The 115,343-nt window shown below is 61.8% G+C and carries 97 protein-coding genes, 4 tRNA genes and 6 rRNA genes (2 of these 107 running past the window's edge); 75 read left to right on the top strand and 32 right to left on the bottom strand.

Translation table 11 applies throughout. The features are described from left to right. On the top strand, positions 1-737 hold the 3' portion of the coding sequence (locus tag H2O77_RS17275; protein WP_043335753.1) for a deoxyguanosinetriphosphate triphosphohydrolase. 601 nt of this gene lie to the left of the window's left edge; the window shows 737 of its 1,338 coding nt (coding positions 602-1,338); its start codon lies off the left edge, out of view; its stop codon occupies positions 735-737. A 415-nt stretch (positions 738-1,152) separates the two neighbouring features. Continuing rightward, positions 1,153-2,904, top strand: coding sequence for a BCCT family transporter (locus tag H2O77_RS17270; protein WP_215823615.1), 1,752 nt, complete (start codon positions 1,153-1,155; stop codon positions 2,902-2,904). 119 nt (positions 2,905-3,023) lie between these two features. Here the strand turns inward: H2O77_RS17270 and H2O77_RS17265 are convergent, their stop codons facing one another. From H2O77_RS17265 to tkt, 8 genes are all read right to left on the bottom strand, one after another. After that, a complete protein-coding gene (locus H2O77_RS17265) occupies positions 3,024-3,860 on the bottom strand; it encodes a hypothetical protein (RefSeq protein WP_215823614.1) in 837 nt (278 codons plus the stop codon). A 149-nt stretch (positions 3,861-4,009) separates the two neighbouring features. Next, entirely contained in the window at positions 4,010-4,930 is a 921-nt protein-coding gene (locus H2O77_RS17260; RefSeq protein ID WP_043335750.1) for a nuclease-related domain-containing protein, read from the bottom strand. A gap of 92 nt (positions 4,931-5,022) precedes the next feature. Then, positions 5,023-5,475 (bottom strand): YbaY family lipoprotein, encoded by a 453-nt coding sequence (locus H2O77_RS17255; protein ID WP_215823613.1) that lies wholly within the window; start codon positions 5,473-5,475, stop codon positions 5,023-5,025. Between the two features lie 51 nt (positions 5,476-5,526). Next, positions 5,527-5,901 carry a translation initiation factor Sui1 gene (locus tag H2O77_RS17250; protein WP_043335744.1) on the bottom strand — a complete coding sequence of 125 codons (375 nt, stop codon included), beginning with the start codon at positions 5,899-5,901 and terminating at the stop codon, positions 5,527-5,529. A 185-nt stretch (positions 5,902-6,086) separates the two neighbouring features. Then, positions 6,087-7,151 carry a class II fructose-bisphosphate aldolase gene (fba, locus tag H2O77_RS17245; RefSeq protein ID WP_215823612.1) on the bottom strand — a complete coding sequence of 355 codons (1,065 nt, stop codon included), beginning with the start codon at positions 7,149-7,151 and terminating at the stop codon, positions 6,087-6,089. A 119-nt stretch (positions 7,152-7,270) separates the two neighbouring features. Next, positions 7,271-8,434, bottom strand: a complete 1,164-nt coding sequence (locus H2O77_RS17240) for a phosphoglycerate kinase (RefSeq protein ID WP_043335739.1) — start codon at positions 8,432-8,434, stop codon at positions 7,271-7,273. Then, positions 8,431-9,540 carry a glyceraldehyde 3-phosphate dehydrogenase NAD-binding domain-containing protein gene (locus H2O77_RS17235; RefSeq protein ID WP_240548652.1) on the bottom strand — a complete coding sequence of 370 codons (1,110 nt, stop codon included), beginning with the start codon at positions 9,538-9,540 and terminating at the stop codon, positions 8,431-8,433. Before H2O77_RS17235 ends, H2O77_RS17240 begins: the two co-directional genes overlap by 4 nt. 462 nt (positions 9,541-10,002) lie before the next feature. After that, positions 10,003-11,997 (bottom strand): transketolase, encoded by a 1,995-nt coding sequence (tkt, locus tag H2O77_RS17230; protein WP_043335737.1) that lies wholly within the window; start codon positions 11,995-11,997, stop codon positions 10,003-10,005. Between the two features lie 508 nt (positions 11,998-12,505). On the opposite strand from tkt, the gene metK reads away from it, so the two are divergent. The 5 genes from metK to H2O77_RS17205 all read left to right on the top strand — a co-directional run bounded on the left by metK (position 12,506) and on the right by H2O77_RS17205 (position 18,360). Further along, a complete protein-coding gene (metK, locus tag H2O77_RS17225) occupies positions 12,506-13,726 on the top strand; it encodes a methionine adenosyltransferase (RefSeq protein ID WP_043335733.1) in 1,221 nt (406 codons plus the stop codon). 133 nt (positions 13,727-13,859) lie between these two features. Continuing rightward, the gene (locus H2O77_RS17220) at positions 13,860-14,363 is read left to right on the top strand and encodes a M48 family metallopeptidase (RefSeq protein ID WP_043335730.1); all 504 of its coding nucleotides are present in this window, start codon (positions 13,860-13,862) and stop codon (positions 14,361-14,363) included. Between the two features lie 153 nt (positions 14,364-14,516). Further along, positions 14,517-15,788 carry a sodium:proton antiporter gene (locus H2O77_RS17215; RefSeq protein WP_215823610.1) on the top strand — a complete coding sequence of 424 codons (1,272 nt, stop codon included), beginning with the start codon at positions 14,517-14,519 and terminating at the stop codon, positions 15,786-15,788. 345 nt (positions 15,789-16,133) lie between these two features. Beyond that, entirely contained in the window at positions 16,134-17,306 is a 1,173-nt protein-coding gene (locus tag H2O77_RS17210) for a GGDEF domain-containing protein (protein ID WP_215823609.1), read from the top strand. A 178-nt stretch (positions 17,307-17,484) separates the two neighbouring features. Beyond that, complete coding sequence (locus H2O77_RS17205) at positions 17,485-18,360, top strand: UDP-2,3-diacylglucosamine diphosphatase (protein ID WP_234368078.1); 876 nt, start codon at positions 17,485-17,487, stop codon at positions 18,358-18,360. A 3-nt stretch (positions 18,361-18,363) separates the two neighbouring features. On the opposite strand, the gene H2O77_RS17200 is transcribed toward H2O77_RS17205, so the two are convergent. Then, the gene (locus H2O77_RS17200) at positions 18,364-19,293 is read right to left on the bottom strand and encodes an AEC family transporter (protein WP_215823608.1); all 930 of its coding nucleotides are present in this window, start codon (positions 19,291-19,293) and stop codon (positions 18,364-18,366) included. Positions 19,294-19,677: 384 nt separating this feature from the next. Here H2O77_RS17200 and metF point away from each other — a divergent pair, with 384 nt between their 5' ends. Both metF and sodC read left to right on the top strand, forming a co-directional pair. After that, positions 19,678-20,529 carry a methylenetetrahydrofolate reductase [NAD(P)H] gene (gene metF, locus H2O77_RS17195; RefSeq protein ID WP_215823607.1) on the top strand — a complete coding sequence of 284 codons (852 nt, stop codon included), beginning with the start codon at positions 19,678-19,680 and terminating at the stop codon, positions 20,527-20,529. A gap of 159 nt (positions 20,530-20,688) precedes the next feature. Next, complete coding sequence (sodC, locus tag H2O77_RS17190) at positions 20,689-21,258, top strand: superoxide dismutase family protein (RefSeq protein WP_107335816.1); 570 nt, start codon at positions 20,689-20,691, stop codon at positions 21,256-21,258. 104 nt (positions 21,259-21,362) lie between these two features. On the opposite strand, the gene H2O77_RS17185 is transcribed toward sodC, so the two are convergent. Both H2O77_RS17185 and prlC read right to left on the bottom strand, forming a co-directional pair. Further along, positions 21,363-21,614 carry a YheV family putative zinc ribbon protein gene (locus H2O77_RS17185; RefSeq protein ID WP_043335719.1) on the bottom strand — a complete coding sequence of 84 codons (252 nt, stop codon included), beginning with the start codon at positions 21,612-21,614 and terminating at the stop codon, positions 21,363-21,365. Positions 21,615-21,761: 147 nt separating this feature from the next. Next, positions 21,762-23,810, bottom strand: coding sequence for an oligopeptidase A (prlC, locus tag H2O77_RS17180; RefSeq protein WP_215823606.1), 2,049 nt, complete (start codon positions 23,808-23,810; stop codon positions 21,762-21,764). A 269-nt stretch (positions 23,811-24,079) separates the two neighbouring features. On the opposite strand from prlC, the gene H2O77_RS17175 reads away from it, so the two are divergent. The 3 genes from H2O77_RS17175 (at position 24,080) to H2O77_RS17165 (ending at position 27,164) form a co-directional block, all read left to right on the top strand. After that, positions 24,080-25,423, top strand: a complete 1,344-nt coding sequence (locus H2O77_RS17175; RefSeq protein ID WP_054556322.1) for a sodium-dependent transporter — start codon at positions 24,080-24,082, stop codon at positions 25,421-25,423. 197 nt (positions 25,424-25,620) lie between these two features. Next, positions 25,621-26,163, top strand: coding sequence for a gamma carbonic anhydrase family protein (locus tag H2O77_RS17170; RefSeq protein WP_043335714.1), 543 nt, complete (start codon positions 25,621-25,623; stop codon positions 26,161-26,163). A 293-nt stretch (positions 26,164-26,456) separates the two neighbouring features. After that, positions 26,457-27,164: a metal-dependent hydrolase gene (locus tag H2O77_RS17165; protein WP_052384803.1), complete on the top strand. Its 708-nt coding sequence runs from the start codon at positions 26,457-26,459 to the stop codon at positions 27,162-27,164. 63 nt (positions 27,165-27,227) lie between these two features. On the opposite strand, the gene H2O77_RS17155 is transcribed toward H2O77_RS17165, so the two are convergent. From H2O77_RS17155 to H2O77_RS17145, 3 genes are all read right to left on the bottom strand, one after another. Continuing rightward, positions 27,228-28,763 carry a sigma-54 dependent transcriptional regulator gene (locus H2O77_RS17155; RefSeq protein WP_240548651.1) on the bottom strand — a complete coding sequence of 512 codons (1,536 nt, stop codon included), beginning with the start codon at positions 28,761-28,763 and terminating at the stop codon, positions 27,228-27,230. Continuing rightward, complete coding sequence (locus H2O77_RS17150) at positions 28,760-31,159, bottom strand: ATP-binding protein (protein ID WP_215823605.1); 2,400 nt, start codon at positions 31,157-31,159, stop codon at positions 28,760-28,762. The genes H2O77_RS17155 and H2O77_RS17150 overlap by 4 nt, the downstream gene beginning before the upstream one ends. Positions 31,160-31,242: 83 nt before the next feature. Then, positions 31,243-32,013, bottom strand: a complete 771-nt coding sequence (locus H2O77_RS17145; RefSeq protein WP_054556318.1) for an FCD domain-containing protein — start codon at positions 32,011-32,013, stop codon at positions 31,243-31,245. Positions 32,014-32,438: 425 nt separating this feature from the next. Here H2O77_RS17145 and H2O77_RS17140 point away from each other — a divergent pair, with 425 nt between their 5' ends. From H2O77_RS17140 to rrf (H2O77_RS17120), 5 genes are all read left to right on the top strand, one after another. Then, on the top strand, positions 32,439-34,145 hold the full coding sequence (locus H2O77_RS17140) for an L-lactate permease (RefSeq protein WP_215823604.1): 1,707 nt from the start codon (positions 32,439-32,441) through the stop codon (positions 34,143-34,145). 62 nt (positions 34,146-34,207) lie between these two features. After that, complete coding sequence (locus H2O77_RS17135) at positions 34,208-37,150, top strand: FAD-binding and (Fe-S)-binding domain-containing protein (protein ID WP_240548650.1); 2,943 nt, start codon at positions 34,208-34,210, stop codon at positions 37,148-37,150. A 494-nt stretch (positions 37,151-37,644) separates the two neighbouring features. Then, positions 37,645-39,185: ribosomal RNA gene (locus H2O77_RS17130) — 16S ribosomal RNA — on the top strand. A gap of 243 nt (positions 39,186-39,428) precedes the next feature. Next, positions 39,429-42,315 (top strand): 23S ribosomal RNA (locus H2O77_RS17125). Between the two features lie 136 nt (positions 42,316-42,451). Beyond that, positions 42,452-42,567 (top strand): 5S ribosomal RNA (gene rrf / locus H2O77_RS17120). A gap of 186 nt (positions 42,568-42,753) precedes the next feature. Here rrf (H2O77_RS17120) and H2O77_RS17115 read toward each other — a convergent pair. Beyond that, positions 42,754-43,236 (bottom strand): hypothetical protein, encoded by a 483-nt coding sequence (locus H2O77_RS17115; RefSeq protein ID WP_215823603.1) that lies wholly within the window; start codon positions 43,234-43,236, stop codon positions 42,754-42,756. Between the two features lie 304 nt (positions 43,237-43,540). Here H2O77_RS17115 and H2O77_RS17110 point away from each other — a divergent pair. The 50 genes from H2O77_RS17110 to rplQ all read left to right on the top strand — a co-directional run bounded on the left by H2O77_RS17110 (position 43,541) and on the right by rplQ (position 84,529). Beyond that, a 16S ribosomal RNA gene (locus H2O77_RS17110) occupies positions 43,541-45,081 on the top strand. A gap of 243 nt (positions 45,082-45,324) precedes the next feature. Next, positions 45,325-48,211 (top strand): 23S ribosomal RNA (locus tag H2O77_RS17105). 136 nt (positions 48,212-48,347) lie between these two features. Then, positions 48,348-48,463, top strand: a 5S ribosomal RNA gene (rrf, locus tag H2O77_RS17100). The 16S, 23S and 5S rRNA genes sit together here, the layout of an rRNA operon. Positions 48,464-48,642: 179 nt before the next feature. After that, a complete protein-coding gene (locus H2O77_RS17095) occupies positions 48,643-51,591 on the top strand; it encodes a DUF2339 domain-containing protein (protein ID WP_215823602.1) in 2,949 nt (982 codons plus the stop codon). Between the two features lie 91 nt (positions 51,592-51,682). Beyond that, positions 51,683-52,663, top strand: a complete 981-nt coding sequence (locus tag H2O77_RS17090) for a biotin--[acetyl-CoA-carboxylase] ligase (protein ID WP_215823601.1) — start codon at positions 51,683-51,685, stop codon at positions 52,661-52,663. Then, a complete protein-coding gene (locus H2O77_RS17085) occupies positions 52,660-53,499 on the top strand; it encodes a type III pantothenate kinase (protein WP_043334902.1) in 840 nt (279 codons plus the stop codon). Before H2O77_RS17090 ends, H2O77_RS17085 begins: the two co-directional genes overlap by 4 nt. A 109-nt stretch (positions 53,500-53,608) precedes the next feature. Continuing rightward, a tRNA-Tyr gene (locus H2O77_RS17080) sits at positions 53,609-53,692 on the top strand. 46 nt (positions 53,693-53,738) lie between these two features. Next, positions 53,739-53,812, top strand: a tRNA-Gly gene (locus H2O77_RS17075). Positions 53,813-53,847: 35 nt separating this feature from the next. Beyond that, positions 53,848-53,922 (top strand) — tRNA-Thr (locus tag H2O77_RS17070). Positions 53,923-54,085: 163 nt separating this feature from the next. Then, a tRNA-Trp gene (locus H2O77_RS17065) sits at positions 54,086-54,161 on the top strand. Between the two features lie 77 nt (positions 54,162-54,238). Next, on the top strand, positions 54,239-54,607 hold the full coding sequence (secE, locus tag H2O77_RS17060) for a preprotein translocase subunit SecE (RefSeq protein WP_043334897.1): 369 nt from the start codon (positions 54,239-54,241) through the stop codon (positions 54,605-54,607). A gap of 10 nt (positions 54,608-54,617) precedes the next feature. Further along, positions 54,618-55,151 (top strand): transcription termination/antitermination protein NusG, encoded by a 534-nt coding sequence (gene nusG, locus H2O77_RS17055; protein WP_043334895.1) that lies wholly within the window; start codon positions 54,618-54,620, stop codon positions 55,149-55,151. A 120-nt stretch (positions 55,152-55,271) separates the two neighbouring features. After that, complete coding sequence (gene rplK / locus H2O77_RS17050) at positions 55,272-55,703, top strand: 50S ribosomal protein L11 (RefSeq protein ID WP_043334893.1); 432 nt, start codon at positions 55,272-55,274, stop codon at positions 55,701-55,703. 2 nt (positions 55,704-55,705) lie between these two features. After that, positions 55,706-56,398: a 50S ribosomal protein L1 gene (rplA, locus tag H2O77_RS17045; protein ID WP_215823600.1), complete on the top strand. Its 693-nt coding sequence runs from the start codon at positions 55,706-55,708 to the stop codon at positions 56,396-56,398. Between the two features lie 261 nt (positions 56,399-56,659). Further along, positions 56,660-57,166, top strand: coding sequence for a 50S ribosomal protein L10 (rplJ, locus tag H2O77_RS17040; RefSeq protein ID WP_043334888.1), 507 nt, complete (start codon positions 56,660-56,662; stop codon positions 57,164-57,166). A gap of 92 nt (positions 57,167-57,258) precedes the next feature. After that, complete coding sequence (gene rplL / locus H2O77_RS17035; RefSeq protein WP_043334886.1) at positions 57,259-57,627, top strand: 50S ribosomal protein L7/L12; 369 nt, start codon at positions 57,259-57,261, stop codon at positions 57,625-57,627. A gap of 206 nt (positions 57,628-57,833) precedes the next feature. Next, on the top strand, positions 57,834-61,910 hold the full coding sequence (gene rpoB / locus H2O77_RS17030; RefSeq protein ID WP_043334884.1) for a DNA-directed RNA polymerase subunit beta: 4,077 nt from the start codon (positions 57,834-57,836) through the stop codon (positions 61,908-61,910). A gap of 88 nt (positions 61,911-61,998) precedes the next feature. Beyond that, complete coding sequence (rpoC, locus tag H2O77_RS17025) at positions 61,999-66,240, top strand: DNA-directed RNA polymerase subunit beta' (RefSeq protein ID WP_043334882.1); 4,242 nt, start codon at positions 61,999-62,001, stop codon at positions 66,238-66,240. A 137-nt stretch (positions 66,241-66,377) separates the two neighbouring features. Beyond that, a complete protein-coding gene (rpsL, locus tag H2O77_RS17020) occupies positions 66,378-66,752 on the top strand; it encodes a 30S ribosomal protein S12 (protein WP_043334880.1) in 375 nt (124 codons plus the stop codon). Between the two features lie 101 nt (positions 66,753-66,853). Beyond that, positions 66,854-67,324 carry a 30S ribosomal protein S7 gene (gene rpsG, locus H2O77_RS17015; RefSeq protein WP_043334878.1) on the top strand — a complete coding sequence of 157 codons (471 nt, stop codon included), beginning with the start codon at positions 66,854-66,856 and terminating at the stop codon, positions 67,322-67,324. 18 nt (positions 67,325-67,342) lie between these two features. Continuing rightward, complete coding sequence (gene fusA, locus H2O77_RS17010) at positions 67,343-69,460, top strand: elongation factor G (RefSeq protein ID WP_043334876.1); 2,118 nt, start codon at positions 67,343-67,345, stop codon at positions 69,458-69,460. 29 nt (positions 69,461-69,489) lie between these two features. Then, on the top strand, positions 69,490-70,683 hold the full coding sequence (gene tuf, locus H2O77_RS17005) for an elongation factor Tu (protein WP_043334873.1): 1,194 nt from the start codon (positions 69,490-69,492) through the stop codon (positions 70,681-70,683). 147 nt (positions 70,684-70,830) lie between these two features. After that, positions 70,831-71,142 carry a 30S ribosomal protein S10 gene (gene rpsJ, locus H2O77_RS17000; RefSeq protein WP_024950650.1) on the top strand — a complete coding sequence of 104 codons (312 nt, stop codon included), beginning with the start codon at positions 70,831-70,833 and terminating at the stop codon, positions 71,140-71,142. Positions 71,143-71,288: 146 nt separating this feature from the next. Next, positions 71,289-71,927 carry a 50S ribosomal protein L3 gene (gene rplC, locus H2O77_RS16995; protein ID WP_024950651.1) on the top strand — a complete coding sequence of 213 codons (639 nt, stop codon included), beginning with the start codon at positions 71,289-71,291 and terminating at the stop codon, positions 71,925-71,927. Positions 71,928-71,940: 13 nt separating this feature from the next. Then, positions 71,941-72,546, top strand: a complete 606-nt coding sequence (gene rplD, locus H2O77_RS16990) for a 50S ribosomal protein L4 (RefSeq protein ID WP_054556901.1) — start codon at positions 71,941-71,943, stop codon at positions 72,544-72,546. Next, a complete protein-coding gene (gene rplW / locus H2O77_RS16985; RefSeq protein ID WP_043334865.1) occupies positions 72,543-72,839 on the top strand; it encodes a 50S ribosomal protein L23 in 297 nt (98 codons plus the stop codon). Before rplD ends, rplW begins: the two co-directional genes overlap by 4 nt. Before the next feature lie 16 nt (positions 72,840-72,855). Next, a complete protein-coding gene (gene rplB / locus H2O77_RS16980) occupies positions 72,856-73,683 on the top strand; it encodes a 50S ribosomal protein L2 (RefSeq protein ID WP_215823599.1) in 828 nt (275 codons plus the stop codon). Positions 73,684-73,705: 22 nt separating this feature from the next. Continuing rightward, complete coding sequence (rpsS, locus tag H2O77_RS16975) at positions 73,706-73,981, top strand: 30S ribosomal protein S19 (RefSeq protein ID WP_024950655.1); 276 nt, start codon at positions 73,706-73,708, stop codon at positions 73,979-73,981. A 19-nt stretch (positions 73,982-74,000) separates the two neighbouring features. Further along, positions 74,001-74,333 carry a 50S ribosomal protein L22 gene (rplV, locus tag H2O77_RS16970; protein WP_043334859.1) on the top strand — a complete coding sequence of 111 codons (333 nt, stop codon included), beginning with the start codon at positions 74,001-74,003 and terminating at the stop codon, positions 74,331-74,333. 10 nt (positions 74,334-74,343) lie between these two features. Next, positions 74,344-75,036 carry a 30S ribosomal protein S3 gene (gene rpsC, locus H2O77_RS16965; RefSeq protein ID WP_043334856.1) on the top strand — a complete coding sequence of 231 codons (693 nt, stop codon included), beginning with the start codon at positions 74,344-74,346 and terminating at the stop codon, positions 75,034-75,036. 11 nt (positions 75,037-75,047) lie between these two features. After that, complete coding sequence (gene rplP / locus H2O77_RS16960; protein ID WP_043334854.1) at positions 75,048-75,461, top strand: 50S ribosomal protein L16; 414 nt, start codon at positions 75,048-75,050, stop codon at positions 75,459-75,461. Beyond that, positions 75,461-75,652, top strand: a complete 192-nt coding sequence (gene rpmC / locus H2O77_RS16955) for a 50S ribosomal protein L29 (RefSeq protein WP_024950659.1) — start codon at positions 75,461-75,463, stop codon at positions 75,650-75,652. Before rplP ends, rpmC begins: the two co-directional genes overlap by 1 nt. Before the next feature lies 1 nt (position 75,653). Beyond that, positions 75,654-75,914, top strand: a complete 261-nt coding sequence (gene rpsQ, locus H2O77_RS16950; protein WP_043334852.1) for a 30S ribosomal protein S17 — start codon at positions 75,654-75,656, stop codon at positions 75,912-75,914. A gap of 50 nt (positions 75,915-75,964) precedes the next feature. After that, a complete protein-coding gene (rplN, locus tag H2O77_RS16945; protein ID WP_043334850.1) occupies positions 75,965-76,336 on the top strand; it encodes a 50S ribosomal protein L14 in 372 nt (123 codons plus the stop codon). Between the two features lie 15 nt (positions 76,337-76,351). Then, positions 76,352-76,669: a 50S ribosomal protein L24 gene (rplX, locus tag H2O77_RS16940; protein WP_043334846.1), complete on the top strand. Its 318-nt coding sequence runs from the start codon at positions 76,352-76,354 to the stop codon at positions 76,667-76,669. A gap of 17 nt (positions 76,670-76,686) precedes the next feature. Continuing rightward, on the top strand, positions 76,687-77,226 hold the full coding sequence (gene rplE / locus H2O77_RS16935; protein WP_043334844.1) for a 50S ribosomal protein L5: 540 nt from the start codon (positions 76,687-76,689) through the stop codon (positions 77,224-77,226). Positions 77,227-77,235: 9 nt separating this feature from the next. Then, complete coding sequence (gene rpsN / locus H2O77_RS16930) at positions 77,236-77,541, top strand: 30S ribosomal protein S14 (RefSeq protein ID WP_043334842.1); 306 nt, start codon at positions 77,236-77,238, stop codon at positions 77,539-77,541. A gap of 32 nt (positions 77,542-77,573) precedes the next feature. Then, on the top strand, positions 77,574-77,966 hold the full coding sequence (gene rpsH, locus H2O77_RS16925) for a 30S ribosomal protein S8 (protein ID WP_043334840.1): 393 nt from the start codon (positions 77,574-77,576) through the stop codon (positions 77,964-77,966). Positions 77,967-77,975: 9 nt separating this feature from the next. Further along, positions 77,976-78,506: a 50S ribosomal protein L6 gene (gene rplF / locus H2O77_RS16920; protein ID WP_166020051.1), complete on the top strand. Its 531-nt coding sequence runs from the start codon at positions 77,976-77,978 to the stop codon at positions 78,504-78,506. A gap of 9 nt (positions 78,507-78,515) precedes the next feature. Beyond that, positions 78,516-78,866, top strand: coding sequence for a 50S ribosomal protein L18 (rplR, locus tag H2O77_RS16915; protein WP_024950667.1), 351 nt, complete (start codon positions 78,516-78,518; stop codon positions 78,864-78,866). 11 nt (positions 78,867-78,877) lie between these two features. Next, positions 78,878-79,378 carry a 30S ribosomal protein S5 gene (rpsE, locus tag H2O77_RS16910; RefSeq protein WP_054556902.1) on the top strand — a complete coding sequence of 167 codons (501 nt, stop codon included), beginning with the start codon at positions 78,878-78,880 and terminating at the stop codon, positions 79,376-79,378. A gap of 6 nt (positions 79,379-79,384) precedes the next feature. After that, entirely contained in the window at positions 79,385-79,567 is a 183-nt protein-coding gene (gene rpmD / locus H2O77_RS16905) for a 50S ribosomal protein L30 (protein WP_024950669.1), read from the top strand. Between the two features lie 3 nt (positions 79,568-79,570). After that, positions 79,571-80,005 (top strand): 50S ribosomal protein L15, encoded by a 435-nt coding sequence (rplO, locus tag H2O77_RS16900; protein ID WP_043334834.1) that lies wholly within the window; start codon positions 79,571-79,573, stop codon positions 80,003-80,005. Continuing rightward, the gene (secY, locus tag H2O77_RS16895) at positions 80,006-81,340 is read left to right on the top strand and encodes a preprotein translocase subunit SecY (protein ID WP_043334831.1); all 1,335 of its coding nucleotides are present in this window, start codon (positions 80,006-80,008) and stop codon (positions 81,338-81,340) included. A gap of 34 nt (positions 81,341-81,374) precedes the next feature. Beyond that, a complete protein-coding gene (gene rpmJ, locus H2O77_RS16890) occupies positions 81,375-81,488 on the top strand; it encodes a 50S ribosomal protein L36 (RefSeq protein ID WP_077373351.1) in 114 nt (37 codons plus the stop codon). Positions 81,489-81,619: 131 nt separating this feature from the next. Next, entirely contained in the window at positions 81,620-81,976 is a 357-nt protein-coding gene (gene rpsM / locus H2O77_RS16885; protein WP_024950672.1) for a 30S ribosomal protein S13, read from the top strand. A gap of 30 nt (positions 81,977-82,006) precedes the next feature. Beyond that, positions 82,007-82,390, top strand: a complete 384-nt coding sequence (gene rpsK, locus H2O77_RS16880) for a 30S ribosomal protein S11 (RefSeq protein WP_043334827.1) — start codon at positions 82,007-82,009, stop codon at positions 82,388-82,390. 12 nt (positions 82,391-82,402) lie between these two features. Next, entirely contained in the window at positions 82,403-83,023 is a 621-nt protein-coding gene (gene rpsD, locus H2O77_RS16875) for a 30S ribosomal protein S4 (protein ID WP_043334824.1), read from the top strand. 74 nt (positions 83,024-83,097) lie between these two features. After that, positions 83,098-84,096 (top strand): DNA-directed RNA polymerase subunit alpha, encoded by a 999-nt coding sequence (gene rpoA / locus H2O77_RS16870; RefSeq protein ID WP_043334822.1) that lies wholly within the window; start codon positions 83,098-83,100, stop codon positions 84,094-84,096. Between the two features lie 46 nt (positions 84,097-84,142). After that, a complete protein-coding gene (gene rplQ, locus H2O77_RS16865) occupies positions 84,143-84,529 on the top strand; it encodes a 50S ribosomal protein L17 (RefSeq protein WP_043334820.1) in 387 nt (128 codons plus the stop codon). 182 nt (positions 84,530-84,711) lie between these two features. Here rplQ and uvrA read toward each other — a convergent pair whose 3' ends face one another. Continuing rightward, complete coding sequence (gene uvrA / locus H2O77_RS16860; RefSeq protein ID WP_215823598.1) at positions 84,712-87,591, bottom strand: excinuclease ABC subunit UvrA; 2,880 nt, start codon at positions 87,589-87,591, stop codon at positions 84,712-84,714. A 207-nt stretch (positions 87,592-87,798) separates the two neighbouring features. Here uvrA and H2O77_RS16855 point away from each other — a divergent pair, with 207 nt between their 5' ends. The 5 genes from H2O77_RS16855 (at position 87,799) to H2O77_RS16835 (ending at position 94,638) form a co-directional block, all read left to right on the top strand. Then, positions 87,799-89,214: an MFS transporter gene (locus H2O77_RS16855; RefSeq protein ID WP_215823597.1), complete on the top strand. Its 1,416-nt coding sequence runs from the start codon at positions 87,799-87,801 to the stop codon at positions 89,212-89,214. Between the two features lie 87 nt (positions 89,215-89,301). Continuing rightward, positions 89,302-89,958, top strand: a complete 657-nt coding sequence (gene ssb, locus H2O77_RS16850; RefSeq protein WP_131432841.1) for a single-stranded DNA-binding protein — start codon at positions 89,302-89,304, stop codon at positions 89,956-89,958. A gap of 445 nt (positions 89,959-90,403) precedes the next feature. Next, positions 90,404-92,911: an EAL domain-containing protein gene (locus H2O77_RS16845; RefSeq protein ID WP_215823596.1), complete on the top strand. Its 2,508-nt coding sequence runs from the start codon at positions 90,404-90,406 to the stop codon at positions 92,909-92,911. Between the two features lie 62 nt (positions 92,912-92,973). Continuing rightward, positions 92,974-93,858 carry a sugar nucleotide-binding protein gene (locus H2O77_RS16840; RefSeq protein WP_043334814.1) on the top strand — a complete coding sequence of 295 codons (885 nt, stop codon included), beginning with the start codon at positions 92,974-92,976 and terminating at the stop codon, positions 93,856-93,858. A gap of 60 nt (positions 93,859-93,918) precedes the next feature. Next, on the top strand, positions 93,919-94,638 hold the full coding sequence (locus tag H2O77_RS16835) for a lysophospholipid acyltransferase family protein (RefSeq protein ID WP_215823595.1): 720 nt from the start codon (positions 93,919-93,921) through the stop codon (positions 94,636-94,638). A gap of 184 nt (positions 94,639-94,822) precedes the next feature. Here the strand turns inward: H2O77_RS16835 and fabB are convergent, their stop codons facing one another. Further along, positions 94,823-96,040 carry a beta-ketoacyl-ACP synthase I gene (fabB, locus tag H2O77_RS16830; RefSeq protein ID WP_043334810.1) on the bottom strand — a complete coding sequence of 406 codons (1,218 nt, stop codon included), beginning with the start codon at positions 96,038-96,040 and terminating at the stop codon, positions 94,823-94,825. 13 nt (positions 96,041-96,053) lie between these two features. Next, positions 96,054-96,569, bottom strand: coding sequence for a 3-hydroxyacyl-[acyl-carrier-protein] dehydratase FabA (fabA, locus tag H2O77_RS16825; protein ID WP_043334808.1), 516 nt, complete (start codon positions 96,567-96,569; stop codon positions 96,054-96,056). A gap of 297 nt (positions 96,570-96,866) precedes the next feature. On the opposite strand from fabA, the gene H2O77_RS16820 reads away from it, so the two are divergent. Further along, positions 96,867-98,705 (top strand): GGDEF domain-containing phosphodiesterase, encoded by a 1,839-nt coding sequence (locus tag H2O77_RS16820; RefSeq protein WP_215823594.1) that lies wholly within the window; start codon positions 96,867-96,869, stop codon positions 98,703-98,705. 5 nt (positions 98,706-98,710) lie between these two features. Here the strand turns inward: H2O77_RS16820 and H2O77_RS16815 are convergent, their stop codons facing one another. The 10 genes from H2O77_RS16815 to H2O77_RS16770 all read right to left on the bottom strand — a co-directional run bounded on the left by H2O77_RS16815 (position 98,711) and on the right by H2O77_RS16770 (position 108,689). Continuing rightward, the gene (locus H2O77_RS16815) at positions 98,711-99,250 is read right to left on the bottom strand and encodes a DUF2878 domain-containing protein (protein WP_240548649.1); all 540 of its coding nucleotides are present in this window, start codon (positions 99,248-99,250) and stop codon (positions 98,711-98,713) included. Beyond that, positions 99,238-100,521 (bottom strand): cyclopropane-fatty-acyl-phospholipid synthase family protein, encoded by a 1,284-nt coding sequence (locus H2O77_RS16810; RefSeq protein WP_215823593.1) that lies wholly within the window; start codon positions 100,519-100,521, stop codon positions 99,238-99,240. The genes H2O77_RS16815 and H2O77_RS16810 overlap by 13 nt, the downstream gene beginning before the upstream one ends. Before the next feature lie 10 nt (positions 100,522-100,531). Beyond that, positions 100,532-101,344, bottom strand: a complete 813-nt coding sequence (locus H2O77_RS16805) for a DUF1365 domain-containing protein (RefSeq protein ID WP_240548648.1) — start codon at positions 101,342-101,344, stop codon at positions 100,532-100,534. Between the two features lie 2 nt (positions 101,345-101,346). Continuing rightward, positions 101,347-102,693 (bottom strand): FAD-dependent oxidoreductase, encoded by a 1,347-nt coding sequence (locus tag H2O77_RS16800; RefSeq protein ID WP_215823591.1) that lies wholly within the window; start codon positions 102,691-102,693, stop codon positions 101,347-101,349. 97 nt (positions 102,694-102,790) lie between these two features. Continuing rightward, positions 102,791-103,603, bottom strand: a complete 813-nt coding sequence (locus tag H2O77_RS16795; RefSeq protein ID WP_215823590.1) for an SDR family NAD(P)-dependent oxidoreductase — start codon at positions 103,601-103,603, stop codon at positions 102,791-102,793. 171 nt (positions 103,604-103,774) lie between these two features. After that, positions 103,775-104,260 (bottom strand): nuclear transport factor 2 family protein, encoded by a 486-nt coding sequence (locus H2O77_RS16790; protein ID WP_215823589.1) that lies wholly within the window; start codon positions 104,258-104,260, stop codon positions 103,775-103,777. A gap of 64 nt (positions 104,261-104,324) precedes the next feature. Next, positions 104,325-105,821 carry a deoxyribodipyrimidine photo-lyase gene (gene phrB / locus H2O77_RS16785; protein WP_215823588.1) on the bottom strand — a complete coding sequence of 499 codons (1,497 nt, stop codon included), beginning with the start codon at positions 105,819-105,821 and terminating at the stop codon, positions 104,325-104,327. A gap of 49 nt (positions 105,822-105,870) precedes the next feature. Then, complete coding sequence (locus H2O77_RS16780) at positions 105,871-106,782, bottom strand: MerR family transcriptional regulator (RefSeq protein ID WP_043335996.1); 912 nt, start codon at positions 106,780-106,782, stop codon at positions 105,871-105,873. Positions 106,783-107,048: 266 nt separating this feature from the next. After that, entirely contained in the window at positions 107,049-107,435 is a 387-nt protein-coding gene (locus H2O77_RS16775) for a CbiX/SirB N-terminal domain-containing protein (protein WP_043335994.1), read from the bottom strand. Positions 107,436-107,474: 39 nt separating this feature from the next. Then, the gene (locus tag H2O77_RS16770) at positions 107,475-108,689 is read right to left on the bottom strand and encodes an FAD-dependent oxidoreductase (RefSeq protein WP_215823587.1); all 1,215 of its coding nucleotides are present in this window, start codon (positions 108,687-108,689) and stop codon (positions 107,475-107,477) included. 164 nt (positions 108,690-108,853) lie between these two features. Here H2O77_RS16770 and H2O77_RS16765 point away from each other — a divergent pair, with 164 nt between their 5' ends. Beyond that, the gene (locus H2O77_RS16765) at positions 108,854-109,789 is read left to right on the top strand and encodes a TIGR01777 family oxidoreductase (protein ID WP_054556918.1); all 936 of its coding nucleotides are present in this window, start codon (positions 108,854-108,856) and stop codon (positions 109,787-109,789) included. 20 nt (positions 109,790-109,809) lie between these two features. Here H2O77_RS16765 and H2O77_RS16760 read toward each other — a convergent pair whose 3' ends face one another. The 3 genes from H2O77_RS16760 to H2O77_RS16750 form a co-directional block, all read right to left on the bottom strand. Then, positions 109,810-110,571 (bottom strand): RluA family pseudouridine synthase, encoded by a 762-nt coding sequence (locus H2O77_RS16760; RefSeq protein WP_215823586.1) that lies wholly within the window; start codon positions 110,569-110,571, stop codon positions 109,810-109,812. Between the two features lie 232 nt (positions 110,572-110,803). Continuing rightward, positions 110,804-113,746, bottom strand: a complete 2,943-nt coding sequence (rapA, locus tag H2O77_RS16755) for an RNA polymerase-associated protein RapA (RefSeq protein WP_215823585.1) — start codon at positions 113,744-113,746, stop codon at positions 110,804-110,806. 138 nt (positions 113,747-113,884) lie between these two features. Further along, a complete protein-coding gene (locus H2O77_RS16750; RefSeq protein ID WP_215823584.1) occupies positions 113,885-114,742 on the bottom strand; it encodes a TlpA disulfide reductase family protein in 858 nt (285 codons plus the stop codon). Positions 114,743-114,942: 200 nt separating this feature from the next. Here H2O77_RS16750 and H2O77_RS16745 point away from each other — a divergent pair, with 200 nt between their 5' ends. Beyond that, entirely contained in the window at positions 114,943-115,203 is a 261-nt protein-coding gene (locus tag H2O77_RS16745; protein ID WP_043335981.1) for a hypothetical protein, read from the top strand. 35 nt (positions 115,204-115,238) lie between these two features. Here H2O77_RS16745 and H2O77_RS16740 read toward each other — a convergent pair whose 3' ends face one another. Continuing rightward, a protein-coding gene (locus H2O77_RS16740; protein ID WP_215823583.1) for a hypothetical protein crosses the window boundary here: on the bottom strand, positions 115,239-115,343 show its final stretch. The gene runs 126 nt beyond the window's last position; the window shows 105 of its 231 coding nt (coding positions 127-231); its start codon lies off the right edge, out of view; the stop codon is at positions 115,239-115,241.

Genomic DNA, 115,343 nt, shown 5'->3' with positions numbered 1-115,343 from the left:
GCAAGTTCGGCTGCTATCAGAGCGAGCGCGTGCTGCTGGATCAGGTCGCCGAGCGCTGCGGGCTGCTGGCACGGGCCGATGGCCGCTGGTGCCGTCACCCGCTGGCGTGGTTGGTCGAGGCCGCCGATGACATCTGCTATGCGCTGTTGGACCTGGAAGATGGCCTCGAGATGGGCATCCTGCAGTTCGAGGAAGTGTTCGAGATTCTCACCGGCATCAGCGGTGGCGAGCCGCGCGAATATCAGGAGATGGTCGCCCGCGGCACCTCCCAGCGGCGCAAGGTGGCGGCGTTGAGAGGCGCGGCGATGGAGCGTGCCGTCAATGATGTCGCCGAGGCTTTCGTGCAGCGCGAGACGGAACTGCTGGCCGGCACGCTCAGTGAAGACCTGCTCGACCTTTGCCACCCCGACCTCGGCTGGGGCGTGCGGGAAGCCAAGAATCTGGCGCGCCAGAAGATCTTCCGCAACGAGCGCAAGGCCAAGCTGGAGATCGGCGCCTACACCACGCTGGGTATCCTGCTCGAGGCCTTCATCGGCGCTGCGCATGAGCTGCATACCAAGGGACGCTCCAGCTTCAAGCATCAACGTGTGCTGGCATTGATCGGCGAGAACACGCCGACCAAGGACTGGGATCTCTACCGCAGCTATCGGCGCATGCTCGACTTCATCGGCGGCATGACGGACCACTTCGCGGTAGATCTCGCCCAGGAGATGGGCGGGCGCCTGCGCGGCGACTGAGCCCGAGGCGCCATCAGCCCGATCATCTCAAGCCTGATTACTTCCACCAGGGAACGGCAACGGTGCCGTTCCCTGGTGGATGCCTGCTCTCCGGTCTGACATCTGCTGCCTTTGCTGCGTCTTCCCTGCGTCTTACCCCTCTGTGGCTGCCCACCTCTGCGCTGCCTGTTCTGGCTGTGTCTTTCCTGCTGATTTGCCTGTCGCTGCCAGCTCTGTCGTCGTGCTTCCTGCTCTTCTCTTGGCCTGAACGCCACGGCCTGCCCTGCGCTAATAAATGACTTGCTTGCGTTAAATTAACTTTACGTAGGCGCTTGGATCGTTGTACTAGGATTGTACGCAGTGGGGATGCGTGTATCGCAATCACTCATGATAAGCTGTTATCATACATAGCAATAACGATAAATGAGGCTTATATATGAGCAAGGAAACCCGAAAGGTATCCGCCAAGACGGCGGGGGATCGGCCGGAAAAGCCCTTCGACATGATCGACAAGCCGACCTTCTTCGGCTCGATCTTCCTGCTGTTGGCAGTGACGCTGCCCCTGGTCATCTTCCCTGAACAAGGCGCGATGTGGGTATCGGCGGCCAAGAACTTCGTCACCAGCAAGCTCGGTGTGCTCTATCTGCTGCTCGGCGTGGGGGCCGGCGGCTTCATGATCTACATCATCTTCAGCGACATCGGTCAGATAAAGCTCGGTGATGCCGAGGAGAAGCCCGAATTCTCCATCGTGTCATGGGCGGCGATGCTGTTCTGTGCCGGTATCGGGGCCTCCATCCTGTACTGGTCGATGATCGAGTGGGTCTACTACTATCAGTCGCCCCCGTTCCATGTGGAAGGCCAGACGCCGGAGGCAGCGGAATGGGCCGCGGCCTACGGCATCTTCCACTGGGGCCCGCTGGCATGGGCGATCTACCTGATTCCCGCCGTGCCGATCGCCTACTTCTACTACGTGCGTCACCACAGCGTGCTGAAGATTTCCGAGGCGCTGATGCCGGTGCTGGGTGAAAAGCTGGCGCATGGCTGGCTGGGCAAGCTGATCGATATCAGCTTCATCTTCGGCATGCTGGGCGGCGGTGCGACCACCCTGGGTCTGGCGGCACCGATGATCAACGAGGGGGTGCACGAGCTGTTCGGGGTGCCCAAGTCGCTGACCACGCAGATCGTGGTGCTGCTGGTGTGTACCGCCCTGTTCGGCTACAGCGCCTACGTGGGCCTCAAGAAGGGCATCAAGCTGCTGTCAGACATCAACTTCTGGCTGGCGGTCGGCCTGTTGCTGTTCATCTTCATCGCGGGGCCGACCCTGTTCATGGCCAATACCGGCCTGGATGCGCTGGGCCGCGTGATGAGCAATCTGATCCACATGGCCACCTGGCTTGAACCGTTTGCCGAGTTCAAGGGCTTCGAGGACACGCACTTCCCGCAGGACTGGACCATCTTCTACTGGGCCTGGTGGCTGGTGTTCGCGCCCAGCGTGGGGCTGTTCATCGCGCGTATCTCGCGGGGCCGCACCATCCGCGCCATGGTCGCCGGTTCGATGTTCTTCGGCACCATGGGCTGCTTCCTGTTCTTCATGGTGATGGGCAACTACGGCCTCTACCTGCAGCTGTCCGGTGAGCTGGACGTGGTCACCATCCTCAATGACCAGAGCCCGACCGCGGCCATCTTCGCGATGCTGCACACGCTGCCGCTGGATTACGTGGTGATCTTCGCCTTCACGCTGCTGGCGCTGATCTTCACCGCGACTACCTTCGACTCCATCTCCTACATTCTGGCCGCTGTGGTCCAGAAGGAAGTCGATGAAGAGCCGATGCGCTGGAACCGCCTGTTCTGGGCCTTCGCCCTGTCGTTCATGCCCATCGTGCTGATGTTCATCGGCGGGCTGGAGACCCTGCAGACGGCCTCCATCATCGGGGGTGTTCCGCTATTGGCGGTGGCCTTGATGCTGTGCATCTCCATCGTGCGTGCCGCGCACTATGACCTGCGCTACCAGCCGGATTACACGGTCAAGGAAATCAACATCGAGGAGTTCCCGGCAGACGACCCCTGGACCGAAGACGGCACTTGGGAAATACCCGACGAGGACGTGCCGGCAGCAGGCAAGCCGCGGCAGGACCCGCCCAAGGATCATATCGAAGGCGACCCGCACAGCCGTCCCTCACGCCTGTGAGGAGATGAGCCGCCTGGCCGGTTGAACGGCCAGTGCCAGACGACAAGACGCCGCCCATTGGGCGGCGTCTTGTCGTTCAGGGCAGGCAAGGGCGCAGCGAGTGGCGCGCCCGCAAGATGTCAGCCGGTCTCCTCGAGTGTCGTGCGGCGCACCCGGCGCGGCGTCAGTAGCGGTGGCGTCGGGTCGTTGTCACTGCTGTCGAGCGCCAGATGACGGAGGATGGCGGCACCGATGCGCCGCGAGCTGTTCGGGATGCCCTGATTGCCGAACAGGCGGTTGAACTCGAACACGAGCGGGTGGCTATCGACCATCGCGATATCGAAGCCGGCATGATCGACACTCAATGCCTTGGCCAGGTGCAGGGCCAGGGCGATGGCGGGGGCCGGAATATTGTCGTAGGCCGTCTCGCCGCCCTGACTGACATTGGAGCGATAGCCGCCCAGCGGCGTGACGCGCCAGTAGGCGGTGATGACTTCGCCACCCACCACCACGATGCGCAGGTCGCGGTCGATCTCCAGGCGCGGCTGGGCATACAGCACCGGGTGCTCCGCCGCATGTGCTTCCAGTTCGCTACGCGACTGGATCAGCTTCACGCCGACGCCCATCGAGCTTTTGACTTCCTTGACGATCAGCGGGTAGCCGAAGCGCGCTTCGATATCGTCGATTGCCTGACGGCTGGCGCCGCGAATCTCGGTCGGCGGCACGTTGTCCGGGCAGATGGCCTGAAAGACGCGCGTCTGCTCGACCTTGTCGTGGCCGATCGCGTAGCTGGGCAGGCTGGGGAAGATGCGTTTGCCGAGGCCGTAGACCAGGGTGGTGATCTGCCAGTATTCGGGAAACAGCAGGATGTCGGCGGCGCGGATCTCGTCGAGGTGATCCAGCATGCGCTCCGGCTTGATATAACGAACACCGGGAATGCCGAGGGTACGAAAAGCGTCGAAGGTGATGAGTTTCATGCGGGATATGTCGCCAAGAGCGCCATCATTGCGATAGCGCGATAAGGTTGCCAAGGCTGGACCGGCGCGTATTTAACGCCGGGCGGGGCGCCTTGGCAAGCCTTTGTCCGGCGCCGCCATGCTCCGAGGGGCCGGAGCATGGCAAAGGATCAACTGGTGGCGAGGCGCTCGGCCTGGACGCGGTCGAGAATCGCCTCGTTGATACGCTGCTTGAGGGCGTCATCCAGGGTCGGGCAACCCTCTTCGGGAGCCATGCAATGGGTGCTCAGCCACTCGGCGAGGCCCTCGCCATTGACGACTTCGGGGTCATTCTCGCGCTGGGTCCCCTCGCGCACGATCTGCCAGCCCGGCAGTGCCAGCAGCCCCTGCACCGGCACGTCGACACCGCATTCACGCTTCAGCCAGGCGGCCGTCCAGTCGCGTGCGGTACGTGTCTCGCGCAGCGGTTTGCGCTCGCGATAGCCCGGGAAGTACAGGCGACCATCCTTGAGCTTGACCTCATCCTTGAGTGCGCCCAGCGCATCCAGCGGCCGCGAGCGCGCCTTGGTGCGAATGGCGTAGGCGCCGGCGGGGGTGACCACCAGATGATCGATATGGAAGCCATCGGCCGGCACGTCGTGATAGACCATGCTGGTCAGCTGTTCCGGGCGGATCAGCTGGTCGAGTTCCTGACCGATGGACAGCTCGCAGGCCAGTCCCAGCTTGAGCTTGCGGATGCGCTGGAAGTGACGCGTCAGGCGCAGCGCGAACACCAGCACCAGCAGCGCACAGGCCAGGCCGTAGGCGGCCCACTCAAGCCAGTTCTGCTCTTCGCCGAACACCATGCGCCCCATGCCGTAGACCAGCGGACTCAAGGTGATGAGCGGCCCGAGCGCCCCGTCGAGAAACAGCGCCTGGAAGGCCTCGTCGAGACGATCGCGCAGGCTCTGGCCCGGTTCACGCAGCTGGCGGCGGGTCAGCGGCGACTGGATGCGCCGCTCATGCAGACCGCGCATGCCCAGCACCACCAGCGCGATGGCACCCAGAGGGGTAAGGAAGAAGACAGGTAACAGGTATTCCAGCCAATCCATTGGGGTGTCCTATCGGTGAGAGACGGGCCTACTGGTCAAGTCGAGCGTACTGGTCAAGTCGAACGTACTGATCGGGCCGGGCGCACGCACCATCAATGGCCCAGCGCACGCGGCAGCGGCGTGAGCGGGATCTCGACCTCGCCCTGTGAGGTACTGGCGTCACCCAGCACCGGCACCGCGCTGTCATTGATCCAATACAGGCGACCCTCGCTGCGCACATCGGCTTGCAGCGCATAGCGATGGCCTTCCTCGATGGCATTGCGATCGTACTGCAGGCTGACCGGGAAAGGCCCTTCACGCAGGCCGCCATAGCGAGTACTGGCAATCAGTCCGGCCTCGGCATCGGCGCGGGAGACATCCACCAGGCGCACTTCCAGCATCGCACCCGGCGGTGCCGTGAAGGCCTGCTGTGGCACCACGCGTGCCTCCAGCTGCGTGAAGTCCGGGCCGGTCATGCAGCCACCCACCCCGAGCGTGGCCAGCAGCAGGCCAGAGAGCGAGAGCGTGCGAGCCGAAGGCCGGCGTGGCGTGATGAAGTTCAGCATGGAAATCCCTTGTGCAGCGAGATGGAAGGCAAAGGTGCGCGCAGCAGGCGTTCAGCCACCGGCCAGCTTGACGGTATAGCCCATCCGCGTGAGTTCAGCCTTGAGCGTCTCGCGGTGATCGCCCTGGATCTCCACGATGCCATCCTTGAGGCTGCCGCCAGTGCCGCACCGCTGCTTGAGAGTCTTGGCCAGGGCCTTGAGTTCCTTCTCGGCGAGCGGAATCCCGCTCACGGTGGTCACGCCCTTGCCCTTGCGACCGCTGGTCTCGCGACGGATACGCACCACGCCATCGAGGCTTGCCAGGCGTTCACGCTCGGCGAGGTCGGCACATTCGCACTCGGCTTCGGCACGCCGACACTCAGGGCAGGTTGCGCCATGTTCGGTGGAATAGACAAGCCCGGACAGTTGATCCTTGAGCGAGGCCATGATGTCTCCTGCGATACGGTGATGAATGATCAATGCCAAACGGAATCTCGAAAGGATACCTGCGTGCGCGAGAGGCTGGCACCCTGAGGCGCATAAAAAAGGCGACCCCGAAGGGTCGCCTTTCTCTTCATTCCCTGCCTGCTTGCATGCGGGCAGGCAGGGAGACCTTGGCGGGTGCCGCCCGATCAGTTGATCTTCGGGTCCAGCTCGCCACGGTTGTAACGCTCGAACATCGCTTCGAGGTTGATCGGGCCGATCTTGCTGCCATGACCGGCGGCACCGAAGGCTTCGTAGCGGGCGATGCAGATGTCGCGCATCGCCTTCACGGATTCCTTCAGGTACTTGCGCGGGTCGAATTCAGACGGGTTCTGCGCCATGAAGCGACGGATGGAACCGGTAGAGGCCAGGCGCAGATCGGTGTCGACGTTGATCTTGCGCACGCCGTGCTTGATGCCTTCGACGATCTCGTCGACCGGCACGCCGTAGGTTTCCGGAATCTTGCCGCCGTATTCGTTGATGATTTCCAGCCAGTCCTGCGGCACGGAGGAAGAGCCGTGCATCACCAGGTGAGTCTCGGGGATGCGGGCGTGGATTTCCTTGATGCGCTGGATGGACAGGGTGTCACCCGTCGGCGGCTTGGTGAACTTGTAGGCGCCGTGGGAGGTGCCGATGGCGATGGCCAGGGCATCGACGTGGGTCTTCTTGACGAAGTCGGCGGCTTCTTCCGGGTCGGTCAGCATCTGGTCGTGGTCCAGCTTGCCTTCGGCACCGATGCCGTCTTCTTCACCGGCCATGCCGGTTTCCAACGAGCCGAGGCAACCCAGCTCGCCTTCGACGGACACGCCACAGGCGTGGGCCATCTCGACGGTGCGACGGGTCACATCGACATTGTATTCGTAGCTGGTCGGGGTCTTGCCGTCTTCGCCCAGCGAGCCGTCCATCATCACCGAGCTGAAGCCCAGCTGGATGGAGCGCTGGCAGACTGCCGGCGAGGTGCCGTGATCCTGGTGCATGACCACCGGGATATGCGGGAATTCTTCCACCGCAGCCAGGATGAGGTGGCGAAGGAACGGCGCGCCCGCGTATTTGCGTGCGCCGGCGGAGGCCTGGACGATCACCGGAGAATCGGTGTGATCGGCGGCTTCCATGATGGCGCGCATCTGCTCGAGGTTGTTGACGTTGAACGCCGGGATGCCGTATCCGTACTCGGCTGCGTGGTCCAACATCTGGCGCATGCTGATCAATGCCATGACATCACCTGTCTTTTTGAGGAATCGAGTGGAGAAGCGTCGGGTGCCCCCCGTCGGCTGACGGGGAGCGACCTTGTGGCCGTGACTCTAAGCCTGCGCCAATGAGGACACAGGCGGGTTCAGCTTGCTGCGGCTTCCAATGCCGCAACGGCCGGCAGTACCTTGCCTTCCACGTATTCGAGGAAGGCGCCGCCACCGGTAGAAATGTAGGAGACGCGCGACTCGACGTCGTACTTGTCGATGGCCGCCAGGGTGTCGCCACCGCCGGCGATGGAGAAGGCGTCGCTCTCGGCGATGGCCATCGCCAGCTGCTCGGTGCCGTTGGCGAACTGTTCGATCTCGAACACGCCGACCGGGCCGTTCCACAGAATGGTGCCGGCGTCCTTGAGCAGCGCACCGAAGCGTGAGGCGGTCTCCGGACCGATATCCAGGATCATCTCGTCGTCCTGGACGTCGGCGACGGCACGCACGACGGCTTCGGCCTTGTCGGAGAACTCGGTGGCGACGACGACGTCGGTCGGCAGCGGGATCTCGACCTTGTCCATCAGTGCGCGAGCGGTATCGAGCAGGTCAGCCTCGTAGAGGGACTTGCCGACGTTGTAACCGGCCGCCGCGATGAAGGTGTTGGCGATGCCGCCACCGACGATCAGCTGATGGCACTTGTCGGACAGCGCCTTGAGCACGTCGAGCTTGGTGGAGACCTTGGAGCCGCCGACGATGGCGACCATCGGCGCACGCGGTGCGGCGAGTGCCTTCTCGAGGGCTTCCAGCTCGGCGGCCAGCAGCGGGCCGGCGCAGGCGTCCGGTGCGAAGCGTGCCACGCCATGGGTCGAGGCCTGGGCACGGTGCGCGGTGCCGAAGGCATCCATCACGTAGACATCGCACAGCGCGGCGTAGGCGCGGGACAGGGATTCCTCGTCCTTCTTCTCGCCCTTGTTGAAGCGCACGTTCTCCAGCAGCACGACCTCGCCTTCGGCGACATCCGGTGCCGTGTCGAGGTAGTCGTTGATCAGGCGCACCGGGCTGCCCAGCAGCTCGCCCAGATGTGCCGCGACCGGTGCCAGCGAGAACTGGTCTTCCGGCTCACCCTCGGTGGGGCGGCCCAGATGACTCATCAGCATCACGCGTGCGCCGGCGTCACGTGCCGCCTTGATGGTCGGCAGGCTGGCACGGATGCGCGCGTCGCTGGTCACCTGACCGTCGCGGATCGGCACGTTGAGATCTTCGCGGATCAGCACACGCTTTCCGGACAGGTCGAGGGCGGTCATCGTTTGCACGTTCATGACGGGTTCCTTGGTCGTGAATCGGTGGAGAGAGCTTCCCTCGCCAGAGGCGTTGTCATCTCGCAGGCGTGCCAATGGGTGGCGACGTCCAGCATGCGATTGGCAAAGCCCCATTCGTTGTCGAACCAGCACAGCATCTTGATCAGCCGGCCGCCGGCAACACGGGTCTGGGTCGCATCCACGATACCCGAGCGCGGATCGTGGTTGAAGTCGATGGAAGCCGTCGGCTCCTCGCTCAATCCCATCAGGCCCTGCAGGCGTTGTGCGCAGGCCTCGCGCAGCAGGTCATTGACCTCATCCGCGCTCACGTCACGCTTCACCTCGATGGACATGTCCATGCAGGACACGTTGATGGTCGGCACGCGCAGGTGCAGACATTCGAAGCGTCCTTCCAGGTGCGGCATCAGGCGGTTGATGCCCTTGGCCAGGCCGGTATCCACCGGCACGATCGAACTCATCGCCGAGCGCGTCAGGCGCAGGTCCGTCTGGTGGTAGGCGTCGATCACCGGCTGGTCGTTCATCGCCGAGTGCACCGTGGTGGTGACGCCGCGCTCCAGTCCGAAGGCCTCTTCCAGCACCGTCAGAATCGGAATCAGGCAATTGGTGGTGCACGACGCCGCCGAGACGATACGCATGCCGCTGCCTGCCTGCCCTGCCTCGGCGGGGGCCAGCGCCGACTGGTTGATGCCGCACACGATGGTGGCATCGACATCGGCGTCGGTATCGCCGGGCTGGGAGAACAGCAGCCGGCCGGCGCCTGCCGCCAGATGCCGCTCGGCGGTGGCGCGGTCCTTGAAGCTGCCGGAGCACTCCAGCACCAGGTCAATCCCCAATGCCCGCCAGGGCAGGCAATCTGGATTGGCCTCGGACAGGATGCTGATCGCATGGCCGTTGACGACCAGCTGGCCGTCGCGCTGTTCCACCGTGCCGGGGAAGCGGCCGTGGGTGGTGTCGTAGCGGGTCAGATAGGTGATGGTGTCCAGATCTGACAGCTCGTTGATCGCGACCACTTCCAGCGGCAGTGCCTCACAGCGTGCTTCACGTTCTACCAGCGCTCTCAGCACACACTGACCGATGCGTCCGTAGCCATTGATGGCCACTCGCAAGGGAGCGTTTCCCTGGCGTCGGGACGCCTTGTCTCCCTGGGGAGCGTCGGCGGTGGGCAGAGGCGGCTGGTGGTTCAAGGATGTCGTGTTCCGAGTGTTTTTCAGGGGGTCCATGGTAGCGCATCGCTTTGCTGGGCGGAGGGAGCGAAAGGCGCGCAAGCGCCTGATTTCTGGTTTTTTTCGTCTAAGGACACGTAGTCACACTACCCAACTGGAGGGGTTGTGTAGTCGCCGTCTGCGCTGTCTGTCGTGGGCATGATCGCCGGAGAATGACCGCTCATGCAGGATGAATCGTGTCATCAAGCCGCGACTCGTGTGAGCCACGTCGACTACAGGCGACAGCCGGTGACGCTTGAGGGCTCCTCGAGTGTCGCACAGACGAAAACGCCGCCGCTCCCAGCGGGAGGCGGCGGCGTGGATCTGCATCCCACTCCGTCATCGACGGGGTGGGTCAGGCGGTGATCAGCCCAGCAGTTTGTTGGCGCGTTCGACCACGTTCTCGACCGTGAAGCCGAAGTGCTTGAACAGGTCGCCAGCCGGCGCGGATTCCCCGAAGGTCTCCATGCCGATGATGTCGCCGTTCAGGCCGACATACTTGAACCAATAGTCACGATGACCGGCTTCGATCGCCACGCGCGCGGTGACGGAAGACGGCAGCACGGATTCACGGTATTCCGCGTCCTGCGCATCGAACAGGTCGGTGGCCGGCATGGACACGACACGCACGGCGCGCCCGGCGGCTTCCAGCTCGGCGGCGGCATCCATCGCCAGGCCGACTTCGGAGCCGGTGGCGATCAGGATCACTTCCGGCTGGCCGTTGGCGGCGTCCTTCAGCACGTAACCGCCACGGCTGATGTTGGCCAGCTGGGCCTTGTCGCGGTTCTGGTGCGGCAGGTTCTGACGCGACAGGATCAGCGCGGTCGGGCCGGAGTGACGCTTGATGGCTGCATCCCACGCTGCCGCTGTCTCCACGGCATCCGCCGGACGCCAGGTGGACAGGTTCGGCGTGGTGCGCAGGCTGGTCAGCTGTTCGATCGGCTGGTGCGTCGGGCCATCTTCGCCCAGACCGATGGAGTCGTGGGTGAAGACGTAGACGGCCTGCTGACCCATCAGGGCGGCCATGCGAACGGCGTTGCGCATGTATTCCATGAAGATCAGGAAGGTCGCGCCGTAGGGGATGAAGCCGCCGTGCAGACCGGCGCCGTTCATGATCGCGCCCATGCCGAACTCACGCACACCGTAGTGCAGGTAGTTGCCGCTGAAGTCTTCGCGGGTGATCGCCTGGGCGCCCTTCCAGAAGGTCAGGTTGGACGGGGCCAGATCGGCACTGCCGCCGAGCAGTTCCGGCAGCTGCGGGCCGAGCTGGTTCAGGCACTCGAAGGACGCCTTGCGCGAGGCCGGGCTGTCGCCGGCGGCCTGGGCATCCTCGATCATCTTCTCGCTGGTCAGGGCGTGCGGCAGCTTGCCTTCCAGACGACGGGTGAACTCGGCGGCCAGTTCCGGGTGTGCTTCGGCGTAACGGGCGAAGCGTGCATCCCAGTCGCTCTCGAGCTTGGCGCCGCGCTCGCTGGCGTCCCAGCCCTGATAGATGTCTTCCGGAACGTGGAAGGGCGCGTGGGTCCAGCCCAGCTTCTCGCGGGTGGCAGCGACTTCGTCGTCACCCAGCGGCGCGCCGTGGCAGGACTCGGTGCCTTCCTTGTTCGGAGAGCCGAAGCCAATCACGGTCTTGCAGATGATCAGGCTCGGCTTGTCGTCGTGGCTCTTGGCCAGCGCGATGGCGGCGTTGATCTCTTCCGGCTTGTGGCCGTCGACGTTGGAGACGACGTGCCAGCCGTAGGACTCGAAACGCTTGGCGGTGTCATCGGTGAACCAGCCTTCGACTTCGCCATCGATGGAGATGCCGTTGTCGTCATACAGAGCGATCAGCTTGCCCAGACCCAGGGTGCCGGCCAGCGAGCCGACCTCGTGGGAGATGCCTTCCATCATGCAACCGTCACCCAGGAAGCACCAGGTGGTGTGGTCGACGACGGTGTGACCCGGACGGTTGAACTGCGCCGCCAGTGTCTTCTCGGCGATCGCCATGCCGACGGCATTGGCCAGACCCTGACCCAGCGGACCGGTGGTGGTCTCGATGCCCGGCGCGTAGCCGTATTCCGGGTGACCGGCGGTCTTGGCGTGCAGCTGGCGGAAGTTCTGCAGGTCTTCAAGGCTCAGCTGATAACCCGAGAGGTGCAACAGGGAGTAGAGCAGCATGGAGCCATGGCCGTTGGACAGCACGAAGCGGTCACGATCGGCCCAGTTCGGGTTGGCCGGGTTGTGCTTGAGGTGGTCGTTCCAGAGCACTTCAGCGATGTCGGCCATGCCCATGGGGGCGCCGGGGTGGCCAGACTTGGCCTTCTGAACGGCGTCCATGGAAAGTGCACGGATGGCGTTGGCCAGGTCAAAACGGGAAGGCATGCAGTAGCTCCTCGCCTGCGGGCGTCAAGAGTGGGGCAATGAATCACGGCGTGCTGCGCCGGACGCTCAGTGCATCCCGAGAGCCAGGGCATGCTGCTGCCTGGGTCTCCTTCAGGACTGTGCGCCTGAAACAGTGCGCCGGAAAGGACAGTGCGTCGCGTGAACCTTGTACGCGCGGACTCGCGTCCGAGCGTGATCTCCGGGCGGGTATTGTCACCGAGATGACAGGGCGCGGCAAATCGCATCCGGGATGTGCGCTCGTCCAAAGGTGGCAACGGCTTATTACCCTGTGTGCAGCGCTTGTCGCAAAAAGGTCTCGATTGGACGGCCCCACGGGCCCCATTGCGCTAGGAACTCACATAAGTGGCGTGTAAACTCGCCCCCCCGAGGCTCAACCGCCCGTGTTGAGCTTCATCGTGCGCCGCAAGCGTGTTTCTACTCGGTCGTCAACGCAGTCTGCCGTCAGTGGCCGAATCATCCCCGCATCCGAAAAGAGGGTCGAGGACCAATGAGCGAATACTCACTCTTCACATCCGAGTCCGTGTCCGAAGGGCATCCGGACAAGATTGCCGACCAGATTTCCGACGCCGTGCTCGATGCCATCATCGCGCGCGACAAGCAGGCACGCGTCGCGTGCGAAACGCTCGTCAAGACAGGCGTTGCCATCGTGGCCGGTGAGATCTCCACCAGCGCGTGGGTGGATCTCGAGGAGCTGGTACGTCGTGTCATCACCGATATCGGCTATACCTCTTCAGACGTCGGCTTCGACGGCGAGACCTGTGGTGTCCTCAACCTGATCGGCAAGCAGAGCATCGATATCGCCCAGGGCGTCGATCGCACCAAGCCGGAAGATCAGGGCGCGGGCGACCAGGGCCTGATGTTCGGCTACGCCACCAACGAGACCGACTCCTTCATGCCGGCGCCGATCCACTACGCTCACCGTCTGGTGGAGCGTCAGGCGGAACTGCGCAAGAACGGCATGCTGCCGTGGCTGCGCCCGGATGCGAAGAGCCAGGTCACCTTCCGCTACGACGAAGCCGGCAAGCCGGTCGCCGTCGAAGCCGTCGTGCTGTCGACCCAGCATGACCCGGAAGTGTCCCAGGAAGACCTGCGCGCGATGGTCAAGCGCGAGATCATCGAGCAGGTGCTGCCGGCCGAGTGGCTGTCCGAGACCACCGAATACCACATCAACCCGACCGGCAACTTCGTCATCGGTGGCCCGGTGGGTGACTGTGGTCTGACGGGTCGCAAGATCATCGTCGACACCTATGGCGGCATGGCCCGTCACGGTGGTGGTGCCTTCTCCGGCAAGGACCCGTCCAAGGTCGATCGCAGCGCCGCCTATGCCGGTCGCTACGTGGCCAAGAACGTCGTCGCCAGCGGCCTGGCCGACAAGTGCGAGATCCAGGTCTCCTACGCCATCGGCGTCGCCGAGCCGACCTCCGTCTCGATCAACACCTTCGGCACCGGCAAGATCAGCGATGCCAAGATCGTCGAGCTGGTGCGCGAGCACTTCGACCTGCGTCCGTACGCCATCACCACCATGCTGGACCTGGCGCACCCGATGTATCAGCTGACCGCTGCCTACGGCCACTTCGGTCGTGAGCCGTTCGAGCACAGCTACAGCTGGACCGACGTGAGCGGCGAGCAGAAGACCGAAACCTTCACCGCCTTCCCGTGGGAAAAGACCGATCGTGCCGCTGGCCTCAAGGCTGCCGCTGGCCTGTAAATTCGCCAGTTCGACAGGCCTGGCAGGTGGCGGACGTCTCGCCCCTCGCTTTCGGCGCCATGACAAGAAAACCCGCCTCGGCGGGTTTTCTTGTCTCTGGCCCTCCTTCGGACAGCAACAGGAGAGATGCCCAGTGGCTGATCTACGCTATCTCAAGGGCTACGCCCCCGAGATCCAACAGCAGGCGAGTGAACTGCTGGCGTCGGGCAAGACGGCAGCCTTCTTTCTCGGCAAGTATCCCGAGCCTCATCAGCTGCAGGGTGCGCGGGCGCTGCATGACTACACCATGGCGCTGAAGAATCAGTATCTGCGCAGCTCGGCGCCGATCAGCAAGGTGATCTACGACGACCGGATTCACGTCATCGACAACGCCCTGGGGCTGCACACCTTCGTGTCGCGGGTGCAGGGCAACAAGCTCAAGGCCAAGAACGAGATCCGTATCTCGTCGCTGTTCCGGCGCCTGCCGGAGCCACTGCTCAACATGATCGTGGTGCATGAGCTGGCGCATCTGCGCGAGAAGGCCCACGACAAGGCGTTCTACCGGCTCTGCTGTCACATGCAGCCGGAGTATCATCAACGTGAGTTCGAGCTGCGTCTCTATCTCTGCCACCGTGAACGCCACGGCGATCTCTGGTAGCCGCGCTCCGTTCTGGTAGCCATGAGCCGCTCTGGACAGTCACGCTCAGCTCAGACAGCCACGCGGCCGCTCACGCGACAGAAGAACTGGAAAGAATGACAAGGACGTCATGCCATCAGGGGTATCGGCGCCACTGCAAAGGACCGTTTTCGGATGCTCAATCTCGCTGCACTGTTCATCACCATCACTGCCGTGTGCATGTGGTTCAATCATCGCGTCCTGCGGCTGCCGCCGACCATCGGCGTGATGGCCATCGGCCTGGTGCTGTCGCTGGGCGTGATCGGGCTCGATCACTTCGCGGTGACCACCGTCGTGGCCGATACCGCGGAAGACTGGCTGGGGCGCATCAATTTCAACAGCCTGCTGATGGACGGCATGCTGTCCTTCCTGCTGTTTGCCGGCGCGCTGCACGTGGACCTCTCGCGCCTCAAGGCCTACCGGCGCTCCATCGGCCTGCTGGCCACGTTGGGCGTGCTGATCTCGACGCTGGTGATCGGCTCCGCCGCCTGGTGGCTGTTCCAGTGGGCCGGTATCGAGGTGCCCTACCTGTATTGCCTGGTATTCGGTGCGCTGATTTCGCCCACTGACCCGATCGCCGTGCTCGGCATCATGCGCAGTGCCGGCGCGCCTGCCGACATGGAAATCCGCATCGTCGGCGAATCGCTGTTCAATGATGGCGTGGCGGTGGTGCTGTTCACCGCGTTGCTGAGTGCGGCGTCGGCCGGCAGCGGCGAGGTCGAGCTCGGCCACATGGGGCTCTTGTTCCTCGAGGAAGCCGGCGGCGGCATCCTGCTCGGGCTGGCGCTGGGCGCGCTGGTCTACCAGCTGATGCGCAGCATCGACCAGTATCAGGTCGAGGTGATGCTGAGTCTGGCGCTGGTGCTGGGCGGCTATGCGCTGGCCTCGGCGCTGCATGTCTCCGGCCCCATCGCGATGGTGGTGGCGGGACTGATCATCGGCAACATGGCGCGTGATGGCGCCATGTCCGACAACACCCGCCGTTATCTGGACGGCTTCTGGGAGCTGGTCGACGAGATTCTCAATGCGGTGCTGTTCGTGCTGATCGGCCTCGAACTGGTACTGATGCCGATCACGCTGACCTCGATCGGCATCGCGCTGGTGCTGGTGGCGGTGATCCTGCTCTCGCGCCTGGCGCTGATCGGTCTTCCGCTGAGCCTCTTGCGCCGCTGGTACACCTTCCGCCCCGGCACCACGCGCGTGCTCACCTGGGGCGGCCTGCGCGGCGGCATCTCGGTGGCGCTGGCACTGGCGATTCCCGAAGGCGACTTCCGCGAGCCGCTGGTGGTCACCACCTACATCATCGTGCTGTTCTCGATCCTCGTGCAGGGGCTGAGCATCGGCAAGCTGGTGACGGCGGTGGTCGGCGATCGCAGCCGCTCGGGAGTGTCGAACGACAAGCACTGAGTCAGAGCCTGTCAGCGCAAGCCCCACGACAATGGCGGTGACCAGCCCTGATGGCTGGTCGCATTGACTCGCCGTGAGCTGGCATTGCCTTGGCTTTACCTTCAGCGCCCTGCTGTCGCCACCGAGATGGATGACGACAGCAGGGTGCTTTCGTTCGTGTTGCCGGCACATTCGTGTTGCGACGCCTCTTTGCCCTTGCTTCGCCTGGCCGGCCTGATGACACAACACGTTGTTCTAGTAGGCAGACGGTACTCTTGCGTTTACTGATCAACTCTTTATTCCAGTGAGGTGTGCTCTGCGCGCGGTGTAACATTGGCTGATGCTACCGAGTGTCGAGGATGGAACATGCTGCTTCATGAACATCTGATATTGCCGGGCAGGGACGGTTCGGATATCGAAGCGCAGCACTATCGCACGCGAATCAACAATACCTTCATCATGTTCGCCATGGCGTGCTTCGCCTGCTTCCTGCTGTTTGACTATTTCCAGGTGCCGTCTGCCTGGCAGGCGTTGTGGGTGGGGCGGCTGATCATCTTCCTCTGCTGCCTGCTATGCATCCTTCAGCTGCGCCGCGGCGGCGTGCATTCGGACAAGATCCTGCTGGCCGGTGCGATACCCGCCAACCTGTTCTTCTGTTTCGGTGCCGCGTTGATTCCGGATGCGCTGACGCTGACGTTGTGGAACCTGAGTTTCTCGACCTGCATGCTGATCGCCATGCCCGCCTGGCTGGTGTGGGGCTGGCGCTACCAGCTGGCCAGCAGCCTGCCGCTGATACTGTGTTATGTGCCCATCTATGTGTGGCTGAGCCCCTTGTCGTTGACGACATTGGCCGGCGCTGGCGGTGCCTACATCCTGGGAACCCTCTTCATCGCGCCGGCACTGGCGCATGCCCGAGCCTCGACCTTCCATCGCACCATCCGGCTGCAGCGCACGCTGGAGGCGCGCAATCTCGAATTGCACGACATGAATCAGCGGTTGCTCACCCAGCAGAACGAGCTGGAATACCGCGCCAATCATGATCTGCTGACGGGGCTGCCCAACCGTCGTTTCGGCTTTGATTTTCTCGAGCGGATGCTGGCCGAGAGCACGAGCACTCGGCAATGCATGTCGATCCTGTTCGTGGATGTCGATCGCCTGAAGCACGTCAACGACAGTTTCGGGCACGCCGAGGGCGATCGCCTGATCCAGCTGGTGGCTCGGAGTGTCGCCCAGGCGGCCGGTGAAGACGGGCTGGCATGCCGCCTGGGCGGCGATGAATTCCTGGTCGTGATGCCCGGTGCCTGTGATATGGCCAGCCAGCAGGCGACGACCCAGCTGATGCGCCATCTTCAGGAGCAACGTCTGGAGCAGCAAATCCCCTTCCCGGTCGAGGTCAGTATCGGGCGCGTCACCCACGACCCGGTATTGCAGGGCGATGTGGATGTCGATGATCTGATCCATATCGCGGATGACCGCATGTATCGTCAGAAGCGCGCTCGGCGGCGGGCCATGGCGGGCGCCAACGACCCTCAGGCGTAAAAAAGCCCGCGACCTTCCCCTCATTCATGCTGCAAGTGATTGATGGCAATGGCTGTCATCGCTTTTTCATGTCGCTGTTACGGGTATGTCATCGCCTCCCCTCAGTCTTGCTGGGCAACGACAGGGGCCATCTGGGCCTCGCCTGTCGATTCCGCCTGGCAACCCAGAGGTGACTGACATGACCGCTCCGCAATCGGCTCCCCGTGCTGAAATGCCGCCTGCTCCCGACGCTCTCGGTCAGGTTCGCACGCTGTTCATCTCCGATGTGCATCTGGGAACCCCGGACTGCCAGGCGGCGCTGCTTGCGAAGCTGCTGCGTCGCGTGCGCCCCGAACGCCTGTATCTGGTCGGCGATATCGTCGACCTGCTGGCGATGCGCAAGCGTGCGGTGCTCGACAAGGACCAGCAGGCGCTGGTGGCGCGGGTGCTGCGTCTGGCGCGCAGTGGCTGTGAGGTCATCTACATTCCCGGCAATCATGATGCCGCCTTCCGTCGCCTGTGCGGCCTGAAGCTGCACAACGTGAGCATCGAGCGGCGCGCGATCCATACCACCGGCAGCGGTCGTCGCCTGCTGGTCTCCCACGGCGATGAATTCGACACCCATGTGCGCATCGCGCCGTGGCTGCTCAAGCTGGGCGATGGCATGCACGGCTTCATCCTGTCGCTCAATCGCTGGTGCAACCGCGCGCGTGGCATGTTCGGGCTGCCGTACTGGTCGCTGGCCAGCGCGCTCAAGCGTCGTAGCGGCACCGCCCAGCGCTATGTGGCCCAGTTCGAGGAAGCCGCCATGCGTCAGGCACGTCTCGAAGGGCTGGATGGCTATGTCGGGGGGCACATCCACCAGGCGGGCTTCCGGGTCGAGGAAGGTGTGCTCTACTGCAACGATGGCGACTGGGTCGAGCACTGCACCGCGCTGGCGGAAGATGCCGAAGGCGCGCTGCACCTGATCGACTGGCAGGGCCAGATCCTCGAGACGGCGCCGCGCCATCTGATGCCGCGTCCGGCGCCGGCCGCGACGCCCGACGCCGTCACGCCCGAGATGGCGGGCGCCTGAGCCTCACCCCAGGCCGCTGATCGCCAGCATCCATGACAGATACAGCGGGATGATCAGCGGCGCCGCCAGGGTGGTCAGCATCACCGCGATCGCGCCCTTGGCCGGCTGGATATTCAGCTCGATGGCCAGCACGACCACATTGGCGGCCATCGGCACCACGCCCAGCAGCAGCAACACCTGCGCCAGCACCGGGTCGAGGGCGAACAGGCTGCCCAGCAGCATCACGCTGCCCAGACTCAGCAGCGGCCACATCACGAAGCGCAGGCCGGTCGCCGCCAGAATGAAGCGCGGGTCGATCTCGCGCAGGCTGACACCGCCCAGCGTCATGCCGATGATCATCATGCCCAGCACTGTGTAGCTGTACTTGAAGTAGTCGAGTCCCTCCATCACCGCCCCCGGTACCTCGAGCCCCAGCGTCCCAACCAGCAGGGCGGCCAGAAAGGCGTAGATCAGCGGCAGACGCACGATCTTGACCAGACTCTGGCGCATCGAGAACTGCCCGCGCGCACTGACGTAGAAGCCCAGCGTGAACTCATACAGCGTGATGCCGAGCAGGCAGAACAGGTACTGGGTCACGCCTTCCGGCGGCAGAAACAGCATCGCGACCGGCAGGCCGAAGTAGCCGGTATTGCCGGTGCCGGAGGAGAAGGCGAGCAGGGCGGCTTCCTGCGGCGGGAAGAACTTCGCGGCCAGCGGGCGCACCAGCAGGCAGATGCTGCTGGCCAGCGAGAACAGTCCCAGCGTCAGGCCCAGATCACTCAGCGATGGCTCGCCGAGCACCAGCCCGCGGAAGAAGGTCAGCGGCGCGATCACATAGATCAGCAAGGTGGCGATGGGGCGCGGGTCGATCGCGAGGCGGCGTGCACAGAGGGCGCCGAGGGCGACGAAGGTGATCAGCATCCAGAGCGGTTGCTGCAGATCGATGTGGTCCATCACGGTTCCTTGTGAAGCGTCATTGTCCTTTTGGCTCATCATGCCGTGTGGCCCCTGTCAGCGTCATCCCATGAATGTCGCGCATTGCGTCTTTCCTTGATCCGGCTGCGGATCGCGTGGTTGCGCGCCGGGTGAGGGGCAGGACTGAGGGACAGGACGCCACTGTCAGCAATGGTTATAAACACGTACTTTCTTATATGAATGGTATTGAAGTTGAGGCGAAAACCTTTCATTGGCCGGGGTCGGCGGCGGCGGTCAGAATGCTCGACATGCAGTACAGGGGCGGTGGCGTGACGCGCCGGACGTGTATTGCTACACGCGCACCGCGAAGTGTGCGGCGATAACGACATCAAAGCCGGACACGACGACCACGAGGGCCGCCCCATGAGTGCAAGCGAACATCCGTCAGGGATCAGCTTCGAATTCTTCCCGCCGAATACCGAGGCCGGGCGTGAAAAGCTCAAGGGGGTTCGCGATCAGCTGGCGGCGCTGGAGCCGGAGTTCTTCTCCGTCACCTATGGCGCGGGTGGCTCCACGCGTGAGCGCACCTTCAACACCGTGCAGTCGGTCAGCGCCAGCGGCATCTGTACCGCGCCGCACCTGTCGTGTGTCGGCAGTGACCGCGGCGAGCTGCGCGAGATCCTGGCGCAATATCGCGAGCAGGGCGTCAAGCGCCTGGTGGCGTTGCGCGGGGACCTGCCCTCCGGGATGGGCTCGCGCAGTGAGCTGCGTTACGCCAACGAGCTGGTTGAGTTCGTGCGCGAGGAGACCGGCGATCACTTCGAGATCGCGGTGGCGGCCTATCCGGAGTGCCATCCACAGGCCGACAACTACCACAGCGATCTCGAGAACTTCGCGCGCAAGATGCAGGCCGGCGCCGATATCGCCATCACCCAGTACTTCTTCAATGCCGATGCCTACTTCCACTTCGTGGAGCGCGCGCGTGCCGCCGGCATCCAGCAGCCGATCATCCCGGGGATCATGCCGATCACCAACTACACCCGGCTGGCGCGTTTCTCCGATTCCTGCGGGGCGGAGATTCCGCGCTGGCTTCGCCGGCAGCTCGAGAGCTACGGCGATGACAGCGAGAGCCTTCAGGCCTTCGGTACCGAGGTGATCTCGCGCATGAGTCAGCGTCTGCTGGATGGCGGCGCGCCGGGCCTGCATTTCTATACCCTCAATCAGGCCGAGCCGTGTCTCAAGGTGCTGGAAAATCTGGGGATCTCTTCTCGTTGAGTCACGCGCGCCGGGCGTGCACGGCAAGTAATTGAAAGAGCGCCATTGAATGTGACGTCGCTCGCCCTGAGGTCTGACGGGTAGCCGCTTGTGACAGCGGCCCGCAAGCCACTCAAGGCGTCGGCAGTGACGCCGGCCTCAGTGATGGAGAGATTGCTCATGAATCACGAGACACAGCACACGGCATCCTTTACGACCTCGTCCAGAAAGCCCCTCAAGACCGCCGCGACGGTGGCGCTCGGCGCCTGGTTGTTCGGCGGCGTCGCCCAGGCCGCCACCGAGGTGGAAATGCATCGCGTCAGCAGTGATGGCGTCGGCGAGTCCGTCGGCAGTGTCATGGCCGAGGATACCGATGATGGTCTGCTGCTGACGCCGAAGATCGAGGGGCTCGAGAGCGGTATCCACGGCTTCCACCTGCATGCCAATGCCAGCTGCGAACCGGCCGAGAAGGATGGCGAGACCGTCGCCGCCGCCGCGGCAGGTAGCCACTTCGATCCAGAAGAGACCGGTACCCACCAGGGCCCCTACGGTGATGGCCACCTCGGTGACCTTCCGGCGCTGAGCGTCGATGCCGATGGCAAGATCTCGCTGCCGGTGCTGGCACCGCGCCTCAAGGAAAGCGATCTCAGCGGCCATGCGCTGATGATCCACTCCGGCGGTGACAACTACACCGATACGCCCAAGCTGGGCGGTGGCGGCTCGCGAGTCGCCTGCGGTGTGGTTGACTGACCTGTGATAAATGATCTGTGATCAATTGATCATCCTGCCGAGATGACATGAAAAAGCCCCGCCAATTGGCGGGGCTTTTTCATGTCGCAGCGCTACAGCAGATGTCAGTGCAGCTTGCCGGGGTCCAGAATGCGCACCGGCTGAACCTCATCGCTCGCCGGCGTCTCGCGGGGGTCGCTCACGCGCGTGGAAATCTCGGCGAGGGTCGGCGGTTCCTCGATGGCTTGCTGTTCGAAGAAGTCGCAGGACACGCAGTCACGGTAGCGGGTCTCGTTCTGCTCCCAGGTGCGCAGGCGGTCCATTGCTCCGCAGCGCGGGCAGACGGCACCGGCGATGAAGCGCTTGATGGTAGACATGGTGCCTCCAGTCAGGGTCAGGGTAGGTCTGGCAATCCCGCCTCGGGCGGATGATGCGCCATATGATACGCCCCCGACCGGTAAAGGTCAGGGGCGCATGGTCAGCAGCTCGTGGTCAGGCTCTCGCCATCACGAGATGGGGCGAGATCAGGCCGCCTGGGCACCGATGCCGGAGTGACGCAGCAGGGCATCGACCTGCGGGTCACGGCCACGGAAGGCGCGGAACAGCTCGGCGGCGTCACGCGAGCCACCGCGTGCCAGTACCTCGTCACGGAAGCGTTGGCCGGTAGCGGTATCGAAGACCGCGCTTTCCTCGAAGGCGCTGAAGGCGTCTGCCGACAGCACCTCGGCCCACTTGTAGCTGTAGTAACCCGCGGCGTACCCGCCGGCGAAGATATGGCTGAAGCCATTCTGGAAGCGGTTGAACTCGACCGCCGGCACCACGGCGACCTTGCTGCGCACCTCGTCGAGCAGTGCCTGGACATCGCTGGCCGACGGCTTGTCGAGCTCATGATGCAGGCGGAAGTCGAACAGCGAGAACTCCAGCTGGCGGACCATGGTCATCGCCGCCTGGAAGTTGCGGGCTGCCTGCAGGCGCTCGAGCATGTCATCGGGCAGGCGCTCGCCGGTGTCGACGTGACGTGCGATCAGATCCAGCCCTTCACGCTCGTAGCAGAAGTTCTCCATGAACTGGCTGGGCAGCTCGACGGCGTCCCAGGCCACGCCATTGATGCCGGAGACTTCGGCGACTTCCTGACGGGTCAGCATGTGATGCAGGCCGTGACCGAACTCGTGGAACAGCGTGACCACTTCATCGTGGGTCAGCAGTGCCGGGCGATCGCCCACTGGGCGGGTGAAGTTGCAGGTCAGGTAGGCGACCGGCAACTGCAGGCTGCCATCCTCGCGGCGACGACGGACGCGGCACTCATCCATCCAGGCGCCGCCTCGCTTGCCTTCACGCGCGTAGAGATCGAGATAGAAGCCGGCGATCGGGGTGTCATTCTCGATCACCTCGTAGTAGCTGACGTCCTCATGCCAGACCGGCACTTCGCGCTGCTTGAAGGTGATGCCGTAGAGACGGTTGACGACCTCGAACAGCCCGTCGATGGCCTGCGGCGCCGGGAAGTAGGGACGCAGCTGCTCCTGATTGATCGCGTAGCGCGACTCGCGCAGCTTCTCGCTGGCGTAGCCGACATCCCACGGCTGCAGGTCGTCGATACCGAGGCTCTCGGTGGCGTAGGCCGCCAGCTCGTTGAACTCTTCACGCGCCTGCGGCACGGCGCGGGTGGCGAGGTCATCCAGGAAGGCGATGACCTGCGCCGGCGAGTCGGCCATCTTGGTCGCCAGCGACAGTGAGGCGTAGTCGTCGAAGCCGATCAGCGCGGCCAGCTCCTGGCGCAGGGCCAGAATCTCCTCGATCACCGGGCCGTTGTCGAATTCACCGGCGTTGGGGCCCTTCTCCGAGGCGCGCGTGACGAAGGCGGTGTAGACCTCCTCGCGCAGCTCGCGGTTGTCGGCATAGCTGAGCACCGGGAAGAAGCTCGGGAAGTCCAGGGTGATGCGATAGCCTTCCAGGCCCTTGGCTTCGGCATTGGCCTTGAGCGCTTCAAGGCCGCTTTCCGGTACGCCCGCCAGCGCCTCTTCGCCGACATCCTTGTGCCAGGCCTGGGTGGCATCCAGCACATGGTTGGAGAAGGTGTTGGAGAGCTCGGACAGGCGCGCCTGGATCTCGCCGTAGCGCTGCTTCTTGTCTTGCGGCAGGTCGACACCGGCGAGACGGAAGTCGCGCAGGCTGTTGGTGATCGACTTCTGCTGGGCTTCATCGAGGCTTGCGAACTCATCGCTGTCCGCGAGGCGCTGATAGGCCGCGGCCAGGTCGCTGTTCTGACCCACCCAGGTGGAGTAGGCCGACAGCTTGGCGAGACAGGCCTGATAGGCCTCACGCAGCTTGGGCGAGTTCATGGTCGAGTTGAGGTGCGAGACCGGCGACCAGGCCTGGCTCAGGCGGTCACCCAGCGCTTCCAGCGGCGCGGCGAAGTTGTCCCAGCGCGTGTCATCGCGGGTGGCCTCGATCAGGCGCTCGATCTCCTGCTGGTTGTGCTCCAGCAGCTCGCTGATCGCGTCCTCGACGTGCTCGGCCTTGAGGGTGTCGAAGGGGGGCAGGGTGTTGCGTTCCAGCAGGGGATTGATCGACATGGGGTACCTCGCGCACGATTCAGGTGGGCAGTCGCGGGATGCGGTGAAGAAGGAGGTGCCTTGGCACATCGGGAAACAGCATCACCGTGACTGCGGGGATACCTAGAATGTGAGGCCTCGGAGCGTGTTATTCAATCTATCGCCTCGATAGGCGGGCGCTGCCACGCGCATGTCGCATTGGCCGAGGCCGGTACGGCTGCTATCTTGCTGGCCTTGGCCCCTGAGTGGGGCCCGTATCCTTCCCCCGTACCGAGACCACGAGAGCAGACATGAGCGAAACCACCGAACGCTGGGGCAGTCGCCGAGCCTTCATTCTGGCCGTGACCGGCGCCGCCGTAGGGCTGGGCAACATCTGGCGCTTCCCCTACATGACCGGCGAGAACGGCGGTTCCGCGTTTCTGCTGCTGTATATCGGTTTCGTGCTGTTGCTGGGCCTGCCGGTGATGATGGCCGAGATCATGATCGGGCGTGCCGGACGTCGCGGACCGATGCAGGCGCTGGCCCATCTGGCCGTCAGCGGTGGACGCACCCCGCACTGGCGCTGGCTGGGGCTGTTCGGCGCCATCACCATGTTCTTCATCCTGTCGTTCTATTCGGTGGTGTCGGGCTGGTCGATCGAGTATCTGGTCGATTCGCTGAAGGGTGACTTCAGCGGCATGAGCCCGCCGGAGATCGGCGCCTCCTTCGGTGCCTTCCTGGAAGACCCGGTCACGATGACCTTCAACCACACCGTCTTCATGCTGATGACGATGAGCGTGGTGGCCGCCGGTATCTCTTCCGGGCTCGAGCGCCTCAACAACCTGATGATGCCGCTGCTCTACGTGCTGTTGCTGGCGCTGGCCGGTTACAGCATCAGCACGCCCGGCTTCGGCCCCGCGCTGAGCTGGCTGTTCATGCCCAATCCGAGTGCCATCACGCTGGACGTGATGCTCAATGCCATGGGGCATGCCTTCTTCACTCTGGCGGTCGGTGCCTGTGCCCTGATGGCCTACGGCGCCTACATGCCGGAGCGCCAGAGCCTGCCGACGGCCGCGATCGCCGTGGCGGCGCTGGATATCGGTGTGGCGCTGCTGGCGGGTATCGCCATCTTCGCGGCGGTCTTCAGCCAGGGCATGGACCCGGCCTCCGGCCCCGGCCTGATGTTCGTCAGCCTGCCGATCGCCTTCGCCAATCTGCCGGGCGGCAGCGTGCTGCTGGCGCTGTTCTTCCTGCTGTTGCTGCTGGCGACCTGGACCAGCTCGATCAACATCGCCGAGCCCATCGTCGAGGTGCTGGAGGGCTGGGGTCTCAAGCGTCGCCACGCGGCACTGGTGGTCGGTGTCTCGGTGTGGGCGATGGGGCTGTTGTCGGTGCTGTCCTTCTCGAGCCTCAAGGACGTGCACGTGCTGGGCGAGATGAATGTCTTCGATGCGGTGACGACGATTCCGCCGGACTTCTTCCTGCCGATCGGCGGGCTGCTGATCGCCATCTTCGCGGCCTGGGTGATGCCGCAGAATCGTGCGCTGGCAGGCCTCGGCACCTCGCGTGGCTTCTTCCGCACCTGGCGTTGGGTACTGCGCTGGATCTCGATTCCGCTGGTTGTCGTCGTGCTGGGCTGGAGCTTCTTCAAGTAAGCGCGCTTGCGCCATCGATGCGTGAATCTGGCGTTGAGGCAGCGCACGGCGCGGCGCAGTGCGCGGGGCATGGCGAGCCTGCAAGCGGGGCGTCGGGACGGGGTGTCGAAAACATCGCAACGCGAGTCAGGCCGTTGCGCTATTGGCATCCCGGTGTTTGGCGCAGTAGGCTGGTTGCCTAATTCAGGAGGTAAGGCATGAGCATTAGATCCTTCAAGGGCCTGACGCCGCGACTGGGCGAGCGGGTTTTCGTCGATCCGGCCAGTGTGGTGCTGGGTGATGTCGCCCTCGGGGATGACAGCTCGGTATGGCCGCTGGCGGTGATTCGCGGCGACATGCACCGTATCCGCATCGGCGCGCGCACCAGCGTGCAGGATGGCGCGGTACTGCATATCACCCACGCCAGTGATTTCAATCCGGGCGGCTATCCGCTGGAAATCGGCGATGACGTCACCATCGGCCACAAGGCCGTGTTGCATGGCTGCACCATTCACGACCGCGTGCTGGTCGGCATGGGCGCCATCGTGATGGACGGCGTGGTGGTGGAAGATGAAGTCATCATCGCGGCGGGTGCGCTGGTGCCGCCGGGCAAGCGTCTCGAGGGCGGGCATGTGTATGCCGGCAACCCGGCCAAGGCACTGCGCCCGATCAAGGACAGTGAGCGTGAGTTCTTCACCTATTCGGCGGTGAACTACGTCAAGCTGAAGGATCAGCATCTGGCCGAAGACTACGTCGACTGAATCTCCCTCGCACAGAGCGGCAGACGCAGCAATGATCACTCCCCCGTTGGCTCAGGCCGGCGGGGGAGTGCTCGTTTCAGGGCCGGATTTGCCGCAAGCCAGGGGCGGATTTTCCATAAGCCAGGATCGGTTTTTCCACGAGCTTTAGAAGGCAGATGTGGCAGTGGCGCGCACAAACCAGGACAAGCCATTGTTTTTCATGAAATGCTTGCGTCATAATCTGGACGTATATCCAGTGCCAGCGTGTGGCGTCTGGTCCAGTGACATCGTCGAGGGCTCGCGACCCGTATTTCATGGCCAATTTTCGTACCCATATCACCGTAGCGGCCTTTGCCGGCGGCATCGTCGCGGCGGCGGGCTGGCAGGGCGGCCTGTGGTCGCTGGCGGAGGGGGTTCCGCTGGCGAGCCTGACCACCTTCGGCGGTATCCTGCCGGATATCGACTCCGACAACTCGCGTGCCATCCGTATCCTGTTCACGCTGTTTGCGGTACTGGCGACCATGGCCTGCGTGCTGTTGCTGCAGGACCGCCTGCTGGCGGGGCCGCTGATGATGGCAGGCGGCGCCACCTATCTGGGCGTGCGCTATGTGGCCAGCGCCATCTTCAAGCGCTTCACCGTCCATCGCGGTATCTGGCACTCGCTGCTGGCGTCACTGCTGTGCTCGCTGGGCGTGACGGCCGCCAGCCTGCATGTCCTGGGCCAGAGTGAAGAGCAGGCCTGGTGGCAGGGCGCGGCCCTGTTGTTCGGCGCCATGATCCACCTGCTGCTCGATGAGATGTACAGCGTCGACATGGTCGGCGCACGCCTGAAGCGCAGCTTCGGCACCGCCTTCAAGCTGTTCGATTATCGTGAGCCGGGCAACTCGCTGGCGATGGTGGCGGTGATCGCCGCCATGACGCCCTGGCTGCCACCATTGTCGGTACTGGTGGACATCATGCACCTGCAGGGGCCGCTGTCCGTGTTCGGCGCAGGCCTGTCGCGGTTGATGGCCGGCGTCTGATGCCGTCTGGCTGAAGGCCGGCGCGAATCTCAGTTGCTGTTGTGATGCCTTGGTTGTGATGCATCAGGCACGATAGGGCTCGGCGCTCAGGCCGTGCTTCTTGAGCTTGTCGTAGAGCGTCTTGCGCGGCAGGCCCAGCCGTTCGCAGGCCATCACCACCTGACCTTTGCTGGCCGCCAGGGCTTCGCGAATCAGCGCGGCCTCGAACGCCTCCATGCGCTGCGGCAGCGATTGCGCCTGCGTGGCTGCCTTCACGTTGTGCTCCAGTTCCCCCAGTTCGCCTGATTCCCTCGGTGCGCCTGATGCATGCCGCTCGCCTGTGCCGGCGGTGATGCCTTCTCTGTCCGCCTCTCTTGCGGCTTCCGTGCTGTTCACGGCCGGGCCACTCGTGCCCGCGGTGAGCGGTCGCCCTTCCGCCATGCTGTCGCCGATGTTGCCCTCCAGTCCGCCCAGCAGCACATGGCGCTCCGCACAGTTTCTCAGTTCACGCACGTTGCCCGGCCAGTCATGCGCCAGCAGCGCCTGCAGGGTGGTGGCGTCCAGCGGCGGGACTTCCAGGCTGGTGCGTTCGCTGGCCAGAATCGCGAAGTGCCGGAACAGCTGCAGGATATCCTCGGCATGCTCGCGCAGTGGTGGCAGATACAGCGTGACCACGTTCAGGCGGTAGTAGAGGTCTTCGCGAAACTCGCCGGCGCTGGCCGCTTCGCGCAGATCGCGCTTGGTGGCGGCGATGACGCGGATATCGATGGGGCGTGGCGTATTGCTGCCGAGCCGCTCGATGCTGCGCTCCTGCAGCACCCGCAACAGTTTTATCTGCAATGACATCGGCATCGATTCGATCTCATCGAGAAACAGGGTGCCGCCGTCGGCGTGTTCCAGCTTGCCGATGCGGCGCTCGCTGGCACCGGTGAAGGCACCTTTCTCATGGCCGAACAGTTCCGACTCGATCAATGTCTCCGGCATGCCACCACAGTTGAGCGCCACGAAGGGCTTGCTGGCGCGGGCGCTGCGCTCGTGCAGGCAGCGGGCGACACGGTCCTTGCCGGCGCCGGTCTCGCCATACAGCAGGGTGTCGGCATCGACCGCCGCCAGGCGTGACACCTGAGCATCCAGGCGCTGCATGATGTCACTGCTGCCCACCAGCCTGGGGCCGGCGCTGTTGCGCTGGGTATCCAGCTGTTCGCGCAGCGAGCGGTTCTCCAGCGCCAGCCGGCGAGCGGCCACCGCACGCCGCACGCCATCGAGCATGCGCTCGCGATCGAAGGGCTTCTCGATGAAATCCCAGGCGCCGGCCTGCATGGCCGCGACGGCGGTGTCGATGTCGCCATGCCCCGTCATCACGATCACCGGCAGCTCGTCATCCACGGCATGCGCCGCGTGCAGCAGGCTCAGGCCATCCATTCCCGGCATGCGAATGTCCGTGATCACCACGCCCTCGAAGGGCGCTTCGGCGCGCAGGATCGCCAGTGCCTGCTCGGCACTGGCCAGCGGGTGAGTGCGGTAATCGGCCAGCATCAGGCTCTGGCTCAGGCTGTCGCGCAGGTGCGGTTCGTCATCCACCACCAGCACCTGCATGTCGGTATTCGTGACGTCGCTCATGACGGCTCCTGTGAATGGTTGGCGGTGGGTGGCATCGGGGTTTGTGAGAGCATCGACGGCTGTGAGGGCATCGCCAGTGAGTGCATCGAGAGTGCCGGCAGCGTCAGCCGGAACAGTGCGCCGCCCAGCGGCGAGGGATGCGCCTCGAGGGTGCCGCCGAGGTCGGCGACGATACGCGCGCTGATCGATAACCCCAGCCCGAGTCCCTGGCCGTCGGCGCGCTGGGTATAGAAGGGTTCGAACACGCGTACCAGTTGCGATGGCTCGAGGCCGGGGCCGTTGTCGTGGACTTCCAGCACGACCTGACTGCCTGCGCTGCCCGCTTGCTCATGCAGGTTGAGCTGGATGCTGGGGGGCTCCGTGCGCTCCGGGGGCATGTCGGCAAGCGCATCCAGTGCATTGCCGATCAGGTTGACCAACACCTGCTCCAGACGTACCGGCTCGGCGCGCACCCGCGCCAGCTTTGGACTCGCTTCGCGAATGAGGGCCACGCCGAGTGCCTCGCAGCGTGCATGCAGCAGACGCAGGGCGTAGTCGAGGCTGGTGGTGAGATCGATGGCCTCCAGACGGTCACCGCTCTTGCGTGAGAACTGACGCAACTGTGCGCTGATCTCGCCCATGCGCTGGGTCAGCTCGGTGATCTGGCGCAGATTGCTCTCGACCTGGGAGGTCTGGGCGCGGGCGAGGAAGGCGCTGGCGTTCTCGGCATAGGCGCGGATGGCGGCCAATGGCTGATTGAGCTCGTGATTGATGCCGGCGGCCAGTTCCCCCAGTACCGCGAGCTTGGCGGTCTGGATCAATTCATCACGCGTCTCGCGCAGCTCGCGTTCGGCGCGGGTGCGCTCCTCGACTTCGGCACTCAGGCGCGTGTTGCTGGCGGCGAGGTCGCGGGTGCGCTCGACCACCCGTTGCTCGAAGGCATCGCGTGCCTGGGCGAGCTGTTCGGCCTGGGCACGGCGTTCGCTGACATCGAAGACCGTGACCAGCCAGCGCGGACCGTTGGGACTGGGCAGCGGCGAGCAGGAAAGCTCCAGTGGTACCGCGACACCCTCGCGCAGGCCATGCACTTCCAGCGGCCCGACGGAGCGGGCCTGGGTCAGGCGGTCCAGCAGGTGGCGCTCGGCCGGCAGGAAAAGCTCGCGCAGATCACGCCCTTCGCGGGCGCTGGGCTGGCGGAGTGAGTCGCCCGGTGAGGCATCGGCACTCAAGGGCGAGCCGAACAGCGCAATGGCCGTCGGATTGAGATACACCAGCCGCACCCGCTCATCGAGGATGCACAGGCCAGCCTGAGTGCGGTCGATGATGCCGCGCACCCGTTGCTGGCTGCTGGCGAGATTCTGGCGCTCGCGCTCGGCGAACAGGCGCCGCTCACGCAGGATGCGCAGTCGCTGCCAGCCCAGCCCTGCTAGCAGACACAGCAAGGCATAGCCACCGGCCGCGAGCCCGGCCGCTTGCCAGATACCGCTGCGCAGCGGTGCCAGTGGCTTGAGTACATGCAGGCGCCAGCCGATGTCCGGCAGTGGCTGGGACAGGCTCAACCAGGCGTGCTGCCAGAGGTCGCCCGGTGTCAGCTGCAACAGCTCGATGGAGGTCGTGTCGCGGCGCGACTCAAAGGGCGGGCCCAACAGCTCCGGCAGCGCCTCGCGATGATGCAGGCGCAGCGGGCGCAGGCGCTGATTGGCATAGCGCTGGGTGTCGAGCAGCCGGTTGCGTGTCTCCTCGCTGAGTGGCTCCAGCGTGCGCAGTACCCGTTGCGCCTGGCTGGCGATGAAGATCACGCCATGCGGATCAGTGACCATGATGTCGGCATTCTGGTCGAGCCACGCCGCCTCCAGCGCCTCTATCTGCACCTTGACCACGGCCACGCCACGTCGTCCCTGGGGGCTGGTGACGGCAGCGCTGAAGAAGTAACCGCGCTCACCGGAGCTGGTGCCCAGCCCGTAGAAGCGCCCCTCGCCGCCGTTGATGGCGTCTTGCCAGTAGGGGCGGAAGCGGTAGTTCTGGCCGATGAAGGTGTTGGCGGAGCGCCAGTTGCTGGCGGCGATGGTCGTGCCGGTGTCATCGACCAGATAGAGGTCCGAGATGCCGGCCAGCTCACGCATGCGGTCCAGGCGCTGATTGAGCGCCACTTCCGCGCTGGGGTCTTCTGGGTGATCCAGAAAGTCGCGCAGCTGGTCATTCTCTGCCACCAGTCTGGGCAGATAGGCGTGGCGATTCAGCTGGCCACGCAGACTGGCGGCGGTCAGACGCAGTTCGTTGTCTGCCTCATGCCCCAGGCGCTCCAGACCCTGGCTGCGCGCCATCGAGACCGCCTGCCACACGCACAGCATCAGCCCCAGCGGTAGCACGACCGCCAGTACGAGACGCCACAGCTGGGGCAGGCGCGTGTCCTTCATCGGCAAGCCTTCATGTTCAGGCCCTCATCTCAAGCACTGCATATCCGGATCTTCATACTCCCCCAGAGCATCATGACTGAGCGTCATGAGCCATCCGGCGCCGCCTGGGCACGGCGCAAGGCGCGCTGGGCACGAGTCTCGGCGCGTTCCAGTTCCAGCAGCGAATCCTCGACGAATACCAGATGCTCATGGGCGGCGTTGCGCGCATCTTCGGCGCGGCCTTCCATGATCGCCTCGAACAGGCTGCGGTGCTGCTGGATCAGGCGCGGGCGTGATTCCGGCTTCTCGAACAGGTGGCGCAGGTTGGCCACGATGCTCTTCTCCAGCAACTGGAACAGGCTGCGCATCGAGTGCAGCAGCACCACGTTGTGCGCGGCCTCGGCGATGGCGAGGTGGAAGGCGGCATCGGCGCCGGCCTCGCGCTCCGGGTCACGTCCCTCGAAGCTCTTCTCCAGGTCCTCGAAGCGCTGGCGCAGCATTGCCTTGTCGGCAGGTGTGGAGCGCATGGCGGCGTAGTAGGCGCTGATGCCCTCCAGCGCATCGCGAAATTCCAGCAGGTCGAGGTTGAACTCGCCGTGGCGACCCAGCAGCGCGCTGAGCGGGTCCGACCAGGCGCGCGCCAGCTCTTCAGAGACGTAGGTGCCGCCGCCCTGGCGTGAAGTCAGCAGTCCGCGCGCGGCCAGCTTCTGGATGGCCTCCCGCACGGAGGGGCGCGAGACCTCGAACTGCTCGGCCAGGGTGCGCTCCGGCGGCAGGCGCTCGCCGGGTTTCAGGCTGCCTTCGATGATCATGCTTTCGAGGCGCTCGGTGAGTACATCGGCGATACGGGGTTGGCGGACGGGGGCGTAACGCATGGAAGTGTCCTTGCGGCAAAGGTGAAAGGCGGCGCCGAACGCTGGAATGCCGGTGCGCGGCATGCAAGAGAGGGGCGCTTGCGGCGCTGCCGATGATCAGTGTGGCCCGTGGGCATTCCACGCCACAGCCGACATTGGTCTTACCAATATGTGTGATAACCACGCCTCGCGTGGGAGGTTGGCGTTCTCAGTAATTGGTAAGACCAATTTTACGCAATGAGGCTGCTTTGACCAATGTCTAGATGCCTTGTACCACATGATGTTTGACCCCTTTCAAGGCGACGCCTAGATTATGCCGAAGCACAGCAAGGTAAATTGGTATGACCAATTTATCGGAAGGCCTGACCCAAGGGTGCGCCAACCCCCGAGTCCTTTACTGCCGTGCCAGACAACAATCACAACAATTCGCCTGCGGAGTTTCCGTCATGTCCGAGCCACTGCTGGCCTTGCTGGCCTTCACCCCTATCCTGCTGGCGGGCATCCTGCTCGTCGGTCTGCAATGGCCCGCGCGTCGCGCCATGCCATTGGTCTTTCTCGTCACCGCTGCCATCGGCTATTTCGTGTGGCAGATGTCGCTGACGCGCATTCTGGCCTCCACGCTGCAGGGGCTGATGGTGACCGTCTCGGTGCTGTGGATCATCTTCGGCGCCATCTTCCTGCTCAATACGCTCAAGCATTCCGGGGCGATCGCGGTGATCCGTGGCGCCTTCACCACCGTCAGTCCCGACCGTCGCGTACAGGCCATCATCATCGCCTGGCTGTTCGGCAGCTTCATCGAGGGGGCTTCCGGCTTCGGGACGCCTGCGGCCATCGCGGCACCGTTGCTGGTCGCCATCGGCTTCCCGGCGCTGGGGGCGGTGATGGTGGGCATGATGATCCAGTCGACGCCGGTATCATTCGGGGCGGTGGGCACGCCGATCGTGATCGGCGTGAATGCGGGCCTCGACAAGGCCAATCTCGGTGAGCAGCTGCTGGCGAACCATTCCAGCTGGGAGGCCTTCATGCAGCTGATCACCTCGGAGGTCGCCATCGTGCATGGCATCGTCGGCCTGCTGATGCCGCTGTTCATGACCGTGATGATGACGCGCTTCTTCGGCGCGAAGAAAAGCTGGAGCGAGGGGCTGTCGATTGCGCCGTTCGCGCTGTTCGCCGGCCTGTGCTTCACGCTGCCCTACGTGGCGGCGGGTATCTTCCTCGGCCCGGAATTCCCGTCACTGATCGGCGCTCTGGTCGGCTTGATCCTCGTGGTGCCAGCGGCGCGTGCCGGCTTTCTACTGCCGAAGGACAGCTGGGATTTTCCGCCCGAGACCGAGTGGCCCAAGCATTGGCTGGGTGACCTGACGCTGGAGCGTGATGATGTCGAGGCCGCCGCGGCGGGCAGAAAGCCGCTGCCTCTGTGGCTGGCGTGGTTGCCCTATGGGCTGATCGCGCTGCTGCTGGTCGCCTCACGCGTATCGAGTGACTTCAAGGGCTGGCTGGTCAGCGTGCAATTCAGTGCCACTGACCTGCTGGGTGCCAGCGGCATCTCCGGCGCGATACAGCCGCTCTATCTGCCTGGCGGCATCATGGTCTTCGTGGCCCTGATCACGCTGCTGCTGCATCGCATGGCCTCTCGCCAGCTGGTGGCGGCGGCCAGCGAATCCTGGCGCACGCTGGTCGGCGCCGGCTTCGTGCTGGTGTTCACCATTCCGATGGTGCGCATCCTGATCAACTCCGGCGTCAACCTGAACGACCTGGCGTCCATGCCGGTGGTGATGGCGGACGTGGTGGCAGACAGCCTCGGTCAGGCCTACCCGTTGTTCGCCTCGGGCATCGGCGCGCTGGGCGCCTTCATCGCCGGCTCCAATACGGTCTCCAACATGATGCTGTCCCAGTTCCAGTTCAACGTCGCCGCCCAGCTCGGGCTGTCGGGAGCGCTGATGGTGGCGCTGCAGGCGGTCGGGGCTGCGGCCGGCAACATGATCGCCATCCATAACGTCGTGGCGGCCTCGGCGACCGTCGGTCTGCTGGGGCGTGAGGGTCGTACCCTGCGCATGACGGCGATTCCGACCGCCTACTATCTATTGGCCTCCGGCGTGCTGGGCATGCTGGCGTTCCACCTGGTGGGTCTGAGTGATCCGCTGCTGCCGTAAGCGTGATCTGTGCTGACTGATACCCTGAAAGACATCCTGACTGACTGATAAAGAGACTGGCCATGACCGCCGCTGCTGCCCCTGACTCCACTGCTCACCCTGCCATGGGCGGGCATGCCTCTCCCCAGGCGCGTGCCGCTGCCTATGACGCTCTGCGCGAGGCGTTGGCGCAGCACATTCCCGGTGAGCGCCTGATCCATGATCCGCTGCGCACCCTGGCCTACGGCACGGATGCCAGCTTCTATCGGCTGGTGCCGCAGCTGGTGGTGCGGGTGCATGACGAGCAGGAGCTGGGGCATGTGTTGCGCGAGTGCCGGGCGCGCAAGTTGCCGGTGACCTTCCGTGCGGCAGGGACGTCGCTGTCCGGTCAGGCGCTGACGGATTCGGTGCTCATCCAGCTGGGTGGTGAGTGGCGAGGGGCGCAGGTGCTGGAGCAGGGCAGTCGCATCTGCCTGCAGCCGGGGGTGATCGGGGCGCGTGCCAATCAGCTGCTGGCCCCCTTCGGACGCAAGATCGGCCCGGACCCGGCTTCGATCAACAGCTGCATGATCGGCGGTATCGCGGCCAACAATGCGTCCGGCATGTGCTGCGGCACGGCACACAACAGTTATCGCACCGTCGAGGACCTGCGCGTCATTCTCGCCGATGGCGCCTGCCTGGATACGGCGTCGCCGGAGAGCGTGCAGGCCTTTCGCGCCAGTCATGGTGGTCTGCTGGCGGAGCTGGAACGCATGGCGGCCAGTGTGCGCGCCGACCCTGAGCTGGCCGAGCGCATCCGCCACAAGTACCGGCTCAAGAACACCACCGGCTATAGCCTCAATGCGCTGGTCGACTATGCCGATGGTCTCGAGATCCTCAAGCATCTGATGATCGGTTCGGAAGGCACGCTGGGCTTCATCGCCTCCATTACCTACCGCACCGTGATCGAGGAGCCGCACAAGGCGGCGGCGCTGGTGTACTACCCGAACATTGATGCGGCCTGTCGCGCCACCATGCTGCTGAAGACGGCGCCGGTCGCGGCGGTGGAGCTGATGGATCGCGCGGCGCTGCGCTCTGTCGAGGATGCACCGGGCATGCCGGACGTGTTGCGCACCCTGCCGGAAGAGGCGGTCGCGCTGCTGGTGGATGTGCGGGGCGCGCATCATCAGGAGCTGGAGGCGCGCATGGCCGAGGTTGCCCGCGTGCTGGAAAGCATCGAGACCTGCGAGTCGTGGGCCTTCACTCAGGATGCGCAGCGTTATGCGCTGTACTGGAAGATCCGTAAGGGGCTGTTTCCGGCGGTCGGCGCAGTGCGTGACCTGGGGACCACCGTGATCATCGAGGATGTCGCCTTCCCCATCGAGCGGCTGGCGGAAGGCGTCGGTTCGCTGACGGAGGTCTTCCAGCGGCATGGTTACTCTCAGGCGATCCTGTTTGGCCACGCGCTGGAGGGCAATCTTCACTTTGTCTTCCCGCAGGGCTTCGAGCGCGAAGGTGAGGTGGCGCGCTATCAGGCGCTGATGGATGACGTCGCGCAGTTGGTGGGGCAGGAATATGGTGGCTCGCTCAAGGCCGAGCATGGCACCGGTCGCAACATGGCGCCTTATGTAGAGCTTGAGTGGGGCAAGGATGCCTATGCCCTGATGTGGCGTATCAAGGAGGCCTTTGATCCGGACAACCTGCTCAACCCGGAAGTGATCCTGACGCGCAATCCTCGTCTGCATCTGGAAAATCTCAAGCCATTGCCGGCGGCGGACCCGCTGGTGGATCGCTGCATCGAGTGCGGCTTCTGTGAATCGGTCTGCCCATCGAAGAACCTGAGCCTGACGCCGCGCCAGCGCATCGTCATCCGACGGGAGATCGCACGCCTGGCTGCGCTCGAGGCACCGGATGATGCACAGCGCGACCAGCTGGCAGTGCTCAGGAAGGAATACGCCTATCAGGGCATGGAGACCTGTGCGGGCGATGGCCTGTGTGCGACCCAGTGTCCGGTCGGTATCAATACCGGTGATCTGATCCGGGGGCTGCGTCATGAGGAGAACGCCGGTGCCGATCATCCAGGCAAGGTGAAGGTGGCGCATTGGGCCGGTGAGCACTTCACACGTGTCACCAGTGGCATGCGTGGCGTGCTCAGGCTGGCGGATGGGCTGCATGGCGCCGTCGGCACGCGCAACATGCGCCGCCTGACCCAGGCTGCTCGCAAGGTGTCCGGCGACAGGGTGCAGCAATGGACTCCCAGTATGCCGGCCGCCGCTCCGCGTGATTATCTCAAGCATCTCGCACAGCCACTGGGGCGCAGTGCAGCGCCCAATGGGCATGTCGTCTACTTCCCGTCCTGCGCCACGCGTGTCTTCGGGGTCGCCGCGGATGATCGCGATCCGCGCAGTGTCACGGAAATGGCGCTGGCCTTGATGGACAAGGCCGGCTTCGAGGTCGTGCTGCCGAGAGGGGTGGAGGCGCTGTGCTGTGGCATGGCCTTCCAGTCCAAGGGGCAGTTCGAGGCGGGAGATGCCAAGGCCGCCGAGCTGGCAATGGCGCTGGTGGAGGCGAGTGACGGCGGACGGCTGCCGATCTTCTGTGATACCAGCCCGTGCCTGGCACAGGCTCAGGCCTATGCGCGCGAGCATCTCGAGGTGTCGCTGACTCTGGTCGAGCCGGTGCAGCTGGTACTCGACTATCTATTGCCCTATCTCTCGATCACACCGCTCAAGGCGAGAGTCGCGGTGCATGTCACCTGCTCCAGTGTCCGCATGGGGCTGGCAGAGCAGTTCGTGGCGCTGGCGCGGCAGTGCGCCAGTGAAGTCGTCGTGCCGGAAGAGATCACCTGCTGCGGCTTCGCCGGCGACAAGGGCTTCAGTACACCGGAGCTCAATGCCTCGGCATTGAAGGGACTGAAGGAGGTAGTGGCCGATTGCGACTACGGGGTTTCCAACTCGCGCACCTGCGAGATAGGGCTGAGTGAGCACTCCGGACTCAGCTATCAATCGATTCTCGGTCTGGTCGATAGAGCCTCGGCACCAAGGTGATGGGAGGTGTTCGAGATGCATGACACCCTGATGACAATCTCTTGAAAAAGCCCTTGCCCTCACGGCGGTTCGTGCGTAAAGTACGCATCCGCTGCCGGGGACGCATGGCGTTACCAGCGGTGAAAGAGGTTTGCAGGTGATTGTTTTGCTTGATGTTTTTGAAGCCCGCTTCGAATTCATCGATTGACAATCCCGGGCGATTCGCTAGAATACGTCGCACTCCTTACGGAACAGGTGATCGAGCAACGCTCCTCACCGCTTGATGATGCTTAGAGGCAGTCGACTGACTCATCATCAAGTGCTTGACTTCTCAAGCGTTCCAAGTAGAATATGCCTCCTCGCTTAACAGCGACGCTCTTTAAAAATTTGATCAGGTAATTCGTGTGAGCGCTTGCCGATGAGTGGTGACAAGGTCACCAAATATCGGAGCAAGCCTCTCACGAGAAGTTTGACTCTGAACCAAGTTTGGTCTGCTTAACAGACTATCAAGCTTTCAACTGAAGAGTTTGATCATGGCTCAGATTGAACGCTGGCGGCAGGCTTAACACATGCAAGTCGAGCGGAAACGATCCTAGCTTGCTAGGAGGCGTCGAGCGGCGGACGGGTGAGTAATGCATGGGAATCTGCCCGATAGTGGGGGACAACCTGGGGAAACTCAGGCTAATACCGCATACGTCCTACGGGAGAAAGCAGGGGATCTTCGGACCTTGCGCTATCGGATGAGCCCATGTCGGATTAGCTTGTTGGTGAGGTAATGGCTCACCAAGGCGACGATCCGTAGCTGGTCTGAGAGGATGATCAGCCACACTGGGACTGAGACACGGCCCAGACTCCTACGGGAGGCAGCAGTGGGGAATATTGGACAATGGGCGAAAGCCTGATCCAGCCATGCCGCGTGTGTGAAGAAGGCCTTCGGGTTGTAAAGCACTTTCAGCGAGGAAGAACGCCTTGGGACTAATACTCCCGAGGAAAGACATCACTCGCAGAAGAAGCACCGGCTAACTCCGTGCCAGCAGCCGCGGTAATACGGAGGGTGCAAGCGTTAATCGGAATTACTGGGCGTAAAGCGCGCGTAGGTGGCTAAGTCAGCCAGGTGTGAAAGCCCCGGGCTCAACCTGGGAACGGCATCTGGAACTGCTTGGCTAGAGTGCAGGAGAGGAAGGTAGAATTCCCGGTGTAGCGGTGAAATGCGTAGAGATCGGGAGGAATACCAGTGGCGAAGGCGGCCTTCTGGACTGACACTGACACTGAGGTGCGAAAGCGTGGGTAGCAAACAGGATTAGATACCCTGGTAGTCCACGCCGTAAACGATGTCAACTAGCCGTTGGGTCCCTTGAGGACTTAGTGGCGCAGCTAACGCAATAAGTTGACCGCCTGGGGAGTACGGCCGCAAGGTTAAAACTCAAATGAATTGACGGGGGCCCGCACAAGCGGTGGAGCATGTGGTTTAATTCGATGCAACGCGAAGAACCTTACCTACCCTTGACATCCAGAGGACTTTCCAGAGATGGATTGGTGCCTTCGGGAACTCTGAGACAGGTGCTGCATGGCTGTCGTCAGCTCGTGTTGTGAAATGTTGGGTTAAGTCCCGTAACGAGCGCAACCCCTATCCTTATTTGCCAGCGAGTAATGTCGGGAACTCTAAGGAGACTGCCGGTGACAAACCGGAGGAAGGTGGGGACGACGTCAAGTCATCATGGCCCTTACGGGTAGGGCTACACACGTGCTACAATGGCAAGTACAAAGGGTTGCAATACTGCGAAGTGGAGCCAATCCCATAAAGCTTGCCTCAGTCCGGATTGGAGTCTGCAACTCGACTCCATGAAGTCGGAATCGCTAGTAATCGTGGATCAGAATGCCACGGTGAATACGTTCCCGGGCCTTGTACACACCGCCCGTCACACCATGGGAGTGGACTGCACCAGAAGTGGTTAGCCTAACCTTCGGGAGGGCGATCACCACGGTGTGGTTCATGACTGGGGTGAAGTCGTAACAAGGTAGCCCTAGGGGAACCTGGGGCTGGATCACCTCCTTATCGACACTGTCTACTGCTCGCGGCAAGTGCTCACAACGAATTACCTGATCTTATTGCTGGCTTAGCCGGCAGTGGCAAGCGTGCTCAACAAAGCGCGCTTCTCACTGTTCTCTGAACAGCCGCTCTTTAACAATGTGAATCATGCTGACGATAGATATGTGCGCCAAGCGCATGTCTATCAAAACGATATGTCGGAGAGGTCCGACAGATTCGTAATCCTTGACAGACCCCTTGGGGTTATATGGTCAAGCGATTAAGCGCATACGGTGGATGCCTTGGCAGCCAGAGGCGATGAAGGACGTGATAGCCTGCGATAAGCGTTGGCGAGGTGGCAAATACCCTGCGACCCAACGATTTCCGAATGGGGAAACCCACTCACCATCAGGTGAGTATCTATAGGCCAATACATAACCTATAGAGGCAAACCCGGGGAACTGAAACATCTAAGTACCCGGAGGAAAAGAAATCAACCGAGATTCCCCAAGTAGCGGCGAGCGAACGGGGACCAGCCCTTAAGCGTGACAACTGACAGACGAACAAGCTGGGAAGCTTGACGATACAGGGTGATAGTCCCGTAGTCGAAGTCTGAGTCACGTGAAATCGAGTAGGTCGGGGCACGAGAAACCTTGACTGAACATGGGGGGACCATCCTCCAAGGCTAAATACTCCTGGCTGACCGATAGTGAACCAGTACCGTGAGGGAAAGGCGAAAAGAACCCCGGCGAGGGGAGTGAAATAGATCCTGAAACCGTATGCGTACAAGCAGTGGGAGCACCTTCGTGGTGTGACCGCGTACCTTTTGTATAATGGGTCAGCGACTTATATTCTGTGGCGAGCTTAACCGTATAGGGGAGGCGTAGGGAAACCGAGTCTTAACTGGGCGACCAGTCGCAGGGTATAGACCCGAAACCGGGCGATCTATCCATGGCCAGGGTGAAGATTGAGTAACATCAATTGGAGGCCCGAACCCAAGTATGTTGAAAAATGCTGGGATGAGCTGTGGATCGGAGTGAAAGGCTAATCAAGCCCGGAGATAGCTGGTTCTCCTCGAAAGCTATTTAGGTAGCGCCTCACGTATCACCGCTGGGGGTAGAGCACTGTTTCGGCTAGGGGGTCATCCCGACTTACCAACCCGAGGCAAACTCCGAATACCAGTGAGTGCAGCGTGGGAGACACACAGCGGGTGCTAACGTCCGTTGTGAAAAGGGAAACAACCCAGACCGTCAGCTAAGGTCCCAAAATCCTGATTAAGTGGGAAACGATGTGGGAAGGCTCAGACAGCTAGGAGGTTGGCTTAGAAGCAGCCATCCTTTAAAGAAAGCGTAATAGCTCACTAGTCGAGTCGGCCTGCGCGGAAGATATAACGGGGCTAAATCAGGTACCGAAGCTACGGGTTCATCCTTATGGATGAGCGGTAGAGGAGCGTCGTGTAAGCCAATGAAGGTGGATTGAGAAGTCTGCTGGAGGTATCACGAGTGCGAATGCTGACATGAGTAACGATAAGGGGAGTGAAAAACTCCCCCGCCGGAAGACCAAGGTTTTCTGTTCTACGTTAATCGGAGCAGAGTGAGTCGGCCCCTAAGGCGAGGCGGAAACGCGTAGTCGATGGGAAACGGGTTAATATTCCCGTACCGGATGTGGTTGCGATGGGGGGACGAAGAAGGCTAGGTGAGCCAGGCGTTGGTTGTCCTGGTGAAAGCATGTAGGCCGAGGAATCAGGCAAATCCGGTTCCTCTGAGGTCGAGATGCGAGACGAACTGACCACGGTCAGGAAGTCATCGATGCCACGCTTCCAGGAAAAGCCTCTAAGCTTCAGATCACATGCGACCGTACCCCAAACCGACACAGGTGGTCAGGTAGAGAATACCAAGGCGCTTGAGAGAACTCGGGTGAAGGAACTAGGCAAAATGGCACCGTAACTTCGGGAGAAGGTGCACCGGTTCGAGTGAAGGACTTGCTCCGTAAGCTCTTACCGGTCGAAGATACCAGGTGGCTGCAACTGTTTATTAAAAACACAGCACTCTGCAAACGCGCAAGCGGACGTATAGGGTGTGACGCCTGCCCGGTGCCGGAAGGTTAATTGATGGGGTTAGCTCACGCGAAGCTCTTGATCGAAGCCCCGGTAAACGGCGGCCGTAACTATAACGGTCCTAAGGTAGCGAAATTCCTTGTCGGGTAAGTTCCGACCTGCACGAATGGCGTAATGATGGCCACGCTGTCTCCACCCGAGACTCAGTGAAATTGAAATCGCAGTGAAGATGCTGTGTACCCGCGGCTAGACGGAAAGACCCCGTGAACCTTTACTATAGCTTTACACTGGATGCTGATGTTGTCTGTGTAGGATAGCTGGGAGGCTTTGAAACCACGTCGCCAGATGCGGTGGAGCCAACCTTGAAATACCAGCCTGACATCATTGGCGTTCTAACTCAGGTCCGTTATCCGGATCGAGGACAGTGTATGGTGGGTAGTTTGACTGGGGCGGTCTCCTCCTAAAGAGTAACGGAGGAGCACGAAGGTACCCTCAGCACGGTTGGAAATCGTGCATTGAGTGCAAGAGCATAAGGGTGCTTGACTGCGAGACAGACACGTCGAGCAGGTACGAAAGTAGGTTCTAGTGATCCGGTGGTTCTGTATGGAAGGGCCATCGCTCAACGGATAAAAGGTACTCCGGGGATAACAGGCTGATACCGCCCAAGAGTTCACATCGACGGCGGTGTTTGGCACCTCGATGTCGGCTCATCACATCCTGGGGCTGAAGTCGGTCCCAAGGGTATGGCTGTTCGCCATTTAAAGTGGTACGCGAGCTGGGTTTAGAACGTCGTGAGACAGTTCGGTCCCTATCTGCCGTGGGCGTCGGAAGTTTGAGAAGAGCTGCTCCTAGTACGAGAGGACCGGAGTGGACGAACCTCTGGTGTTCGGGTTGTCATGCCAATGGCATTGCCCGGTAGCTACGTTCGGACGGGATAACCGCTGAAAGCATCTAAGCGGGAAGCCCCCTTCAAGATGAGACTTCCCTGAGGCCTTGCGCCTCCTGAAGGGCCCTTGAAGACTACAAGGTTGATAGGCTGGGTGTGGAAGCACAGCAATGTGTTGAGCTAACCAGTACTAATTGCCCGTGAGGCTTGACCATATAACACCCAAGGGGTTTGCTTCGGCAAACGCCGGGATTGCGACAGGATCGAGACATATCGGTCAGCATGATTCATATTGCGAGTCGCGAGGCCAAAAGCCTCGAGACTCAGGCATCGCAAGATGCCACCGTTTCGCCTGACGACCATAGCGAGCGTGAACCACCCGATCCCATGCCGAACTCGGAAGTGAAACCGCTTAGCGCCGATGGTAGTGTGGAGTTTCTCCATGTGAGAGTAGGTCATCGTCAGGCACTTATACTGAACCGCCCCTGCAGCCATGCTGCAGGGGCGGTTCTCTTTGTGGTGAGAAAAAGTTGTGCTCAGGAACAATTTGCGCAGGAAGTCCTGGATGTGAAATAGCTGTGGGCGAGAGATAAGCTTTCCCTGGCTGTGCAAGAAGAAAGTCTTTGGCTCATCATCGTGCTGTGATGGTTCTGTCATTGACGAAAAATGATGTGCGCTTTTTCTTTATGCCTGGTTTTGCCAAGAAACGCCCCTGCAGCTTTTGTTGTGGGGGCGTTTTTTGTGCGGCTTGAGGCACCTCGCATGGGTCTGTCGGCGTCGGAGTTCATCAGAGGGATGCTGATTTCCATCATGTCTGGGCCGGGAGTGGTGTCACTCAGGATATTTTTGTGCGCAAGACTGGGTTTTTTGCGTGCGCCGCCAGGTGGAGAAAAGGGTGCTAAAAACGAGCCTTGTTGCCAGGGATCGCCTGGCTGGAGTGCTCCAGGTGCCAGAATCAGGGGTGTGAAGGCGAAATCTGGCCTGATCTTCAAAAAGCCCTTGCCCTCACGGCGGTTCGTGCGTAAAGTACGCATCCGCTGCCGGGGACGCATGGCGTTACCAGCGGTGAAAGAGGTTTGCAGGTGATTGTTTTGCTTGATGTTTTTGAAGCCCGCTTCGAATTCATCGATTGACAATCCCGGGCGATTCGCTAGAATACGTCGCACTCCTTACGGAACAGGTGATCGAGCAACGCTCCTCACCGCTTGATGATGCTTAGAGGCAGTCGACTGACTCATCATCAAGTGCTTGACTTCTCAAGCGTTCCAAGTAGAATATGCCTCCTCGCTTAACAGCGACGCTCTTTAAAAATTTGATCAGGTAATTCGTGTGAGCGCTTGCCGATGAGTGGTGACAAGGTCACCAAATATCGGAGCAAGCCTCTCACGAGAAGTTTGACTCTGAACCAAGTTTGGTCTGCTTAACAGACTATCAAGCTTTCAACTGAAGAGTTTGATCATGGCTCAGATTGAACGCTGGCGGCAGGCTTAACACATGCAAGTCGAGCGGAAACGATCCTAGCTTGCTAGGAGGCGTCGAGCGGCGGACGGGTGAGTAATGCATGGGAATCTGCCCGATAGTGGGGGACAACCTGGGGAAACTCAGGCTAATACCGCATACGTCCTACGGGAGAAAGCAGGGGATCTTCGGACCTTGCGCTATCGGATGAGCCCATGTCGGATTAGCTTGTTGGTGAGGTAATGGCTCACCAAGGCGACGATCCGTAGCTGGTCTGAGAGGATGATCAGCCACACTGGGACTGAGACACGGCCCAGACTCCTACGGGAGGCAGCAGTGGGGAATATTGGACAATGGGCGAAAGCCTGATCCAGCCATGCCGCGTGTGTGAAGAAGGCCTTCGGGTTGTAAAGCACTTTCAGCGAGGAAGAACGCCTTGGGACTAATACTCCCGAGGAAAGACATCACTCGCAGAAGAAGCACCGGCTAACTCCGTGCCAGCAGCCGCGGTAATACGGAGGGTGCAAGCGTTAATCGGAATTACTGGGCGTAAAGCGCGCGTAGGTGGCTAAGTCAGCCAGGTGTGAAAGCCCCGGGCTCAACCTGGGAACGGCATCTGGAACTGCTTGGCTAGAGTGCAGGAGAGGAAGGTAGAATTCCCGGTGTAGCGGTGAAATGCGTAGAGATCGGGAGGAATACCAGTGGCGAAGGCGGCCTTCTGGACTGACACTGACACTGAGGTGCGAAAGCGTGGGTAGCAAACAGGATTAGATACCCTGGTAGTCCACGCCGTAAACGATGTCAACTAGCCGTTGGGTCCCTTGAGGACTTAGTGGCGCAGCTAACGCAATAAGTTGACCGCCTGGGGAGTACGGCCGCAAGGTTAAAACTCAAATGAATTGACGGGGGCCCGCACAAGCGGTGGAGCATGTGGTTTAATTCGATGCAACGCGAAGAACCTTACCTACCCTTGACATCCAGAGGACTTTCCAGAGATGGATTGGTGCCTTCGGGAACTCTGAGACAGGTGCTGCATGGCTGTCGTCAGCTCGTGTTGTGAAATGTTGGGTTAAGTCCCGTAACGAGCGCAACCCCTATCCTTATTTGCCAGCGAGTAATGTCGGGAACTCTAAGGAGACTGCCGGTGACAAACCGGAGGAAGGTGGGGACGACGTCAAGTCATCATGGCCCTTACGGGTAGGGCTACACACGTGCTACAATGGCAAGTACAAAGGGTTGCAATACTGCGAAGTGGAGCCAATCCCATAAAGCTTGCCTCAGTCCGGATTGGAGTCTGCAACTCGACTCCATGAAGTCGGAATCGCTAGTAATCGTGGATCAGAATGCCACGGTGAATACGTTCCCGGGCCTTGTACACACCGCCCGTCACACCATGGGAGTGGACTGCACCAGAAGTGGTTAGCCTAACCTTCGGGAGGGCGATCACCACGGTGTGGTTCATGACTGGGGTGAAGTCGTAACAAGGTAGCCCTAGGGGAACCTGGGGCTGGATCACCTCCTTATCGACACTGTCTACTGCTCGCGGCAAGTGCTCACAACGAATTACCTGATCTTATTGCTGGCTTAGCCGGCAGTGGCAAGCGTGCTCAACAAAGCGCGCTTCTCACTGTTCTCTGAACAGCCGCTCTTTAACAATGTGAATCATGCTGACGATAGATATGTGCGCCAAGCGCATGTCTATCAAAACGATATGTCGGAGAGGTCCGACAGATTCGTAATCCTTGACAGACCCCTTGGGGTTATATGGTCAAGCGATTAAGCGCATACGGTGGATGCCTTGGCAGCCAGAGGCGATGAAGGACGTGATAGCCTGCGATAAGCGTTGGCGAGGTGGCAAATACCCTGCGACCCAACGATTTCCGAATGGGGAAACCCACTCACCATCAGGTGAGTATCTATAGGCCAATACATAACCTATAGAGGCAAACCCGGGGAACTGAAACATCTAAGTACCCGGAGGAAAAGAAATCAACCGAGATTCCCCAAGTAGCGGCGAGCGAACGGGGACCAGCCCTTAAGCGTGACAACTGACAGACGAACAAGCTGGGAAGCTTGACGATACAGGGTGATAGTCCCGTAGTCGAAGTCTGAGTCACGTGAAATCGAGTAGGTCGGGGCACGAGAAACCTTGACTGAACATGGGGGGACCATCCTCCAAGGCTAAATACTCCTGGCTGACCGATAGTGAACCAGTACCGTGAGGGAAAGGCGAAAAGAACCCCGGCGAGGGGAGTGAAATAGATCCTGAAACCGTATGCGTACAAGCAGTGGGAGCACCTTCGTGGTGTGACCGCGTACCTTTTGTATAATGGGTCAGCGACTTATATTCTGTGGCGAGCTTAACCGTATAGGGGAGGCGTAGGGAAACCGAGTCTTAACTGGGCGACCAGTCGCAGGGTATAGACCCGAAACCGGGCGATCTATCCATGGCCAGGGTGAAGATTGAGTAACATCAATTGGAGGCCCGAACCCAAGTATGTTGAAAAATGCTGGGATGAGCTGTGGATCGGAGTGAAAGGCTAATCAAGCCCGGAGATAGCTGGTTCTCCTCGAAAGCTATTTAGGTAGCGCCTCACGTATCACCGCTGGGGGTAGAGCACTGTTTCGGCTAGGGGGTCATCCCGACTTACCAACCCGAGGCAAACTCCGAATACCAGTGAGTGCAGCGTGGGAGACACACAGCGGGTGCTAACGTCCGTTGTGAAAAGGGAAACAACCCAGACCGTCAGCTAAGGTCCCAAAATCCTGATTAAGTGGGAAACGATGTGGGAAGGCTCAGACAGCTAGGAGGTTGGCTTAGAAGCAGCCATCCTTTAAAGAAAGCGTAATAGCTCACTAGTCGAGTCGGCCTGCGCGGAAGATATAACGGGGCTAAATCAGGTACCGAAGCTACGGGTTCATCCTTATGGATGAGCGGTAGAGGAGCGTCGTGTAAGCCAATGAAGGTGGATTGAGAAGTCTGCTGGAGGTATCACGAGTGCGAATGCTGACATGAGTAACGATAAGGGGAGTGAAAAACTCCCCCGCCGGAAGACCAAGGTTTTCTGTTCTACGTTAATCGGAGCAGAGTGAGTCGGCCCCTAAGGCGAGGCGGAAACGCGTAGTCGATGGGAAACGGGTTAATATTCCCGTACCGGATGTGGTTGCGATGGGGGGACGAAGAAGGCTAGGTGAGCCAGGCGTTGGTTGTCCTGGTGAAAGCATGTAGGCCGAGGAATCAGGCAAATCCGGTTCCTCTGAGGTCGAGATGCGAGACGAACTGACCACGGTCAGGAAGTCATCGATGCCACGCTTCCAGGAAAAGCCTCTAAGCTTCAGATCACATGCGACCGTACCCCAAACCGACACAGGTGGTCAGGTAGAGAATACCAAGGCGCTTGAGAGAACTCGGGTGAAGGAACTAGGCAAAATGGCACCGTAACTTCGGGAGAAGGTGCACCGGTTCGAGTGAAGGACTTGCTCCGTAAGCTCTTACCGGTCGAAGATACCAGGTGGCTGCAACTGTTTATTAAAAACACAGCACTCTGCAAACGCGCAAGCGGACGTATAGGGTGTGACGCCTGCCCGGTGCCGGAAGGTTAATTGATGGGGTTAGCTCACGCGAAGCTCTTGATCGAAGCCCCGGTAAACGGCGGCCGTAACTATAACGGTCCTAAGGTAGCGAAATTCCTTGTCGGGTAAGTTCCGACCTGCACGAATGGCGTAATGATGGCCACGCTGTCTCCACCCGAGACTCAGTGAAATTGAAATCGCAGTGAAGATGCTGTGTACCCGCGGCTAGACGGAAAGACCCCGTGAACCTTTACTATAGCTTTACACTGGATGCTGATGTTGTCTGTGTAGGATAGCTGGGAGGCTTTGAAACCACGTCGCCAGATGCGGTGGAGCCAACCTTGAAATACCAGCCTGACATCATTGGCGTTCTAACTCAGGTCCGTTATCCGGATCGAGGACAGTGTATGGTGGGTAGTTTGACTGGGGCGGTCTCCTCCTAAAGAGTAACGGAGGAGCACGAAGGTACCCTCAGCACGGTTGGAAATCGTGCATTGAGTGCAAGAGCATAAGGGTGCTTGACTGCGAGACAGACACGTCGAGCAGGTACGAAAGTAGGTTCTAGTGATCCGGTGGTTCTGTATGGAAGGGCCATCGCTCAACGGATAAAAGGTACTCCGGGGATAACAGGCTGATACCGCCCAAGAGTTCACATCGACGGCGGTGTTTGGCACCTCGATGTCGGCTCATCACATCCTGGGGCTGAAGTCGGTCCCAAGGGTATGGCTGTTCGCCATTTAAAGTGGTACGCGAGCTGGGTTTAGAACGTCGTGAGACAGTTCGGTCCCTATCTGCCGTGGGCGTCGGAAGTTTGAGAAGAGCTGCTCCTAGTACGAGAGGACCGGAGTGGACGAACCTCTGGTGTTCGGGTTGTCATGCCAATGGCATTGCCCGGTAGCTACGTTCGGACGGGATAACCGCTGAAAGCATCTAAGCGGGAAGCCCCCTTCAAGATGAGACTTCCCTGAGGCCTTGCGCCTCCTGAAGGGCCCTTGAAGACTACAAGGTTGATAGGCTGGGTGTGGAAGCACAGCAATGTGTTGAGCTAACCAGTACTAATTGCCCGTGAGGCTTGACCATATAACACCCAAGGGGTTTGCTTCGGCAAACGCCGGGATTGCGACAGGATCGAGACATATCGGTCAGCATGATTCATATTGCGAGTCGCGAGGCCAAAAGCCTCGAGACTCAGGCATCGCAAGATGCCACCGTTTCGCCTGACGACCATAGCGAGCGTGAACCACCCGATCCCATGCCGAACTCGGAAGTGAAACCGCTTAGCGCCGATGGTAGTGTGGAGTTTCTCCATGTGAGAGTAGGTCATCGTCAGGCACTTATACCGAACCGCCCCTGCAGCCTTGCTGCAGGGGCGGTTCTCTTTGTGCGTGGAAAAGAAAGCCCGGCTCCCCCAGGAGTCGGGCTTTTTGCGTCCAATGTGCAAATACGGTGCTGAGAGACTGACAGCATGAGGTGCCAGGCAAAATGCCGTAGTCTCTGAACACGACTCTTCGATGACGGGCTGGGCGATGGATGAGCTGATGTTGGTGGGCGTCATGATGGCGTTGCTGGTACTGGGTGGTTCCTTGATGGGGTGGCTCAGCATGCTGCGCATCAAGGCGCTGGAGCAGCGACTGCGCGATATGGAGGCCAGGCTTGCTCGCGAGCTTACTGCTCATGACGCTCCGGTTATGCACACCCCCTTGCAAGAAGGGGGTGTGGACAAATCGCCTGCCGAAGTGCCGCCCCGGGAGGGACTGGCAGCAGCCGATGCAACACCACCGATCAGTGACTCGCGGGCCACTGCATCATCCAGTGGCGGCCACTCTCTGTCCTACCGGCTACTTCAGCGCTTGTTGCATGGCGCTGCCTCCAGTCGTTCAGGCGAGAAGGGCCGGGGCGCAGACCCTGCAAGCAAGGCATCAGAGGTGCTGCCGAGAGGCATGTCACGTCTGCTGACGGTCCTTCAGGAACACTGGATGATTCTTGTGGGTGCCTTGTCTCTGGTGATGGCAGGCATCCTGCTCGTCGGGTACTCCCTTGAGCAGGGCTTGCTGGGGCCGGGGGTACGGCTGGCGCTGGGTCTCGGGTTCGGCCTGAGCATGACGGTATTGGCCGAGTGGCTGAGACTGCGTACGTCCCAGTCATCGAGTCTGACCGGCGCCGTCAGCGGTGCCGGCAGTCTGGTGCTCGCAGCGAGCCTGCTGGCTGGTCACTTTCTGCTTTCGCTGGTGTCCATGCCGGTCACTTTCGCACTGCTGGCAGCCTTGAGCCTGTGGATGCTGGAGCGTGCGCGGCATCATGGGCCGTGGCTGGCAGCATTGGGCATGTTGGGCGGATATGCTCTGCCCTTGGCGCTGCCCATTCACCAGCAGTGGCAGGAAGCCTCGACCTTGCTGTTGCTGGGGTATGCGGGTGTGATCGCGGCAGCGTGTCGTGTGCTGTACCGCCAGGTCGCGGTGAGCTGGCTGTATTGGGGCGGTCTGGTGGGAGCGCTCACCTGGTGGTTGCTGTTGATGCCCTTCGGTATCTCCTCTGGCACGACATTGCTGGTGGGGTTGTTGCCCTGGGTGGGTGGTGTCTGGCTGGCCGTGCTGGCGTTGGGGTATCTGTGGGAGGAGGCGTGGGAGTCATCCACGGGCACCGTAGAAAAGGATGAGCGACAGGCGCAGGCCTCACTTGCGACCTGGTTGCCCTGGCGTGCATCTCTTGAGTTGCGTCGGCACTGGCTCGCCGGGGGCCTTGTCTCAGTGAGCGTCGTGCTGGGACTCTGGCTGCCCTGGCTGGGCAGCCTCGTGCATGGCGTCTCCTTTGACTCCTTGGTGGCGCCTTCCGATATGGCTGGCTCCGGTGTGTCCCTGTGGCATCGGGAGTGTCTGGCTAGCCTCGTGCCGATGCTGGTGATTGCCTGGTCTAGTCGCCGCCATGCGGTGCTGTGGTCGATGGTGGTTGCTGGCAACGGACTCTGGTTGCTGGTGTGGGGGCTTGCCCTGACGGCACCGCTGTCGAGCAGCGCGATGATCAGCCCGCTGATACTGAGTGTCGGCTTGTTGTCGCTGGCGCGTTGGCGACCGCGTCATGAAGCGGGTGAAGGAGCAGAGAGGCCGCTTGCAGCCTGCTGGTGGGCATTGGCGACCATGGTGCCGCTGCTGGCGTGGGCCCTGGCCCTCTGGCAGGACGTCATGCCATGGGCGAGCGATGCAGGGAGGCTGATCAACACAGGACTGGTCAACACAGGGCTGCCGCCATTGATCTGGGGGCTGGTGTGCTGGGCAGGTGCCATGCGCTACCAGGCGCGTGAAGGCGCTCAGCTTGCCGCAGGACTGTGGCTGCCGGCGCAGGCCGGGATATTCCTCGCTTTGGTGGCAGTGCTGGAGGGGCCATCGCTGACCCTGGCGCTGGCGCTGCAGCTGTTGGGTTTGACCGCTTGTGAATGGCGCTGGTATCGCGAGGGGCATACCGCGGCGCGCTCTGTGTTTGCTGAGCTGTCACGCTTGCTGGCGTGGGGTGTCGTGGCTCGCTTGATGTATGGCATGGCGCATGACGACTATGCCGATATCGCGCACTGGCCACTGCAGATACTGCTGCCGGTATTGGCCTGTGTTGCCATGACCAGTCTCGGCATGCGCCACCGCCCGCGGACACAGCGCTGGCTGGAAGGTGCCGTTGTCCAGCTTGCCGTCGCGACGGTGGTGATGGAAATCCGTTATGTGTTGACCGGAGGGAAGCCCTTCGAGGGCAGCCTCACCCTGGCGGAGCTTTCCCTGCAGGTATTGGCGCTGGCCGGGGTGGCGGCAAGCTATGCCTGGCGTGCTCGTGGCGACGGTGCTGAGGCCCGGGCAGGGGCGCAGCTCTATCGCGTGCTGGCACTGGTGGTCGGCGGAGCAGCCGTGATTCTCTGGAGTGTCGGCGTGCTGGGCATCTTCAATCCGCTCTGGCACCCGGGGGATGTCGGGAGCTGGCCGCTGGTCAATTGGCTTCTGCCGGCCTACGGCCTGCCTGCACTCGGCGCCGCAATGCTCTGGCGCATGACATCCAGACGCGCATCGGATGCGGGAAGTGCCGCGACACGCTCGCGAATACGCGGGCTGAGCGAAGTGCTCGGCCTGCTGTCAGCCGGATTGTGGTTGGCGCTCAACTTGCGGCATTGCTGGCATGGCGCTGAGCTGGGGCTATGGCAGGGCATCGAGCAGGCGGAGCTATATGCCTACAGTGTGCTGATGCTGGTCGTCGCGGCGGCGCTGGTCGTGAGTGGCGCCAAGGTGGGGCAGCAGCACTGGCAGCGCATCGGACAGGGCATTCTGATCCTCACCGTGATCAAGGTGGGGGTATGGGATACCGCCACCCTTGAGGGGCTGTGGCGAGTAGGTTCATGGCTGGGACTGGGCAGTGTCCTGATGCTGCTTTCCGCCTTGTTCAATCGCCTGGCGGGGGCGGGAATGCGTGCCGGGGAGCGGAATTGACGAAAAGAGCGTTATCTTTGGTCGTTGTTCTTGGCTCGCAAGCCCATGAATCCGATAGAATGTGCGCTTTTGCACAGGGACAGGCCTCCGCATGACCATCCGTGATCTCATTCGTCTGCTTGGAGATGGTGGCTACCACTCCGGAGAGGCCCTGGGCGAAGAGCTCGGGGTGTCGCGTACGGCGGTCTGGAAGCAGCTCAAGAAACTTGAGGCGCTCGACATTCCGCTGGAAGCCATCAAGGGGCTTGGCTATCGACTGGCCAACCCCATCGAGTTGCTCGATGGTCAACTGATCATCGAGGCGCTGCCGCGCGAGACTCGCAAACACCTGACGCGCCTGTTCGTCGAGGAGTCGGTGGACTCGACCAATACCTTCATCCGCGAGCGCTTTCGTCAGGGAGCCGGCCATGCCGAGGTCTGTCTGGCTGAGGTGCAGTCGGCTGGGCGTGGCCGTCGTGGGCGTGAGTGGGAGACCCCCTGGGGGCGCAGCCTGGTCTTCTCGCTTGGCTGGCGCTTCGAATCAGGCGCCGCATCGCTTGAGGGCCTGAGTCTGGCGATCGGCGTGGCGGTGGCGGAGGTGCTGGAGGCCGATGGCCTGCCCGCGCGCCTCAAGTGGCCCAACGATGTCCTGCTGCAGATACAGAAGGATCAACCCAAGATCGCCGGCATCCTGGTCGAGGTCACAGGTGATGTGTCCGGTCCCTGTGATGTCGTCATCGGTATCGGCATGAACATCGAGTTGCCGGCCTCCCGGCGCGAGGCGATCACCCAGCCGGTGGCTGCGGTACGTGACATCATTCCCGGTGCTTCACGCAATCGCTATGCCGCGCGTCTGATGGAGTCATTGCTGGCACTGTTGCCCGAGTTCGAGTCGCAGGGCTTTGCCGGATGGCAGGCGCGCTGGAATGAGCGCAATGCCTTCAAGGGACGTGATGTGGTGATTCTGCGCGGAGACAGACGAGAAGAGGCCGTGGCAGAAGGTGTCGATATCAATGGAAATCTCGAGGTGCGCATGAATGGCGAAACCATCACTCTCGCCGGTGGCGAGATCAGTCTGCGCGCCGTCTCATGATTCTGGATCTTGATATCGGCAACACCTTGTCAAAATGGCGCCTCAAGGACACCGTTTCCAGCGAGATCCGCTCGCGCGGCGCCGTCTGGACGCGAGAGGAGTGGCGGCCGGGCGCGGACATTCCTGACCTGGATGTCGTCACGGCCGTGCGTATCTCCAGCGTGGCGCGCAGGCAGGTGCTGGATGAGACGGTGGAGTTGCTGCGCAAGCAGGTCGGCGTCGTGCATGTCGCGCACTCGACGCGGGAGGCGCTGGGCGTCACCTGCGGCTATGAAGAGCCGCAACGGCTGGGCGTCGATCGCTGGTTGGGCGCACTCGCCGGCCATCATCTCACCGGGGGCTGTTGCAGCGTCGATTGCGGTAGCGCGATCACGGTGGATTTCGTGCTGCCGGGTGGCAAGCATCTGGGGGGGTATATTCTCCCGGGGCTGCGTCTGATGAAGGAAAGCCTCAAGCTGGGCACGCGCAATGTGGCCATCGACCCGGATACCGAGGTGGATACGTTGCTCGCGCCGGGTCGCAATACGGTAGAGGCCGTCAATCACGGCATCTACATGGCGGCCGTCAGCGCGGTCAATCGTCTCTATGCCGAGGTCTGCGATCGTGAAGGGGTAGCCTTGCCGCTACTGCTGACCGGCGGTGACGCGCGGGTGGTGGCGCGCGGTCTGCGGGTGCCGCATGCGCTGTGGCCAGACATGGTGTATGCCGGCCTGGAGGCGCTGTATCCATTGACCGCTGCCGAGCGGGCAGGGCGCCTGTCAGGTGCGCCCGACCAGCCGCGAGTGCCTGATCTAGAAAAACTTCGCTCAGGGCTTGCGCTCACCCAGATGCTTTGACATACTACGTCCCGTTCTGAGGCGATACATTCCCTCAAGCGCTTGAAGTAGAATGAAATCAAGCACTTGACAGTGTATCCCAAGCGACGTAAGATTCGTCGTCACAGATGGTGGGGTTCCCGAGTGGCCAAAGGGAGCAGACTGTAAATCTGCCGCGAAAGCTTCGAAGGTTCGAATCCTTCCCCCACCACCAGATTCGCTTATGATGCCGCGTGCATCAGGGCAGCAAGAGTTGGAAAGCGGGCATAGTTTAATGGTAGAACCTCAGCCTTCCAAGCTGATGACGCGGGTTCGATTCCCGCTGCCCGCTCCAGTTCATCTCGCCAGTCGAGATTGCGCAAAGGTTTTGCTCGTGTAGCTCAGGGGTAGAGCACACCCTTGGTAAGGGTGAGGTCGGCGGTTCAAATCCGCCCACGAGCTCCATACAACGGAAAGGCGAGTCGCAGTTTGGCTCGTCTTTTTCGTTTCCGACGACCTCCCAGGTCGCGGTCAAAGATAAGGCTTGTCAGTTTGGGTTGTCTCAGCTATGATGGCGCCCGCTGTTCATTCAGCCTTGTTTTTAGTCTCTGGAACACGCAAGTGTTACAGGCCAGTAGCTCAATTGGCAGAGCAGCGGTCTCCAAAACCGCAGGTTGGGGGTTCGATTCCCTCCTGGCCTGCCATCCTTCCCCAGGATGGTATTCGACTTCTTACCGATTCTCGATTCTAGCGATCGCTGCACCCTTGAGGAGTCTCTTTGATGAAACAGAACGCCGAGGTGCAGGAAGCGCGCCACGACGGGTTCAAGTGGTCGGTCGTTGTCATTCTTCTTGTGCTGGCTGTTGCTGGCAACGCCTATTTTGCTGACCAAGCGCTGCTTTATCGCGTGCTTGGCGTCGTCGTGCTTGGTGTTGCAGCGGCTGCTCTGGCGATCACGACCAACAAAGGCCGTGATGTTGTCGAGCTGGCAAGTAGTGCGCGCCGCGAGATCCAGCGCGTCGTTTGGCCGACCCGACAGGAAACTGTCCAGACAACTGCCATCGTGCTGGGTGCCGTGCTTATCGTGGGCCTGTTGCTATGGCTCATCGATACCACCCTCGGCTGGCTGATGTCCGGCATCGTCAGTTAACGGAGTTTCCATGTCCAAGCGTTGGTATGTCATACACGCCTATTCCGGTTTCGAAAAGCAGGTCATGCGTTCGCTCAACGAGCGTGTGAAGCTTTACGCCATGGAAGATCACTTCGGTGAGATTCTCGTGCCGGTCGAAGAAATCGTCGAAATGCGTGACGGCAAGCGCCGCAAGAGCGAGCGCAAGTTCTACCCGGGCTACGTGCTGGTCGAGATGGACATGAATGATCAGTCCTGGCACCTGGTGAATGAAACCCCGCGCGTCATGGGTTTCATTGGCGGAACCCCGGAGAAGCCGGCAGCGATTACCCAGAAAGAAGCCGACGCCATGCTGCGTCGCGTTCAGGATGGCACCGACAAGCCGCGTCCGAAGACTCTCTTCGAGCCGGGTGAAACGGTGCGTGTCACTGATGGTCCGTTCGCGGACTTCAATGGCGTAGTCGAAGAAGTGAATTACGAAAAGAGCCGTCTGCAGGTCAGCGTACTGATCTTCGGGCGTGCTACGCCGGTGGAGCTCGAGTTCTCCCAGGTCGAGAAGGACTGATCTCAGGATCATTATCTCACCTGTTTGAATACGAGCATCACGGCAACACGACGGGTCGCCTGAGGCGGCCCGGTTTTACGGGGAGCCGCAAGGCGCTACCACCCATACTGGAGTCCTATCATGGCCAAGAAAGTACAGGCTTACATCAAGCTGCAGGTTGCAGCCGGTAAAGCTAACCCGAGCCCGCCCGTGGGTCCTGCCCTCGGTCAGCACGGTGTCAACATCATGGAGTTCTGTAAAGCGTTCAACGCCGCTACCCAGAACGTCGAGCCGGGTCTCCCGACTCCCGTGGTCATCACTGTCTACTCCGACCGTAGCTTCACTTTCGTCACCAAGACGCCGCCTGCGGCCGTCCTGCTGCTGAAAGCGGCTGGTCTGAAGTCCGGTTCTGGCGAGCCGAACAAGAAGAAGGTCGGTACCGTGACTCGCGCTCAGCTCGAAGAGATCGCGACCACCAAGGAACCGGACCTGACAGCTTCCAATCTGGACGCTGCTGTTCGCACCATCGCCGGTACTGCCCGTAGCATGGGCCTGAACGTGGAGGGTCTTTGATCATGGCCAAGATTTCAAAGCGCGCCCAGGCGATCAACGCGAAAGTTGAATCCGGCAAGGTCTACAGCGTCGAAGAAGCTGTTGCTCTGCTGTCCGAGCTGTCCACCGTCAAGTTCAAGGAGACCATCGAAGTCTCTCTGAACCTGGGTGTTGATCCGCGTAAATCCGATCAGGTCGTTCGCGGCGCTACCGTGATGCCGAATGGCACCGGTAACGAAGTGCGCGTCGCTGTCTTCACCCAGGGCGCCAACGCTGAAGCAGCGAAGGAAGCCGGTGCAGACGTGATCGGCATGGACGACCTGGCAGAACAGGTCAAGAAAGGCGTGATGGACTTCGACGTCGTCATCGCTTCTCCGGATGCCATGCGCGTTGTCGGTCAGCTGGGCCAGATCCTCGGTCCGCGCGGCCTGATGCCGAACCCGAAAGTCGGTACCGTGACGCCTGACGTCGCGACTGCCGTGAAGAATGCCAAGGCTGGTCAGGTGCGTTTCCGTACTGACAAGAACGGCATCATTCACGCCGGTATCGGCAAGATCGACTTCAGTGCTGACTCCATTCAGGGTAACATCGACGCCCTGGTGGCCGAAGTCAAGAAGCTGAAGCCGAGCACTTCCAAGGGTGTCTACCTGAAGAAGATCACCCTGTCCAGCACCATGGGCCCGGGTCTGACTGTCGATCACGCCAAGTACGCGTAAGGCAGTCTCAGAATGTTTCACTTTGCGGTCCCCGTGCTCAGCCGCGGGGCGCCGTCAAAGACCGCAGGCGCTGGCCTTGTCACCTCGGTGGCAGGACCGGCTTAATCGCGTCGCGATGCTTGCATTGCGCGTAGCCTGCGCAGATGGTGTCCCAGCCTCGCTGGTGGCAACCATCCTCCAAGACTCTCCCGCGCAGTACAGGTGAGAGAGATGGTAAACCACTGGGGAATTCGTTCCCCGGCACGAAATGGAGTCAACACCGTGGCTTTAGGTCTCGAAGACAAGAAGGCAATTGTTGCTGAGGTCAGCGAAACCGCCAAGGGTGCTCTCTCCGTAGTCGCTGCCGACTCTCGTGGTGTGACTGTTGGTGCAATGACCGAATTGCGCAAACAGTGCCGCGAAGCGGGCGTCCAGCTGCGTGTTGTTCGCAACACTCTGGCTCGTCGTGCGCTGTCCGGTACCTCTTATGAGGTGCTGAACGAGTCCTTCGTCGGCCCGACTCTGCTTGCATTCTCCATGGAACACCCGGGCGCTGGCGCTCGTCTGTTCAAGGAATTTGCCAAGAAGGTCGAGGCGTTCGAAGTCAAGGCATTGGCCTACGAAGGCGAGTTCATCCCGGCGGCGAATATCGACCGTCTGGCATCTCTGCCGACCCGCGATGAAGCACTGTCCAAGCTGCTGTCTGTCATGAAGGAAGCTTCTGCAGGCAAGCTGGTCCGTACTATCGCAGCACTGCGCGATCAGAAGGAAGCCGAAGCCGCCGCGTAAGCAGCGCTTTGACCTCCTGGCTGTCTCGTGCAGCCTGAATCGATTTCCGTTTGACTGAGCATCTTTGCTCCGCAAAGTTTAGGATTGCTAAAATGGCACTGACCAAAGAAGACATCATCAACGCCGTCGCTGACATGACCGTCATGGAAGTGGCTGAGCTGATCGAAGCAATGGAAGAGAAGTTCGGCGTTTCCGCCGCTGCCGCCGTCGTCGCTGGCCCGGCCGCTGCTGGTGAAGCCGCTGAAGAACAGACCGAGTTCGACATCGTTCTGACTGCTGCTGGTGACAAGAAAGTCAACGTCATCAAGGCTGTTCGTGAACTGACTGGCCTGGGTCTGAAAGAAGCCAAGGCAGCTGTCGACGGCGCTCCGGCCACCCTGAAAGAAGGCGTGAGCAAGGAAGACGCTGAAGAAGCGAAGAAGAAGCTGGAAGAAGCTGGCGCGTCCGTGGAACTCAAGTAACTCGTGTTCCAGGCTACGCACGCTGCGTAAGCTTCCTGGCTGGTGGCGGACTCCGCCACCAGCCTTTTTCTGTTGCAAGACGAATTATGACGGCGAGCCAGCCCGCAAGGGAGGCTTGCCGTCCGCGCCTGATGGACATCGCCGCGCCATCAGGGATGAGCCGACCACGCATCGGTCACCCAAGGTGAACAAGCTGGGGAATACAGATGGCTTACTCATACACTGAGAAAAAACGCATCCGCAAGGATTTTGGCAAACTGCCCCAAGTGATGGATGTGCCTTACCTGCTGGCCATCCAGCTTGATTCCTACCACGACTTTCTCCAGCAGGACAGGGCGCCAGAACAGCGCCTGGAAGTCGGCCTTCACGCTGCCTTCAAGTCCGTGTTCCCGATTGCCAGTTTCTCTGGCAACGCAGCGCTCGAGTATGTCAGCTACCGCTTCGGTACGCCGGCGTTCGACGTCAAGGAATGTCAGCTGCGCGGAGTCACTTACTCTGCACCGCTGCGCGTGAAAGTGCGCCTGATGATCTATGACAAGGAATCGTCGAACAAGGCGATCAAGGACATCAAGGAGCAGGAAGTCTACATGGGGGAAATCCCCCTGATGACAGAGAACGGTACCTTCGTCATCAATGGTACCGAACGTGTCATCGTGTCACAGCTGCACCGCTCACCGGGTGTGTTCTTCGACCACGACAAGGGCAAGAGCCACTCGTCCGGCAAGCTGCTGTACTCCGCACGTGTGATTCCTTACCGCGGTTCCTGGTTGGACTTCGAGTTTGATCCGAAGGACAACGTCTACGTCCGTATCGACCGTCGTCGCAAGCTGCCGGCTTCCGTTCTGCTGCGTGCCATGGGCATGACCAGCGAAGAGATTCTCGGTACGTTCTTCGACACCACGATGTACCACATCGAGCGCAGCGGCTTCTCCGTTGAGCTGGTGCCGGCACGTCTGCGTGGCGAAACCGCCGCCTTCGACATCAAGGATGCCGACGGTAGCGTGATCGTGGAGGAAGGTCGTCGTATTACACAGAAGCACGTCCGTCAGATGGAAGCCTCCGGCCTCGAGCGTCTCGAAGTGCCGATGGACTACCTGTACGGCAAGGTGCTGGCCAAGGATCAGATCGATCCGGCCACTGGTGAGCTGGTCTGCGAAAGCAACAGCGAGATCACTCCGGAACTGCTGGAGAAGATGGCTCAGGCCAAGATCACCCAGTTCGAAGTCATCTACACCAACGACCTGGATTGCGGTCCGTTCGTGTCCGATACCCTGAAACTGGATACCACGCGTAACCAGCTCGAGGCATTGGTCGAGATCTACCGCATGATGCGTCCGGGCGAGCCGCCCACCAAGGATGCAGCAGAGTCACTGTTCCAGAACCTGTTCTTCAGCGAAGACCGCTACGACCTGTCGGGCGTGGGCCGCATGAAGTTCAACCGTCGCCTGCGTCGCGAAAGCGATACCGGCAGCGGCGTGCTCGATCAGGACGATATCCTGACCGTCATGAAGGAACTGATCAGCATCCGTAACGGCAATGGCGATGTCGATGACATCGACCACCTGGGCAACCGTCGTATTCGCTCTGTGGGCGAAATGGCGGAAAACCAGTTCCGTGTCGGCCTGGTCCGCGTCGAGCGTGCGGTCAAGGAGCGTCTGTCCATGGCCGAGAGCGAAGGCCTGATGCCGCAGGATCTCATCAACGCCAAGCCGGTTGCGGCGGCGGTGAAGGAATTCTTCGGTTCCAGCCAGCTCTCCCAGTTCATGGATCAGAACAACCCGCTGTCCGAAGTGACGCACAAGCGCCGTGTCTCCGCGCTTGGCCCGGGTGGTCTGACCCGTGAGCGCGCCGGCTTCGAAGTTCGTGACGTTCACGCCACGCACTACGGCCGTCTGTGCCCGATCGAAACGCCGGAAGGCCCGAACATCGGTCTGATCAACTCGCTGGCGACCTACTCCAAGACCAACAGCTATGGCTTCCTCGAGACGCCGTACCGCAAGGTCGTGGATTGTCAGGTCACCGACGATGTCGTCGATCTGTCCGCGATCGAGGAAGGCGATTTCATCATCGCCCAGGCCTCCGCGACCGTCGACGAGAACGGCCGTCTGGTCGACGACCTGGTTCAGGTTCGTCACCGTGGCGAGACCACCTTCATGGCGCCGGAAAAGGTCACCATGATGGACGTGTCTCCGCGTCAGGTCGTCTCTGTCGCTGCCGCACTGATCCCGTTCCTCGAGCACGATGATGCCAACCGCGCCTTGATGGGTGCGAACATGCAGCGTCAGGCCGTTCCGACTCTGAAGGCTGACAAGCCGCTGGTCGGTACCGGCATGGAGCGCTTCGTGGCGCGTGACTCCGGCGTCTGCGCCGTGGCACGTCGTGGCGGTGTCATCGATTCCGTCGATGCCAAGCGTATCGTCGTACGTGTGCGGGAAGAAGAGATCATCGGCGGTGAAGCCGGCGTTGATATCTACAACCTGACCAAGTACGTGCGCTCGAATCAGAATACCTGTCAGAACCAGCGCCCGATCGTGCGTCCTGGCGACGAAGTCGCCATCGGCGACATCCTGGCCGACGGCCCGTCCGTCGACATGGGTGATCTGGCCCTGGGTCAGAACATGCGTCTGGCGTTCATGCCCTGGAACGGCTTCAACTTCGAGGATTCCATCCTGTTCTCGGAGCGTGTGGTGCAGGAAGATCGCTTCACCACCATCCACATCCAGGAACTGACCTGTGTCGCGCGTGACACCAAGCTCGGGCCGGAAGAAATCACTTCCGATATCCCGAATGTCGGCGAATCCGCACTCTCCAAGCTGGATGAGTCCGGTGTCGTCTACATCGGTGCCGAGCTGAATCCGGGCGACATCCTGGTCGGCAAGGTCACGCCGAAGGGCGAGACCCAGCTGACGCCGGAAGAGAAGCTGTTGCGTGCCATCTTCGGCGAGAAGGCGTCCGACGTTAAGGACACCTCTCTGCGTGCCCCGACCGGCATGAAGGCTACCGTCATCGACGTTCAGGTCTTCACCCGTGACGGCGTCGAGAAGGATCAGCGTGCGCTCTCCATCGAGCAGATGCAGCTGGCCGAGGTCCGCAAGGATCTGCAGGAAACCTACCGCATCGCGGAAGAGGCGACCTTCGAGCGTATGCAGCGCAACCTGGTCGGCCAGGCCGTCAACGGTGGTCCGAAGCTCAAGAAGGGCGACGTGCTGACCGATGACTACCTGGAAGCACTGCCGCGCCAGGAGTGGTTCAAGCTGCGTCTGCAGGACGAGTCTCTCAACGAACTGCTGGCTCAGGCCGATGAGCAGCTCGAGATCCGTCGTCGCGAGATGGACGAGCGCTTCGAAGACAAGAAGCGCAAGCTCACCCAGGGTGATGATCTGGCACCGGGCGTGCTCAAGATCGTCAAGGTGTACGTCGCCGTGAAGCGTCGTATCCAGCCGGGTGACAAGATGGCCGGTCGTCACGGTAACAAGGGTGTCATCTCCGCGATCATGCCGGTCGAAGACATGCCGTTCGATGGCAATGGCGAGTCGGTTGACGTCGTGCTGAACCCGCTGGGTGTACCGTCGCGCATGAACGTCGGTCAGATCCTCGAGACCCACCTCGGCATGGCCGCGCGTGGTCTGGGCGTGAAGATCGAGCACATGCTGCGCGAAGAGCGTGCCGAGCAGGTCAAGCAGATCCGCGAATTCCTCGACAAGGTGTACAACACCGTCGGCGGTCGCCAGGAAGACCTTTCCGTGCTCAGCGATGATGAAATCATCACCATGGCGCACAACCTGAAGAAGGGCGTGCCGATGGCAACGCCGGTCTTCGATGGCGCCAAGGAACACGAGATCAAGCAGTTGCTCACGCTGGCCGGTATCCCTGATTCCGGACAGATGGACCTCTACGATGGCCGCACCGGCGAGAAGTTCGATCGCAAGGTGACCGTCGGTTACATGTACATGCTCAAGCTCAACCACCTGGTGGATGACAAGATGCATGCGCGTTCGACCGGCTCCTACTCCCTCGTCACGCAGCAGCCGCTGGGTGGTAAGGCGCAGTTTGGTGGTCAGCGCTTCGGTGAGATGGAGGTCTGGGCCCTCGAGGCGTACGGCGCTGCCTACACCCTCCAGGAGATGCTCACGGTCAAGTCCGATGACGTGGAAGGCCGTACCAAGATGTACAAGAGCATCGTAGATGGCGATCACACCATGCAGGCGGGCATGCCCGAATCCTTCAACGTGCTGGTGAAGGAAATCCGCTCGCTGGGTATCGACATGGAGCTGGAAGGCTGACGCCGAAAAGCCACAAGTATTGACGGTCCGCAAAGCCTGGTGTCAGCAGCCAGGCTTTGCCCATGACAACTCCGCAACGGAGCGACCCATGAAAGATTTGGTGAAAGTTCTCAAATCGCAGGCGCAGTCCGAAGAATTCGACGCCATCAAGATTACCCTGGCGTCTCCGGACATGATTCGCTCGTGGTCTTTTGGTGAAGTGAAGAAGCCTGAAACCATCAACTACCGGACATTCAAGCCGGAACGTGATGGTCTTTTCTGTGCCAAGATCTTTGGCCCGGTGAAGGACTACGAGTGCCTGTGTGGCAAGTACAAGCGGATGAAGCATCGCGGCATCATCTGTGAGAAGTGTGGCGTTGAAGTGACCAAGGCGGCAGTGCGTCGTGAGCGTATGGCTCACATCGAACTGGCGAGCCCGGTCGCGCATATCTGGTTCCTGAAGTCTCTGCCGTCTCGTATCGGCATGCTGCTCGACATGACTCTGCGTGATATCGAGCGCGTGCTGTACTTCGAAAGCTTCGTGGTCATCGATCCGGGCATGACGACCCTCGAGAAGGGGCATCTGCTCAACGATGAGCAGTACTTCGAAGCGCTGGAAGAATTCGGTGATGATTTCGACGCCCGCATGGGTGCCGAGGCCATCAAGGCGCTGCTCGAGGACATCGAGCTGGAAGAAGAGGTCGAGCGCCTGCGTGAAGAGATTCCGCAGACCAACTCCGAGACCAAGATCAAGAAGCTGTCCAAGCGCCTCAAGCTGCTGGAAGCCTTCTACTATTCCGGCAACAAGCCGGGCTGGATGATCATGGAAGTGCTGCCAGTGCTGCCGCCGGACCTGCGTCCGCTGGTACCGCTGGACGGCGGCCGCTTCGCGACCTCGGATCTGAACGATCTGTATCGTCGTGTGATCAACCGCAACAACCGCCTCAAGCGTCTGCTCGACCTCAATGCGCCGGACATCATCGTGCGCAACGAGAAGCGCATGCTGCAGGAATCCGTGGATGCACTGCTCGACAACGGTCGTCGCGGTCGCGCCATCACCGGTTCCAACAAGCGTCCGCTGAAGTCGCTGGCCGACATGATCAAGGGCAAGCAGGGTCGTTTCCGTCAGAACCTGCTGGGCAAGCGTGTCGACTACTCCGGTCGTTCCGTCATCACCGTCGGCCCGACCTTGCGTCTGCACCAGTGTGGTCTGCCGAAGAAGATGGCGCTTGAACTGTTCAAGCCGTTCATCTACGCCAAGCTGCAGGCCTCCGGTCACGCCAGCACCATCAAGGCCGCCAAGAAGATGGTCGAGCGCGAAGCCCCGGAAGTCTGGGATTTCCTCGCCGACGTCATCCGCGAGCACCCGGTGCTGCTGAACCGTGCGCCGACTCTGCACCGTCTGGGTATCCAGGCGTTCGAGCCGCTGCTGATCGAAGGCAAGGCCATCCAACTGCACCCGCTGGTCTGCGCTGCGTACAACGCCGACTTTGATGGTGACCAGATGGCTGTCCACGTACCGCTGACGCTGGAAGCCCAGCTGGAAGCGCGTGCGTTGATGATGTCGACCAACAACGTGCTGTCGCCGGCCAACGGCGAGCCGATCATCGTGCCGTCCCAGGACGTCGTGCTGGGTCTGTACTACATGACCCGCGAGAAGATCGGTGCCAAGGGTGAGGGCATGGCCTTCGCGAACCTGGGTGAAGTCGAGCGTGCCTTCGGTACGCACAGCGCTCACCTGCACGCGATGGTCAAGGTCCGTCTGACCGAGACGCTCAAGGACGAAGAGTCCGGCGAGCTGTACGAGAAGACGTCCCTGCACGACACCACCATCGGTCGCGCACTGCTGTTCCGCATTCTGCCGAAGGGCATGCCGTTCGAGCTGATCAACCAGGTGATGAAGAAGAAAGCCATCTCCGGTCTGATCAACGAGGCGTACCGTCGTGTCGGTCTGAAGGACACCGTCATCTTCGCTGACCAGCTGATGTACACCGGCTTCCGTCTCGCGACGTGGTCCGGCGCCTCCATCGGCGTCAACGACTTCGTCATCCCAGACGCGAAGAAGGTCATCATCGACGCGGCCGAAGACGAAGTGAAAGAGATCGAAGACCAGTTCTCCTCCGGTCTCGTGACCGCGGGCGAGAAGTACAACAAGGTCATCGATATCTGGGCGCGTGCCAACGACCGTGTCGCCAAGGAGATGATGGCAGGTATCTCGAAAGAGACCGTCGTCAACTGGAAAGGCGAAGTGGTCAATGACGAAGACGGCAAGCCGATGGAGCAGGACTCCTTCAACAGCGTCTTCATCATGGCCGACTCCGGTGCGCGTGGTTCCGCCGCACAGATTCGTCAGCTGGCTGGTATGCGTGGCCTGATGGCCAAGCCGGATGGCTCGATCATCGAGACGCCGATCACCGCCAACTTCCGTGAAGGTCTGAACGTACTCCAGTACTTCATCTCCACGCACGGTGCCCGTAAGGGTCTGGCGGATACGGCACTGAAGACCGCCAACTCCGGTTACCTGACCCGTCGTCTGGTCGATGTTGCCCAGGATCTGGTCATCACCGAAGCGGATTGCGGCACTCAGGAAGGTCTGATTCTGCACCCGGTCATCGAAGGCGGCGACATCATCGTCCCGCTGTCCCAGCGTGTGCTGGGTCGTGTCGTGGCGCAGGACGTGATCGATCCGGTCTCTGATGAGGTCCTGATCGCACGCGGCACGCTGCTCGACGAAGCCTGGTGTGCACAGCTCGATACCATGGGCGTCGATGAGATCATCGTGCGTACCACCATCGGTTGTGAAACCGTGCACGGTGTCTGCTCGGCCTGTTACGGTCGTGACCTGGCGCGTGGCCATCAGGTCAACGTCGGTGAAGCCATCGGTGTCATCGCGGCACAGTCCATCGGTGAGCCGGGTACCCAGCTGACCATGCGTACCTTCCACATCGGTGGTGCCGCTTCGCGTGCCTCCGCCGTGGACAGTGTCCAGGTCAAGCATGGCGGCAGCGTGCGTCTGCACAACATCAAGTCGGTCGAACGTGCCGATGGCAAGCTGATTGTCGTCTCGCGTTCCAGCGCACTGGCAGTGGCGGATGACCACGGCCGTGAGCGCGAATTCTACAAGCTCCCGTACGGTGCTGAGCTGTCCGTACGTGACGGCGATCCGGTGGCCTCTGGTCAGTCCGTCGCCAAGTGGGATCCGCACACTCACCCGATCGTCGCGGAAGTCGCGGGTCAGGTGCAGTTCACGGACATGGAAGATGGTCAGACCATCAACCGTACCACTGACGAAATGACCGGCCTGTCCTCCATCGAGGTCATCGAAAGCGCTTCACGTCCGTCCGCGGCACGTGACAAGCGTCCGATGATCATGCTGGTAGACGGTAGCGGCAAGCACGTGACACTGCCGGGCTCCAACACGCCGGTCCAGTACCTGCTGCCGGGCAATGCCGTGGTGTCCGCCGAGAATGGCGCAGCCGTCGGTGTGGGTGACGTCATCGCACGTATCCCGATGGAAGCGTCCGGTAACAAGGACATCACCGGTGGTCTGCCGCGCGTTGCCGACCTGTTCGAAGCACGTCGTCCGAAAGAGCCGGCCATCCTGGCCGAGATCTCCGGTACCGTGACCTTCGGCAAGGAAACCAAAGGCAAGCGTCGTCTGACCATCACGCCGGTGGAAGGTGATCCGTTCGAGCTGTTGATCCCGAAATGGCGCCAGATCAGCGTCTTCGAAGGTGAAACGGTCGAGAAGGGTGAAGTCATCTCCGATGGCCCGAGCAACCCGCACGATATCCTGCGTCTGCTCGGCGTCGCGGAAATGACCAAGTACATCACCACCGAAGTCCAGGAGGTCTATCGCCTCCAGGGTGTCGGCATCAACGACAAGCACATCGAAGTCATCGTGCGTCAGATGCTGCGCAAGGTCGAGATCACCGATTCTGGCGATTCCACCTTCATCACAGGCGACCAGGTGGAATACGCCCGCGTCGTCGAAGAAAACATGCGTCTCGAGGCCGACGGCAAGTTCCCGGCCAAGTTCGATCGCATCCTGCTCGGTATCACCAAGGCGAGCCTGGCAACTGAATCGTTCATCTCCGCGGCGTCCTTCCAGGAAACCACGCGAGTTCTGACCGAGGCATCTGTCACCGGCAAGCGCGATTATCTCCGTGGTCTGAAGGAGAATGTCGTGGTCGGTCGCCTGATTCCGGCGGGTACTGGCCTGGCCTATCACGACGAGCGTCGCCGCCGTCGCGATGGCCTGCCGCTCGCACCGGCCCCGTCGGCACAGGACGTCGAGCAGGAATTGGGCGCTCAGCTCACTGCTCTCGACGCGGACGACGACGACCTCTGAGGTCTTGCGCCCCGCCGTCTCTGACGGCGGGGTTGACGCCCTTGTGGCCCAAGCCCTAGAATATGCAGCCTTTAACAGTAGGGCAGGTGCATCCTGCCCTGTTGTTGGAAGGCAGTACAACCCATTGGAGCAAGCAAATGGCAACCGTTAACCAGCTCGTGCGCAAGCCGCGCAAGCGTCAGGCGTCCAAGAGCGACGTCCCTGCGCTGCAGGCATGTCCGCAGAAGCGTGGCGTGTGTACCCGTGTATACACTACTACCCCGAAGAAGCCGAACTCCGCACTCCGTAAGGTTTGCCGTGTTCGCCTGACCAACGGCTTCGAAGTCACTTCATACATCGGCGGTGAAGGTCACAACCTTCAGGAACACTCTGTTGTTCTGATCCGTGGCGGTCGTGTGAAGGATTTGCCGGGTGTCCGTTACCACACCGTTCGTGGTGCACTGGATACCTCTGGCGTGCAGAACCGTAAGCAGGGCCGTTCCAAGTACGGCGCCAAGCGTCCGAAGGCGTAATTCAAAGTTTAATATCGGTCTGATAAGAGTAAGGTCGGGCGTCGCGTCCAACGCGAGGCGTCCCGGGTTTACCTGAAGGACCCTTCTACTGAGGGCTTATCATGCCTAGAAGACGTGTAGCAGCTAAGCGCGAAATCCTGCCGGATCCGAAGTTCGGAAGCGAGCGCCTGGCCAAGTTCATGAACCACCTGATGATCAGCGGCAAGAAGTCTGCAGCTGAGCGCATCGTTTACGGTGCTCTCGATCGTGTTGCCGAACGCTCCAATGACGAGCCGCTGGACCTCTTCGACAAGGCGCTGGAAGCCATCCAGCCGATGGTCGAAGTGAAGTCCCGTCGTGTTGGTGGTGCAACCTACCAGGTGCCGGTTGAAGTTCGTCCTTCCCGTCGTCAGGCACTGGCCATGCGTTGGCTGGTGGACGCTGCGCGCAAGCGCGGCGAAAAGACCATGGTGCAGCGCCTCTCTGGCGAGATCCTGGATGCCGCTGAAGGCAAGGGTTCTGCTGTGAAGAAGCGTGAAGACGTGCACCGCATGGCAGAAGCCAACAAGGCCTTCTCCCACTACCGCTTCTAAACAACGGGGATACTCACCGTGGCACGCAAGACTCCACTTAAGCGTTACCGCAACATCGGTATCTGTGCCCACGTCGACGCCGGTAAGACTACCACTACCGAGCGCGTCCTGTTCTATACCGGCCTGTCTCACAAGGTCGGCGAAGTCCACGATGGTGCTGCCACCATGGACTGGATGGAGCAGGAACAGGAACGTGGCATCACGATCACCTCTGCGGCGACCACCTGCTTCTGGCAGGGCATGAGCAAGCAGTTCGACGAGCACCGTATCAACATCATCGATACTCCGGGGCACGTTGACTTCACTGTTGAAGTCGAGCGTTCACTGCGTGTTCTCGATGGCGCGGTCGTGGTGCTGTGTGGTTCTTCCGGTGTCCAGCCGCAGACAGAGACTGTCTGGCGTCAGGCCAACCGTTACGAAGTTCCGCGCATGATCTTCGTCAACAAGATGGACCGCGCTGGCGCGGACTTCTTCATGGTCGTCGAGCAGGTGCGCAAGCGCCTGGGCGCGAACGCCGTCCCGATTCAGATCAACTGGGGTGCGGAAGACGAGTTCAAGGGCGTCATCGACCTGATCAAGATGAAGGCCATTGTCTGGGACGAAGACAATCACGGCATGAACTACGAGCTGATCGACATTCCGGCCGAGCTGCAAGACACAGCTGCCGAATGGCGTGAACACATGCTCGAGTCTGCTGCTGAAGCGTCCGAAGAGCTGATGGACAAGTACCTTGAAGAAGGCGAGCTGTCCGAGGAAGAAGTCAAGGCTGCGCTGCGTCAGCGTACCCTGGCCAACGAAATCTGCCTCGTGACCTGTGGTTCTGCCTTCAAGAACAAGGGTGTCCAGGCGGTTCTGGATGCGGTCATCGAATACATGCCGTCTCCGCTTGAAGTCAAGGCCATCGAAGGTGAGCTTGACGACAAGGACGGTACCATCGAGACCCGCGAAGCTGACGACAAGGCTCCGTTCGCGGCGCTGGCGTTCAAGATCGCGACCGATCCGTTCGTTGGTACCCTGACCTTCATCCGCGTCTACTCGGGCGTGCTGAAGTCTGGTGATGGCGTCTTCAACTCCGTCAAGAGCAAGAAGGAGCGTGTCGGTCGTATCGTCCAGATGCACTCCAACTCTCGTGAGGAGATCAAGGAAGTCTATGCTGGCGATATCGCCGCATGTATCGGTCTGAAAGACGTGACCACCGGTGACACCCTGTGTGACCCGGATCACAAGATCGTGCTTGAGCGCATGGAATTCCCTGAGCCGGTCATCTCCGTCGCTGTCGAGCCGAAGTCCAAGGCCGACCAGGAAAAGATGGGTGTTGCGCTGGGCAAGCTGGCCCAGGAAGATCCGTCCTTCCGCGTCGAGACCGACGAAGAGTCCGGTCAGACCATCATCTCCGGTATGGGTGAGCTTCACCTGGACATCCTCGTCGACCGCATGCGTCGCGAGTTCAATGTCGAGGCGAACATCGGCAAGCCGCAGGTGGCTTACCGTGAGACCATCCGTACCAAGGTCGAGCAGGAAGGCAAGTTCGTTCGTCAGTCCGGCGGTCGTGGTCAGTTCGGTCACGTCTGGCTTCGCATTGAGCCTCTCACTGCAGAGGACAAGGGCGACGACGAAGAAATGACCTTCAAGTTCGAGTCCGAGATCGTCGGTGGTGCGGTTCCGAAGGAATACGTGCCGGCCGTCGAGAAGGGCGCCGCTGAGCAGCTCAAGAATGGTGTCATCGCCGGTTATCCGATGATCGACGTCAAGGTCACGCTGTTCGATGGTTCCTACCACGACGTCGACTCCAACGAGACTGCGTTCAAGGTCGCCTCTTCCATGGCGATCAAGGCCGGTGCCCCGAAAGCGGGTGCAGTGCTGCTTGAGCCGCTCATGAAAGTCGAAGTCGTCACGCCTGAAGATTTCATGGGTGACGTCATGGGCGACCTGAACCGTCGTCGTGGCCTCGTTCAGGGCATGGATGATTCTTCCACTGGCAAGATCATCAATGCACTGGTGCCGCTGGGTGAGATGTTCGGTTATGCGACCGACCTGCGCTCACAGACCCAGGGCCGCGCAAGCTACTCCATGGAGTTTGCGAAATACGACGAAGCACCGAACAGCATCGTCGAAGCCGTCATCAATCAGAAGTAACCGATTAGCTAACGAAAGAGGTTATAGCAGTGGCTAAGGAAAAATTTGAGCGTTCGAAGCCGCACGTCAACGTCGGCACCATTGGTCACGTCGATCACGGCAAGACCACTCTGACTGCGGCTCTGACTCGCGTCTCTGCAGAAGTCTTCGGTGGTGACGCGCGTGCGTTTGACTCCATCGATAATGCCCCGGAAGAGCGTGAGCGTGGTATCACCATCTCCACCGCTCACGTGGAATATCAGTCCGAAGTGCGTCACTACGCGCACGTCGACTGCCCGGGTCACGCCGACTACGTCAAGAACATGATCACCGGTGCTGCCCAGATGGACGGCGCTATCCTGGTCTGTTCCGCTGCTGACGGCCCCATGCCGCAGACTCGCGAGCACATCCTGCTGTCCCGTCAGGTCGGCGTTCCGTTCATCGTTGTCTTCCTGAACAAGGCTGACATGGTCGATGACGAAGAACTGCTCGAGCTGGTCGAGATGGAAGTTCGTGAGCTCCTGAGCGAGTACGACTTCCCGGGCGACGACACTCCGATCATCATCGGCTCTGCCCTGATGGCTCTGGAAGGCAAGGACGACAACGGCATGGGTACTACCGCCGTTGCCAACCTGATCAAGGCCCTGGATGCGTACATCCCGGAGCCGGAGCGTGCTATCGACCAGCCGTTCCTGATGCCGATCGAAGACGTCTTCTCCATCTCTGGCCGCGGTACCGTCGTCACTGGCCGTATCGAGCGTGGTCTGGTCAAGACTGGCGAAGAGATCGAGATCATCGGCGTGCGTGACACCACCAAGACTACCGTTACCGGTGTCGAGATGTTCCGCAAGCTGCTGGACGAAGGTCGTGCTGGCGAAAACGTCGGCGCCCTGCTGCGCGGCACCAAGCGTGATGACGTCGAGCGTGGCCAGGTTCTGGCCAAGCCGGGCTCCATCAAGCCGCACACCAAGTTCGAAGCCGAAGTCTACGTCCTGTCCAAGGAAGAAGGCGGTCGTCACACTCCGTTCTTCAAAGGCTATCGTCCGCAGTTCTACTTCCGTACCACTGACATCACTGGTACCTGTGAGCTGCCGGAAGGCGTCGAGATGGTCATGCCGGGCGACAACGTCCAGATGGTCGTGTCTCTGATCGCTCCGATCGCCATGGAAGATGGTCTGCGTTTCGCTATCCGTGAAGGCGGTCGTACCGTCGGCGCTGGCGTCGTGGCCAAAATCGTCGAGTAAGGTTCTCCTTACCTGACACAGAAGGGGGCCCTGATGGGCCCCCTTTTCTCGCATGTTTGACACCTGATGTCAGTCTGCCTATAATGCGCATCCTTTGAATGCGTGGGTGACGGCCTACGCCGTCGACATCCATTGGAGTTTTGGGCAATGCAAAACCAGAAGATTCGCATCCGGTTGAAAGCATTCGACCACCGTCTGATCGACCAGTCCTCTGCAGAGATCGTTGAAACTGCAAAGCGTACCGGTGCTCAGGTTCGTGGCCCGATCCCGCTGCCGACCCGTCGCGAGCGTTACACCATCCTGGTCTCTCCGCACGTCAACAAGGACGCGCGTGACCAGTATGAGATTCGTACCCACAAGCGCGTTCTCGACATTGTCGAGCCGACAGAGAAGACTGTCGACGCGCTGATGAAGCTTGACCTGGCTGCCGGTGTGGACGTCCAGATCAAGGTTGACTGATACCTCACTAGTCACTGCGGCCCAGCGCTCTCACTGATAGAGCAGCAGCCGCCACGCCGGGATGGCGTCATACAATGTGCTAGTGGAATGCTCTGGAAAGGGCAGCCATAGCGGGTGACAGCCCCGTACACTAAAGGAGACTGAACATGTCTATCGGTTTAGTCGGTAAGAAGGCCGGGATGACCCGTGTCTTCACCGAAGCTGGCGCCTCTGTGCCGGTTACCGTGATTGAAGTTGAGCCGAACCGCATCGTGACCATCAAGTCTCTCGAGACTGACGGCTACAATGCTATTCAGGTGACAACTGGCTCTCGTAAAGCCAAGCACCTCACCAAGGCAACTGCTGGTCAGTATGCCAAGGCGGGTGTTGAGGCTGGCCGTACCCTGATGGAATTTCGCCTGAACGAAGGCGACGAAGCTCCTGCAGTGGGCGGCGAACTCACCGTATCCCTCTTTGAAGCTGGTCAAAAGATTGACGTGACCGGCACCTCCAAGGGTAAAGGTTTCCAGGGCGCAGTTAAGCGCTGGAACTTCCGCACCCAAGACGCTACCCACGGTAACTCACTGTCGCACCGCGCGCCGGGTTCCATCGGTAACTGTCAGACCCCGGGCCGCGTCTTCAAAGGTAAGAAGATGGCTGGCCAGATGGGCAACGTCCGTTCCACCGTCCAGAGCCTGGAAGTGGTCCGCGTCGACGCTGAACGCAATCTTCTGCTGGTCAAGGGTGCCGTTCCAGGTGCTCCGGGCGGCGAAGTGATCGTGCGTTCCGCTGTGAAAGCTCGCTGAGGGGAATTAACCGATGAATCTTAATCTTGCAGGTGCAGGCGGCGCAGTAGACGTCTCCGATGCCACCTTTGGTAAGGACTTCAACGAGGCTCTGGTTCACCAGGTCGTCACCGCCTATCTGGCTGGTGCACGTCAAGGTACCGTGGCTCAGAAGACCCGTTCTGACGTGTCCGGCGGTGGCAAGAAGCCGTGGCGTCAGAAAGGTACTGGTCGTGCACGTGCCGGTACCATCCGTTCCCCGCTGTGGCGTTCTGGCGGTGTGACCTTTGCAGCGCGTCCTCAGGACCACTCGCACAAGGTCAACCGCAAGATGTATCGCGCTGCCATGCGTTCCATCCTGTCCGAGCTGGTCCGTCAGGATCGCCTGGTCGCGGTCGACGCTATCAGCGTCGAAGCTCCGAAGACCAAGCTGCTGATCGCCAAGCTCCAGGAACTGGGCCTTGAGAAAGCGCTGATCGTCACTGAAGAGCAGGACGTCAACCTGTACCTGGCCGCGCGCAACATCCCGTATGTTGACGTCGTCAATGTCGCTGGCGCTGACCCGGTCAGCCTCGTCGGTTACGACAAGGTGCTGATGACTGTCGCTGCCCTGCGCAAGTTCGAGGAGAACCTGGGATGAATCAGGAACGCGTATTCAAGGTCCTGCTTGGTCCTCACATGACCGAGAAGGCCGCGGTCGCTGCCGAGAACAACCAGTACGTGTTCAAGGTTGCCAGCGACGCGACAAAGCCCGAAATCAAGAAAGCCGTCGAAGCGCTGTTTGGTAAGAAAGTCGATCGTGTTCAGGTTCTGAACATGAAAGGCAAGACCAAGCGCACCGCTCGCGGTGTTGGTCGTCGCGCTGGTTATCGCAAGGCCTATGTAACTCTGGCCGCCGGCGAGACCATCGAAGACTTCTCTGGCGCCGAGTAAGGCAGGAGTACGGAACATGGCAATTGTTAAGACAAAACCTACCTCCGCCGGTCGCCGCCACCTGGTAAAGGTCGTCAATGACGAACTTTTCAAAGGTCGCGCGTACGCTCCGCTGCTTGAAAAGCAGTCAAAGTCCGGTGGTCGTAACAATAATGGTCGCATCACTACTCGCCACATCGGCGGTGGTCATCGTCACCATTACCGTCTGGTCGATTTCAAGCGCAACAAGGATGGCATTCCGGCCATCGTTGAGCGTCTGGAGTACGATCCGAACCGTAGCGCGAACATCGCGCTGGTGAAGTACCTTGACGGCGAACGTCGCTACATCATTGCACCGAAAGGTGTCTCTGCTGGCGATCGTCTCGAGTCTGGTGTTAACGCACCGATCAAGAAAGGCAACGCTCTGCCGCTGCGCAATGTCCCGGTGGGTTCCACCGTTCACTGTGTAGAGCTGAAGCCAGGCAAGGGCGCCCAGATCGCTCGTAGTGCAGGTGCCAGTGCCCAGGTCGTGGCACGTGACGGTAACTACACCACGCTGCGTCTGCGCTCTGGCGAGATGCGTAAGGTGCTGTCCGAATGCCGTGCAACTCTCGGCGAAGTGGGCAACTCCGAGCACAGCCTCCGTCAACTGGGCAAGGCCGGTGCTAAGCGTTGGAGAGGCGTGCGCCCGACTGTTCGCGGTGTCGCGATGAACCCGGTCGATCACCCGCATGGTGGTGGTGAAGGTCGTACCTCTGGTGGCCGTCACCCGGTCAGCCCGTGGGGCGTCCCGACCAAGGGTCACAAGACTCGCAAGAACAAGCGCACCGATAAGCTTATCGTCCGTCGCCGCAAGGCCAAGTAACAGATATTGAGGGGTAACGGCTGTGCCACGTTCACTGAAGAAAGGTCCTTTTATTGACCTTCATCTGCTGAAGAAGGTTGAGACAGCAGTGGAAAAGAACGACCGCAAACCGATCAAGACCTGGTCGCGTCGTTCCATGATCCTGCCGAACATGGTCGGGCTCACCATTGCCGTCCATAACGGTCGCCAGCATGTCCCGGTTCTCGTTTCTGAGGAAATGGTCGGTCACAAGCTCGGCGAGTTTGCTGCCACCCGCACATACCGCGGGCACGCTGCAGATAAAAAAGCCAAACGGTAAGCCAGAGAGGATTTAAGAGATGGAAGTAGCTGCTAAGCTGCGCGGCGCTCGTTTATCCGCCCAGAAGGCCCGTTTGGTGGCTGACCAGGTGCGCGGTAAGCCGGTCGCCGAGGCGCTGAATCTGCTCGCTTTCTCACCGAAGAAGGCCGCGAAGATTGTTCGCAAGGTTCTGCAGTCCGCGATCGCGAATGCGGAAGAAAACAACGGCATGGACATTGACGAGCTTCGCGTCTCGACTATCTGTGTCGACGAGGGCATGACGCTCAAGCGCATCCAGCCACGTGCCAAAGGCCGTGCGGATCGTATCTTGAAGCGCACTTGTCATATCACCGTCAAGGTAGCCGAGAAGTAGGAGACGACCAATGGGTCAGAAAGTTAATCCGACAGGTTTCCGACTGGGTATTGTCAAGGATCATACCTCTGTCTGGTACGCCGAAGGCGCTACCTATGCCGACAAACTGAACAACGATCTGCAGGTGCGTGGATTCCTGGAAGAGCGTCTGAAAAGCGCTTCCGTGAGCCGCATCAGCATCGAGCGTCCGGCAAACAACGCCCGTATTACCATTCACACCGCCCGTCCGGGTATCGTGATCGGTAAGAAAGGTGAAGATGTCGACCGCCTTCGTCGTGAAGTTTCCGAGATGATGGGCGTTCCCGTCCACATCAACATCGAGGAGATTCGCAAGCCGGAACTCGATGCCAAGCTGGTTGCTGCCAATGTGGCAGGTCAGCTCGAGCGTCGTGTCATGTTCCGTCGTGCGATGAAGCGTGCTGTGCAGAACGCAATGCGTCTGGGCGCCAAGGGCATCAAGATTCAGCTCTCTGGTCGTCTCGGCGGTGCCGAAATCGCCCGTACCGAATGGTACCGCGAAGGCCGCGTTCCGCTTCACACCCTGCGTGCTGACATTGATTACTCCACCTTCGAAGCTCACACCACCTACGGCATCATTGGTGTCAAGGTCTGGATCTTCAAAGGCGAGATCCTCGGTGGCATCGAAGAGGTGCGAGCCAAGGCGAAGCAGCCCGCGTCCGCACCCAAGAAGAAAGGCAAGTAAGGGGGTAATCGATGTTACAGCCCAAGCGTATGAAATTCCGCAAGATGCAGAAAGGTCGCAACCGTGGCCTGGCGCATCGCGGAAGCAAGGTAAGCTTTGGTGAGTTTGGCCTGAAAGCCACCGGCCGTGGTCGTATCACCGCTCGTCAGATCGAAGCTGGCCGTCGTGCCATCACTCGTCACGTCAAGCGTGGCGGTAAGATCTGGATCCGTGTCTTCCCAGACAAGCCGATCTCCAACAAGCCGTTGGAAGTTCGTATGGGTAAAGGTAAGGGTTCTGTCGAGTACTGGGTCGCTCAGATCCAGCCCGGCAAGGTCCTCTACGAGATCGAAGGTGTATCCGAAGAGCTGGCCCGTGAAGCATTTAGCCTGGCCGCTATGAAGATGCCGATCTCCACCACCTTTGTTAAGCGGACGGTGATGTGATGAAAGCCCAAGAACTCCGTGAAAAGTCAGTCGAGGCGCTCCAGGAGCAGTTGTTCGAACTGCTGCGTGAGCAATTCAATCTGCGCATGCAGAAGGCAACAGGCCAGCTGAGCCAGGTTCACCTGCTCAAGCAGACTCGTCGCCAAATTGCTCAGGTTAAGACTGTGCTCAACCAGAAGTCAGGTGAGTAAAATGGCCGAAGAAACTAAAGCACGCACACTCACTGGCAAGGTGGTGAGTGACAAGATGGAAAAATCCATCGTTGTCATGGTCGAGCGCCGTGAGCGTCACCCGATCTATGGCAAGTACCTGAGACGCTCCACCAAGCTGCACGCCCATGATGAGGCGAATCAGGCTCGGATCGGTGACACCGTCTCTATCGCCGAGACTCGTCCGCTGTCCAAGAAGAAAGCCTGGACCCTGGTCGAGGTGGTTGAACAGGCCAAGGGTTGATCCCTAGGCCAGTTCCCACCAGGCAGTCAGATTAGGTTTGGAGAAAACCGATGATTCAGACTCAGACAATGCTGGATGTCGCCGACAACAGTGGCGCGCGCCGGGTGCAATGCATCAAGGTGCTGGGTGGTTCACACCGCCGTTACGCTCGTGTTGGAGACATCATCAAGGTCACCGTCAAAGAAGCTATCCCGCGTGGCAAGGTCAAGAAAGGCCAGGTCATGAAGGCAGTGGTCGTTCGTACCAAAGCCGGTGTCCGTCGTAATGACGGTTCCGTGATCCGCTTCGACGGTAATGCGGCCGTTCTGTTGAACAACACCAACGAACAGCCGATCGGTACCCGTATCTTCGGCCCGGTTACCCGTGAACTTCGCAGTGAGAAGTTCATGAAGATCATTTCCCTGGCGCCCGAAGTGCTGTAAGGAGCGGAAGCGGATATGCAAAAGATCAAACGTGACGATGAAGTCATCGTCATCGCCGGGAAGGACAAGGGCAAGCGCGGTACCATCAGCAAGGTGCTGAAAGGTGAGCGTCTGCTCGTGTCCGGTGTGAATATGATCAAGCGTCACACCAAGCCCAACCCGATGCTGGGCACCCAGGGGGGTATCGTCGAGCGCGAGGCTCCGATTCACGCGTCCAACGTGGCCATCTTCAACCAGGAGACCGGCAAGGCGGATCGTGTCGGAATCCAGGTACAGGAAGACGGTACTAAGGTACGCATCTTTAAGTCGACTCAGAAGCTGATCGACGCCTAACGCGAGTCGGGTACAACATGGCGAACTTGAAAGAACGTTATCAGAACGAAGTGGCCGCCCAGCTTAAAGAGCAGTTCGGCTACGCCAATGTGATGCAGGTTCCCCGCATCACCAAGGTGACCCTGAACATGGGTATCGGTGAAGCCACCGCTGACAAGAAGCTGATCGACAACGCGTTTGCCGATCTCCAGATGCTTTCTGGTCAGAAGCCCATCGTCACCAAGGCACGCAAGTCCATCGCTGGCTTCAAAGTCCGCGAAGGATGGCCGATCGGTGTTAAGGTGACCCTGCGCAGCGATCGTATGTGGGACTTCCTGGACCGTCTCGTGAACGTGGCTATCCCGCGCGTTCGTGACTTCCGTGGTCTGAACCCGAAGTCCTTCGATGGCCGTGGAAACTACTCCATGGGTGTGCGTGAGCAGATCATCTTCCCGGAGATCGAGTATGATAAGATCGACCGGATTCGTGGCCTGGACATCACCATCACCACTAGCGCCAACACCGATGATGAAGGTCGTGCGTTGCTGGGCGCGCTGAACTTCCCGTTCAAGAAATAAGGGTGGATCATGGCAAAGAAAAGCATGGTTGAGCGCGAGCTCAAGCGCACCAAGCTGGTCGCTAAGTACGCCGCCAAACGCGACGCACTGAAGACCATCATCAACGACGTCAACGCTTCTGAAGAAGAGCGCTTCGACGCACAGCTGAAGCTGCAGCAGCTGCCGCGTGATGCCAGCCCGGTCCGTCAGCGTAACCGCTGCCGCATCACTGGCCGTCCGCACGGCTACTACAACAAGTTCGGCCTGAGCCGCAACAAGCTGCGTGAAGCCGCTATGCGTGGTGACGTGCCTGGTCTGACCAAGTCCAGCTGGTAACACCACTGCAAGAATTCAGGAGCGCAACGTAAATGAGCATGCAAGACACTCTGGCGGATATGTTCACTCGTATCCGCAATGCGCAGATGGCCACCAAGGAGACGGTTACCATGCCGTCTTCCAAGCTCAAGGTTGAAGTGGCCCGCGTATTGAAGGAAGAGGGTTATATTTCCGAGTTTGCCGTCGCAGAAGGCGCCAAGCCGGAACTGACCGTGACCCTCAAGTACTTCGAAGGCAAGTCGGTTATCGAGAGCATCAAGCGTATTTCCAAGCCGTCCCTGCGCCAGTACAAAGGCAAGGGTGAGCTTCCGAAAGTCGCAGATGGCCTGGGTATTGCGATCGTTTCCACCTCCCGGGGCGTGATGACCGATCGTGCGGCCCGTCAAGCTGGTGTCGGCGGCGAAGTCCTCTGCACCGTATTCTAGGAGTTTGGAATGTCCCGCGTAGCCAAGTATCCGGTTAAATTGCCGAACGGCGTCGAGGCAAAGCTCGACGGCGACAAGCTGACCGTGAAGGGCAGCAAAGGCCAGCTGGAACTGACCGTCCACCAGGACGTGGTCATCTCTATGGAAGAAGGTCAAATGACCTTCGCTCCGTCCGAGACCGCCAAGAACTGGGCAATGGTTGGTACCACTCGTGCTCTGGTCAACAACATGGTGTCTGGTGTTTCCGAAGGCTTCACCAAGTCTCTGGAAATCAATGGTGTGGGTTATCGTGCCCAGGCCAAAGGCCAGACAATCAACCTGACACTGGGCTTCTCACACCCGGTCGACTATGAACTGCCGGCAAGTGTTACGGCTGAAACGCCGAAGAACACTCAGATCGTCCTCACGTCTGCTGACAAGCAGGCTTTGGGTCAGGTCGCCGCAGAGATTCGCGCATTCCGTCCGCCGGAGCCCTACAAGGGCAAAGGTATTCGGTACAGCGACGAAGTCGTCCGTCGTAAAGAAGCCAAGAAGAAGTAAGGCAGGGTTATGAACGCGAAGAAAGAATCTCGTCTCCGTCGTGCCCGCCGCGCTCGTGCGAAAATCCGCGAGCTGGGCGTGTTTCGCCTGTGCGTGAACCGCACCCCGCGTCACATCTACGCGCAGATCATCTCGCCGGATGGCGGCCAGGTCCTGGCCACCGCATCCACGCTCGACAAGAGCCTGCGCGAAGGTTCTACCGGTAACTCGGACTCCGCCGCCAAGGTGGGTGCTCTGATTGCCGAGCGCGCGAAGGAAGCGGGTATCAAGCAAGTGGCTTTCGATCGCTCCGGGTACAAGTACCACGGTCGCGTGAAGGCCCTGGCCGATGCCGCACGTGAAGGCGGCCTGGAATTCTAAAGGGTTTTACGATGGCGAATATCGAACAGAAGGGCGGTGACCTGCAAGAGAAGCTCGTGCAGATCAACCGCGTCGCCAAGGTAGTCAAGGGCGGCCGTATCTTCGGTTTCACCGCTCTGACTGTCGTTGGTGACGGCAATGGTCGTGTTGGCTTCGGCCGTGGCAAGGCGCGTGAAGTGCCGGTCGCGATCCAGAAGGCAATGGACCAAGCTCGTCGCAACATGATCAAGGTTGACCTGAAGGGCCACACCCTGCAGTACCCGGTGAAGGCTCGTCACGGCGCATCCAAGATCTACATGCAGCCAGCGTCCGAAGGTACCGGCATCATTGCCGGCGGTGCGATGCGTTCCGTGCTCGAACTGGCAGGCGTCCATGACGTCCTGGCCAAGTGCTACGGTTCCACCAATCCGGTCAACGTGGTGCGCGCGACCATCAACGGTCTCGCTGCCATGAAATCTCCGGAAGACATCGCCGCCAAGCGTGGCCTGTCTGTCGACAAGATTGCGGGGTAAGGCACCATGGCAGCTAAGATCACGGTAACCCAGATCCGCAGCACCATCGGCGTCCTCGAAAAGCACAAGGCCACTATGAAAGGTCTTGGCCTGCGCCGCATCGGTCACACTGTCGAGCTGGAAGACACCCCCGCGGTACGCGGCATGATCAACAAGGTTCACTACCTTGTCCGTGTTGAGGGAGAGTAATCCATGAAATTGAATACCCTGAGTCCGGCCCCGGGCTCCAAGCACGCTGCAAAGCGTGTCGGTCGTGGTATCGGCTCCGGTCTTGGTAAGACCGGCGGTCGTGGCCACAAGGGCCAGAAGTCCCGTTCCGGTGGCAGCGTCAAGCCGGGCTTCGAAGGCGGTCAGATGCCTATGCAGCGTCGCCTGCCGAAGTTTGGTTTCACTTCCGCGAAGTCTCTGATTTCCGAAGAAGTGCGCCTGAGCGAACTGGCACTGGTAGACGGCGAGATCGTCGACCTCGAAACGCTGAAGAAGGCCAACGTGCTTCGTGATTCCACGAAGTTCGCGAAGGTCATGCTCTCCGGCGAACTGGACAAGGCAGTCACGGTTCGCGGCATTAAGGTCACCAAGGGTGCCCGTGCTGCGATCGAAGCTGCCGGTGGCAAGGTAGAGGACTAAATGGCTAAGTCAGGAAACGTACCGGCGATGCAGGGAAGTGGGTTGAGCGAACTCTGGGCGCGTTTGCGCTTCGTGTTCATCGCCATCGTGGTGTACCGAATCGGTGCACACATCCCCGTTCCCGGTATCAATCCTGACCAGCTTGCTGCCTTGTTCAGGGAAAACCAGGGCACCATCCTGAGCATGTTCAACATGTTCTCCGGTGGTGCACTGGAGCGAATGAGTATCTTCGCGCTGGGCATCATGCCCTACATATCCGCGTCGATCATCATGCAGCTCCTGACGGTGGTCTCGCCTCAGCTTGAGCAGTTGAAAAAGGAAGGCGAGGCCGGCCGTCGCAAGATCAGCCAGTACACGCGCTACGGCACGGTAGTACTGGCCCTGGTCCAATCGATCGGCATGGCAGTCGGACTGGTCGGAAACGGTGTCGCCTATTCCGCTGACTTCAGCTTCTACTTCACCGCCGTGAGTACGTTCGTGGCTGGTGCGGTGTTCCTGATGTGGCTGGGAGAGCAGATCACCGAGAAGGGTATCGGCAACGGGATCTCACTGATCATCTTTGCTGGTATTGTCGCCGGGCTGCCGAGTGCCATCGGCCAGTCTTTCGAACTGGCGCGCAATGATGGTGCCTGGAATGTGCTTCCGCTGCTGGCGCTGACGCTGCTCGCAGTCATTACCGTTGCCTTCGTGGTGTTCATCGAACGCGGCCAACGCCGCATCACGGTGAACTATCCGCGCCGTCAGGTTGGCAACAAGATGTATGCAGGTCAGAGCAGCTACTTGCCGATGAAGGTCAACATGGCCGGGGTCATCCCGCCGATCTTCGCGTCAAGCATCCTGCTGTTCCCTGCGTCGATGGGTCAATGGTTTGGCCAGAGTGAAAGCATGCAATGGTTGCAGACGGCATCTCAGGCTCTCGGGCCGGGTCAGCCACTGTATATCTTGCTTTTCGCTGCCGCTGTAGTATTCTTCTGCTTCTTCTACACGGCGCTGGTCTTCAATCCGAAGGATGTTGCTGACAACCTCAAGAAGTCAGGAGCGTTTCTGCCGGGTATTCGCCCAGGCGAACAGACCGCCCGTTACATCGATAAGGTGATGACTCGCCTGACGCTGTTCGGCGCCCTCTACATCACCCTAGTCTCCCTGATGCCTCAATTCCTCGTTGTTGCATGGCAGGTTCCGTTCTATTTCGGCGGCACCTCTCTGCTCATCGTGGTCGTGGTGGTCATGGACTTCATGGCCCAGGTGCAGTCGCATCTGATGTCAAATCAGTATGCGTCGGTGATGAAGAAGGCCAACCTCAAAGGCTATGGCAGCGGTGGCATGATGCGCTGATTGCGCAGCCCCTGTTAGCAAACTGGAGAGAACGATGAAAGTTCGAGCTTCCGTCAAGAAAATTTGCCGTAACTGCAAGATCATTCGGCGTCGTGGCGCAGTGCGGGTCATCTGCACTGAGCCCCGCCACAAGCAGCGTCAGGGTTAATTCCCTCGACCCGCTTAGCTGAATACAAGCTCGGGTGCTGGCATACCCCCTTGTTCCCAATGGGATCAAGGGGTATGCTATTGCGCCCTTTGTGGATGTAAAATCCGCCGCTAACCTTTCGGAGAAAACTGATGGCCCGTATTGCTGGCGTCAATATCCCGGACAACAAGCACGCGGCGATCTCGCTGACTTATATCTTCGGGATTGGCCGTACGCGTGCACAGCAGATCTGCGCCGCTCTCGGTTTAGAACCGAGCGTCAAGATCGCTGATCTGTCTGTTGAACAACTGGACCTGGTTCGTGCCGAGGTGGGTAAGTACACCGTCGAAGGCGACCTGCGTCGTGAGATCACGCTGAACATTAAGCGTCTCATGGACCTCGGTTGCTATCGTGGCCTGCGCCATCGTCGTGGTCTTCCGTTGCGCGGTCAGCGCACCAAGACCAACGCACGTACACGCAAAGGTCCGCGTAAACCGATTCGCAAGTAAACGAACTGGCGTTTAGACAGGAAACATCTAATGGCTAACCCGAGTAAGCGCAAGAAGGTTAAAAAGCAGGTAGTGGATGCCATCGCGCATATCCACGCCTCTTTTAACAACACTATCGTGACGATCACAGACCGCCAGGGCAATGCTCTTTCCTGGGCAACTGCCGGTGGTTCGGGTTTTCGTGGTTCTCGCAAGAGCACCCCGTTCGCTGCGCAAGTCGCAAGTGAACGTGCAGCGACCGCTGCAGCCGAATATGGTGTGAAGAACGTCGACGTGCTGGTCAAGGGCCCGGGTCCGGGTCGTGAGTCCGCCGTGCGTGCTCTCAATGCCGCAGGCTTCCGCGTGCAAAGCATCACCGACGTGACCCCCATCCCGCATAATGGGTGCCGTCCGCCGAAGAAACGCCGCGTTTAAGGAGACAGACTCATGGCTCGTTATATTGGACCGAAGTGCAAACTGTCTCGTCGTGAAGGCACCGACCTCTTCCTGAAGAGTGGCGTGACTCCGTTCGAGAAGAAGTGCAAATCCGAACAACCCCCGGGTGTTCATGGCCAGCGCCGTCAGCGTCTTTCAGACTACGGCCTGCAGCTGCGTGAAAAGCAGAAGGTGCGTCGCATGTACGGCGTGCTGGAAAAGCAATTCCGCAACTACTACAAAGAAGCCGCTCGCCTCAAGGGTGCGACCGGTGAGGTTCTGCTCCAGCTCCTCGAGACTCGTCTCGACAACGTCGTCTACCGCATGGGCTTCGGCTCCACGCGTTCCGAGGCACGTCAGCTGGTCAGCCACAAGGCGATCGCCGTGAACGGCCGTACCGTCAACGTTGCTTCCTTCAAAGTGAAGGCTGGCGATGTGGTCACCGTTCGTGAGAAGGCCAAGAACCAGGCTCGCATCCAGCAGTCTCTGGCACTCGCTGCCAACCGCGGTGATGTCTCCTGGGTCGACGTCGACTCCAAGAAGATGGAAGGCACTTTCAAGGCTGTCCCCGAGCGTGGCGACCTGTCTGCCGATATCAACGAAAACCTGATCGTCGAGCTGTACTCCAAGTAATGTAACGCCGGGCCGATTCGTCGGCCCGGCTGGAGTACCCAGATTATCCGTTTGGCAGCCTTAAAGGTGTTCTTATGCAGCGCTCAGTGACAGAGTTTCTCCGTCCTCGCGATATCAAGGTCGAGGAAGTCAGCGCCCATCACGCGCGAATCGTCCTCGAACCCTTCGAGCGTGGTTTCGGCCACACCCTGGGGAATGCTCTGCGTCGCATCCTGCTTTCTTCCATGCCCGGCTGTGCCGTCGTGGAAGCTGAGATCGAAGGCGTTCTGCACGAGTACAGCGCCATTGAAGGGGTGCAGGAGGATGTAATCGAAATCCTGCTGAACCTCAAGGACGTGGCCATCAAGATGCATGGTCGCGACGAAGCTGTGCTGGCGCTGAACAAGAAGGGCCCGGGTATCGTGACTGCTGGCGACATCGCTGGCGACCACGATCTCGAAATCGTGAATCCGGATCACGTCATCGCTCACCTCAATGATGGTGGCGAGCTGAAGATGCAGCTCAAGATCGCTCGTGGCCGCGGCTACGAAGCGGCAGATGCTCGCATCTCTGCTGATGACGAATCACGTGCCATTGGCCGCCTCCAGCTGGATGCGACCTTTACCCCGGTTCGTCGGGTCTCCTATGCCGTCGAGGCTGCGCGTGTTGAACAGCGCACCAACCTCGACAAGCTGGTGATCGACCTGGAAACCGACGGCACACTGGATCCGGAAGAAGCGATCCGCCGCTCCGCAACTATCCTGCAGGAGCAGCTGGCCGCCTTCGTTGATCTGGAAGCAGACAAGGAACAGGAAGTCGAAGAAGAGGAAGATCAAATCGATCCGATCCTTCTCCGTCCCGTAGACGATCTTGAGCTGACTGTTCGCAGTGCGAACTGTCTCAAGGCCGAGAATATCTATTACATCGGTGATCTCATTCAGCGCACCGAAGTTGAGCTGCTGAAGACCCCGAATCTCGGCAAGAAGTCCTTGAATGAAATCAAGGACGTGCTGTCCGCGCGTGGTCTGTCCCTCGGCATGCGGTTGGAAAACTGGCCGCCCGCAAGCCTGAAGGACGACAAGGCTTCCGCTTAAGGAAGCCCGGTCGGCTCAAGCCCCAGACTGGTAAGGAATCACAACCATGCGTCATCGTAAGAGTGGTCGTCACCTGAACCGTACCAGCTCTCACCGTGAAGCCATGTTCAAGAACATGTGCATCTCTCTGGTAGAGCACGAAGTCATCAAGACTACCCTGCCGAAAGCCAAGGAACTGCGTCGTCATATCGAGCCGCTGATCACCCTGGCCAAGCAGGACACCGTTGCGAACCGCCGTTTGGCGTTCTCTCGCACGCGCTCCAAGGAAGCGGTCGGCAAGCTCTTCAATGAGCTCGGCCCGCGCTACACCTCCCGTCCGGGCGGTTACCTGCGCATCCTGAAGTGCGGCTATCGCGCCGGTGACAATGCCCCGATGGCATTCGTCGAGCTGGTCGATCGTCCGGTTGCCTCCGAGGCAGCGGGCGAAGAGTAAGCTTCGGCTTGCTTCGTCCACAAGAAAAGGCCAACCCTCACGGGTTGGCCTTTTTTTATGCCTGGCAGTTGGCCGGGTGACACGGGCGTGTCATTTGCCGGAGATTCACCTCGCCCCGGGGTGTGCTGAGAGTGTGCTGGGGCGAGGTGAATCAGAGGAGCTGAAGGGGCGTGAGCCGGCGCCTAGCTGCTGGTCTCGGCCTTCTTCTTGCTGCTCGCGGTGGCACTGATGGCTTTCTGGCGCTCCAGCAGCGGGGCCAGGAAGCGACCGGTGTGCGAGATCTCCTGCGTGGCCAGTTGCTCCGGCGTGCCTTCGGCGATGATCTGGCCGCCGCCTGAGCCGCCCTCCGGGCCGAGGTCGATCAGCCAGTCGGCGGTCTTGATCACATCCAGGTTGTGCTCGATCACGACCACGGTGTTGCCGTGATCGCGCAGGCGGTGCAACACGACCAGTAGCTGGCGAATATCCTCGAAGTGCAGACCGGTGGTCGGCTCATCGAGAATATAGAGCGTCTTGCCGGTATCGCGCTTGGCCAGCTCGCGCGCCAGCTTGACGCGCTGGGCTTCACCGCCGGACAGCGTGGTCGCACTCTGGCCGAGGCGGACGTAGGAGAGGCCGACATCCATCAGCGTCTGCAGACGGCGGGCGATGGCCGGAACCGGCGAGAAGAACTCCAGCGCCTCCTCGATGGTCATCTCCAGCACTTCGTGGATGTTCTTGCCCTTGTACTGCACTTCAAGCGTCTCGCGGTTGTAGCGCTTGCCCTTGCAGACATCGCAGGGCACGTACATGTCGGGCAGGAAGTGCATCTCGACCTTGATCAGGCCGTCGCCCTGACAGGCCTCGCAGCGGCCGCCCTTGACGTTGAAGCTGAAGCGGCCCGGCTTGTAGCCGCGGGCGCGTGCTTCCTGGGTGCCTGAGAACAGCTCGCGAATCGGCGTGAAGATGCCGGTATAGGTCGCCGGATTGGAGCGCGGCGTCCGTCCGATGGGGCTCTGGTCGATATCCACCATCTTGTCGAACAGGTCCAGCCCTTCGATGGTGCCGTAGGGCGCGGGCGTGAGGGTGGTGGCCCGATTGAGCTCACGCGCCGCCAGTGGCATCAGGGTGGCATTGATCAGCGTCGACTTGCCCGAGCCCGAGACCCCGGTGATGCACGTCAGCAGGCCTGTCGGCAGCGTCAGCGTCACATCCTGCAGGTTGTTGCCGGTGGCACCGGTCAGGCGCAGCACCTTGTCAGGGTTGGCCGGAAGGCGGTAGGGCGGCACGGCGATCTCGCGCTCGCCGCTCAGGTATTGCCCGGTCAATGAGCCAGGCGTCGCCTCGATCTGCTCCGGCGTGCCCTGGGCGACGATCTCGCCACCATGCACGCCGGCGCCCGGGCCGATATCCAGCACGTGGTCGGCGGCGCGAATCGCGTCCTCATCATGCTCGACCACGATCACGGTGTTGCCCAGGTCGCGCAGATGGATCAGCGTCTTGAGCAGACGATCATTGTCGCGCTGATGCAGGCCGATGGACGGCTCATCGAGGATGTACATCACCCCGACCAGTCCGGCACCGATCTGGCTGGCGAGACGGATACGCTGCGCCTCACCGCCGGACAGGGTGTCGGCGCTGCGCTCCAGGGTCAGATAGTCGAGGCCGACATTGACGAGAAATTCGAGGCGCGCCTGGATCTCATGCACGATCTTGGCGGCGATCTCGCCCTTGCGTCCCGGCAGACTCAGCTTGCCGAACTCTTCCCACGCTTCACCGATCGGCTGACGCACGACCTCGGAGAGCGTGCGGTCATCGACATAGACGTTGCGCGCTTCACGACGCAGGCGCGAGCCGTCGCAGCTCGGGCACGGCTGGACTGCCAGATAGCGGGCGAGGTCCTCGCGCACCATGTTGGATTCGGTCTCGCGGTAACGGCGCTCCATGTTGGGCAGTACGCCCTCGAAGGGGTGCTCGCGGGTCACCTTGCGGCCACGGTCATTCACGTAGCTGAAGGCGATGTCCTCGCGGCCACTGCCATTGAGCACGGCGTCACGCGCTTCATCGCTGAGCGACTCCCAGGCCGCTTCCAGCGCGAAGCCGTAATGCTCGGCAACGGCCTGCAGCTGGCTGAAGTAGTAGACGCTGCGACGGTCCCAGCCCTTGATGACGCCTTCGGCCAGTGACAGCTCAGGGTGGCTGATCAGCTTCTCGGGATCGAAATACTGCTTCACGCCGAGGCCGTCACAGGTCGGGCAGGCGCCCGCCGGGTTGTTGAAGGAGAACAGGCGCGGTTCCAGCTCGGCCAGCGCATAGCCACACACCGGGCAGGCGAAGCGCGAGGAGAAGACGAGGTCTTCCTGTTCGCCATCCATGAAGTGCAGGCGTGCGCTGCCGTCGGCCAGGTTCAGCGCGGTCTCGAAGGATTCGGCCAGACGCTGCTTGAGGTCTTCGCGCACCTTGAAACGATCGACGACGACGTCGATGTCATGCTTCTTGTTCTTCTCCAGCGGCTTGAGATCATCCAGCTCGACGATCACGCCGTCGATGCGGGCCCGCACGAAGCCCTGGGCGCGCAGCTCTGACAGCAGCTGGAGGTGCTCACCCTTGCGGCCACTGACCACGGGAGCCAGCAGCATCAGCTTGCTGCCTTCCGGCAGGGCGAGCGCCTGATCGACCATCTGCGAGATGGTCTGGGCTTCCAGGTCGATCGCGTGGTCCGGACAGCGCGGCGTACCGGCGCGTGCATACAGCAGGCGCAGGTAATCGTAGATCTCGGTAATGGTGCCGACGGTGGAGCGCGGGTTGTGCGAGGTCGATTTCTGTTCGATGGAAATCGCCGGTGACAGACCTTCGATATGGTCGATGTCCGGCTTTTCCATCATCGACAGGAACTGACGTGCGTAGGTGGACAGTGATTCGACGTAGCGCCGCTGTCCCTCGGCATAGAGAGTGTCAAAGGCAAGTGATGACTTGCCGGAACCGGAAAGTCCGGTCACCACGATCAGCTTGTCACGCGGCAGTTCGACATCGATGTTCTTGAGGTTGTGGGTGCGCGCACCCCTCACCTGAATCCTGTCCATTGCCACCTCGGGCTGCGTCGATAAAAGCAACGATTATAAGGCGCGGGTGAAACACCCGGCAAAGGCTGCATGCTTTCAAAGCCGCCAAGCGGGCCTTAGAATATGCAGTCCATTGGTGGGCGACCACCGTTGGACGTCACATCTCGGCGACCCACGTGGTCGGCCTCCCTCTTCTTGACTGTCATGCTCCGGAGCCCGCCGCCGCCCATGAAAACCTCTCGACTGCTCGCGCCGGAACGCCGCGCCATCGTCGGCCTTGCCAGCCTCTATGCGACTCGCATGCTGGGGCTGTTCATGGTGTTGCCGGTGCTGGCGCTCTATACCCGTGACCTCGCCGGTGCGACGCCGACACTGGTCGGTGTGGCGCTGGGTGGCTACGGGCTGACCCAGGCATTGCTGCAGATTCCGTTCGGCTGGCTGTCAGACCGACTGGGGCGCAAGGCCGTGATCGGCTTCGGGCTCGGGTTGTTCATTCTGGGCTCGCTGGTCGCGGCGACGGCCGACAGCATCGAGATGATCATCCTCGGGCGCTGTCTGCAGGGCAGCGGCGCCGTGGCGGGAGCGATCATGGCACTGCTGGCCGATCAGACCCGGGAGGAGGTTCGCACCATGGCGATGGCCTCCATCGGCATGTCGATCGGGGTCGCCTTTGCACTGGCGATGGTCGCAGGGCCACTGGCCGCAGATGCCTTCGGCCTGTCGGGGGTCTTCTGGTTGACCGCCGTGATGGCCGTCGCGAGCCTGTTCGTGCTCTGGAAGCTGGTGCCAGCTGCGCCCAGGCGTCAACATCAGGATGTGGGGCTTGATAGGCGCCAGCTCAAGGGTATCCTCTCGAATTCCGCATTGTTGCGCATGGATGTGTCGATCTTTGCGCTGCACATGATCCTGACCGCCTGCTTCGTGGCCATTCCCCAGCAGCTGGTCAATTTCGGCATCGCCCCGGCGCATCACGGCTGGATCTATCTGCCATTGATGGGGCTGGCCTTTGTCGCCATGCTGCCGCTGGTCATCGTGGCCGAGAAGTATCGGCGCATGAAGCCCGTCTTCCTGGGGGCCGTCGCGACCATCGCGACAAGCTTGCTGCTGCTGGGAGTCGATGGCATCGAGCATGCCGGGCTGGCGATGTTCCTCGGCCTGCTGTGGCTGTTCTTCGTCGCCTTCAATCTGCTTGAGGCGACCTTGCCTTCGATGATCTCAAAGCTGGCCCCGGCCGGTGCCAAGGGCACGGCGATGGGGGTCTATTCCACCAGTCAGTTCCTGGGCGCCTTCGTGGGCGGTGTCGGGGGCGGCTGGTTGACCGGGCATTTCGGTCTGAGCGGCGTGTTCTTCGCCATGGGACTGGTCGCCATTCTGTGGCTGGCCGTGGTGTGGGGCATGCAACCGCCGCGACATCTGGGCAGTGAAGTGATCGGCCTGTCACCCGAGGCCGCGCAATTGTCGGCCGTCGAGCTGCAGACACGCCTGCTGGCGATCGCCGGCGTGGAAGAGGCGCTCGTGGTGCGTGAGGAACGGGTCGCTTATCTCAAGGTCACACGCGATACACTGGATGACAAGGCGCTGGCCCGCTTCACTCGCCAGCGTGATGACGAAACTCCGGCAGGCGCGGAAGTGCCTGCCAGCTGAACCCTGACATCGGCAACACATTGCCGGTGCACTCGATACCTTCTCCGGTGCCCATGGCGCGCCGGTCTATTTGCAGGAGTAATCTTCATGGCTCGTGGCGTAAACAAGGTCATTCTGATCGGTAATCTCGGTCAAGACCCGGAAGTTCGCTTCACCCCGTCCGGTAGTGCGGTGTGCAACCTGAACCTCGCGACGACGGACACCTGGAATGATCGCCAGAGCGGTCAGCGTCAGGAACGTACCGAATGGCACCGTGTGGTGATGTTCAACAAGCTGGCTGAAGTGGCCCAGCAATACGTCAAGAAAGGCTCACGCCTGTATATCGAAGGCCGCCTGCAGACGCGCAAGTGGCAGGATCAGAACGGCAATGACCGTTACAGCACAGAAATCGTGGCCAACGACATGCAGATGCTGGATACGCGTGGTGAAGGTGGCGGCGGCAACTTCGCTGGTGGTCGCCCGCAGCAGGCGCCTCAGCAGGGCGGCCAGCAACCGGCCGCAGCCCCCCAGCAGGGTGGCCAGTTCGGTGGTCAGCAGCCGGCCCCGCAGCAAGGTGGCCAGTTCGGTGGTCAGCAGCCGGCCCCTCAGCAAGGCGGTCAGTTCGGTGGTCAGCAGCCGGCACCTCAGCAGGGCAACAACTTCGGTGGCCAGCAGCCTGCCCAGCAGAACAACTCCCAGAACAACAATTTCGGTGCGCCGCCCGCGGGCAGCTTCGATGATTTCGATGATGAAATCCCGTTCTGAATAAAGTTTTTCGCCTGTGCGCCGATAGAACGCGCAAGCGATAACGATGAAAAGGCCCTCGTTCAGCGAGGGCTTTTTTTTGAATCACCCATGAGATGTTCGCGATATTTTTTTATGTAAGCGACTGTTTTGCATGAATTATCGCCGATCATGAGAAATGATTCCGAGCGCGACATCCAGTGGCTAGTGCCGCGCGTAAGGGAGGTTGAGCGCCAGTCCATTGCGGCTCATACATGCGTTGCAAACGAGCGTTGTGCAAAAAACGCTTCATGGCCGTATTCTCTTGGTATCTCGCCGTTGGACTGCCAGTGTTGTCGGGTGGCAATCCATGGCCTGAGAAGCCTGTCGTGGTACTCCAGAGGGGGTGCTGGCGACATGACGCCGTTGTCGGATTTCCGCCCCTATCTTGCCGACTGTGGCATGCCCCTGATGATTGAGGTTATTCATGCATGGCAGTTATTCCTATCCACTGGTCGCCCTGTCAATCGTGGTCGCAGTGCTGGCTTCACATGCAGCGCTGCAGCTGATTCGTCAGGTCGCGCTGGCCCCTTCGCGCGCCACCAGCCTCGGCTGGCTGGTGGGCGGAGCCGTGGCGATGGGGCTGGGTGTCTGGGCCATGCATTTCATCGGCATGCTGGCGTATGAAAGCCCGGCTTCGGTCACCTATGCGCCCGGCCTGACGGCGTTGTCGGTGCTGATCGCGATGCTGGCCTCGGGGCTGGCACTCTGGGTGAATACGTTGCCACGCCTGACGCCGATGCTGTTGATGACCAGCGGGACCATCATGGGCGGCGGCATCGCCACGATGCACTACACCGGCATGGCGGCGATGCAGATGCACATGCCATACCGCTATGACCCGCTGCTGTTCGCGGTGTCTATCGTGGTGGCGGTGGTGGCCGCGACGGCGGCCCTGTGGCTGGGAGGCTTCTTCTTGCGCCAGCGCCGCCCCAATCGTATCTATCAGGCCCTGGCGGCCGGTGCGATGGGTCTTGCCATCGCCGGCATGCATTACATCGGCATGGCGGCGATGGAGATGATGCCGCTGACCACGCCCATCATCTCTCCCGCCGGGGTGGGCATGAACTCCGGGCAGAATCTGTGGCTGGCCCTGGCCATCGCGATCGCGACCCTGGCCGTGCTGGGGCTGGCACTCCTGGCCATCAGTGCCGAGCAGCGCATGCGTCGCAGCCGTCATTACCGCTCGCGTCTGGATGGCCTGCTGGAGTATCGGACCCGGGAGCTGCGTCATGAGCGCGATCAGGTGGCGGTCATGCTGGATTCCATCGATGAAGGAGTGATCAGCCTCGATCGCGAGGGCCATATCCAGCACATCAATCCCATCGCTGCCGAACTGTGTGGCTGGGACCCGTCGTTGGCCCGCGGTCGTCCCTGGGCGCGCATCTTGCAGCTGCGTCATGAAGGTACGTTGCAGTCGGTTGCCAGCCAGCTGGAAGGGGTCTTGCAGCGTGGTGAAGTGGTGCACATGTCCAGCCAGACGCTGCTGGTGGCACGTGATGGCAGTGAATGTGCCGTGGAGCTCAAGGCCTCGCCCGTGCGGCGTCGCAGTGGGGATGTCGAGGGGGCCGTACTGGTCTTCCGCGACATCAGCTATCGCCAGGCCATGATTCGGCGCCTCAACTTCCAGGCGCATCACGACAGCCTGACCGGCCTGCACAATCGCACCGCCTTCGATGACTCTCTCACCGCGGCGCTGGCCGATGGCGGCTTTCACCAGCTGCTGTACCTGGATCTCGACTTCTTCAAGGTGGTCAACGACACCTGCGGTCACGCGGCTGGAGACACCGTATTGCGCGAGCTCTCCGCGCTGATGCGAGCGCAGGTGCGGGAAACGGATGTGCTGGCGCGCCTGGGGGGCGATGAGTTCGCCGTGCTGCTCTATCGCTGTTCTCGCGAGCAGGCCATCGAGCGTGCCGAAGCGCTGTGCGCGGCCGTCAGTGCCTATCGCTACTACGATGAGGGGCGGCCATTCCAGTTGGGCGTCAGTATCGGGGTCGCGCCGGTCGAAAGTGGTGTCCAGGCCTCCGAGGTCCTGCGTCAGGCGGATGGGGCCTGCTACATGGCCAAGCAGAGCGGGCGCAATCAGGTGCATGCCTACCATGATGGAGATGCGGGGTTCGAGCGCGCCCAGCGCGAGGTGCAATGGCTGCCGCTGCTGCACGAGGCGCTGGAGAATGATCGCTTCACGCTGTACATCCAGCCGATCCGCTCGCTGAGTGATGCCACCAGCAAGCCCTACTATGAGGTGCTGCTGCGCTACGTCAACGACTCGGGCGAGCACCTGGCCCCGGCGCACTTCATGGCGACGGCGGAGCGATTCGGCCTGATGCCCGAGATTGATATCTGGGTCGTCACCCAGGCGCTGCAGGTGCTGGAGTCCGATGATGGCCGCATCGAATCGGATGCCGTGCTGGCGATCAACCTCTCCGGCCAGAGCATGGGTGACCTGCGCATGCGCGATCAGCTGGCGGCGCTGGTCACGCAAAGCTCCGTCATGCCCCAGCGGCTGTGCTTCGAGATCACCGAGACGGCGGCCATCAGCAATCTGGCCCAGGCGCGCGAGTTCATCTACAGCATGCGCCGGCTCGGCTGCAGCTTCGCCCTGGACGACTTCGGCAGCGGCATGTCGTCCTTTGCCTACCTCAAGGAGCTGCCGGTCAACCAGCTCAAGATCGACGGCGCCTTCGTGCGCAACCTGACTCGCGATAGCCTCGACGCCGCCATCGTCTCCGCCATCTGTGGCATCTGTGCCCAGATGGGCATCATCACGGTGGCGGAATATGTCGAGCGTCTTGAGCTGATCCCCGCCCTCGAGCTGATCGGTGTCGACTTCGTGCAAGGCTACGGCATCGGTCGCCCTCACCCGATCGGCGCCCCTTTGATCTCCATTACTCCACGCAACAACGGGCCTGCAGCCAGTCTGCAAGGTTGATAGAATGACACCTTTGCATCGTCGCCTCTTGCGGCGATGCGCCTGTTTGCTGGAGCCTGCCTGTGAAACTCTTGCTGCTAGATGCCGGGCATTGTCTTGGCCTGGGTCTGATTCGTGCGGCCGGTACGCGCGCCGATCTTGAGCTCAACGCCGTCGAGTCTGACCGTATTGGCGCCGATGACATCCGCGCCAGCCAGGCGGATGTCGTCATCGTGCCGCCGTTCGCACGCCCGGCCGATTCCGCACCTGCCGAGGTGATGGCGCATGCCGAGGCGGTGGAGCAAGTGCTGGCCGCCTGTATCGAGACCGGCACACCGCTGGTGTGGTGCGTGGCAGATCAGATGTTCGAGCAGGGCGGCGAAGGCTTGCTCGACGAGGACGAGGTGCCCTCGCCGATCGATACGGCGCTGCGCCGCGTCATCGCGACCGGTGACCGCATCCGTGCCGAGCTGCCCAATCACCTGATCGTGCGTCTGGGCCCGCTGTTCGGTCCGGAAGGGCGCGATGCCTGGTTGCCGACGCTGATCGAGCGTCTGCTGGCGGGTGAAGAGGTGCGTGCCGCCGAGGACGTCATCCTGTGCCCGACCAGTGTCGATGCCGTGGCGATGGCGCTGATCGGCATGCTCCAGCAGCAGCGCTGCGGTGCGGATGCCTGGGGGGCCTACCATCTGGCCGGCACCGAGCCCATCAGCACCTACGCCTTCGTCAGTGTCGTGCGTACCCAGTTGATCACCCGTCTCGAGGGGCTGGGCGAGACGGTGGCCGCGGGCCCGCTCAAGGCACTGACGCTCAACGCCGGTACGCCGCTGCGGCGTGTGCTCAACTGCCGTCGCGTGCTGGACACCTTCGGTGTGCATCAGAAGCCGTGGCGCCTCGAACTATCCCGCCTGATGGATGACTGGATCGCGCAGCGCGCCTCCGGCTCATCTCGCCCCGATTCGATCTGACCTGTGGAGACTGTGCCTGTGAATGCGCTGCGTAGCGTGCTGTTTTATGTAGGTTATTTCATGGCGTTGCTGCTCAGCGCCGTGGTGCTGGTGCCGCTGGCGGCCTGCCTTCCGCTACAGGCGCGCTACCGTGTCCTGCATAGCTACAACCATATCGTGCTGTGGTGGTTCCGTCTGACCTGCGGCGTGAAGGTGCAGGTGAGCGGGCGTGACGCCTTGCCTGAGGGAGCCTGCGTGCTGCTGGCCAACCACCAGAGCGAGTGGGAAACCATCTATCTGCAGGTGGCCAAGCGTCCACTATGCACCGTACTCAAGCAGGAGCTGCTGAAGATTCCGGTCTTCGGCTGGGGGCTGAAACTGCTGGAGCCGATTCCGCTGGATCGCACCCAGCCGTCCAAGGCGCTCAAACAGGTGCTGTCAGTGGGCACTCAGCGCCTCAAGGACGGTTTTACCGTGCTGATCTTCCCGGAAGGCACGCGCATCGCGCCGGGGACGCGCAAGAAGTTCAACAAGTCCGGTGCCGCGATTGCCTGCCGTGCCGGCGTGCCGGTGGTACCGGTGGCGCACAATGCCGGTGAGATCTGGCCCAACGACAGCTGGATCAAGCGCCCGGGCACCATCCATGTCGCCTATGGCCCGGCCATCGAGACGACGGGGCGCAAGCCGGATGCGGTGATCGCCGATGTCGAGGCCTGGGTCGAGACCAAGCTGCAGGAAATCTCCAGCGTCCAGCGTCCGCCGCTGGAAGAGGAAGCGGCGGCCGATAGCGTCGGCGCCTGACTGTCTGACGCTTTCTCTTTTGCTCATCTGATGCATCCGGTGCCCGCCAGCGAGTACCGGACAGCCACCAAAAAGGCCGCCCCGAAGGGCGGCCTTTTCGTGTCTCACACCAGCGCATACCTGCAGACTGCATGTCTGCTGAACGCGTATCTGCTGAACGCGTATCTGCTGAACGCGTGCTGAATCAGTCCTGGAAACGTTCCAGAATCAGGCAGGCGTTGGTGCCACCGAAGCCGAAGCTGTTGGACAGCACACGGTCGATCTTGACGCCATCACGACGGGTCGTGACGATGTCGAGGCCTTCGGCGCGGTCATCCAGCTCGCTGACGTTGGCAGACGCGGCAATGAAGTCGTTCTCCATCATCAGCATGGAGTAGATGGCTTCCTGCACGCCAGTGGCGCCCAGCGAGTGACCCGTCAGCGACTTGGTCGAGCTCATTGCCGGGCTGGCGGCGCCGAAGACTTCCTGGATGGCCTTGAGCTCGGCCACATCGCCCACCGGCGTCGAGGTGCCGTGGGTGTTGATGTAGTCGATATCGCCATTCACGGTCGCCATCGCCTGACGCATGCAGCGTGCTGCACCTTCGCCGGACGGTGCCACCATGTCGTGGCCATCGGAGGTCGCGCCATAGCCGGTCACTTCGGCGTAGATCTTCGCGCCGCGTGCCTTGGCGTGTTCCAGCTCCTCGAGCACCAGCATGCCGCCGCCGCCAGCGATGACGAAGCCATCACGGGTCTTGTCGTACGGACGCGACGCGGTTTCCGGCGTGTCGTTGTAGCTGGTTGACAGGGCGCCCATGGCGTCGAACAGGCAGGACAGGGTCCAGTGCTCTTCTTCACCACCACCGGCAAACACGATGTCCTGCTTGTTCAGCTGGATCTGTTCCACGGCGCTACCGATGCAGTGGGCAGACGTGGCACAGGCCGAGGAGATCGAGTAGTTGATACCCTTGATCTTGAACGGCGTGGCCAGACAGGCAGAGACGGTCGAGCCCATGGTGCGAGTGACGCGGTAGGGACCGACGCGACGCAGGCCCTTGGCGCGCATCACGTCTGCGGCCTCGACCTGGTTCGCGGAGGAAGCGCCACCGGAACCGGCGATCAGGCCGGTACGCTCGTGGGAAACCTGTTCTTCGGTGAGACCGGAATCGGCAATCGCCTGCGCCATGGAGATGTAGGCATAGGCCGCAGCATCCCCCATGAAGCGCAATTGCTTGCGATCGATGTGGTCTTCGAGATTGATGTCGACAACGCCGGCCACGTGGCTACGGAAGCCCAGCTCGGCGTATTCCTCTTTGCGGCGGATACCAGAACGTCCTTCGCGGAGCGATTCCAGGACCTGCTGGCGATCATTGCCCAGGCAGGAAACAATGCCCAGCCCGGTGACTACCACTCTACGCATGGGAGCCTCCCGTTCAGAAGTTCGCAGTGGAGGTGAACAGACCGACGCGCAGGTCGTTGGCCTGATAGATGTCGCGACCGTCAACTGTCACTGTACCATCGGCGATGCCGAGGATCAGCTTGCGAGTGATGACTCGCTTGATGTTGATGGTGTAGGTCACTTTCTTGGCGGTCGGCAGCACCTGGCCAGAGAACTTGACCTCGCCGCAGCCCAGCGCGCGGCCACGGCCCGGATTGCCCAGCCAGCCGAGGTGGAAGCCCACCAGCTGCCACATGGCATCGAGGCCCAGGCAGCCCGGCATCACCGGATCACCCGGGAAGTGGCAGTCGAAGAACCACAGGTCCGGAGAGATATCCAGCTCAGCAATCAGCTGACCCTTGCCGTGGCTACCGCCTTCCTCACTGATGTGAGTGATGCGATCCAGCATCAGCATGTTGGGAGCAGGCAGTTGCGCATTGCCCGGGCCGAAGAGTTCGCCCTGGCCACAGGCCAGCAGCTCGTCGCGAGTAAAGGAGTGTTGCTTGGTCACTGAGTCATTCCGAGTAGCGGGATGGTAATGCCGTACGAGGCACCTGAGCGCCTGAATGGGGCTAGTCTAATGGCTGGCACCCCTGAATGCACGTGGGGGCCAGACTAAAGGGCAGCAAGGGCGGGTGCAAATAAGTCCTACAGCTGGGGGGAAAGTGGTCGATAGGAGCTAGTGTGTGATTCGCGCGGGATCCCCTTTGCCGGCATCGGTCGCAATCCGCTGGAGTCGTGCCGAGAGTGGCCCGCTGCCTGCAAATGCAGGATCATCCCCGATGACCCCTTCCACCGAGAGCTGCTTATGTGGCCGCAAGCCCACTTCAATCGGCCCCTGATCATCGGGGCGCTCGTTGCCTTGACAGCGCTGCCCTGGTTGCCGGGGCTCGAGCTGCGTCTTGCCGCGTTGCTGCCCGCCGTTCTGGCGGGGCTGGACATCGCGCGCCAGCGTCGTCGCCAGCTGCTGCATCGCCAGCTGCTGGAAGCCGCCGTGCACCTGAGCAGTGATGGTCTGGTGATCAGTGATCGCCACAATCGGGTGCTGGCCGTAAACGCCGCCTTCAGTCATATCACCGGTTACGCACCGGAAGAGATCATTGGTCGCAACCCTTCCCTGCTGTCTTCCGGGCGCCATGACGAGGAATTTCACGCCCGTTATCGCCAGGCGCTCGAGGTCAATGGCCACTGGGAGGGCGAGGTCTGGAATCGGCGCAAGCAGGGGGATGAATACCCCGAGTGGCTGCGGGCACGCCGTATCGAGCAGGGCGGCGACGTCTTCCATGTCGCTCTCTTTACCGATATCACCCGCCACAAGGCGCGCGAGCAGGACCTGCAGCGCCTGGGGCTGGAAGATGCCCTGACGGGCCTGCCCAATCGCCGTCGGCTGGGCGACCTGCTGGTCAGTCGCCTCAACGGCCTGCGCGCCGGGGAGGCGATGGACCTGGCACTGATCGATATCGATGCGCTCAAGAGCATCAATGATGCCCTGGGCGCGGAAGGGGGCGATCGTCTGCTGCAGCAGTTCTCCCAGCGTCTGACGGCGCTGGCGCGTGGCGGCGTGGTCGGGCGCATCGGCGGCGACGAATTCGTCATTCTGCGCTCCACGGCGGGGGGCGAGCATACCGCCTGGGTGGATGAGCTGCGTCAGGTGCTGACCAAGCCCTTCGAGATCGGCGATCAGGCGCTGCACCTTGCGCTGTCGATCGGCAGCTGCCGCGCGCCGGAGGATGGCGCTGACGCCGATGTGCTGATGCAGCGTCTGGAAAGCGCCCTGTATGCCGCCAAGCGACATGGCCGCAATACCGACATGCGCTTTCAGCCCGCACTGGATGCGGGTGGTGACCTGCAGCTGGGGCTGGCGAATGACCTGCGGGTCGCCATCGAGAGCCAGGGGCAATTGCAGCTGCACTATCAATGTCAGCACGACGCCAGCACCGGCAAGGTTGCGAGTGTCGAGGCGCTGTTGCGCTGGAAGCACCCGCTGCGGGGGGCCATCTCACCGGCCGAATTCGTGCCGCTGGCCGAGCGCCACGGCCTGATGCTGCGCCTGGGCAACTGGGTGCTGCGCGAGGCAGTACAGCAGCAGGCCAGCTGGCGGCGTGCCGGTCACCGCCTGTGCATCTGGGTCAATGTCTCGGCCTTGCAGCTGATCCAGGGTGGCTTTGAGGCCTCGCTGGCGGGCCTGTTGATGGAGTATGACGTGCCCGCCAGCTCCATCGGGCTGGAGCTGACGGAATCGGTATTGCTGGATGAGCGTGCCGGCGACATCTCACGACGCCTGGCCGACCTGCGCGCTCGCGGCCATCTGATCGCGGTGGACGATTTCGGTACCGGCTATTCATCACTCGCCTATCTGAAGGACCTGCCGGTGGACAAGCTCAAGCTGGACCGCGCCTTCATCCGCAGCCTGCCCGGCGAGCGTGCGGATGCTGCCATCACGATGGCGGTGTTGGCGATGGCCAAGGGCCTGGGCATGGAGATGATCGCGGAAGGCGTCGAAACCGCCGAACAGCGTGAATATCTGGTATCGAATGGCTGCGGCTGGATCCAGGGGTTCTACTTCTCGCGGCCGGCGCCCGCGGGGGAGGTCATCGAGCGGCTCAATGGCTACGAGGCCGGCAATCTGGCCATCAAAGCTGCCTGAGGCGCTCAGGCGCGCTCGGCATGGCCATGAAGGCGTGCGATACCCAGGCACAGGCCGCCCCAGATCAGCGCCTGCGCCGGTAGCAGCCAGTCGGCGAGGGTCACACTGGCGAGCTGCGCCCCGCCGTAATAGGACAGCGGCGCACTGATGGCACCGCCAGCCGCCGCAAGCCAGGGCCGCTGCCACAACCAGCGCAGCGCATGATGGATCGTGCTGGCGAACAGCGGCCACAGACACCACATCCAGACAGGCAGGGGCAGCCAGTGCGCCCAGTCAGGCGTGTCCGAGGTGATGGTGTAGCCGCCGGCCAGTGACAGACTGCCATCCACCACCATGCCCAGCGCCACGAAGGCGGCCAGCCAGCGCAGTTCGCGCAGGCGCTCACTCGTTGGCACGATCAGCCACAGATGCACGGCCAATATCAGCGGCGTGGCCAGCAGGGCGACCGTCGAGCCGCCCAGTACGCAGCAGAACCAGCCGAGCTGAAAGAGCCCGGCATTGAGCAGTGCTCCAGGGCGCTCGGACAGCAAGTTCAGGCGTCCCAATCCTGGAGCCCCGCCTGTACCGGACGCGCCCCCGGCCCCCCCAGCAGCAGCTGACAGGTGCCGATGGTGCGCTCGCGGAAGCCCCCCTCGCAGTACGCCAGGTAGTAACGCCACATGCGCACGAAGCGCTCGTCGTAGCCTTGCGCATAGACCTCCCCGAGACGCGCCTCGAAGCGCTGCCCCCAGGCCTTGAGCGTGGCGGCGTAGTGCAGGCCGATATCCTCGAGCTGCAACAGGTTCAGCTGGGTGTCCTGCTGCATGGCGCTGAGAATCGCCGCATGGGACGGCAGGAAGCCGCCGGGGAAGATGTAGCGCTTGATGAAGTCCATCTCGCGGCTGGCGGCCACGAAGCGCTGATCGCGAATCGTGATGGCCTGCAGCGCGATCAGGCCTTCCGGCTCGAGCAGGCGCTCGAGGGTCTTCAGGTAGGTCGGCAGATACTGATGGCCGACCGCCTCGATCATCTCCACCGAGACGATGCGATCGAAGCGGCCTTCCAGTGCCCGGTAGTCTTCCTTGAGCAGCGTGATGCGATCCTCCAGCCCTTCCGCGGCGATACGCGCCCTGGTATAGGCGTGCTGCTCATCGGAAATGGTCGTGGTGGTCACGCGGCAGCCGCGTGTTCTTGCGGCATGGATCGCCAGCCCGCCCCAGCCGGTGCCGATTTCCAGCAGGTGATGCTGCGGCCCCAGTTCCAGCAGGTTGAACAGCTTCTCCAGCTTGTGGGTCGAGGCCGCTTCCAGGCTGGCCGCGGGATAGGGGAACACTGCCGCGGAATACATGCGGTGCTCGCGATCGAGAAACAGCTCGAAGAGATCATTGCCGAGATCGTAATGCGCCGAGATGTTGCGCTTCGAACCCGCCAGCGTATTGCGCGCCAGCGCGTAGGCGACGCTCAGCGCCCACTTGGACAGGCGCGACGTCCCGCTGTCCACCGAGTCATTGACCTGCTCGAGGTTGTAGGCGAACAGGCGCACCAGCCCGACCAGATCATCCGTCTCCCACTGGCCATCCATGTAGGCCTCCGCCGCCGCGACGGTGCCACCCAGCGCCATGCGCCGCCACGCGCGTGAGTCATGGATACGCAGCGTGACGTTGCGCGCGCCGCCCTTGCCCAGCATGTGGCGCTCACGGCCTTCCAGCACCGTCAGGCTGCCACCCTCGAGCTTGTCGAGCATGCGCAGCAGGCGTGGCCGCAGCAGCCGCGTCAGGCGGTCCGCCGGTGCCCGGGTCGTGGCCAGTGTGGGGGGAGCGGGTTCGAATTGGCTCATGATGAGTTCCTCATGATGAAGACGGCGAGCGCGGATGGTCGAAGATCGGCACGCGCTTGAGCGCCAGACGCAGCGCCTCGAAATGAATGCCTGCGACCGTCTTGAGCGTCATCCAGGGGAAACGCAGCAGCAGGCGATGAAAGGCGCGCGGGGTAGCCGGTTCCAGATGCAGGCTCAGGCTGGCATCGAACAGCGAGTGCTGCGCTTTCCGCGCCGTGTCCCCGGTGAGGGGGTGATTTTCCATGTGCAGCAACAGCTCATCTGCGCTGGGGTCGTTGAAGCGCCAGTGATAGCGCATGCCCATCGGCATGAAGGGCGAGACATGCATGCGCTTGTCGAACTGCGCCGCCTGCATGCGTCGCTGCGGGTCAGTCCGGGCGGCATACAGCACACGCTCCCCCCAGGGGATATTGGTTACCTCGCCGAGCACGGCGCCCAGCTGGCCTGAGGCGTGATAGAGGTAATAGAGGCGGATCGGGTTGAAGCCGATCCCGAAGTGGCGCAGCTGGGTCAGCAGAAAGATGCGCCCCTGCGGCAGCGGCGCGTGATCGCCACCACGGGCGAGCTCGCGCTGGCAGGCGGTGCGCACCCGCTCCTCGAGTGGGCCATCGGCAATGTCGTGGACTGCGGCCGGCAGATGGTCACTGTCGCGAAAGGCCAGTGGCGCGGCGTGACTGGCGCTCACCAGGCGCGTGCCGGCCATCAGCGTCGGCAGCTCATCCAGTGCCAGCCACGCCATGGCGACGCGATAGCGAAAGGCATGCAGGCGCGGCGCGTGACGACGGTGGCGCAGCGTGCCATAGCCGATGCGGCTGGCGGGCACCTTCAATCGTCTGCCTCGCGAGCGCCCAGTGCCTCGGCGACCCGCAGCGCACTCCATACGCCATCCTCGTGAAAGCCGTTGCGCCACCAGGCGCCACAGAAATGGGTGTGGCCGACCTTGCCGTTCGGGGTTGCCTGAACACCGGAAATCTCCTCGAAGCGGGCCTTGGCGGCTTCGGCAGCCAGCGTGAAGCGTGGGTGGTCATAGGCATAACGCCCCAGCACCCGAGCGGGATCAATCGCGTCGCTGTCATTGAGCGTGATGCAGAAGGTCTCGCGGGGCGGGTGCTCGCGCTCATCAAGGCATTGCAGGATGTTCATGTCGTAGGTGACGCTGGCCCGCTGGGCGTCCTCGCGCCCGTCGAGGCGATAGTTCCAGCTCGCCCAGGCCGCCTTGCGCCTGGGCAGCAGTGAGGTGTCGGTATGCATCACCACGTCATTGCGCTGGGTCGTGATCGCCCCGAGCACTTCGCGCTCCTGCTCGCTGGCATCGCCGAGCAGCGCCAGTGCCTGCGGTGCATGACACGCCATCACCACCTGGTCGAAGCGTTCACGGCGGCCATTGGCATGCTCAAGCGTCACGCCGTCGGCGTCGCGCAGGACCCGGGTGATCTTGCTGTTGAGGTGAATGCGCTCGGCATAGCCCTCGGTCAGCGGTGCGATATAGGCGCGCGAGCCACCGACCAGCGTGAACCACTGTGGGCGGTCATTGACCGACAGCAGGCCGTGATGGCGGAAGAAGCGCACGAAGAACAGCAGCGGGAACTGCGCGATGTCCGCGATGCTGGCGGACCAGATCGCCGCGCCCATCGGCAGCAGGTAATGCTCACGGAATACCTGCGAGTAGCCATTGGCATCCAGGTAGCTGCCCAGGGTCGCGCCCTCGGCGAGCTTGCCGTCGTCCAGATCGGCGGCAGCCTGCTTGTTGAAGCGCAGGATGTCGCGCAGCAGGCGATAGAAGCGCGGACGCAGCAGATTGCGCTTCTGGGCGAACAGCGACAGCAGGGTATGGCCGTTGTACTCGAAGTCCTCGGCGGTGGTGTGCACCGAGAAGCTCATCTCTGTGGGCTGATAGGCCACGTCGAGACGTTCCAGCAGGCGCTGGAAATGCGGGTAGGTGCGGTCATTGAAGACGATGAAGCCGGTGTCGATGGCCCAGTCGCTGCCATCGGCGCACTGCACATCCATGGTGGCGGTGTGGCCGCCCAGGCGTTCGGCTGACTCGAAGACATGTACTTCATGCTTGCGACTCAGGTAGTAGGCCGCTGACATGCCGCTGACGCCGCTGCCGATGACGGCGATGCGCTGGCGGTCCAGAGGTGCTGTCGCGTGTGTCGTTGTTGTATTCATGCCACTCCAGAAGGAAAACGAGTCGAACCATGTCGTCAGCAGCTGGGCTGCGGGAAGGTGCACTGGCAGGCCTGTTTGCCTCACCGGCAATGAATCGTCAGTCGCGGGTCATGCGTAGACCGATGCTGCGTTGCAAGGGGGCGGGCAGGATGCCCAGCAACTTGACCAGCAGCGTGAAGCGTCGCGGGAAATGGATGTCGAGCCGATGACGCGCGAGCCCCGCCACGATCGCCTCGACCGCCTGATCGACAGTGACCTGCATCGGCATCGGGAAGTCATTGCGCTCGGTCAGCGGTGTCTTGACGAAGCCGGGGTGAATCACGCTGACATCGATGCCCTGGTTGTCGAGGTCCAGTCGCAGCGACTCCAGGAAGTAGCTCACCGCGGCCTTGGAGGCGCCATACGCCTCCGCGCGTGGCAGCGGCAGGTAGGCCGAGGCACTGGAGACCGCTGCCAGCTGCGGTCGCTCACCGCCGTCTGCCGCTGCCATGCGCAGCAGCGGCAAGGCGCTTTCGATCACATCCACGGCGGCCTGGAAGTTGGTCGCGAACACGCGATGGACCAGGTCTGCCTCGAATTCCCGTGCATCCAGATATTCGCAGGTGCCAGCGTTGAGCAGTGCAAGGTCGAGTCCACCAAAGCGGGCCTCTATCTGGCTGGCCGCCGCGCGGATGGCCTCACGGTCGGTGAGGTCGAGCGTCACGACCAGCGCTTCCCCGGGGCCTTGCTCGGCATCGGCTGCGATGGCTTCCAGCTTGTCGGCGGAGCGCGCGCTCAGGGCGACCCGGTGGCCATCCGCCAGCAGCCGGCGCGCCAGCCCTTCGCCGATGCCGGAGCTGGCGCCGGTCAGCCAGATGCGTTTGCGAGCCTTTGCGGTCGTCGATGTGGTGCTCGAACCATGACTGGCCATTTCCCCTCCTTGGCATGTATGTGTCTGGCTTGCCTGTCTGTCTCTGCGTGTCTGTGTGTCTGTGTGTCTGTGTGTCTGCGCCTTGCCTGGCCTGGCGAATCTGGATGGCACTGACTCAGAGAACGCCGGGCGTGTCCGTATGGATGTCGCCAGGGTTCAACCCTCTGCTGCTCAGTCCATGCGACGTTTCAGCAGGCCGATCACGTTGCGCAGTACAGGCACCTGCTCGTAGAGCAGCTCACCGGCATCGAAGAAATCACGGTGCTGGATGACCTTCCCGTCTCGGAACTCGAGGCGTGAGGCGCCCTGCACGCTGATGTCCTTGCCCCCGTTCAGACGGGTATGGCGATAGGTCATCGTCCAGCTTAGCCAGGCAAGTCCCTGTTCATTGCCTTCATCCGCAGGGCCGGCGGCTTGCGCAGGCACCGGCCCCAGCGGGTGATGAAAGACGAAGTCGATGGCGGCGACATTCATGTACAACCCTGAGAAATAGGCGTTGAGTGCCGTCAGACCGCGGACTTCATGCAGGGGGTCGCGGAAGACGATATCGTCACTGTAGACTGATTTGAGCAGTTCTGTAGAGGTTTTGTCCAGCTTTTCGTAAAGACGACATACCCGAGTCAGGGCCGGGCTTATCTCGTCGGGTAGCGATTGCATGGCAATGCTCCTGAAGGGGGGATACAAGAGCGGCCTGCTGAAGGTCAGCAGGCCGCTTGAGGGGTCATTCGCTTTTTGACAGCGCCTTGAAGGTATCCAGCGCCCGCTGGCGGGCGGCCTTGTGATCGACGATCGGTCGTGGATAGCCCGTCTGTTGGCAGTCATCCGCACTGGGCTGGTGGCGCCGCTTGGCGGGCAGCTCGGCCAGTTCCGGCACCATGCTCGCGATGAACTCGCCGCCCTTGTCGAAGCGCTGGCCCTGGGTGGTTGGATTGAAGATGCGGAAATAGGGCGCGGCATCGGTGCCGGTGGAAGCCGCCCATTGCCAGCCACCATTGTTGGCGCCCAGCTCACCATCGACGAGATGGGTCATGAAGAAGGCCTCGCCACGCCGCCAGTCGATCAGCAGATGCTTGGTGAGGAACATCGCCGTCACCATGCGCAGGCGATTGTGCATCCAGCCGGTCTGCACCAGCTGACGCATGGCGGCATCGACGATGGGGTAGCCGGTACGGCCCTCGCACCAGGCGGCGAAGCCTGTCTCATCGTCGCGCCACTGCAGGGCTTCGGTGTGGCGCTGGAAGGGACGGTGGCGATTGACGCGCGGGAAACCGACCAGGATGTGCTGATAGAACTCACGCCAGATCAGCTCGTTGACCCAGCTGGTCAGGCCGACATCGCCATCGGCGAGGCTGCCGTTCTCTGCCAGTACGGCGGCGTAGCATTGGCGGGCTGAGATCATGCCCAGCGCCAGATAGGGCGATAGCTCGCTGGTACCACGGGTGGCGGGGATATCGCGCTGCTCGTGGTAGCGGCGCGCTCGGAAGGTCAGGAAGCGCTCCAGGCGCTCCTGCGCGGCCTCTTCGCCGGCCGGCCATAGCTCGGCGTCCAGCGCTGTCGCCGGCTTGCCCTTGAGCGTCTCGGGCAGTGGCGGGATGGCGTCGCCCTGGATCTCGCGCCCCTGGGCGTCACGGGGCGTGGCTTGCACTTCAGGTGCCTCATTCAGCGCCAGACGACGGGTATCGACTTCCTTGTGCCAGCGCTTGGAGAAGGGCGTGAAGACGCCGTAGTAATCGCCCTTGCCGGTCAGCAGCTCGCCGGGCGTGAAGGCCAGCATGTCGGTGTAGCGATGCAGGCGGACGTCGCTCTCGGCAAGGCGCTCACGCACGCGCCTGTCGCGTTCACGCTCATTGACGGCATATTCGTCGTTGAAGTGCAGGGCCTGGGCACCCAGCTCGTTGCACAGCGCGGCCAGCGCCTCGGGCACCTCGGCGAAGGTGTCGCAGTCGAGCACCTTGAGCGGGATGTGATAGCCGGCGAGTGCCTGTTGCAGGACATGCAGGCCGCGGCGCAGGAAGTCGAGCTTGTTGGCACCGTGGCCGTGCTCGACCCACTGCGCCAGGCAGGGGGCGACGACGGCCACGGCCGGGCCGCGTGCGGCGGCCTGCGAGAGAGCAGTGTTGTCGTGTACGCGCAGGTCACTGCGCAGCCAGACCAGCTGCAGGGGAGCCCCCGCTGGCGCGGAGGCGGGGGAAGAGGCGGATGGTGAGTCAGATGACATCGGGGCTCCTTGGCGATCGGTGAAACCAATGCCGAGCAGGAGCCTGCGATCAACGTGCCATCAAGGACCTCAGGCGAGCGACCGCCTGAATCGGGTCGGCCCCCAGGCCTTCAATGGGCCCGTCTACCAGCTCCTGCTGGCGAATCTGGGCGGCCGGGCCAGCGATGGCCAGCGGCACGCTCAATTGTTCTGCGACCCGCGGCAACTGACGGCGCATGACATCCGAGCGCTCGGCCTGGGTGCCGACCAGCACCACGGCCTGTGCCTGCAGGCGCTCTGCGGCCAGCGGCAACTCCGCCAGCGGCAGTGGGCCATCCAGCAGGCTGACGTGATAGCCGGCGTCGCTGGCGACCAGCGCGAACAGCAGCAGCCAGCTCAGGCCCGGTTCTTCCGGCAGGCGAGTCAGCGTGATATGCGGGGCGTGACGCTCCTGATTGGCAAACACCAGCCGGGCACCGATGCGCGAGCGCAGGAAGCTCTCGAAGAAGCACTGGGCCAGGCGGGTGCCGAAGGTGGCGGTACCGCGCTCCTCGAGCTGTTCGAGCAGCGGACGCCACAGGCGCTCGACCACGCTGCTGACCGGGTACAGCGCCAGGCTCTGGTTGTACAGCTCGGCCAGGCGCGCCTCGTCCTGGGCGTCGATGGCGGCCAGCGCCAGCTGCTGCTGGCCACTCCAGCTGCCTTCGTCCGGCATCGGCGTGCTTTCCGGCTGCGGCTGGTCGAGCAGCTCGCGTACCTGGCTGACAGGTACTCCGCGGTTGAGCCACTGCAGGATGTGTTCGATCCGCTCGATGTCCTCGCGGGCATACAGGCGATGCCCCTTGGGCGTCCGGCGGGGCTCGATCAGTCCGTAGCGGCGTTCCCAGGCTCTCAGCGTGACCGAATTGACGCCGGTCAGGCGAGAGACTTCGCGGATCGGAAACAGCGGCGAACTGGCAGTTTCCGTGGCCTTGTCAGTCATGAATGGTGTTACCTCTGGCGGTGACGAGGCATCCCGGGTGAAGCACAGGTGAGGACGACACACAGGGTAAAGTTGAAGTGTCGTCACTTGGGGCGCTGTGGGATACCGGCAATGCATCTTGTGCACTAGCTGTACATGTGGGCATCAGGATGGCGCAGCCGCCAGAGCCTGACAAGAGGCAAGCTGCGTCGCATCCCCGGTGCGCATGTTTTGAAGGTGCATCACAGCGCCTTTGACGCCGAAGGTCCCGTCATGAAATCGGCCGTCTAGGCGTTGTCCTGTTGCTCCACAATCTGGATCAAGGCCTCGACAAAGGCCGGATGTGCACCCACCGGGTCAAGCAGACTGATGGGGCAGTCGGGGTGCTGGCGCTGCGAGTCTTCCAGCATGGCGGGCACGTCCTCGCGCAGATGACGGCCGGCCGCGAAGAACAGCGGCAGGATGTCGATACGTGCGGCACCGTCTGCCGCCAGGGCATCGATGGTGTCGGTCAGCAGCGGATCGCACAGTTCCATATAGGCCAGACGCGTCGGGCGCTTGAGGCGGGAAGCCAGTGTGGCTTCCAGTGCCTCGAAGGGCTCGCGCCAGCGCGGGTCACGTGACCCATGGGCCAATAGAATCAAGGCGTTGTCGTGATCAGTGGACGTAGTCATGCAGCTATCCTGTGGGCGATGAGGGGTCGAGGCAGCGTATCAGCTGTCGGCGAGGGTGTTGAGCAGCTGTTCGGCTACCTCGTGTCCTGACAGCCAGGCGTCCTCGACGCGCGGGCCACGCAGGGCGTCTCCGGCCAGCCATAGCCCGGATGACCCTTGGCCATAGCCCTTCTGGTCATAGACATTGTGGACATAGTCCTTCTGGTCATAGCCCTTCTGGCCGGTTGCCGCTGAGGTCTGCGGCAGTGTCTGGGTCGGGTGAGCGTAGCGCCAGCGATGCGCCGCAAGGGTGACCTTGCCCTGGCTCCAGCCCGGCGCCAGCTCGCGGAGCTCCGGCAGTGCCTCGAAGGCCTGCCACAGCAAGGTCGCGACCTCCTGTGGCGACTTCTCCAGATTCGCTCGGCTCCAGCCGGCGGTCGCCAGCAGGCTCAGGGTCTCTTTGCTCAGGGTCTCCTTGGCATGTGACGGTGTCTGGCGGCCGGGACGCGAATGCTGGCGCATCACGCAGCGCAGCGGACCATCATCACCGCGACTGACCAGCAACCCTTGCCAGTCGGCGTCGCCCCCCAGCGCGGGTAGCGGCGTCTCCAGAGTGGCCATCAGTGTCCAGGTCGGCGCCATCTCCACCTGCGCCAGCGCCTCACTCAGGGCCGGGGCCAGCGAGTCCTCGCAGAGCGCCGCCCCCTGGGCGTCGGTACCGGCCGTGCTCAGCAGGGCGCGTGCCTGCGGCGCCGGTGCGCTGATCACCACGTGATCGAAGGGGCCGTGGTGATCTCCGTGACTGTCCTCGAGCCGCCAGCGCTTGCCTGATGATGTGCCTTCGCCCGCGATCAGGCGCGTGATGCGCGTTTCGCTGTGCAGACTGGCGTGGGCCGGCAGCTGTTCACTGAGGTGGCGGCTCAGGGCGCTCATGCGCGGACTGGCCACGTAGCGGGTGGAATCATCGCGCAGCCGCTGCCATTGGCTCTCGTCAGATGCCGACTTGCCGAGGCTCAACAGCCTCTCACCCCAAGTTGCGACGACGTCTGCGGCCCGCCATTGCTCGAGCGCGGACTGGAAGCGTGGATCACGCGCCGTGAAGTATTGCGCGCCGATGTCGATGGGGCCTTCGCTCGTGCGGCGACTGGCCAGGCGTCCGCCGGGGCCGCGTGCCTTCTCGAAAATCGTCACCGCATGGCCCTGTGCGGCCAGTCGGGTAGCGGCTGACAATCCGGCGATACCGGCACCGATGATGGCGATGGACGATACTGGCATCTGGAGGCGACTCCTGCGCGGGCGGTGTTCAGGGGGGGACGGGTCGTCATATGACCCGACAGCAGATACGCTAAAGTTAACTTCTTGCGCATAATTGTACAATATAAGTATAGATTTATGGCGTAAGTCGGCACACTCGATGCTTCATCGCCGAGGAGGGCAACATGCGAATATTGATAACAGGTGCAACGGGGTTCGTCGGCCAGGCGCTGTGTCAGTCACTGGCCGCGGCGGGCCACTCGCTGGCGGTCGTATCGCGCCGCCCGGAGCGTGCTGAGCGCCAGTTTGCCGACCTGGGGCTGACGGTGGTCGCGGCGGATTCGTCACTGGCCTTCAAGGATTGGCAGCCTGAGGGCATCGTCAATCTGGCGGGGGAGTCGATAGCCGGGCGGCGCTGGAGCGAGGATCACAAGCGTGAGCTGCGCCGTTCGCGGCTGGAGACCACCGAGCATCTGGTGATGCTGTGCCAGCAGCTGGCCGCCGAAGGCCATCCGCCGCAGGTGATGGTGTCCGGTTCGGCGATGGGCTATTACGGCGCACAGCCCAAGGCGGGCGAGCCGGACGATGTCGAGATCGACGAGCAGGCGACGCCCCACGACGATTTCAATCATCGCCTGTGTCGCGACTGGGAAGCGGCCGCCATGCCCGTCACCGAATACGGCGTACGGCTGGCCATCATCCGCACTGGCCTGGTGATGGAGGCCGATGGCGGCACACTGGCCAAGCTGCTGACGCCCTTCAAGCTCGGGCTCGGGGGGCGGTTGGGGGATGGGCGCCATTACATGCCGTGGATCCACCGCCACGACATGATTCGCATCATCGAGCGTCTGCTGGCGGATGACAGTCTCAGCGGTGCCTTCAATGCCAGCGCGCCGCACCCGGTCACCAACATGGGCTTCACCCACGCTCTGGCTCGCGGTCTGGGGCGTCCGGCGATCCTGCCGCTGCCGGCCAAGGCGCTTGAACTGGGGTTGGGGGAGATGAGCACCCTGCTGCTGGAAGGCGCCCGCATGGTGCCGGCGCGTCTGCTGGCTGCCGGCTTCACCTTCGACTACCCGACCCTCGACGTGGCCTTCGCCGATATCCTGTCACGCAAGTGAGCCTTGGCAGCAAGGCGCCGCTAGAAGGGCAGCGGCGCTTCCAGCACCAGTGGCGGCGCATCGCTGTCGCTGGCTGGCGGAATCACCAGGCGCGCCGCATGCAGCAACAGGCGCGGGCTGGCATTGAGTGCCGCTCCGCGCGCATAGAAGCCATCGCCGATGATCGGATGGCCGAGCGCCAGCATATGCAGGCGTAGCTGGTGTGAGCGCCCGGTATGCGGCGTCAGCGCTACACGGCTGGCGGCGAGGGTCTGAGGCGTACCATCCGGGCGCTGGCCCTCGAGCGTCAGTTGCTGCTCGACCCGATAATGCGTCAGTGCCGACTTGCCATGCGTGAAGTCGACGATCTGACGCGGGCGGCGTGGCCAGTCACAGCGCAGCGGCAGGGCGATGCTGCCCACGCCGGGCGTGAGATGACCTGCCACCACGGCCAGATAGCGTTTCTCGATGGTGCGCGACTGGAAGAGCCGCGACAGCCGTCGCTGGCCCTCGACGTTGCGCGCCACCAGCAGCACCCCGGAGGTCGCCACATCCAGGCGGTGCACGGCACGGGTATCGTCGCTCAGCTGGCACAGGCGCGAATGGACACTGTCGAAGCGCGAGGGATCACGCCCCGGTACCGAGGGCAGCTCGGCCGGCTTGTCGATGGCCCACCAGTCATCGCCCGCGGCCAGCAGCGACAGCCCCACCTTCGCGACACGCTCGCCTTCCTCGGCCAGGCGCTCTCCCTGCCAGCTCTGCCCTGACGCTGCCTCGTCGCTCTCTGGATATGATCTCGCCATGAGGGTGCTCTGTAGTAATGAAACGATAGGATGAAACGATAGGGGTGAAGCGGAAGTGATAAAGCGTACGTGATGGGCCGCGAATCGTGGCACGCAAGCGATGGCATCGTCGCGGCCGCTGGTCGATCTGGCAAGTCCAGCGGGCCATTGTCGCTGGCGCACACGGCAAAACGCCCCACCTGCCGATGGCAGGTGGGGCGTTTCAGGTGCATCACTGACGCCTGCGGTCAGCTCAACGCTCGTGGGCATCCACGGTGACGATGACGCGCACACTGTCCAGACGCAGACGGGTGGTCTCGATGGCGCCATCCAGCGCGGCACGCTCCTGCCGCAGCGCTTCGAGCTCTTCCTCGCGCACGGCCGGGTTGTGGCTGGCCAGGGCTTCCAGGCGCGCCAGTTCGGCACTGAGCTGCTCGCGCATCTGCTGCTGGGCCTGCTCGACGATGGTCGGCAGTTCGCGCTCGGCTTCCTGCTCGGCATCGCTCATCAGCTTGCGCAGCGTGGCGTGGCTCTGCTTGATCAGGTCACGCGCGACCGCCTTCTTGACCGGCTTGAGATTCTTGGCCAATCCGCCGAAGGACACCTTGTCGGACAGGTTGCTGCCGGTTTCATCCAGCAGCACACGGATGGCGGTCGGCGGCAGGAAGCGGCCCAGACGCAGGCCGCGCGGCGCGGTGGACTGGGTGCGGAACACCACTTCCGTCATCAGGCGGCCACCGGGAATCGCCGGGTGCTTGAGCAGCGCCAGCGCGGTGTTGCCCATCGAGCCGTCCAGGATGCGGACCAGCATCTCGCGTACCAGCGGATGCTCCCACGACAGATGCTGCACGTCTTCGCGTGACAGCGCGGTGGTGCGGTCGCTGGTGACGCTGAAGCCTTCCTCGCCCTTCACCAGCCCCGGCAGGCCGTCGAGCATGTGCGGGCCCGGTGCCAGATAGGTGATGCCGTCGCCGAGGTCCCGGCTCTCGATGCCGAAGATGTCGAAGGCGCGCTCCAGATAGCCGGGCAGCGCCTTGTCGTTGTCCAGCGTCTCGATGGCGGCGATGACTTCCTCGGCGCGCTCGTGACGGCAGGCATTGAGTTCCAGCAGGCGGTTGCGGCCGGACTGACGTTCTTCCTGTAGGGCGTCGAAGCGCTCGCGGGTCTGCTCGATGATGCTGTCGATCTCTTCGCTGTCGAGCAGGGCTTCTTCCAGCTCGTCGCCGAACTGGGCGTAGAGCTCGCTGCCGATGCCGTGCGGCGCGCTGAAGGCGTCCATGCCGTCACGGTACCAGCGCAGCAGCTGGGCGCCCGGCGAGCCTTCGAAGACCGGCACGTGGATCTCGATCGGGAATTGCTGACCGATGCGGTCCAGGCGCCCGATGCGCTGTTCGAGCTGGTCCGGGTGTACCGGCAGGTCGAACATCACCAGGTGGTGACAGAACTGGAAGTTGCGACCTTCCGAGCCGATTTCCGAGCACACCAGCAGCTGCACGCCTTCCTCTTCGGAGGCGAAGGCCGCGGCGGCACGGTCGCGCTCGACCAGGCTCATGCCCTCATGGAAGACCGGTGCATGCACGCCGCCCAGCACGCGCAGGCCTTCGGACAGCTCACGCGCGGTATCGGCGGTATGACAGATCACCAGCGCCTTCTCGTTGCCGAGGTCGGTCAGGGTTTCCAGCAGCCACATGACGCGCGGGTCGATCTGCCACCAGGGTTCCGCGTTCATGCGATCATCGGGCAGGGCGCGATACATCTCGTCGAGGAACAGCACCACCTCGGGGTGGTTCATGCCGGTCTCGATCAGCAGGTCATCGAGATAGTCCTCGTCACGCTCCAGCTTGCGCACCACGCGACGGTAGGAGGAGGGCAGTTCCAGCTCGTGGACGTGCAGGCGACGCTCGGGGAAGCCGGCGACATGGGTGCGTGAGTTGCGGAACATCACGCGGCCGGTGCCGTGGCGATCGAGCAGCTGGTCGCGCAGCTGGCGACGCGCGCTGTCGCGCTGGGCATCGTCGGCATCGCTGTCCATCAGGGTGTCGAGCAGGGCGCGGCTGTCGCTGTCATCCAGCACGCTGGCGAGGCTGTCGAGACCGGACTGATCGGCGGGCAGCGCTTCCAGGGCGTCGATGGCGCTGGCGACGGCCACATAGCCCTGTTCCTCGGCCTTGAAGCGCTCGATGTCGTGATAGCGCTCCGGGTCGAGCAGACGCAGGCGCGCGAAGTGGCTCTCGAGCCCCATCTGCTCCGGCGTGGCGGTCAGCAGCAGCACACCGGCGGTCTGGCGAGCGAGGGATTCGACACAGGCGTAGCCCGGACCGACCTTGTCTTCGCTCCAGTCGAGGTGGTGGGCCTCATCGACGATCAGCATGTCCCAATCGCAGGCGGCAGCCTGGACCTGACGCGACGGGTTGGCGAACAGCCAGTCCTGGCTGGCCAGGATGATCTGGTTGCCTTCGAAGGGGTTGCGTGTGCCGTAGGCCTTGCACTGCTCTTCGTCGAGCAGCGAGACATCCAGCGCGAAGCGGCGCAGCATCTCGACCAGCCACTGGTGGGTCAGGCTCGCCGGTACCAGGATCAGCGCTCGGCTGGCGCGGCCGCTGAGCAGCAGGCGATGCAGGATCAGGCCGGCTTCGATGGTCTTGCCGAGGCCGACTTCATCGGCCAGCAGTACGCGCGGCGCGTGACGGCGCGAGACTTCATCGGCGATGTACAGCTGGTGTGGCACCAGATCGACCTTGGGGCCGGACAGGCCCAGCGCCGGGCTCTGCTCGACACGATGGAAGTGGCGCAGGGTGCGGTAGCGCAGGTCGAACCAGTCATTGCGGTCGACCTGGCCGGTCAGCAGGCGGTCACGCGCCTGATTGAACTGCATCTTGTCGTTCAGGCGGGCTTCGGGAAGCTCGATGAGCTCGCCGGCATGTTCGCCGCTGCGCTCACAGATGTAGACGATCTGGCCGCGCACTTCCTTGAAGTCATCGACGATCAGCCATTCGCCATCGTCGGACTGGATGCGGTCGCCATTGCCGAAGGCCACCCGGGTAAGGGGCGCTTCGCGCAGACTGTAGGTGCGGGTTTCTTCGCTGGCGGCAAAGAGCACGGTGACGGTGCGGAAGTCGACATTGAGGATGGTGCCAAGGCCGAGATCAGCCTCGCCGTCACTGATCCAGCGCTGACCGGGAATGAAGTCGCTCATGAAGCCTCGGGGTAGGACAAAGACGGGAATCGGGAATACAGGGGCGCGGTATCTTACCGGATCAGACGCCGTGGCTTAAGCGCCTTTTCTTGTGGCGAGCGTCTTTGTCGCACCGAGCGAGGCCAGCGGCGTGTCGCACTATGGCTGTGACGCCGGTAGCAGGGCGTCCAGCTGGGCGCGGCTCAGCTCGCCGATATGACGCTCGATCAGCTGTCCGTCGCCATCGAAGACGAGGGTCGCGGGCAGTCCCTGCGCCTCGGCCAGCGCCATCAGCTGCATGGCAGGGTCGAGCAGCGCGTACTCGAGCGTCAGCTGTTCGCTTTGCAGAAAGCGGGTCACCGCCAGTGCCTGCTCGCCCTGATTGGCGAGTACCACGGTGACGCCGGGTCTCTGATCAGCCTCTGCCAGCAGTGGCATCTCGCGCCGGCAGGGCGGGCACCAGGTGGCCCACAGATTGACGATCACGCGTTCGTCCTGGATGTCATTCAGCGCGACGGGGCGGCGATCCAGATGATTGAGGGTGACGGCAGGCATCGCCTCGATGGCGGAGTCATTGCCCAGCGGGTCGAGTTGCTTGAGGCCGAGGAAGGCGGTCAGCCCCAGGGTCAGACTGCCCAGCGCGATGACCTGGCGAATCGCGCCATGCCGGCGCAGCAGCCACAGGCTGGCCAGGGTCGCGGCCAGCATGCCGCCGAGCAGGTGGTAGCCCGGTTGCCACAGCTTGAGGATATCCAGCGGTGCCTGCTGATAACTTGCCCAGTGCAGCGCGACATGAGTGAGGCGCGCACCGATCACCCAGCTGACCAGCATGCGATTGAACCAGCGCGAGGGGCTCAGCGGGGGAGAATCGTGAGCGGGCGCGGTCGTGCCCCTGGCGTGCATGCGTGCCAGCAGACGAATCAGCAGCGAGAACTCGATCAGCATCACCAGGGCTGCCACGAAGGCATAGAGGCGTTCGACGGAAATCAGGGCAGGGCCCAGGGCGATGGCGTCCATGCGGTTATCCTCTGGCGGTGTCCGGGGGAGCGTTCAGGGCAGCAATACCTGTCGGCCACTGTATGTGGCAAGCGCTTGGCAAACGCTCGGCAGGCGCTGCAGTCGCGAGGCTCGAGTATGCGATAATCGACGGACTTCGACATCCACGCCTCGCGCGCTGATCAATGCTCTGCCGCCGAGGACGCTGCAAGGATATCCCCATGCTGTCACATCATTATGACCGTAGCCGTGCGATCGCCGTTGCCAGTCAGGCCAGCGGCCTGATCGCCATCGTCGCGCTGGAGACCTGGCTTGGCGATGCCGCCCGCCCTTGGCAGGGGCTGGTGTTCGCCCTGATGCTGGCCTTCGGTCTCGGCCTTGCCCTGCGCAGTTACTACCTCAAGCAAAAGGCCCGCCGCGACCGTGAACGTGCTGGTCGCGAGCGGGCCCGCAAGGCGAGTGACAGCTGGATGTCCGACTGACTCGCCGCTCGACATGGTTCAGTGCGCGCCATGAATCAGTAACTCTGCAGGCGGTAGCCGTCGCGCTCCATGCAGTATCTCAGCAGTGTCTGCTTCTCGTTGGCGGACTTGTCGGTCAGGCCAAGCTCGTACTGGCAGCC

Source organism: Cobetia sp. 4B (assembly GCF_018831605.1).
GTDB lineage: Bacteria > Pseudomonadota > Gammaproteobacteria > Pseudomonadales > Halomonadaceae > Cobetia > Cobetia amphilecti.
This window is presented reverse-complemented; position numbering and strand designations above follow the sequence as displayed.

What these genes read in the sequence shown, in the direction of transcription:
- H2O77_RS17240 (WP_043335739.1), bottom strand. Translation starts at nt 8,434, where the DNA reads ATGAACGTGCAAACGATGACCGCCCTCGACCTGTCCGGAAAGCGTGTG.
- H2O77_RS17090 (WP_215823601.1), top strand. Translation starts at nt 51,683, where the DNA reads ATGACCATCCGTGATCTCATTCGTCTGCTTGGAGATGGTGGCTACCAC.
- rplB (WP_215823599.1), top strand. Translation starts at nt 72,856, where the DNA reads ATGGCAATTGTTAAGACAAAACCTACCTCCGCCGGTCGCCGCCACCTG.
- rpoA (WP_043334822.1), top strand. Translation starts at nt 83,098, where the DNA reads ATGCAGCGCTCAGTGACAGAGTTTCTCCGTCCTCGCGATATCAAGGTC.
- H2O77_RS16760 (WP_215823586.1), bottom strand. Translation starts at nt 110,571, where the DNA reads ATGGCGAGATCATATCCAGAGAGCGACGAGGCAGCGTCAGGGCAGAGC.
- H2O77_RS17200 (WP_215823608.1), bottom strand. Translation starts at nt 19,293, where the DNA reads ATGGACCACATCGATCTGCAGCAACCGCTCTGGATGCTGATCACCTTC.
- rpsJ (WP_024950650.1), top strand. Translation starts at nt 70,831, where the DNA reads ATGCAAAACCAGAAGATTCGCATCCGGTTGAAAGCATTCGACCACCGT.
- prlC (WP_215823606.1), bottom strand. Translation starts at nt 23,810, where the DNA reads ATGTCGATCAATCCCCTGCTGGAACGCAACACCCTGCCCCCCTTCGAC.
- H2O77_RS16790 (WP_215823589.1), bottom strand. Translation starts at nt 104,260, where the DNA reads ATGCAATCGCTACCCGACGAGATAAGCCCGGCCCTGACTCGGGTATGT.
- rplR (WP_024950667.1), top strand. Translation starts at nt 78,516, where the DNA reads ATGAACGCGAAGAAAGAATCTCGTCTCCGTCGTGCCCGCCGCGCTCGT.
- H2O77_RS17260 (WP_043335750.1), bottom strand. Translation starts at nt 4,930, where the DNA reads ATGGATTGGCTGGAATACCTGTTACCTGTCTTCTTCCTTACCCCTCTG.
- rpmD (WP_024950669.1), top strand. Translation starts at nt 79,385, where the DNA reads ATGGCAGCTAAGATCACGGTAACCCAGATCCGCAGCACCATCGGCGTC.
- tkt (WP_043335737.1), bottom strand. Translation starts at nt 11,997, where the DNA reads ATGCCTTCCCGTTTTGACCTGGCCAACGCCATCCGTGCACTTTCCATG.
- uvrA (WP_215823598.1), bottom strand. Translation starts at nt 87,591, where the DNA reads ATGGACAGGATTCAGGTGAGGGGTGCGCGCACCCACAACCTCAAGAAC.
- rpoC (WP_043334882.1), top strand. Translation starts at nt 61,999, where the DNA reads ATGAAAGATTTGGTGAAAGTTCTCAAATCGCAGGCGCAGTCCGAAGAA.
- rpsL (WP_043334880.1), top strand. Translation starts at nt 66,378, where the DNA reads ATGGCAACCGTTAACCAGCTCGTGCGCAAGCCGCGCAAGCGTCAGGCG.
- H2O77_RS17250 (WP_043335744.1), bottom strand. Translation starts at nt 5,901, where the DNA reads ATGGCCTCGCTCAAGGATCAACTGTCCGGGCTTGTCTATTCCACCGAA.
- H2O77_RS16800 (WP_215823591.1), bottom strand. Translation starts at nt 102,693, where the DNA reads ATGAATACAACAACGACACACGCGACAGCACCTCTGGACCGCCAGCGC.
- H2O77_RS16795 (WP_215823590.1), bottom strand. Translation starts at nt 103,603, where the DNA reads ATGGCCAGTCATGGTTCGAGCACCACATCGACGACCGCAAAGGCTCGC.
- rplA (WP_215823600.1), top strand. Translation starts at nt 55,706, where the DNA reads ATGGCCAAGATTTCAAAGCGCGCCCAGGCGATCAACGCGAAAGTTGAA.
- H2O77_RS17210 (WP_215823609.1), top strand. Translation starts at nt 16,134, where the DNA reads ATGCTGCTTCATGAACATCTGATATTGCCGGGCAGGGACGGTTCGGAT.
- H2O77_RS17255 (WP_215823613.1), bottom strand. Translation starts at nt 5,475, where the DNA reads ATGCTGAACTTCATCACGCCACGCCGGCCTTCGGCTCGCACGCTCTCG.
- H2O77_RS16775 (WP_043335994.1), bottom strand. Translation starts at nt 107,435, where the DNA reads ATGACTACGTCCACTGATCACGACAACGCCTTGATTCTATTGGCCCAT.
- H2O77_RS16750 (WP_215823584.1), bottom strand. Translation starts at nt 114,742, where the DNA reads ATGGACGCCATCGCCCTGGGCCCTGCCCTGATTTCCGTCGAACGCCTC.
- phrB (WP_215823588.1), bottom strand. Translation starts at nt 105,821, where the DNA reads ATGTCATCTGACTCACCATCCGCCTCTTCCCCCGCCTCCGCGCCAGCG.
- ssb (WP_131432841.1), top strand. Translation starts at nt 89,302, where the DNA reads ATGGCTCGTGGCGTAAACAAGGTCATTCTGATCGGTAATCTCGGTCAA.
- metK (WP_043335733.1), top strand. Translation starts at nt 12,506, where the DNA reads ATGAGCGAATACTCACTCTTCACATCCGAGTCCGTGTCCGAAGGGCAT.
- H2O77_RS17095 (WP_215823602.1), top strand. Translation starts at nt 48,643, where the DNA reads ATGACGGGCTGGGCGATGGATGAGCTGATGTTGGTGGGCGTCATGATG.
- H2O77_RS16845 (WP_215823596.1), top strand. Translation starts at nt 90,404, where the DNA reads ATGCATGGCAGTTATTCCTATCCACTGGTCGCCCTGTCAATCGTGGTC.
- rpsK (WP_043334827.1), top strand. Translation starts at nt 82,007, where the DNA reads ATGGCTAACCCGAGTAAGCGCAAGAAGGTTAAAAAGCAGGTAGTGGAT.
- secY (WP_043334831.1), top strand. Translation starts at nt 80,006, where the DNA reads ATGGCTAAGTCAGGAAACGTACCGGCGATGCAGGGAAGTGGGTTGAGC.
- H2O77_RS17205 (WP_234368078.1), top strand. Translation starts at nt 17,485, where the DNA reads ATGACCGCTCCGCAATCGGCTCCCCGTGCTGAAATGCCGCCTGCTCCC.
- rplE (WP_043334844.1), top strand. Translation starts at nt 76,687, where the DNA reads ATGGCGAACTTGAAAGAACGTTATCAGAACGAAGTGGCCGCCCAGCTT.
- rpsH (WP_043334840.1), top strand. Translation starts at nt 77,574, where the DNA reads ATGAGCATGCAAGACACTCTGGCGGATATGTTCACTCGTATCCGCAAT.
- fba (WP_215823612.1), bottom strand. Translation starts at nt 7,151, where the DNA reads ATGGCATTGATCAGCATGCGCCAGATGTTGGACCACGCAGCCGAGTAC.
- H2O77_RS16810 (WP_215823593.1), bottom strand. Translation starts at nt 100,521, where the DNA reads ATGAGCCAATTCGAACCCGCTCCCCCCACACTGGCCACGACCCGGGCA.
- rplL (WP_043334886.1), top strand. Translation starts at nt 57,259, where the DNA reads ATGGCACTGACCAAAGAAGACATCATCAACGCCGTCGCTGACATGACC.
- H2O77_RS17155 (WP_240548651.1), bottom strand. Translation starts at nt 28,763, where the DNA reads ATGAGCGACGTCACGAATACCGACATGCAGGTGCTGGTGGTGGATGAC.
- fabB (WP_043334810.1), bottom strand. Translation starts at nt 96,040, where the DNA reads ATGCGTAGAGTGGTAGTCACCGGGCTGGGCATTGTTTCCTGCCTGGGC.
- rplK (WP_043334893.1), top strand. Translation starts at nt 55,272, where the DNA reads ATGGCCAAGAAAGTACAGGCTTACATCAAGCTGCAGGTTGCAGCCGGT.
- H2O77_RS16765 (WP_054556918.1), top strand. Translation starts at nt 108,854, where the DNA reads ATGCGAATATTGATAACAGGTGCAACGGGGTTCGTCGGCCAGGCGCTG.
- H2O77_RS17145 (WP_054556318.1), bottom strand. Translation starts at nt 32,013, where the DNA reads ATGCGTTACGCCCCCGTCCGCCAACCCCGTATCGCCGATGTACTCACC.
- rpsD (WP_043334824.1), top strand. Translation starts at nt 82,403, where the DNA reads ATGGCTCGTTATATTGGACCGAAGTGCAAACTGTCTCGTCGTGAAGGC.
- rplQ (WP_043334820.1), top strand. Translation starts at nt 84,143, where the DNA reads ATGCGTCATCGTAAGAGTGGTCGTCACCTGAACCGTACCAGCTCTCAC.
- H2O77_RS17135 (WP_240548650.1), top strand. Translation starts at nt 34,208, where the DNA reads ATGACCGCCGCTGCTGCCCCTGACTCCACTGCTCACCCTGCCATGGGC.
- secE (WP_043334897.1), top strand. Translation starts at nt 54,239, where the DNA reads ATGAAACAGAACGCCGAGGTGCAGGAAGCGCGCCACGACGGGTTCAAG.
- rplP (WP_043334854.1), top strand. Translation starts at nt 75,048, where the DNA reads ATGTTACAGCCCAAGCGTATGAAATTCCGCAAGATGCAGAAAGGTCGC.
- H2O77_RS17185 (WP_043335719.1), bottom strand. Translation starts at nt 21,614, where the DNA reads ATGTCTACCATCAAGCGCTTCATCGCCGGTGCCGTCTGCCCGCGCTGC.
- H2O77_RS17175 (WP_054556322.1), top strand. Translation starts at nt 24,080, where the DNA reads ATGAGCGAAACCACCGAACGCTGGGGCAGTCGCCGAGCCTTCATTCTG.
- rpsG (WP_043334878.1), top strand. Translation starts at nt 66,854, where the DNA reads ATGCCTAGAAGACGTGTAGCAGCTAAGCGCGAAATCCTGCCGGATCCG.
- H2O77_RS16855 (WP_215823597.1), top strand. Translation starts at nt 87,799, where the DNA reads ATGAAAACCTCTCGACTGCTCGCGCCGGAACGCCGCGCCATCGTCGGC.
- H2O77_RS17085 (WP_043334902.1), top strand. Translation starts at nt 52,660, where the DNA reads ATGATTCTGGATCTTGATATCGGCAACACCTTGTCAAAATGGCGCCTC.
- H2O77_RS17165 (WP_052384803.1), top strand. Translation starts at nt 26,457, where the DNA reads ATGGCCAATTTTCGTACCCATATCACCGTAGCGGCCTTTGCCGGCGGC.
- rplF (WP_166020051.1), top strand. Translation starts at nt 77,976, where the DNA reads ATGTCCCGCGTAGCCAAGTATCCGGTTAAATTGCCGAACGGCGTCGAG.
- H2O77_RS16780 (WP_043335996.1), bottom strand. Translation starts at nt 106,782, where the DNA reads ATGACTGACAAGGCCACGGAAACTGCCAGTTCGCCGCTGTTTCCGATC.
- rpsQ (WP_043334852.1), top strand. Translation starts at nt 75,654, where the DNA reads ATGGCCGAAGAAACTAAAGCACGCACACTCACTGGCAAGGTGGTGAGT.
- rapA (WP_215823585.1), bottom strand. Translation starts at nt 113,746, where the DNA reads ATGAGCGACTTCATTCCCGGTCAGCGCTGGATCAGTGACGGCGAGGCT.
- H2O77_RS17215 (WP_215823610.1), top strand. Translation starts at nt 14,517, where the DNA reads ATGCTCAATCTCGCTGCACTGTTCATCACCATCACTGCCGTGTGCATG.
- rplO (WP_043334834.1), top strand. Translation starts at nt 79,571, where the DNA reads ATGAAATTGAATACCCTGAGTCCGGCCCCGGGCTCCAAGCACGCTGCA.
- rplW (WP_043334865.1), top strand. Translation starts at nt 72,543, where the DNA reads ATGAATCAGGAACGCGTATTCAAGGTCCTGCTTGGTCCTCACATGACC.
- H2O77_RS16770 (WP_215823587.1), bottom strand. Translation starts at nt 108,689, where the DNA reads ATGCCAGTATCGTCCATCGCCATCATCGGTGCCGGTATCGCCGGATTG.
- sodC (WP_107335816.1), top strand. Translation starts at nt 20,689, where the DNA reads ATGAATCACGAGACACAGCACACGGCATCCTTTACGACCTCGTCCAGA.
- rplC (WP_024950651.1), top strand. Translation starts at nt 71,289, where the DNA reads ATGTCTATCGGTTTAGTCGGTAAGAAGGCCGGGATGACCCGTGTCTTC.
- H2O77_RS16820 (WP_215823594.1), top strand. Translation starts at nt 96,867, where the DNA reads ATGTGGCCGCAAGCCCACTTCAATCGGCCCCTGATCATCGGGGCGCTC.
- H2O77_RS16835 (WP_215823595.1), top strand. Translation starts at nt 93,919, where the DNA reads ATGGCGTTGCTGCTCAGCGCCGTGGTGCTGGTGCCGCTGGCGGCCTGC.
- rpsC (WP_043334856.1), top strand. Translation starts at nt 74,344, where the DNA reads ATGGGTCAGAAAGTTAATCCGACAGGTTTCCGACTGGGTATTGTCAAG.
- H2O77_RS17140 (WP_215823604.1), top strand. Translation starts at nt 32,439, where the DNA reads ATGTCCGAGCCACTGCTGGCCTTGCTGGCCTTCACCCCTATCCTGCTG.
- rpsN (WP_043334842.1), top strand. Translation starts at nt 77,236, where the DNA reads ATGGCAAAGAAAAGCATGGTTGAGCGCGAGCTCAAGCGCACCAAGCTG.
- rpsE (WP_054556902.1), top strand. Translation starts at nt 78,878, where the DNA reads ATGGCGAATATCGAACAGAAGGGCGGTGACCTGCAAGAGAAGCTCGTG.
- rpmC (WP_024950659.1), top strand. Translation starts at nt 75,461, where the DNA reads ATGAAAGCCCAAGAACTCCGTGAAAAGTCAGTCGAGGCGCTCCAGGAG.
- rplN (WP_043334850.1), top strand. Translation starts at nt 75,965, where the DNA reads ATGATTCAGACTCAGACAATGCTGGATGTCGCCGACAACAGTGGCGCG.
- rpoB (WP_043334884.1), top strand. Translation starts at nt 57,834, where the DNA reads ATGGCTTACTCATACACTGAGAAAAAACGCATCCGCAAGGATTTTGGC.
- H2O77_RS17150 (WP_215823605.1), bottom strand. Translation starts at nt 31,159, where the DNA reads ATGAAGGACACGCGCCTGCCCCAGCTGTGGCGTCTCGTACTGGCGGTC.
- rplX (WP_043334846.1), top strand. Translation starts at nt 76,352, where the DNA reads ATGCAAAAGATCAAACGTGACGATGAAGTCATCGTCATCGCCGGGAAG.
- rplD (WP_054556901.1), top strand. Translation starts at nt 71,941, where the DNA reads ATGAATCTTAATCTTGCAGGTGCAGGCGGCGCAGTAGACGTCTCCGAT.
- rpmJ (WP_077373351.1), top strand. Translation starts at nt 81,375, where the DNA reads ATGAAAGTTCGAGCTTCCGTCAAGAAAATTTGCCGTAACTGCAAGATC.
- nusG (WP_043334895.1), top strand. Translation starts at nt 54,618, where the DNA reads ATGTCCAAGCGTTGGTATGTCATACACGCCTATTCCGGTTTCGAAAAG.
- H2O77_RS16745 (WP_043335981.1), top strand. Translation starts at nt 114,943, where the DNA reads ATGCTGTCACATCATTATGACCGTAGCCGTGCGATCGCCGTTGCCAGT.
- metF (WP_215823607.1), top strand. Translation starts at nt 19,678, where the DNA reads ATGAGTGCAAGCGAACATCCGTCAGGGATCAGCTTCGAATTCTTCCCG.
- rplV (WP_043334859.1), top strand. Translation starts at nt 74,001, where the DNA reads ATGGAAGTAGCTGCTAAGCTGCGCGGCGCTCGTTTATCCGCCCAGAAG.
- H2O77_RS17170 (WP_043335714.1), top strand. Translation starts at nt 25,621, where the DNA reads ATGAGCATTAGATCCTTCAAGGGCCTGACGCCGCGACTGGGCGAGCGG.
- rpsM (WP_024950672.1), top strand. Translation starts at nt 81,620, where the DNA reads ATGGCCCGTATTGCTGGCGTCAATATCCCGGACAACAAGCACGCGGCG.
- H2O77_RS17270 (WP_215823615.1), top strand. Translation starts at nt 1,153, where the DNA reads ATGAGCAAGGAAACCCGAAAGGTATCCGCCAAGACGGCGGGGGATCGG.
- H2O77_RS17265 (WP_215823614.1), bottom strand. Translation starts at nt 3,860, where the DNA reads ATGAAACTCATCACCTTCGACGCTTTTCGTACCCTCGGCATTCCCGGT.